Annotated in this window: 102 protein-coding genes and 2 tRNA genes (1 of these 104 cut by a window edge); 39 read left to right on the plus strand and 65 right to left on the minus strand. The window is 69.4% G+C overall.

What is annotated here, in order from left to right; genetic code table 11:
• Window positions 1-270: 270 nt before the first annotated feature.
• The 4 genes from panE to FV233_RS01235 form a co-directional block, all read right to left on the minus strand.
• Window positions 271-1,215 carry a 2-dehydropantoate 2-reductase gene (gene panE, locus FV233_RS01220; RefSeq protein ID WP_147896397.1) on the minus strand — a complete coding sequence of 315 codons (945 nt, stop codon included), beginning with the start codon at window positions 1,213-1,215 and terminating at the stop codon, window positions 271-273.
• A gap of 63 nt (window positions 1,216-1,278) precedes the next feature.
• Window positions 1,279-1,686 carry a type II toxin-antitoxin system VapC family toxin gene (locus FV233_RS01225; protein WP_147896398.1) on the minus strand — a complete coding sequence of 136 codons (408 nt, stop codon included), beginning with the start codon at window positions 1,684-1,686 and terminating at the stop codon, window positions 1,279-1,281.
• Window positions 1,687-1,937: 251 nt separating this feature from the next.
• On the minus strand, window positions 1,938-3,431 hold the full coding sequence (gene guaB, locus FV233_RS01230) for an IMP dehydrogenase (protein WP_147856833.1): 1,494 nt from the start codon (window positions 3,429-3,431) through the stop codon (window positions 1,938-1,940).
• Between the two features lie 162 nt (window positions 3,432-3,593).
• Window positions 3,594-4,484: a DUF3313 domain-containing protein gene (locus FV233_RS01235; protein WP_147896399.1), complete on the minus strand. Its 891-nt coding sequence runs from the start codon at window positions 4,482-4,484 to the stop codon at window positions 3,594-3,596.
• 206 nt (window positions 4,485-4,690) lie between these two features.
• On the opposite strand from FV233_RS01235, the gene FV233_RS01240 reads away from it, so the two are divergent.
• Window positions 4,691-6,139, plus strand: coding sequence for an MFS transporter (locus FV233_RS01240; protein ID WP_147896400.1), 1,449 nt, complete (start codon window positions 4,691-4,693; stop codon window positions 6,137-6,139).
• Window positions 6,140-6,144: 5 nt separating this feature from the next.
• Here the strand turns inward: FV233_RS01240 and FV233_RS01245 are convergent, their stop codons facing one another.
• From FV233_RS01245 to FV233_RS01260, 4 genes are all read right to left on the minus strand, one after another.
• Window positions 6,145-6,675, minus strand: coding sequence for a DoxX family protein (locus FV233_RS01245; RefSeq protein ID WP_147896401.1), 531 nt, complete (start codon window positions 6,673-6,675; stop codon window positions 6,145-6,147).
• A gap of 75 nt (window positions 6,676-6,750) precedes the next feature.
• Window positions 6,751-7,917: a multidrug effflux MFS transporter gene (locus FV233_RS01250; protein WP_147856953.1), complete on the minus strand. Its 1,167-nt coding sequence runs from the start codon at window positions 7,915-7,917 to the stop codon at window positions 6,751-6,753.
• 192 nt (window positions 7,918-8,109) lie between these two features.
• Window positions 8,110-9,408 carry an MFS transporter gene (locus FV233_RS01255; RefSeq protein ID WP_147896402.1) on the minus strand — a complete coding sequence of 433 codons (1,299 nt, stop codon included), beginning with the start codon at window positions 9,406-9,408 and terminating at the stop codon, window positions 8,110-8,112.
• A 39-nt stretch (window positions 9,409-9,447) separates the two neighbouring features.
• Window positions 9,448-9,933 (minus strand): MarR family winged helix-turn-helix transcriptional regulator, encoded by a 486-nt coding sequence (locus tag FV233_RS01260; RefSeq protein ID WP_246689883.1) that lies wholly within the window; start codon window positions 9,931-9,933, stop codon window positions 9,448-9,450.
• A 92-nt stretch (window positions 9,934-10,025) separates the two neighbouring features.
• On the opposite strand from FV233_RS01260, the gene FV233_RS01265 reads away from it, so the two are divergent.
• A complete protein-coding gene (locus tag FV233_RS01265; protein WP_147896403.1) occupies window positions 10,026-14,870 on the plus strand; it encodes an NAD-glutamate dehydrogenase in 4,845 nt (1,614 codons plus the stop codon).
• Between the two features lie 15 nt (window positions 14,871-14,885).
• Here FV233_RS01265 and FV233_RS01270 read toward each other — a convergent pair whose 3' ends face one another.
• The 3 genes from FV233_RS01270 to FV233_RS01280 form a co-directional block, all read right to left on the minus strand.
• Window positions 14,886-16,061 (minus strand): MFS transporter, encoded by a 1,176-nt coding sequence (locus FV233_RS01270; RefSeq protein WP_147857541.1) that lies wholly within the window; start codon window positions 16,059-16,061, stop codon window positions 14,886-14,888.
• Window positions 16,062-16,208: 147 nt separating this feature from the next.
• Entirely contained in the window at window positions 16,209-17,207 is a 999-nt protein-coding gene (locus tag FV233_RS01275) for a LacI family DNA-binding transcriptional regulator (protein WP_147896404.1), read from the minus strand.
• 112 nt (window positions 17,208-17,319) lie between these two features.
• Complete coding sequence (locus FV233_RS01280; RefSeq protein ID WP_147896405.1) at window positions 17,320-17,823, minus strand: MucR family transcriptional regulator; 504 nt, start codon at window positions 17,821-17,823, stop codon at window positions 17,320-17,322.
• A gap of 332 nt (window positions 17,824-18,155) precedes the next feature.
• Between FV233_RS01280 and FV233_RS01285 the strand changes: the two genes are divergently transcribed.
• Complete coding sequence (locus FV233_RS01285; protein WP_147896406.1) at window positions 18,156-19,928, plus strand: outer membrane beta-barrel protein; 1,773 nt, start codon at window positions 18,156-18,158, stop codon at window positions 19,926-19,928.
• Between the two features lie 7 nt (window positions 19,929-19,935).
• Here the strand turns inward: FV233_RS01285 and FV233_RS01290 are convergent, their stop codons facing one another.
• Window positions 19,936-20,640, minus strand: coding sequence for an SDR family oxidoreductase (locus tag FV233_RS01290; protein WP_147896407.1), 705 nt, complete (start codon window positions 20,638-20,640; stop codon window positions 19,936-19,938).
• A gap of 74 nt (window positions 20,641-20,714) precedes the next feature.
• Window positions 20,715-21,203 carry a nucleoside deaminase gene (locus FV233_RS01295; protein ID WP_238259490.1) on the minus strand — a complete coding sequence of 163 codons (489 nt, stop codon included), beginning with the start codon at window positions 21,201-21,203 and terminating at the stop codon, window positions 20,715-20,717.
• A gap of 149 nt (window positions 21,204-21,352) precedes the next feature.
• Between FV233_RS01295 and FV233_RS01300 the strand changes: the two genes are divergently transcribed.
• The 4 genes from FV233_RS01300 (at window position 21,353) to rsmD (ending at window position 24,400) form a co-directional block, all read left to right on the plus strand.
• The gene (locus tag FV233_RS01300; RefSeq protein WP_147857530.1) at window positions 21,353-21,544 is read left to right on the plus strand and encodes a CsbD family protein; all 192 of its coding nucleotides are present in this window, start codon (window positions 21,353-21,355) and stop codon (window positions 21,542-21,544) included.
• Between the two features lie 77 nt (window positions 21,545-21,621).
• The gene (locus FV233_RS01305; protein ID WP_082643075.1) at window positions 21,622-21,798 is read left to right on the plus strand and encodes a DUF1328 domain-containing protein; all 177 of its coding nucleotides are present in this window, start codon (window positions 21,622-21,624) and stop codon (window positions 21,796-21,798) included.
• 143 nt (window positions 21,799-21,941) lie between these two features.
• On the plus strand, window positions 21,942-23,846 hold the full coding sequence (locus FV233_RS01310) for a pseudouridine synthase (protein ID WP_147896408.1): 1,905 nt from the start codon (window positions 21,942-21,944) through the stop codon (window positions 23,844-23,846).
• On the plus strand, window positions 23,843-24,400 hold the full coding sequence (gene rsmD / locus FV233_RS01315; protein ID WP_147896409.1) for a 16S rRNA (guanine(966)-N(2))-methyltransferase RsmD: 558 nt from the start codon (window positions 23,843-23,845) through the stop codon (window positions 24,398-24,400). The genes FV233_RS01310 and rsmD overlap by 4 nt, the downstream gene beginning before the upstream one ends.
• A gap of 7 nt (window positions 24,401-24,407) precedes the next feature.
• Here rsmD and FV233_RS01320 read toward each other — a convergent pair whose 3' ends face one another.
• The 4 genes from FV233_RS01320 to FV233_RS01335 all read right to left on the minus strand — a co-directional run bounded on the left by FV233_RS01320 (window position 24,408) and on the right by FV233_RS01335 (window position 27,162).
• Window positions 24,408-24,761 (minus strand): cupin domain-containing protein, encoded by a 354-nt coding sequence (locus FV233_RS01320; protein WP_147896410.1) that lies wholly within the window; start codon window positions 24,759-24,761, stop codon window positions 24,408-24,410.
• 79 nt (window positions 24,762-24,840) lie between these two features.
• The gene (locus FV233_RS01325) at window positions 24,841-25,293 is read right to left on the minus strand and encodes a helix-turn-helix transcriptional regulator (protein ID WP_147855700.1); all 453 of its coding nucleotides are present in this window, start codon (window positions 25,291-25,293) and stop codon (window positions 24,841-24,843) included.
• Between the two features lie 385 nt (window positions 25,294-25,678).
• On the minus strand, window positions 25,679-26,623 hold the full coding sequence (locus tag FV233_RS01330; protein ID WP_238259487.1) for an alpha/beta hydrolase: 945 nt from the start codon (window positions 26,621-26,623) through the stop codon (window positions 25,679-25,681).
• Window positions 26,620-27,162, minus strand: a complete 543-nt coding sequence (locus FV233_RS01335) for a phasin family protein (protein WP_147896411.1) — start codon at window positions 27,160-27,162, stop codon at window positions 26,620-26,622. The genes FV233_RS01330 and FV233_RS01335 overlap by 4 nt, the downstream gene beginning before the upstream one ends.
• 264 nt (window positions 27,163-27,426) lie before the next feature.
• Here FV233_RS01335 and FV233_RS01340 point away from each other — a divergent pair, with 264 nt between their 5' ends.
• Window positions 27,427-29,091, plus strand: a complete 1,665-nt coding sequence (locus FV233_RS01340) for an AMP-binding protein (RefSeq protein ID WP_147896412.1) — start codon at window positions 27,427-27,429, stop codon at window positions 29,089-29,091.
• Between the two features lie 476 nt (window positions 29,092-29,567).
• Here the strand turns inward: FV233_RS01340 and FV233_RS01345 are convergent, their stop codons facing one another.
• From FV233_RS01345 to FV233_RS01405, 12 genes are all read right to left on the minus strand, one after another.
• Window positions 29,568-29,900, minus strand: coding sequence for a DUF6285 domain-containing protein (locus tag FV233_RS01345; RefSeq protein WP_147855703.1), 333 nt, complete (start codon window positions 29,898-29,900; stop codon window positions 29,568-29,570).
• Window positions 29,901-29,902: 2 nt separating this feature from the next.
• A complete protein-coding gene (locus FV233_RS01350; protein WP_147896413.1) occupies window positions 29,903-30,913 on the minus strand; it encodes a phosphotransferase family protein in 1,011 nt (336 codons plus the stop codon).
• A gap of 3 nt (window positions 30,914-30,916) precedes the next feature.
• Window positions 30,917-31,684, minus strand: a complete 768-nt coding sequence (locus FV233_RS01355; RefSeq protein ID WP_147896414.1) for an SDR family NAD(P)-dependent oxidoreductase — start codon at window positions 31,682-31,684, stop codon at window positions 30,917-30,919.
• A gap of 1 nt (window position 31,685) precedes the next feature.
• Window positions 31,686-32,864, minus strand: a complete 1,179-nt coding sequence (locus FV233_RS01360; protein ID WP_147896415.1) for an acetyl-CoA C-acyltransferase family protein — start codon at window positions 32,862-32,864, stop codon at window positions 31,686-31,688.
• A 261-nt stretch (window positions 32,865-33,125) separates the two neighbouring features.
• Window positions 33,126-34,331, minus strand: a complete 1,206-nt coding sequence (locus FV233_RS01370) for an acyl-CoA dehydrogenase family protein (RefSeq protein ID WP_147856621.1) — start codon at window positions 34,329-34,331, stop codon at window positions 33,126-33,128.
• Window positions 34,332-34,626: 295 nt separating this feature from the next.
• The gene (gene mutL, locus FV233_RS01375; protein WP_147896416.1) at window positions 34,627-36,591 is read right to left on the minus strand and encodes a DNA mismatch repair endonuclease MutL; all 1,965 of its coding nucleotides are present in this window, start codon (window positions 36,589-36,591) and stop codon (window positions 34,627-34,629) included.
• Between the two features lie 180 nt (window positions 36,592-36,771).
• Entirely contained in the window at window positions 36,772-37,125 is a 354-nt protein-coding gene (locus FV233_RS01380) for a hypothetical protein (protein WP_147855164.1), read from the minus strand.
• 80 nt (window positions 37,126-37,205) lie between these two features.
• Window positions 37,206-38,192, minus strand: coding sequence for a branched-chain amino acid ABC transporter permease (locus FV233_RS01385; protein WP_147896417.1), 987 nt, complete (start codon window positions 38,190-38,192; stop codon window positions 37,206-37,208).
• Window positions 38,193-38,215: 23 nt separating this feature from the next.
• Window positions 38,216-39,103, minus strand: coding sequence for a branched-chain amino acid ABC transporter permease (locus FV233_RS01390; protein ID WP_147855162.1), 888 nt, complete (start codon window positions 39,101-39,103; stop codon window positions 38,216-38,218).
• A 28-nt stretch (window positions 39,104-39,131) separates the two neighbouring features.
• Window positions 39,132-40,349, minus strand: coding sequence for an ABC transporter substrate-binding protein (locus FV233_RS01395; protein WP_147855161.1), 1,218 nt, complete (start codon window positions 40,347-40,349; stop codon window positions 39,132-39,134).
• Window positions 40,350-40,440: 91 nt separating this feature from the next.
• Entirely contained in the window at window positions 40,441-41,184 is a 744-nt protein-coding gene (locus tag FV233_RS01400) for an ABC transporter ATP-binding protein (protein WP_147855160.1), read from the minus strand.
• Window positions 41,177-41,935: an ABC transporter ATP-binding protein gene (locus FV233_RS01405; RefSeq protein ID WP_147896418.1), complete on the minus strand. Its 759-nt coding sequence runs from the start codon at window positions 41,933-41,935 to the stop codon at window positions 41,177-41,179. Before FV233_RS01405 ends, FV233_RS01400 begins: the two co-directional genes overlap by 8 nt.
• A 275-nt stretch (window positions 41,936-42,210) precedes the next feature.
• Between FV233_RS01405 and FV233_RS01410 the strand changes: the two genes are divergently transcribed.
• From FV233_RS01410 to FV233_RS01420, 3 genes are all read left to right on the plus strand, one after another.
• Window positions 42,211-43,101, plus strand: coding sequence for a 2-dehydro-3-deoxygalactonokinase (locus tag FV233_RS01410; protein ID WP_147855158.1), 891 nt, complete (start codon window positions 42,211-42,213; stop codon window positions 43,099-43,101).
• Complete coding sequence (locus FV233_RS01415) at window positions 43,098-43,733, plus strand: 2-dehydro-3-deoxy-6-phosphogalactonate aldolase (protein ID WP_147855157.1); 636 nt, start codon at window positions 43,098-43,100, stop codon at window positions 43,731-43,733. Before FV233_RS01410 ends, FV233_RS01415 begins: the two co-directional genes overlap by 4 nt.
• 120 nt (window positions 43,734-43,853) lie before the next feature.
• Window positions 43,854-45,014, plus strand: a complete 1,161-nt coding sequence (locus FV233_RS01420; RefSeq protein WP_147896419.1) for an alanine racemase — start codon at window positions 43,854-43,856, stop codon at window positions 45,012-45,014.
• 9 nt (window positions 45,015-45,023) lie between these two features.
• Here FV233_RS01420 and FV233_RS01425 read toward each other — a convergent pair whose 3' ends face one another.
• The 4 genes from FV233_RS01425 to FV233_RS01440 form a co-directional block, all read right to left on the minus strand.
• Entirely contained in the window at window positions 45,024-45,266 is a 243-nt protein-coding gene (locus FV233_RS01425) for a hypothetical protein (protein WP_147896420.1), read from the minus strand.
• Window positions 45,267-45,801: 535 nt separating this feature from the next.
• The gene (locus FV233_RS01430) at window positions 45,802-46,722 is read right to left on the minus strand and encodes a histone deacetylase (protein WP_187278031.1); all 921 of its coding nucleotides are present in this window, start codon (window positions 46,720-46,722) and stop codon (window positions 45,802-45,804) included.
• Complete coding sequence (locus FV233_RS01435) at window positions 46,719-47,660, minus strand: FAD-dependent oxidoreductase (RefSeq protein WP_147896421.1); 942 nt, start codon at window positions 47,658-47,660, stop codon at window positions 46,719-46,721. Before FV233_RS01435 ends, FV233_RS01430 begins: the two co-directional genes overlap by 4 nt.
• A 206-nt stretch (window positions 47,661-47,866) precedes the next feature.
• Window positions 47,867-47,951: transfer RNA gene (locus FV233_RS01440), tRNA-Leu, on the minus strand.
• A gap of 136 nt (window positions 47,952-48,087) precedes the next feature.
• On the opposite strand from FV233_RS01440, the gene FV233_RS01445 reads away from it, so the two are divergent.
• On the plus strand, window positions 48,088-48,669 hold the full coding sequence (locus tag FV233_RS01445) for a YqaA family protein (RefSeq protein ID WP_147853841.1): 582 nt from the start codon (window positions 48,088-48,090) through the stop codon (window positions 48,667-48,669).
• Between the two features lie 2 nt (window positions 48,670-48,671).
• Window positions 48,672-49,160, plus strand: coding sequence for a disulfide bond formation protein B (locus FV233_RS01450; protein WP_147896422.1), 489 nt, complete (start codon window positions 48,672-48,674; stop codon window positions 49,158-49,160).
• Window positions 49,161-49,171: 11 nt separating this feature from the next.
• On the opposite strand, the gene FV233_RS01455 is transcribed toward FV233_RS01450, so the two are convergent.
• The 4 genes from FV233_RS01455 to FV233_RS01470 all read right to left on the minus strand — a co-directional run bounded on the left by FV233_RS01455 (window position 49,172) and on the right by FV233_RS01470 (window position 51,237).
• Window positions 49,172-49,627, minus strand: a complete 456-nt coding sequence (locus FV233_RS01455) for a DUF1178 family protein (protein ID WP_147896423.1) — start codon at window positions 49,625-49,627, stop codon at window positions 49,172-49,174.
• Between the two features lie 8 nt (window positions 49,628-49,635).
• Entirely contained in the window at window positions 49,636-50,493 is an 858-nt protein-coding gene (locus tag FV233_RS01460) for a carbon-nitrogen hydrolase family protein (protein ID WP_147896424.1), read from the minus strand.
• Entirely contained in the window at window positions 50,486-50,755 is a 270-nt protein-coding gene (gene grxC / locus FV233_RS01465) for a glutaredoxin 3 (protein ID WP_147853837.1), read from the minus strand. Before grxC ends, FV233_RS01460 begins: the two co-directional genes overlap by 8 nt.
• Window positions 50,756-50,880: 125 nt before the next feature.
• Window positions 50,881-51,237: a response regulator gene (locus tag FV233_RS01470; protein ID WP_007558883.1), complete on the minus strand. Its 357-nt coding sequence runs from the start codon at window positions 51,235-51,237 to the stop codon at window positions 50,881-50,883.
• 209 nt (window positions 51,238-51,446) lie between these two features.
• On the opposite strand from FV233_RS01470, the gene FV233_RS01475 reads away from it, so the two are divergent.
• Window positions 51,447-52,349, plus strand: coding sequence for an N-formylglutamate amidohydrolase (locus FV233_RS01475; RefSeq protein ID WP_147896425.1), 903 nt, complete (start codon window positions 51,447-51,449; stop codon window positions 52,347-52,349).
• A 336-nt stretch (window positions 52,350-52,685) separates the two neighbouring features.
• Here the strand turns inward: FV233_RS01475 and galU are convergent, their stop codons facing one another.
• Window positions 52,686-53,552: a UTP--glucose-1-phosphate uridylyltransferase GalU gene (gene galU, locus FV233_RS01480; protein ID WP_147896451.1), complete on the minus strand. Its 867-nt coding sequence runs from the start codon at window positions 53,550-53,552 to the stop codon at window positions 52,686-52,688.
• 414 nt (window positions 53,553-53,966) lie between these two features.
• Here galU and FV233_RS01485 point away from each other — a divergent pair, with 414 nt between their 5' ends.
• The gene (locus tag FV233_RS01485) at window positions 53,967-55,172 is read left to right on the plus strand and encodes a lytic murein transglycosylase (RefSeq protein WP_147896426.1); all 1,206 of its coding nucleotides are present in this window, start codon (window positions 53,967-53,969) and stop codon (window positions 55,170-55,172) included.
• Between the two features lie 97 nt (window positions 55,173-55,269).
• Window positions 55,270-56,700: an SGNH family hydrolase gene (locus FV233_RS01490; RefSeq protein WP_147896427.1), complete on the plus strand. Its 1,431-nt coding sequence runs from the start codon at window positions 55,270-55,272 to the stop codon at window positions 56,698-56,700.
• A gap of 50 nt (window positions 56,701-56,750) precedes the next feature.
• On the opposite strand, the gene FV233_RS01495 is transcribed toward FV233_RS01490, so the two are convergent.
• The 4 genes from FV233_RS01495 to gltB all read right to left on the minus strand — a co-directional run bounded on the left by FV233_RS01495 (window position 56,751) and on the right by gltB (window position 63,622).
• On the minus strand, window positions 56,751-58,184 hold the full coding sequence (locus tag FV233_RS01495) for a glutamate synthase subunit beta (RefSeq protein ID WP_147896428.1): 1,434 nt from the start codon (window positions 58,182-58,184) through the stop codon (window positions 56,751-56,753).
• Between the two features lie 68 nt (window positions 58,185-58,252).
• Window positions 58,253-58,654 (minus strand): type II toxin-antitoxin system VapC family toxin, encoded by a 402-nt coding sequence (locus FV233_RS01500; protein WP_147896429.1) that lies wholly within the window; start codon window positions 58,652-58,654, stop codon window positions 58,253-58,255.
• A complete protein-coding gene (locus FV233_RS01505; protein WP_147853831.1) occupies window positions 58,655-58,891 on the minus strand; it encodes an AbrB/MazE/SpoVT family DNA-binding domain-containing protein in 237 nt (78 codons plus the stop codon).
• Window positions 58,892-58,906: 15 nt separating this feature from the next.
• Entirely contained in the window at window positions 58,907-63,622 is a 4,716-nt protein-coding gene (gltB, locus tag FV233_RS01510; protein WP_147853830.1) for a glutamate synthase large subunit, read from the minus strand.
• A 614-nt stretch (window positions 63,623-64,236) separates the two neighbouring features.
• Between gltB and FV233_RS01515 the strand changes: the two genes are divergently transcribed.
• Complete coding sequence (locus tag FV233_RS01515; protein WP_238259484.1) at window positions 64,237-65,019, plus strand: hypothetical protein; 783 nt, start codon at window positions 64,237-64,239, stop codon at window positions 65,017-65,019.
• Between the two features lie 6 nt (window positions 65,020-65,025).
• Here the strand turns inward: FV233_RS01515 and fdhD are convergent, their stop codons facing one another.
• The gene (gene fdhD, locus FV233_RS01520; protein WP_147853693.1) at window positions 65,026-65,868 is read right to left on the minus strand and encodes a formate dehydrogenase accessory sulfurtransferase FdhD; all 843 of its coding nucleotides are present in this window, start codon (window positions 65,866-65,868) and stop codon (window positions 65,026-65,028) included.
• A 298-nt stretch (window positions 65,869-66,166) separates the two neighbouring features.
• On the opposite strand from fdhD, the gene coxB reads away from it, so the two are divergent.
• The 10 genes from coxB to FV233_RS01565 all read left to right on the plus strand — a co-directional run bounded on the left by coxB (window position 66,167) and on the right by FV233_RS01565 (window position 75,540).
• On the plus strand, window positions 66,167-67,006 hold the full coding sequence (coxB, locus tag FV233_RS01525; protein ID WP_147853692.1) for a cytochrome c oxidase subunit II: 840 nt from the start codon (window positions 66,167-66,169) through the stop codon (window positions 67,004-67,006).
• Window positions 67,007-67,056: 50 nt separating this feature from the next.
• A complete protein-coding gene (gene ctaD / locus FV233_RS01530; RefSeq protein WP_147853691.1) occupies window positions 67,057-68,685 on the plus strand; it encodes a cytochrome c oxidase subunit I in 1,629 nt (542 codons plus the stop codon).
• Window positions 68,686-68,887: 202 nt separating this feature from the next.
• Window positions 68,888-69,838, plus strand: a complete 951-nt coding sequence (locus FV233_RS01535; protein ID WP_147853690.1) for a heme o synthase — start codon at window positions 68,888-68,890, stop codon at window positions 69,836-69,838.
• Between the two features lie 5 nt (window positions 69,839-69,843).
• Window positions 69,844-70,008 carry a hypothetical protein gene (locus FV233_RS30095; protein ID WP_187277643.1) on the plus strand — a complete coding sequence of 55 codons (165 nt, stop codon included), beginning with the start codon at window positions 69,844-69,846 and terminating at the stop codon, window positions 70,006-70,008.
• A gap of 8 nt (window positions 70,009-70,016) precedes the next feature.
• Window positions 70,017-70,625, plus strand: a complete 609-nt coding sequence (locus FV233_RS01540; RefSeq protein WP_147853689.1) for a cytochrome c oxidase assembly protein — start codon at window positions 70,017-70,019, stop codon at window positions 70,623-70,625.
• Window positions 70,626-70,766: 141 nt separating this feature from the next.
• Complete coding sequence (locus FV233_RS01545) at window positions 70,767-71,627, plus strand: cytochrome c oxidase subunit 3 (protein WP_147853688.1); 861 nt, start codon at window positions 70,767-70,769, stop codon at window positions 71,625-71,627.
• A gap of 149 nt (window positions 71,628-71,776) precedes the next feature.
• Window positions 71,777-72,151, plus strand: a complete 375-nt coding sequence (locus FV233_RS01550; protein WP_147853687.1) for a DUF983 domain-containing protein — start codon at window positions 71,777-71,779, stop codon at window positions 72,149-72,151.
• Window positions 72,148-72,912, plus strand: a complete 765-nt coding sequence (locus FV233_RS01555) for an SURF1 family protein (protein ID WP_147853686.1) — start codon at window positions 72,148-72,150, stop codon at window positions 72,910-72,912. Before FV233_RS01550 ends, FV233_RS01555 begins: the two co-directional genes overlap by 4 nt.
• A 212-nt stretch (window positions 72,913-73,124) precedes the next feature.
• Window positions 73,125-74,237 (plus strand): dimethylsulfone monooxygenase SfnG, encoded by a 1,113-nt coding sequence (gene sfnG, locus FV233_RS01560; RefSeq protein ID WP_147853685.1) that lies wholly within the window; start codon window positions 73,125-73,127, stop codon window positions 74,235-74,237.
• Between the two features lie 46 nt (window positions 74,238-74,283).
• Window positions 74,284-75,540: an SfnB family sulfur acquisition oxidoreductase gene (locus tag FV233_RS01565; RefSeq protein WP_147853684.1), complete on the plus strand. Its 1,257-nt coding sequence runs from the start codon at window positions 74,284-74,286 to the stop codon at window positions 75,538-75,540.
• A 111-nt stretch (window positions 75,541-75,651) separates the two neighbouring features.
• On the opposite strand, the gene FV233_RS01570 is transcribed toward FV233_RS01565, so the two are convergent.
• From FV233_RS01570 to FV233_RS01580, 3 genes are all read right to left on the minus strand, one after another.
• Window positions 75,652-76,539 (minus strand): cation diffusion facilitator family transporter, encoded by an 888-nt coding sequence (locus tag FV233_RS01570; RefSeq protein WP_147853683.1) that lies wholly within the window; start codon window positions 76,537-76,539, stop codon window positions 75,652-75,654.
• A 97-nt stretch (window positions 76,540-76,636) separates the two neighbouring features.
• The gene (locus FV233_RS01575) at window positions 76,637-76,858 is read right to left on the minus strand and encodes a hypothetical protein (protein WP_147853682.1); all 222 of its coding nucleotides are present in this window, start codon (window positions 76,856-76,858) and stop codon (window positions 76,637-76,639) included.
• Window positions 76,859-76,863: 5 nt separating this feature from the next.
• Window positions 76,864-77,112: a hypothetical protein gene (locus FV233_RS01580; protein ID WP_147853681.1), complete on the minus strand. Its 249-nt coding sequence runs from the start codon at window positions 77,110-77,112 to the stop codon at window positions 76,864-76,866.
• Between the two features lie 98 nt (window positions 77,113-77,210).
• Between FV233_RS01580 and queA the strand changes: the two genes are divergently transcribed.
• Window positions 77,211-78,275, plus strand: a complete 1,065-nt coding sequence (gene queA / locus FV233_RS01585) for a tRNA preQ1(34) S-adenosylmethionine ribosyltransferase-isomerase QueA (protein WP_147853680.1) — start codon at window positions 77,211-77,213, stop codon at window positions 78,273-78,275.
• Complete coding sequence (gene tgt / locus FV233_RS01590) at window positions 78,272-79,426, plus strand: tRNA guanosine(34) transglycosylase Tgt (RefSeq protein WP_147853679.1); 1,155 nt, start codon at window positions 78,272-78,274, stop codon at window positions 79,424-79,426. Before queA ends, tgt begins: the two co-directional genes overlap by 4 nt.
• Before the next feature lie 9 nt (window positions 79,427-79,435).
• On the opposite strand, the gene FV233_RS01595 is transcribed toward tgt, so the two are convergent.
• The 3 genes from FV233_RS01595 to FV233_RS01605 all read right to left on the minus strand — a co-directional run bounded on the left by FV233_RS01595 (window position 79,436) and on the right by FV233_RS01605 (window position 81,531).
• Window positions 79,436-80,491 (minus strand): hypothetical protein, encoded by a 1,056-nt coding sequence (locus FV233_RS01595; protein ID WP_238259481.1) that lies wholly within the window; start codon window positions 80,489-80,491, stop codon window positions 79,436-79,438.
• 182 nt (window positions 80,492-80,673) lie between these two features.
• Window positions 80,674-80,750, minus strand: a tRNA-Pro gene (locus FV233_RS01600).
• A gap of 82 nt (window positions 80,751-80,832) precedes the next feature.
• Window positions 80,833-81,531: a 4'-phosphopantetheinyl transferase superfamily protein gene (locus FV233_RS01605; RefSeq protein ID WP_147853678.1), complete on the minus strand. Its 699-nt coding sequence runs from the start codon at window positions 81,529-81,531 to the stop codon at window positions 80,833-80,835.
• Between the two features lie 159 nt (window positions 81,532-81,690).
• Between FV233_RS01605 and FV233_RS01610 the strand changes: the two genes are divergently transcribed.
• The 3 genes from FV233_RS01610 (at window position 81,691) to FV233_RS01620 (ending at window position 86,367) form a co-directional block, all read left to right on the plus strand.
• Window positions 81,691-82,941 (plus strand): MFS transporter, encoded by a 1,251-nt coding sequence (locus FV233_RS01610; protein WP_246689884.1) that lies wholly within the window; start codon window positions 81,691-81,693, stop codon window positions 82,939-82,941.
• Between the two features lie 65 nt (window positions 82,942-83,006).
• The gene (gene ligA / locus FV233_RS01615) at window positions 83,007-85,436 is read left to right on the plus strand and encodes an NAD-dependent DNA ligase LigA (RefSeq protein WP_147896431.1); all 2,430 of its coding nucleotides are present in this window, start codon (window positions 83,007-83,009) and stop codon (window positions 85,434-85,436) included.
• Between the two features lie 70 nt (window positions 85,437-85,506).
• Window positions 85,507-86,367: a 3'-5' exonuclease gene (locus FV233_RS01620; protein ID WP_147896432.1), complete on the plus strand. Its 861-nt coding sequence runs from the start codon at window positions 85,507-85,509 to the stop codon at window positions 86,365-86,367.
• 430 nt (window positions 86,368-86,797) lie between these two features.
• Here the strand turns inward: FV233_RS01620 and FV233_RS01625 are convergent, their stop codons facing one another.
• Window positions 86,798-88,996 carry a 3-hydroxyacyl-CoA dehydrogenase NAD-binding domain-containing protein gene (locus FV233_RS01625; RefSeq protein WP_147896433.1) on the minus strand — a complete coding sequence of 733 codons (2,199 nt, stop codon included), beginning with the start codon at window positions 88,994-88,996 and terminating at the stop codon, window positions 86,798-86,800.
• A 113-nt stretch (window positions 88,997-89,109) separates the two neighbouring features.
• On the opposite strand from FV233_RS01625, the gene FV233_RS01630 reads away from it, so the two are divergent.
• Entirely contained in the window at window positions 89,110-89,889 is a 780-nt protein-coding gene (locus tag FV233_RS01630; protein WP_147856672.1) for an EAL domain-containing protein, read from the plus strand.
• 33 nt (window positions 89,890-89,922) lie between these two features.
• On the opposite strand, the gene FV233_RS01635 is transcribed toward FV233_RS01630, so the two are convergent.
• The 4 genes from FV233_RS01635 to rpsT all read right to left on the minus strand — a co-directional run bounded on the left by FV233_RS01635 (window position 89,923) and on the right by rpsT (window position 94,350).
• Window positions 89,923-90,432, minus strand: coding sequence for a hypothetical protein (locus FV233_RS01635; RefSeq protein WP_147856882.1), 510 nt, complete (start codon window positions 90,430-90,432; stop codon window positions 89,923-89,925).
• A 223-nt stretch (window positions 90,433-90,655) separates the two neighbouring features.
• On the minus strand, window positions 90,656-91,864 hold the full coding sequence (locus FV233_RS01640; RefSeq protein ID WP_147856883.1) for an acetyl-CoA C-acetyltransferase: 1,209 nt from the start codon (window positions 91,862-91,864) through the stop codon (window positions 90,656-90,658).
• A 234-nt stretch (window positions 91,865-92,098) separates the two neighbouring features.
• Window positions 92,099-93,592 (minus strand): chromosomal replication initiator protein DnaA, encoded by a 1,494-nt coding sequence (dnaA, locus tag FV233_RS01645; RefSeq protein ID WP_147896434.1) that lies wholly within the window; start codon window positions 93,590-93,592, stop codon window positions 92,099-92,101.
• Window positions 93,593-94,083: 491 nt separating this feature from the next.
• Window positions 94,084-94,350 carry a 30S ribosomal protein S20 gene (rpsT, locus tag FV233_RS01650; RefSeq protein WP_147856441.1) on the minus strand — a complete coding sequence of 89 codons (267 nt, stop codon included), beginning with the start codon at window positions 94,348-94,350 and terminating at the stop codon, window positions 94,084-94,086.
• Between the two features lie 276 nt (window positions 94,351-94,626).
• Between rpsT and FV233_RS01655 the strand changes: the two genes are divergently transcribed.
• Both FV233_RS01655 and FV233_RS01660 read left to right on the plus strand, forming a co-directional pair.
• On the plus strand, window positions 94,627-95,706 hold the full coding sequence (locus FV233_RS01655; protein ID WP_147896435.1) for a hypothetical protein: 1,080 nt from the start codon (window positions 94,627-94,629) through the stop codon (window positions 95,704-95,706).
• Complete coding sequence (locus tag FV233_RS01660; protein ID WP_147896436.1) at window positions 95,694-96,470, plus strand: hypothetical protein; 777 nt, start codon at window positions 95,694-95,696, stop codon at window positions 96,468-96,470. Before FV233_RS01655 ends, FV233_RS01660 begins: the two co-directional genes overlap by 13 nt.
• 481 nt (window positions 96,471-96,951) lie before the next feature.
• Here the strand turns inward: FV233_RS01660 and ccmB are convergent, their stop codons facing one another.
• The gene (ccmB, locus tag FV233_RS01665; RefSeq protein ID WP_147856438.1) at window positions 96,952-97,620 is read right to left on the minus strand and encodes a heme exporter protein CcmB; all 669 of its coding nucleotides are present in this window, start codon (window positions 97,618-97,620) and stop codon (window positions 96,952-96,954) included.
• Entirely contained in the window at window positions 97,617-98,252 is a 636-nt protein-coding gene (ccmA, locus tag FV233_RS01670; RefSeq protein ID WP_147896453.1) for a heme ABC exporter ATP-binding protein CcmA, read from the minus strand. The genes ccmB and ccmA overlap by 4 nt, the downstream gene beginning before the upstream one ends.
• 160 nt (window positions 98,253-98,412) lie before the next feature.
• On the opposite strand from ccmA, the gene FV233_RS01675 reads away from it, so the two are divergent.
• Window positions 98,413-98,595, plus strand: coding sequence for a hypothetical protein (locus FV233_RS01675; protein ID WP_147896437.1), 183 nt, complete (start codon window positions 98,413-98,415; stop codon window positions 98,593-98,595).
• Here FV233_RS01675 and FV233_RS01680 read toward each other — a convergent pair whose 3' ends face one another.
• Window positions 98,596-99,369, minus strand: coding sequence for an RNA methyltransferase (locus tag FV233_RS01680; RefSeq protein WP_147896438.1), 774 nt, complete (start codon window positions 99,367-99,369; stop codon window positions 98,596-98,598).
• Window positions 99,370-99,566: 197 nt separating this feature from the next.
• On the opposite strand from FV233_RS01680, the gene FV233_RS01685 reads away from it, so the two are divergent.
• Window positions 99,567-100,781: an NADP-dependent isocitrate dehydrogenase gene (locus FV233_RS01685; RefSeq protein ID WP_147896439.1), complete on the plus strand. Its 1,215-nt coding sequence runs from the start codon at window positions 99,567-99,569 to the stop codon at window positions 100,779-100,781.
• Between the two features lie 47 nt (window positions 100,782-100,828).
• On the opposite strand, the gene FV233_RS01690 is transcribed toward FV233_RS01685, so the two are convergent.
• The 3 genes from FV233_RS01690 to FV233_RS01700 all read right to left on the minus strand — a co-directional run bounded on the left by FV233_RS01690 (window position 100,829) and on the right by FV233_RS01700 (window position 102,468).
• Window positions 100,829-100,996, minus strand: coding sequence for a hypothetical protein (locus tag FV233_RS01690; RefSeq protein ID WP_238259382.1), 168 nt, complete (start codon window positions 100,994-100,996; stop codon window positions 100,829-100,831).
• A gap of 14 nt (window positions 100,997-101,010) precedes the next feature.
• Complete coding sequence (locus FV233_RS01695; protein ID WP_147896440.1) at window positions 101,011-101,634, minus strand: acyl-homoserine-lactone synthase; 624 nt, start codon at window positions 101,632-101,634, stop codon at window positions 101,011-101,013.
• A 144-nt stretch (window positions 101,635-101,778) separates the two neighbouring features.
• Window positions 101,779-102,468: an autoinducer binding domain-containing protein gene (locus FV233_RS01700; protein WP_246689885.1), complete on the minus strand. Its 690-nt coding sequence runs from the start codon at window positions 102,466-102,468 to the stop codon at window positions 101,779-101,781.
• Window positions 102,469-102,671: 203 nt separating this feature from the next.
• On the opposite strand from FV233_RS01700, the gene FV233_RS01705 reads away from it, so the two are divergent.
• A complete protein-coding gene (locus FV233_RS01705; protein WP_147855459.1) occupies window positions 102,672-102,902 on the plus strand; it encodes a hypothetical protein in 231 nt (76 codons plus the stop codon).
• Between the two features lie 311 nt (window positions 102,903-103,213).
• Here the strand turns inward: FV233_RS01705 and FV233_RS01710 are convergent, their stop codons facing one another.
• Window positions 103,214-103,651, minus strand: coding sequence for a DUF3429 domain-containing protein (locus tag FV233_RS01710; protein WP_147855460.1), 438 nt, complete (start codon window positions 103,649-103,651; stop codon window positions 103,214-103,216).
• Between the two features lie 596 nt (window positions 103,652-104,247).
• Entirely contained in the window at window positions 104,248-107,460 is a 3,213-nt protein-coding gene (locus FV233_RS01715) for a tetratricopeptide repeat protein (RefSeq protein ID WP_147896442.1), read from the minus strand.
• A gap of 292 nt (window positions 107,461-107,752) precedes the next feature.
• Here FV233_RS01715 and FV233_RS01720 point away from each other — a divergent pair, with 292 nt between their 5' ends.
• Window positions 107,753-109,540, plus strand: coding sequence for an acyl-CoA dehydrogenase C-terminal domain-containing protein (locus FV233_RS01720; protein ID WP_147855187.1), 1,788 nt, complete (start codon window positions 107,753-107,755; stop codon window positions 109,538-109,540).
• A gap of 149 nt (window positions 109,541-109,689) precedes the next feature.
• On the opposite strand, the gene FV233_RS01725 is transcribed toward FV233_RS01720, so the two are convergent.
• The 3 genes from FV233_RS01725 to FV233_RS01735 form a co-directional block, all read right to left on the minus strand.
• A complete protein-coding gene (locus tag FV233_RS01725) occupies window positions 109,690-109,971 on the minus strand; it encodes a type II toxin-antitoxin system YafQ family toxin (RefSeq protein WP_147855186.1) in 282 nt (93 codons plus the stop codon).
• Entirely contained in the window at window positions 109,958-110,218 is a 261-nt protein-coding gene (locus FV233_RS01730; protein ID WP_147855185.1) for a type II toxin-antitoxin system RelB/DinJ family antitoxin, read from the minus strand. The genes FV233_RS01725 and FV233_RS01730 overlap by 14 nt, the downstream gene beginning before the upstream one ends.
• An 82-nt stretch (window positions 110,219-110,300) precedes the next feature.
• Window positions 110,301-111,166, minus strand: partial view of an O-acetylhomoserine aminocarboxypropyltransferase gene (locus tag FV233_RS01735; protein ID WP_147855184.1) — the 3' portion only. The gene runs 415 nt beyond the window's last position; the window shows 866 of its 1,281 coding nt (coding positions 416-1,281); its start codon lies off the right edge, out of view; its stop codon occupies window positions 110,301-110,303.

Genomic DNA, 111,166 nt, shown 5'->3' on the forward strand with positions numbered 1-111,166 from the left:
CCGCCGCGCCGGCCGCTGGATGCCAAGACGCAGCTCGAATACGGCAACCCGCCCCCGCCGCCGCCCGGCCGCTACTGAGTCTCTCGGCGCCGGACATACGCTGATCCCTCCAAAGCTCTCATCCTGAAGCAACGGAGCGAAGCGGAGGCCTCGAAGGAGGCCTCCAGCCAGTTGCGCGATGTTCAGAGGCGTCCGTCGAGGCCCGCTGGCACGGGCCCCTCGGGATAAGGGCGTGGGTGGGATAGCCCTCAAGTCGAACTGGATTGCGCCTCAGGCCGCTTCCCTGGCACGCCGGGCCTCGTAGGCCTTGAGGCCGGCGTAGACTTGGCCGAGCAGCGGGAATGCCGCCTCGGGGGCGAGGCGGGCGCCGCGGGCGATGAGATCGCCGACGACGTGGTCAGCCTCGATGCGGCCGCCGTTCTCGATGTCGCGCAGCATCGAGGCCGTGAAGGTCGAGCCCTCCGCGGTGAGCTGCGCCCGCGCGCGCTCGGCGACGACCCCGCGCGGCTCGAACCCGCTCGCCGCGGCCACCGCCGTGCATTCGGCGTGGAGGGCCGCGATGAAGGCCGCGCCGCCGGGCGCCGCCACGATGTCGCCGACCGCGGCCCGCATCAGCGTTGTCGCGCCCGCGAGCGTCGTCAGGAACACCCACTTCTCCCACATTTCCTGCAGGATCACGTCGCTGAGCCGCGCCTGGAACTTCAGGCCGCGCATCAAATCATCGATGGCCTCGATGCGGGCCGAGCGCGACCCGTCGCGCTCGCCGTAGGTGATGCTGCAGAGCTCGCTCATGTGCCGGATCGCGCCGTCCGGCGCGAGGGTCGCCGCGATGGCGCAGGAACCGCCCAGCACCCGGGCCGCGCCGAAGCGGGCGTCGAGCGCGTCGAGATGGGACATTCCGTTGAGTAGCGGCAGGATCGCGGTTCCCTCGCCCACCGCGGGCGCCAGGTCGGCAAGGGCGCTGTCGAGGTCGTAGGCCTTGCAGGACAGCAGCACGAGGTCGAAGCCGCCGGCCTTGGCCAGATTGTCGGCCGTCACGGTGGGCGGAGCGGGCAGATGCAGGTCGCCCAGCGGCGAGCGCAGCACCAGCCCGTTCGCCGCCAGTTTTTCGGCCCGGGCCGGCCGGACCAGGAAGGTCACGTCCGCCCCCGATTCCGCGAGCCGCGCCCCGTAATAACCGCCGGTCGCCCCGGCTCCGACGATCAGCGTGCGCATTGGGTCTCTCCGGGTCGAGGTCGTTGTCGGCGTTCGGTGTCCTGAGCACGTCCCGTCATCGAATCAAGGGCCTAGTAGACGGTAGCGGCCGGTCCACTGCACCGTCTGCAGCTGCCGCACCAGTCTGGCATCCGCAGTCACCAAGACGCTATCCCATCGTTCAGCTGCAGCCACGTAGAGCGCATCGTAATGCGTACACCCAATGCTGCTCGCGATGCTGAGCGCCGTGTCCGCAATCTCGAGGATCGGTCGGAGACGTACCAGCTTGCCTAGAGCCGAGATTGCTTCCCGCGCATGTTCGAGCGTGATCGCACCCGAGCGATGGTTCCGCAGAAGCGTGTTACCGACCTCAACGAGAATATGTTCAGGCGCAATCCGGGCGACGTCTTCGAGCAGGATCGCGTCCGCCAAATCGCTCTGCGGCTCCGGCAGGAACCATTTCGCGGCAACGCAGGCGTCGATGACGATCATCGTCCTTCGCGGTCTGCCCTGATCATTGGTGTGCTGTCGGGCAGCGGTTGACGAAGCGCCTTGGAGCGGATCGTCCGTACCAGAGCGATGGCCTCGGCCCCCTGAAGGACGTTCCTGTCCTTTCGGTCGTCATCGCGGTGGCGGTGCTGGTCGGCTTCCGCACGCCCGCCGACATCATCCCGTGGGACGTCGAAGGCGGGCGTATGCCGACCGAGCGATGGCGAGCTTGGGGTGGGCATGAGACCTCCGTGTCAGGTCCGCGACGGGTAGTTCGGGCTCTCGCGGGTGATGGTCACGTCGTGGACGTGGCTCTCGCGCAGGCCGGCATTGGTGATGCGGATGAACTGCGCCCGCTCCTGGAAGTCCGGGATGGTCGCGCCGCCGACATAGCCCATGGCCGCACGCAGGCCGCCCGCGAGCTGGTGCAGGACGTTCCCGACCGGGCCCTTGTAGGGGACCTGGCCCTCGATGCCCTCGGGCACGAGCTTGTGGGTGTCGTTGACCTCGGCTTGGAAGTAACGGTCGGCCGAGCCGCGGGCCATGGCGCCCACCGAGCCCATACCACGGTACGACTTGTACGAGCGGCCTTGATACAAGAAGACCTCGCCCGGTGCCTCGTCGGTGCCGGCGAGCAGCGAGCCGAGCATCGCCACCGAGGCGCCGGCCGCGATCGCCTTGGCCAGGTCGCCGGAATACTTGATGCCGCCGTCGGCGATGACCGGGATGTCCGCCTCGCCGGCGGCCTCCACGGCCTCCAGCAGGGCGGTGAGCTGGGGCACGCCGACGCCCGCCACGATGCGGGTGGTGCAGATCGAGCCCGGGCCGATGCCGACCTTGATGGCGTCCGCGCCCGCGTCGATCAGCGCCTTGGTGCCCTCGCGGGTGGCGACGTTGCCGGCGATCACCTGGACGGCGTTGGAGAGCTGCTTCACCCGGGCGACGGCGTCGAGCACCTTGATCGAGTGGCCGTGGGCGGTGTCGACCACGATCACGTCGCAGCCGGCGTCGATCAGGCGCTCGGCCCGCTCGAATCCGCTGTCGCCCGTGGTCGTGGCGGCGGCAACCCGCAGCCGGCCCTGCTCGTCCTTGACGGCGAACGGGTAGGTGACGCGCTTCTCGATGTCCTTGACGGTGATCAGGCCGATGCAGCGGTAATGGTCGTCGACCACCAGCAGCTTCTCGATCCGGAACTGGTGTAGCAGCCGCTTGGCCTCGTCCTGGGTCACGCCCTCGCGGACGGTGATCAGCCGGTCCCGGGTCATCAGCTCGGCCACCGGCTGGGCGGGGTTGGTGGCGAAGCGCACGTCGCGGTTGGTCAGGATGCCGACCAGCTTGCCCCGGGAACCGTTGGGACCGCGCTCCACCACCGGAATGCCGGAGATGCGGTTGCGCTTCATCACCTCGAAGGCGTCGGCCAGGGTCTCGTCGGGATGGATGGTGATCGGGTTCATCACCATGCCGGACTCGTACTTCTTGACGAGACGGACCTGCTCGGCCTGCTCCGCGGGCTCAAGGTTGCGATGGATCACGCCCATGCCGCCGTTGGCCGCCATGGCGATGGCCATCGGCGCCTCGGTGACGGTGTCCATCGCGGAGGCGAGGATCGGCAGGTTCAGCGGGATCGTGCGGGTCAGCCGCGAGGCGACGTTGACCTCGGTCGGCATCACCGAGGAGGCGGCGGGCCGCAGGAGCACGTCGTCGAAGGTCAGACCTTCGATGATCGTGGCGGAATCGACTCGGGCCATGTGCCAACTTTCCTCGGACGGCCGCGCTGTGAGGGGGTGCGCAGCGGGATCGGGTTGGCAAGTGCCAGTATCATGGGGTCCGCGGCCGCGCCAATGCGCCGTCGCCGCGCCGCAGCGGGAAATCGCGCATGGCTCCCCCGCTTTTTTGCACCAGCGGTCGGGTCAGCGCGACGCCGGGACGGCCGCGCCCTTGTCGGTATATTCCGGCGGCAGGCCGATATAGTCGCCCAGGATGCCGTCGATGCCGGGAGCCCGGCCGTAGGCCTCGCAATCGGGGTCGAGCGGGGCCTCACCGAGGGTGGTGACCCGGATCCGGTCCCAGGTCGGCAGGGTGTTGGGGGCGTTGAACGGGTCGTCGCCGGTGGCCAGCATGAAGCCGAAATCCTGGCCGAACTCGCCGGCGAGGTCGTAGGCGTCGCTGGCGCGGGAGAAGCGCGGCTGGCTCGTGAACGAGTTCGCGGCCCCGCCCCAGACCATGGCGGCGCGCTGCTCGCGGCGCCGGTCCAGCGCCTCGGCCTCGACCGTGAGGCTGCCGAGCCCGATCGGGATCCGCGGGATCGGGATGCGGCCGATACCCTCGACGGCGCTGAGCCCGACCTGCGAGGCCACGGTCACGCCGGCCGAGCCCGCAATGGTGGCGCCCGCACCGAGGAGATCGGTGGGCTCGACCCGGGTGACCTGCGCGCGCACGGTGAGATCGGCGTCGCGCCCGGTCACCACGTCGTAGCGCAGCGACAGGTCGTAGCAGAGCGCGCGGTCGGCGGCGTTGGCGATCAGGCGGCGTTCCGCCTGGGTCAGCGGCGCGGCGCCCGCGACGTCGGCGTGGAACGCCGTGGGGATGATCCGCACGGTGCGGGCCTTGGCCAGGGCCGGCCGGTCCACGTAGAGCCGCGAGGCTGAGGCGACGGCGCTGCTCGCCTGCAAGCGGTCGTAGCGGGTGAGCGAGCCGCGGTCGTTGAGCAGCACGGTGCCGCAGGCCGTGACCGTCGACAGGAGCGCGACGGCGGCGGCGAGCCGCGACAGGGAACGGCGCTTGCTCGGACTGGGCTGCATCGAGTGTCTCGTGGCCGGCACCGCGCCGGTATCGACGGCCGGAAGACCGCTCGCCCTAAACGTAGCCATTGGACCACGCGCACAAAAGGTGGTGTTCGGTCACGACGCAACCCCTGTTGCCTTGCGGATACAGGCGCGAAACACGACGGTGCGAATGGGCGCCCCCGCCGTGCAACCGTCCCGGCGCGCTACGCGTCTGCTGTCCGATGTCTTCCCCGACCCAAAGACCGCTCTGGATCGTCCCCCTGACGGTGGCCACCGCGCTGTTCATGGAGAACACCGATTCCACGGTGATCGCCACGGCGCTGCCCAGCATCGCGGCGAGCCTCGGCGAGGATCCGATCGCCCTGAAGCTGGCGCTGACCTCCTATCTGGTCAGCCTGGCGATCTTCATCCCGGTGAGCGGCTGGATGGCCGACCGCTACGGCGCGCGGACGGTGTTCCGGGCCGCGCTCGTCGTATTCATGCTGGGATCCCTCGCCTGCGCCGCGGCCAACGGGCTGGCCTGGTTCGTCGCCGCGCGGTTCCTCCAGGGCATGGGCGGGGCCATGATGGTGCCGGTCGGGCGCCTCGTGGTGCTGCGCAGCGTGCCGAAGTCGCAGCTGGTGACCGCTCTGGCCTACCTGACCTTCCCGGCGCTGGTCGGCCCGGTGCTCGGTCCACCGCTCGGCGGTCTGATCGCCACCTGGTTCGACTGGCGCTGGATCTTCTTCATCAACCTGCCGATCGGCGTCGCCGGAATCGTGCTGGCGAGCCTGTACTTCGAGGACGTGCGCGAGCCGGAGCGGCCGCCGCTCGACCTGACCGGCTTCTTCGTGCTTGGCACCGGACTCGCCGCCCTGATGCTGGGGCTGGCCTCGATGGGACGCCATCTGCTGCCGGCCTCAATCTCCTGGGGATGCCTGGCCGCGGGGGCGATCCTGCTGCCGCTCTATGTCGTCCATGCGCGGCGGGTCGCCCACCCGATCGTGCGGCTCGACCTGATGAACCGCCCGACCTTCCGGGTCGCGATCCTCGGCGGCAGCCTGTTCCGGGTCGGGACCGGCGCGATCCCGTTCCTGCTGCCGTTGATGCTGCAGGTCGGGTTCGGGCTCGACGCCCTGCATTCCGGGCTGATCACCTTCGCGGCGGCGGCCGGTGCAATGTTCGTGAAGACCCTCGCGCCGAAGATCCTGCGGCGTGTCGGCTTCCGCGCCGTCATGGTCTTCAATGCCGTGCTGGCCTCGGCCTTCCTGGCGGTGAACGGGCTCTACACCGCCGACACGCCGCACTGGATCATGATCGCGCTGCTGTTCCTGGGCGGCTGCTCGCGCTCGGTGCAGTTCACCTGCGTCAACGCCATCGCGTATGCCGACCTCGAATCCCGCGAGATGAGCGCGGCGACGAGCTTCGCCAGCGTCTGCCAGCAGCTGTCGCTGAGCCTCGGGGTGACCCTCGGCGCGCTGGCGCTCGAGGGCGCGGCGGGCTTCCACGGCCGGACCACGATCGAGGCCGGCGATTTTGGGCCGGCCTTCTTCGCCGTGGCTGTCTTGTCGGCGGCCTCGGTGCTGGCCTTCCGCAAGCTGACGCCCGATGCCGGGGCCGAGATCTCGGGCCGCAGGATGGTCGCCGCGACCCCGCCGGCTTCGGCCGAGATGAAGCCGCGGGCGAGCTGACCCGATCAGGCCGCGGCGCGCGCCGGCGTGCGGCCACCGGATTTCTTGCCGGCGCCGCCCCGTGCCGCCGAGTTCTTGGCGGGTGCCTTGGCGGCAGCGCGCTGCGGAGTCGGTCGCTCCGTCGCGACGCCGGCGCGCCAGCCCTGCCAGCTGAAGGCGCCGGGGCCCGTCAGCGCATAGATCAGGAACCCGCCCGCGAGGCCGAGATCGGCCAGCATCAGTGTTCGCTCGGCGACTGCGGCCGGTCCGACATATTGCCAGAAAGCGTGCAGCATCACGGCCGTCACCGCGGCGAAGACCGCGAGGGCCAGACCGGTCAGGCGCGGCAGAACGCCGAGGATCAGGGCGAGCGGGCCGAAGACCTGCACGACGACGGCCGCGGTGGCGACGCCGTTCGGGAACGGCATGCCGCTGCCGGCGAGCGTCAGCGCGAAGCCCGAGACGTTGAGCGCCCGGGCGATACCCGTCGGCAGGAGTGCCGCGGCCAGGAGAAGGCGCGCGGCGAGAAGGGTTCCGTCCTGGGCGCGGGCGATCATGGTCGAGTCCGGTCGGCTGTTAGGGCTGACCGGAGGGTGCCGTATTGGTTTGAAGGCTGGGTTAAGTCCGAACGCTCAACCCGCCACCCCGCCCCGGAACAACCGGCCGCGCTCGGTCCAGAGCACCACCAGCAGCGCCAGGCCCCCGAGGGTCGCGTAGCCGATCCCGACCGGCAGCACGGTCCCGTCGAAGGCTTGGCCGATCACGTAGCCCGAGAACGCCCCCAGCATCGTGGTGTAGAACCCGACGAACGACGAGGCCGTGCCAGCGATGGCGCCGAGCGGCTCGAGCGCCAGGGCGTTGAAGTTCGGCAGCGCGAAGCTCATCAGGAACTGGTTGGCCGCCAGGATCGACAGGAACGCCGCGAGCGGCGGGTGGCCGTGATAGGCGAGCCCGATTCCGACCTGGGCCAGGGCCACCAGCGTGAAGGCGATGATGCCAGCATGCGAGAGCGCCCGCATCCCGAGCCGGCGGACGATCCGGGCGTTGATCAGCGTCGCCGCCCCCATGGCGCCGGCCACCAGCCCGAAGGCCAGGGGGAACAGCGGCCCGAGGTGGTACAGCCCGGTGTCGAACACCTGCTGGGCCGATCCGACATAGCCCATGATGCAGCCGGTGAGCAGGCCGAGCGCCGTGGCGTAGCCGATGGAGACCCGGGTCGTCACGGTGGTGCGCACCGCGTCCCAGGTCGCCCGGAGGGAAAGCGGGCGGCGGTATTCCGGGTGGAGGGTCTCCGGCATCCGCAGCGAGAACCAGGCGGTCAGCCAGAAGGCCAAAGCCAGCATCGAGACGAACACGTAGACCCACGATCCCAGCGCCAGCATCAGGCCGCCGATCGCCGGGGCGATCATCGGGACGATCAGGAAGACCATCATGGTCAGCGACATCACGCTCGCCATCTCACGGCCGGCGAAGCGGTCGCGCACGATAGCCACCGAGAGCACCCGCCCGCCGGCCGCGCCGATGCCCTGGATGACGCGGGCCGCCAGCAGCCAGCCGAAGCTCGGCGCCACCATAGCGAGCCCGCAGCCGACCACGTAGATCGCGAGACTCGTCAGGAGGACCTTCCGGCGCCCGAACGTGTCCGAGACCGGCCCGTAGGCGAGCTGCGCGATGCCGAACCCCGCCATGAACACGTAGACGAGGAGTTGCAGCCGGTTCGGATCGGACACGGAGAAGCGCGCCTCGATCGCCGGGAAGGCCGGCAGAAGGTTGTCGATCGAGATGGCGGTGACCGCCATCATCAGCGCGATGATGGCGACGAACTCGGTGAAGCCCGGCCCCGACCGGGTCTGCGGGGCGTGAGCCTCTTGGACCGGCGGGTTGGGCCGGATCGCGATTGTCACAATACGCACTCGTGCTGCGAAGGAATCGCCCGACGGAGGCGCCCCCTTCGCGGCACGCTTATGGCCGACGTACCTGCGCGATGCAGCTCAGGTCGGCAGCGGGCGCAGGGCCGGCTCCCGGGGGTTGCGCCCGACGAAGCCCGCCATCAGGGCGGCGACCAGGCAGAGCAGGCCGGCCGACACGAAGGCGCCGAGATAGGTCCCGGTATCGGTGCGCACCATGCCGGCGAGCCAGGCGGCCGAGGCGGCGCCGATCTGGTGGGCGGCGGCGATCCAGCCGAACATCAGCGCAGCGTTCTCCTCGCCGAAGGACTTTCCGGCGAGCTGCACGGTGGGCGGTACGGTGGCGATCCAGTCGAGCCCGTAGAACACCGCGAACAGGGACAGGCCGTAGAAGCTGAGATCGAACGAGTAGGGCAGGAAGATCAGCGACAGGCCGCGCAGGCCGTAATACCAGGCGAGCAGCTTGCGGGAATCGAATCGGTCGGTGAGCCAGCCCGAGGCCGTGGTGCCGATCAGGTCGCAGATACCCATCACCGCGAGCAGGCCCGCGGCCGTGACCTCCGCGATGCCGTGATCGATGCAGGCGGGAATCAGGTGGGTTCCGATCAGCCCGTTGGTCGAGGCACCGCAGATGAAGAACGTGCCCGAGAGCAGCCAGAAATCCTTCGACTTGAGGCCGGTCCGCAGACCGCGCAGGGCCCGCACCGCAGGATTCTCGGTGAGCACCGGGGTGGGTGTGATCGTGGTCTCGCCGTAACGGGGCAGGCCGAGATCGGCGGGCCGGTCGCGCAGCAGCAGGGCCGCCAGCGGGATCAGCAGGAGGGTCACGGCCGCGACCAGGAGCGAGACCGAGCGCCAGCCCGACCCGACGGCCAGGGAGGCCAGCATCGGCAGGAAGATCAGCTGCCCGGTGGCGCTGCTTGCGGTGAGCAGCCCGACCACGAGGCCGCGCCGCTTGCCGAACCAGCGGCCCGCCACGGTGGCGCCGAGCACGTTGGCGACCATGCCGGAGCCCGATCCGACTACGATGCCCCAGAGCAGCACCATCTGCCACGGCGCCGTCATCAGGCTGGTGGCGGCCGTGCCGACGGCCAGGACGAAGAGCGAGCAGCACACTGCGGTGCGCAGGCCGAAGCGCTCGATGATCGCCACCGCGAACGGCCCGATCATGCCGTACAGGAAGATGTTGAGCGCGATGCCGACGCTGATCGTGGCGGCCGTCCAGCCGAATTCCCGCTCCCACGGGACGATCAGCACGCTCGGCGTCGCGCGCACGCCCGCCCCGATCAGCAGCACCAGGAAGGTCACCGCGACCACGACCCAGGCATAGTGCAGGCGCGGCACGGGGGGCGGCGCGGGCAGCGTCTCGACGGGAACGGACATGTTCGGGCTCCGGGGTGTGAGACGGCCGGCGGCGGCGTGTCAGGGGGCGGCGGTGAGGGCTTCGGTCAGGGCCGCGACGGCGGCGGGTTCGATCCGCGCGTTGATGCGCGCTTGCGCGACCCGCCAATGGGGGATTGCCGCCGCCAGGGCGGCGCGTCCGGCGTCCGTCAGCGAGACCACGCGAGCGCGCGCATCCGCTTCGCCGGCTTCGATCCGCACGAGGCCACGCCGCTCCAGCGGATCGAGGTTGCGGCCCATAGTGGTGCGTTCCAGGGCGGCTTCGGCGGCGAGCCGCGTCACCGGGCTGGGACCCAGACGGTCGAGCAGGCGCAGGATCGCGAATTGGGTGACGCGCAGCCCGCAGGGACGCAGCGCCTCGTCATAGATCGTGGTCACCGCCCGCGTGGCACGGCGCAGAGCGGAACAGGTGCAGGGCTCGCTCGGACGATCGATCATCACGATACGTGTATATGCACGGATATTCCGCGCGACAAGCGGGCACTGACGGTTCGGCCGGTTCGACACGCGGCGATGGGGAAATCCGTCACGCTGTCATCGACATGGCGGATCTCTTTGCTAACGCTGCGTCGGCAGGCTCCCGGTTCGTGAGAGGCGCGATGACACTCGAAACCGCCACGGCGTTGTCGTCCTCGGAACAGAAATCGGCCCGGTCCGGGCTCATCGAGGCCGCGGCCGAGATCGTGGCGCAGCGAGGCGGGCCCGGCGGGTTCGTCCGCGACCTGTTCGGGCGCGTGACCCCCGAGGACGTAGCCCCCTACCCGGGCGATGCGCTGGCCGAGCTGGCGGTCCGCGCCCGCGCCTTCCTGTCAGAGCCCCGCAAGCCCGGCGATCCGGCCCGGCTGCGCCTGAGCGACACCGAACTCGTGCGGGACGGACGGTCGCGCGAAGTGACGATCGTCGAGGTCATCAACGACAACCGGCCGTTCCTGCTGGATTCGACCCTGGCCGAGCTGACCGAGCAGGGCCTGACGCCGGATCTCGTCGCCCACCCGATCCTCGGGGTCGAGCGCGACGCGTCCGGGGCGCTGGTGCGCGTGGTCGGCGAGACCACCGCGGATGCCCACGGCAGCCTGGCGCGCGAAAGCTTCATCCACCTCCATCTCGGCCGCCTCGACGGCGAGGCCCGGGCGCGGCTGGAGGAGGCCCTCGCCCAGGTCTACCGGGACGTGGCCCTGGCGAGCGACGACCACGACGCGATGCTGGCCCGCATCTCCGCGCTGTCCGAAAGCCTGGGCCGCGCCCCGTCCCCCCTGCCGGAGGCCGAGGTCGCGGAGGCGCGCGCCTTCCTCGACTGGCTGAGGGATGGGCAGTTCCTGGTGCTGGGCATGCGCCAGCACGGCATCGAGGGCGACGGCCATCCTTTGATCGAGGGCTCGAGCCTCGGGGTGCTGCGCGATCCGGGCGCCACGCCGCTGCGCCGGGGCCGGACGCCGGTCGACTACACGCCCGAGATCCTCGCCTTCCTGGAGGAGCCGCAGGCGCTGATCATCACCAAGGCGAGCGCGAAGTCCCGGGTCCACCGGGTCTCCTATCTCGACTATGTCGGCGTGAAGCTGTTCTCGAACACCGGCAAGCTGTCGGGCGAGGTGCGGATCGTCGGCCTGTTCACGGCCGCGGCCTATACCAGCCCGGCGCGCGAGGTGCCGGTCCTGCGCCGCAAGGTCGAGGCGGTGGCCGAACGGGCCGGCCTGGACCCGACCAGCCATGCCGGGCGCAGCCTGCTCGCGGTGCTGGAGACCTACCCGCGGGACGAGCTGTTCCAGATCGATATCGACCGGCTGTACCGGTTCACCCTGGCGATCGCCAACCTCGCCGACCGGCCGCGGATCCGCGTGCTGTCGCGCCCGGACCGGTTCGGCCGCTTCGTCTCGCTGCTGGTCTTCGTGCCGAAGGACCGGTTCGATTCGACCGTGAGCGCCCGGATCGGCGCCTACCTGGCCGAGGCCTATGGCGGGCGGCCGAGCGCGGCCTATTCGGAACTGCCCGAAGGCCCGCTGGCGCGGACCCACTACATCGTCGGCCTGCCCGAGGAGGGCATGCCGGAGCAGGATCCTGCCGCCCTGGAGGCCGGAATCGCCGCCCTGGTCCGCACCTGGGGCGACGCGCTGAGTGCGGCCCTGGCGGAGGCCCACGACGGCGGCCGGGCCCGCCGGCTCGCGTCGCGCTACGCGGAGGCGTTCACGGCCGCCTACCGGGACAACTTCCAGTCCGATGCGGCAGTCGCCGACATCGCCATCCTGGAAGCGCTGAGCGACGTGCAGCCGCGCGCCGTGCATCTCGGCCGCCGGGCCGGTGATTCGGACGCGCAGGTCCGTCTGAAGGTGTTCTCCCGCGGCACCGCGATCGCCCTGTCCGACCGGGTGCCCGTGCTGGAGAACCTGGGCTTCCGGGTCATCGACGAGCGGACCTATCGGGTCCGGCCGGCCGGGCTCGACGAATCCGCCCGGGTCTGGCTGCACGACATGCGGATCGAGCAGGCCAGCGGCGCCGCGATCGATCTCGCCACGCTGGAGCAGCCCCTCGAGGAGGCGATGTTGGCGCTGGCCGACGGCGCGGCGGAATCCGACGGCTACAACCGGCTGGTGCTGGAGGCCGCCCTGCCCTGGCGGGACGCCGCCCTGCTCCGGGCGCTCGGGCGCTACCTGCGCCAGCTGCGCATCCGCTACGGCCAGGATTACATGGCCGGGACGCTGAGCCGGCATCCCGGGATCGCCCGGGCGATCGTCAGCCTGTTCCGGACCCGCTTCGACCCGCTGATCGACGGCGACCGGGCCGCGCGCGAAGCCGAGACCCGCGCCCTGATCGAGGAGGCGCTCGGCGACGTCACCAGCCTGGACGACGACCGGATCCTGCGCCGGTTCGTCAACCTGGTCGAAGCCGCGGTGCGGACCAACTTCTTCCAGAAGGCCGAGGGTGATCGCCCCCGGGAGACGATCAGCTTCAAGTTCGCCTGCGCCAAGGTGACGGCGATGCCGCTGCCGCGGCCGTTCTTCGAGATCTTCGTCTATTCGCCCCGGGTCGAGGGCGTGCACCTGCGCTTCGGCTACGTCGCCCGCGGCGGTCTGCGCTGGTCCGACCGGCCGGAAGATTTCCGCACCGAGATCCTGGGCCTGGTGAAGGCGCAGCAGGTCAAGAACGCCGTCATCGTGCCGGTGGGCGCCAAGGGCGGCTTCTTCCCCAAGCGCCTGCCCCCGGCCTCGGACCGGGCGGCCTGGATGCAGGAGGGCACCGAGAGCTACCGGCTGTTCATCCGCACCCTGCTCGAACTCACCGACAACATCGTGGACCAGGCGATCGTGCCGCCACCGGACACGGTGCGGCACGACCCCGACGACGCCTACCTGGTGGTGGCGGCCGACAAGGGCACCGCCACCTTCTCGGACATCGCCAACGCGCTGTCCCTCGAGAAGGGCCACTGGCTCGGCGACGCCTTCGCGTCCGGCGGAAGCCAGGGCTACGACCACAAGGGCATGGGCATCACCGCCCGGGGCGCCTGGGAGGCTGTGCGCCGCCACTTCCGCGAGATCGACGTCGACGTGCAGACCGACCCGATCACCGTGGTCGGGGTCGGCGACATGTCGGGCGACGTGTTCGGCAACGGCATGCTGCTGTCCGAGAGCATCCGCCTGGTGGCGGCCTTCGACCACCGCGACATCTTCCTCGATCCGAATCCCGACGCGGCGAAGAGCTTCGCCGAGCGCAGGCGCCTGTTCGACCTCGGCCGCTCGTCCTGGGCGGATTACGACACGTCGCTGATCTCGGAGGGCGGCGGGGTGTTCGCGCGCAGCCTCAAGACCGTGCCGCTCTCTCCGGCCGTCCGGGCCGCCCTGGGTTTCGACCGGGCCGAGGCGACGCCGACCGAGCTGATGCAGGCGATCCTGAAGGCGCCGGCCGACCTGCTCTGGTTCGGCGGCATCGGCACCTACGTCCGCGCCACCACCGAGACCGACGAGGATGCCGGCGACCGGGCGAACGACGCCGTGCGCATCACAGGGCCGGAGCTGCGGGTGAAGGCGGTCGGCGAGGGTGCCAATCTCGGCCTCACCCAGCGCGGACGCATCGAGGCGGCCCGGGCCGGGATCCGGCTCAACACCGACGCGATCGACAACTCCGCCGGCGTGAACACCTCCGACGTCGAAGTGAACATCAAGATCGCCCTCATGGTCCCCGAGCGGGATGGGCGGCTCGACTACGCGGCGCGCAACACACTCCTCGCCACCATGACCGACGAGGTCGGGCGCCTCGTCCTGCGCAACAACGAATTGCAGACCCTCGCCCTGTCGCTCGCCCAGCGCGGCGGCCTGGGCGAGACCGGCTTCGCGATGCGCACCATGCAGGCGCTGGAAGCCGAAGGGCGCCTCGACCGCGCCGTGGAATACCTGCCCGACGATGCCACGATCACCGAGCGGATGCGCCGCGGCGAGGGGCTGACCCGCCCGGAATACGCGGTGCTGCTGGCCTACGCGAAGCTGTCGCTGCACGACGCGATCCTGGCCAGCACAGTGCCGAACGACCCGTATTTCGACCGCGAATTGCAGCGCTACTTCCCGAAGGCGCTGCGCGAGCAGTTCCCCGACGCCGTGAAGGGCCACCGGCTGCGCCGCGAGATCATCTCGACGGCGCTCGCCAACATCATCGTCAACCGCGGCGGCCCGTCCCTGGTCACCCGGCTGATCGACGGCACCGGGGCGGACGCCGCGACCATCGCCAAGGCCTACGCGATCACCCGCGACGCCTTCGGGCTGATGGAGCTGAACCTCGCCATCGACGGCCTGGGCGGCGGCCTCTCGGGACAGGACCAGCTCGGCCTCTACGCCGAGGTGCAGGGCCTGCTCGCCAACCGGATCGTCTGGTTCATCCGCAACCTCGACCTGACCGGGGGCCTGGCTCCCCTGGTTGCGCGCTACCGCGACGGGGTGGCGGCCGTGGAGGCGGCGCTGCCGAAGGTGCTCGATGCCGAGGCGCTCACCGCCATCGGCAACCGGGCGTCGCAGCTCGAAGGCCACGGCATGGCCCGGCAACAGGCGCGGCGGCTCGCCTCCCTGAACGCCCTGATCTCCGCGCCGGACATCGTGCGTGTCGCCGAGGCCAGCGGCCGCCCGGTCGAGGAGGTGGCGGCGACACATTTCGCCCTGGAGCACGCGTTCCGCCTGGACGAACTCGCCGCCGCGGCCCGGACCGTGCCGGTGGCCGACACGTTCGACCGGGTCGCCCTGGAGCGGGCGGTGGCCGGCATCGCCGCCGCGCACCGCAAGCTCACCGCCGAGGTGGTGGCCGATCTCGGCGCCGGGCCCGAGGCCGTCGAGGCCTGGGCCAAGGCCCGGGGCGCGCCGCTGGTCCGCATCCGTGACGCCGTCGACGCGATCAGCGCCTCGGGCCTCACGGTCTCCAAGGCCACGGTGGCGGCGAGCCTGCTCGGCGATCTGGTCCGGGCGGATTGAAGGTTCGCCCGGTGGTCATGCGCCCGGCGTCGAGGCGGAGAAAATCCGGCTTCCGCTTCGGCTGACGGCCGTCACCGTCAGACCGAGGCCCAGGATCGACACGGCGGCGGCGAGCAACGGCAACTGGCCGTAGCCGGCGCCCAGCGTCAGGGCGGTGCCGCCGATCCAGGCCCCGGTGGCGTTGCCGAGGTTGAACGCACCCTGGTTGAGCGTCGAGGCGAGGTTCGGCGCGTCGCTGGCAGCCTCGACGACCCAGATCTGCAGCGGCGAGACCAGCGCGAAGGCGAGGCCCGACCACAGGACCAGCACGGCGACGGTCGGGATGGCGTGGTGGGCGACCGCCGCCAGGACCAGCAGCACCGCGACGATGCCGATGAACCCGCCGATGATCGTCGCCATCAGGCCCCGGTCGGCGAAGTGGCCGCCCGCGAGGTTGCCCACCGTGAGGCCGATGCCCGCGGCGAACAGCACCCCGGTGACGCCCTGCGACGAAAACCCGGTCACGCCAGTCAGGAACGGCGTGATGTAGGTGAACACCGTGAAAAAGCTGACCGAGGAGAGGGTCGAGATCAGCATCGGCCGCAGCACCGGCCAGCGCCCGAGCGCCCGGAACTCCTTGACCAGGCCGCCGCGGGTACCGGGCAGTCCGGCGGGCACGAACAGCTGGATCGCCAGCCCGGCCAGCAGGCCGATCACCACCACGGCCCAGAAGGTCGAGCGCCATCCGCTAACTTGACCCAGGGCCGTTCCCAACGGCACACCGAGGACGTTGGCCAGGGTCAGCCCGGCGAACATCAGCGAGACCGCCTGGGTCCGCTTCTCGCGCGGCACCAGATCGCGCGCCACAACGGCGCCGATCCCGAAGAAGGCCCCGTGCGCGAAGGCGGTGACGATCCGGGCTGCCATCAGCAGGCCGTAGCTCGGCGCCAGGGCGCAGCCGACATTGCCGATCAGGAAGACCGCCATCAGGGCGAGCAGGGCCGTCTTCCGGGGCAAGCCCGCGGTGGCGATCGCCACGATCGGCGCGCCGACGACGACGCCCATGGCGTAGCCGGACACGAGGTAGCCGGCCTGCGGAATGGTGACGCCGAAGCCGTGCGCCACCTCCGGGAGCAGGCCCATGATGACGAATTCGGTGGTGCCGATACCGAACGAGGCGACGGCGAGGGCGAGGATCGGCAGGGACAGCACGTCGGCTTCCTTCGTTCGGACGGCGGGCGTCGCTTTGTGCAACGCAGCATGACGAAGGATGGAGCAGCACGAATTTTTGCATAGCGATGCACACGCGACGCACGGTTGCGCCGCGTGCAAGGTCTCGACATCGACGATCCCGGACGATCAGGCCCGGGTGCTGCCGCGCTCGATCAGCCGCGGCGGGATCAGCACGCGCTCGCCGAGGGCCGATTCGGGTCCGGACATCCGGGCGATCATGGCCAGCGCCGCCTCGACCAGCGCCGGCACGTCCTGGTCGAAGCTGGTGAGATCGTAGCCGCCCCACCCCGCCGCCGGGATGTCGTCGTAGCCGATCACGCGGACCTCGTCGGGGACGCGCCGGCCGACGCGCCGCAGCGCGTCGATCGCGCCCAATGCGCAGAGGTCGTTGGCGCAGAAGACGCCGTCGACCGGGGCGTCCGCGCGAATCCGCATCGCCGCCTCGGCGCCGCCCTCATACGTGTAGGCGGATCCCGCGACGCGTGGCTCCGGCAGTCCTGCCGCGCGCAGGCCGTCGCGAAAGCCCGCGAGCCGCTCGGCGCTGGCCGGGCTGTCCGCCGGACCGGCGATGAAGGCCGGATGGCGCACGCCCCGGTCGTGAAGGAGCGCGGCGGCCTGCCGACCTCCCAGCGCGTTGTCCGAGCCGACCGAGCCGACCCGCGCAGCCGTAACCGGGGTATTGAACGAGACGACCGGGATCCGGGAGGCCGAGAGCGTCTCGGCGGCGTCCTGCGACAGGACCGCCAGGGCGCTGACGATCGCGTCGACCCGGTACTGGGCCAGGCGCGCCGCCACCGCGTCGAGGGTGTAGTCGCTGTCGACCGGGACCAGCACGATCTGGTTGCCGGCTTCCCGGAGCCGCGCCGCAAAGCTCTGGACGACGCGCGCGTAGAACGCGTTCTCCAGGCCCCCGACCACGAGGGCCACGAGACCCGACCGATCGGTCAGCATGATCCTGGGGATCAGGCTCGGCTGAAAGCCCAGGGTCTCGGCCGCCGCCAGGACCTTGTCGCGGGTCCGGGCCGACACGCTGGCACCCGGCGTAAAGGTGCGGGACACCGCCGATTGCGAGACCCCGGCGAGGCGGGCGACCTCGACCGACGTCGGGTAGCGCTTCGTGACCATGACCAGCGTGCATTGCTTCGCGATAGGACGCGCTTAGGTTGCGCGCCCGGTCCGGCGTGTCACGCTCCGGATCGTCCCCTGTCAAACGGAACCACGGCGTCCGGCTCGGATCCTACTCGGCCGGAACCTTCTTGCGTCCCCGGGTCTTCGGTGCGGCCGGAGCCGGCTCGTCCGGTGCGGGTGCTGCCGCGGCCCCGCGGGACTTGCGCCGCTGCTGGCCGAGGCCGAGGGCGCGGGCGAGTTCGGACCTCTGGGCCGAGTAGCTCGCAGCCGTCATCGGGTAATCCCGCGGCAGGCCCCATTTCTCGCGATAGGCCTCCGGGCTGAGCCCGCGCAGGGTCAGATGCCGGCGCAACGTCTTGTAAGGCTTACCGTCTTCGAAACTGACGATGTAGTCGTGCGTGATGGATTTCCGGATTTGCGCCGGGCTCATCTTCTCCACGACGGTCGTCGTCGATGCCCCCGAAGCCGCGAGGCTGTTCAGAGCCGCGTGAATGCCGCCGATCAATCCAGGAAGCTCCGAGGGCGGCACCGAATTGTTGGACACATAGGCCGCGATGATATCGACCGCCAGGTCAATGTGCTCGGCCTGCTCAGCTTCAGCGCTATCGTTCACGTTGAACCTCTGTCGTAGCAACTATCCGGCGCGGTGTATCCCGTACGGAATGTGTCGAATTCTGACAGAGGCTAACGGATCCGCGAGAAAAGCTCAATCGCTACTTTTCTGCAGTATCGAAATTTAAGAGTGACTGCACCGGGGCTTTAACAGCCGCGCTGGTTCGGTGTTGACCGCGCATTAACCATGCGGGCGCTAGCTTGCGTTAACCATATCGGCGACCGCGCAGGCGGCGGCGTGATCTGTTGATCCCGGCTCTTGGCGCCCGGGGCATAGGTGGAGGCCAAGAACAGGTGCGGATGGCGGGCGCTGATCGGCGGAGACGGCAGGAGATGCGGCTCGCCTTCGCGGCGCTGACGCTCGCGCTCGCCGCATCGCCGTCCGCGGCCCAGCGCTTCGACGCGATCAGCCCGGTCACCGGCCAGCCCGACAATCCCGGGATCGGCCAGGACACGGCGCCGAACGGCCTTCCCGCGCTGCGGCGGCGCGTTCCGGACGGTCTGTCCCGCGGCGACGGGCGCGCATCCACCGGTGGTGACGCCAACAGCGGCGAACAGACCGGCGGCGACAGCCTGCGCTCCCCCCTCTCCCCGGCGATCCCGACCCAGACCCAGTCGGGGCTCTCGCAGCTCGGGACCCGCATCACCGGCGGCGGCCAGCGCACCGGCGGTTCCACCACCGCCCCCAACAACCGCACGCCGTCGAGCCTGCTGCGCACCCGCGCCGCGCCGCCCCGGCGCATCGGCTCCTCGACCCGCCGGGTCACCCAGGAGGTGACACAGGTTCCGGCCCCGGCTCTGCGCTTGACCCCGGTGGTCCAGCAGGCCGTCGTCGGCGTGCCGGTCTCGCAGGTCCTGGCGTCGCGACCGGTCCTTCCGCTCTTCGCGATCACCCCGGCCCTGGGCCTGCTCACGCCCGGCTTCATCCTCGGCACGGACCTGGCGCGGCCGATCCCGACCGACCCGGCCTACGCGCCGATCGGCTATCGGATCGGGACCTTCACGGTGCTGCCGAGCTTCACGCAGAGCATCGGGTACGATTCGAACCCGGACCAGACCAGCCGACAGCTCGCCAAGGGATCGGTGGCCCTGCGCACCGAGGCAGCCGTCGACTTCCGCAGCGACTGGTCGTCGAGTTCGTTCCAGGGGGCGCTGCGCGGATCCTACCTGGAGACGCCCCAGAACGAGGCCGCCAGCCGGCCGGCCGCGGACGGCACGGTGCGCCTGCGCATCGACGTCAACCGCGACCTGCACGTCGATGCCGAGGGCCGCTTCTTGGTCGACACGCAGCGCACGTCGAGCCCGAACCTGCAGGCGGCCGCTGCGACCAGCCGGCCGCTGCTCGCGGTCTACGGCACGTCCCTGGGTGCCACGGAGACGTTCAACCGGCTGTCCGTGACCCTGCGCGGCTCGGTCGATCGCTCCCAGTTCGACAACGCTCAGCTCGCAGGCGGCGTGACCATCAACCAGGCCGACCGCAACCTGAACCAGTACAGCCTGCAGCTGCGCACGGCCTACGAGGTCAGCCCGGACCTAAGCCCGTTCGTAGACCTGCTCGGCGACACGCGCGTCTACGATCTGCGCCGGGACACCAACGGGATCCAGCGCGATTCGGATGGCATCGCCTTGATGGTCGGGGCGAGCTTCGGGCTGGCCCGCTCGATCACCGGCGAGATCTCCGCCGGCATCCAGCACCGTTCCTACGTCGACCCGACGTTGCGGGCGATCGATGCGCCGCTGGTCAACGCCGCCTTGGTCTGGAACCTGAGCCCGCTAACCACGGTGCGGCTCACCGCGGCCACGGGTGTGACCGAGACCACCGTGCTCGGCTCCAGCGGCATCTTCACCGAAGTCGCGACCCTGGAGGTCCAGCACGATCTGCTGCGCAACCTGTCGATCGTCTTCGGCGGCTCGTTCCTGAAGAACGACTACCAGGGCAGCACCATCCGCGAGAACGGCTTCTCCGCCACGGCGCGCCTCGATTACCGGTTCACCCGCTGGCTGACCTTGCGTGGCACGTACATCTACCAGCAGATCGACAGCACGGTGGCGGGATCGAGCTTCCGCGACAACACCTTCCTGCTCGGCGTGCGCGTGAATCCCTGAACCGTTCTCAGAATCGTTCGACCCAGGGGCGCAGCTCGAGCTCCGTGGTCCAGGCGCTGCGATCCTGGCGCAGCAGGTCGCGGTAGGCGCGGGCGATGGCATCCGGATCGAGGTGGCTGTCGGGCGCGTCCGCTGGCTCACCGCCGCGCGCCGGGTTCCGGATGGCGCCGTCGATCACCACGTGGGCGACGTGGATGCCCTGCGGCTGCAGTTCGCGGGCGAGGCTCTGTCCGAGGCCCCGCAGGGCGAACTTGCCCATCGCGAAGGGGGCCGAGCCGGCAAAACCCTTCACGCTGGCCGACGCGCCTGTGAGCAGGATCGCCCCGTGCCGGTGCGGCAGCATCCGCCGGGCGGCCGCCTGCGCCACCAGGAAGCCGCCATACGCGGACACCATCAGCGACTGCGCCACCGCTGCGGGATCGAGGTCGACCACGGGCCCGCGCAGCCGCCCGCTTGCATTGTAGACCACCACGTCGGGCGGACCGCCCAGCGCCGGCTCCATCCGGGCGAACAGGGCTTCGACCTGGCCGGGATCGCTCGCATCGCAGGCGTGGATTGCGGCGCCGGTCTCGGCCGCCAGGGAAGCCAGCTTGTCGACGTCGCGGGCGGCGAGGCCGACCTTCAGCCCGTCCGCCGCCAGCAGCCGGGCGAGCGACGCGCTGAGGCCGGAGCCGGCTCCGACGATCAGCGCGCGGGAATAATGCGGGGTCATGGGCCAACGCTCCGTTCGATCCCGTCAGGATGCCGCGCGGCGACGCTTGTTCAAGCCCCCGCTCGTTTCAGCCCTCACGCGCGCCGCCCGGCGAAGAATGTCCGCAGCAGCGCGGCCGCTTCGGTTTCGCGGAACCCGCCATAGACCTCCGGGGCATGGTGGCAGGTCGGCTGGTTGAACACCCGCGGTCCGTGCTCGACGCCGCCGCCCTTGGGGTCGGGGGCGCCGTAATAGAGCCGCCGGATCCGGGCGAACGAGATCGCGCCGGCGCACATCGGACAGGGTTCGAGGGTGACGTAGAGATCGCAGCCGGACAGCCGCTCGTCGCCGATGGAAGCGCAGGCTGCGCGGATCGCCAGGATCTCGGCATGGGCGGTCGGATCGTGCAGTGCCCGCGGCCGATTGTGGGCGACGGCCAGCACCACGCCGTCGCGCACGACCACCGCCCCGACCGGCACCTCCCCGGCCTCCGCGGCCGCGCGCGCCGCCGCGAAGGCGCGGTCGAACGCCCCCGCGGCGTTCGCGGTTTCGTGCTCAGCGTCCTGGATCGGATTGGCCGTCACGGTGTTTATCACCCCATCGCCGGGACAGGCACCGACCGGCGCCGGAAGCCGATCCAGGTCAATGTTAATGCCTGGAACATTCCTCTCATCGTCACCGTTGCCTCTACGATTGCGGCGCCGCCGCGAGAGATTGGACGGAAGGAAACGCCATGAGCAGCACCACGGACAAGATCAAGGGCGCCGCCAACGAGGCCCTGGGCAAGGCCAAGCAGGGCCTCGGCGACGTGACCAACAACGACAAGATGAAGGCCGACGGCGCGGCGCAGGAGCTCAAGGGCAAGGCCCAGAGCACCGTGGGTGATGCCAAGGGCGCCGTGAAGTCGGCGACCGACAAGATCTGAACCTTCATGAATGACGGGATCGGAATCCGCCCCTCGCGGGTTCCGATCCTGAACCGGCTGAATTTCGTGAGGATGCCATGATCGGTTGGGCTATCACGTTTCTCGTCGTCGCCCTCGTGGCGGCGCTCCTGGGTTTCGGCGGCATCGCCGGCACGGCCGTCGAGGCGGCCAAGATCATCTTCTTCGTCGCGATCGCCCTGTTCCTGATCTCCGCCGTGTTCGGCGTGATGCGGGGACGATCCCCGAGGCTTTGAACGGCGCACTGGCGCGCGGATCTTTCGGGGCGGTCCGGCTGGGCCGCCCCTTTTGCGTTCGCGGGTTGCGCGTCGTCAGGTTGTGCATCCGCGGATGCTCAACCCGTCTCGCCTGTCCGGGCCGGCTCTGGTATGGCCGGCTCATGAGTGACTTGCCGAAAGACGACGGTCCGGGGGCTTCTGCCCAACCGGACACCGACACCACGCGGACCGAGCGCTGGAAGCCCGCCACCGACGCGGGCAGCGAATCCGAGACGAAGCCCAAGGGCAAGTCTTCGCCGAGCGACCCGAGCCCGCCTCAGCAGGCGGTCGCCGCCGAGCCCGTTGCCGAGGCCACGGAACCGGAGGCCGAGGCGCCGACCCCGCCGGGCGAACGCATCGCCAAGGCGATGGCGCGGGCGGGCATCGCCTCCCGCCGCGACGCGGAGGCAATGATCCTGGCCGGTCGCGTGAGCGTCAACGGCGAGACCCTGACCTCCCCGGCACGGAACGTCACCGACGACGACACGATCCTGATCGACGGCGAGCGCATGCCGGCGCGCGAGCGCAGCCGCCTGTGGATCTTCCACAAGCCGCGCGGCCTGGTGACCACCGCCCGCGACCCGGAAGGCCGCCAGACGGTGTTCGAGGTGCTGCCCGAGGATCTGCCGCGGGTGGTCGCAGTCGGCCGGCTCGACATCAACACCGAAGGCCTGCTGCTTCTCACCAACGACGGCGGTCTCGCGAAGGTGATCGCCCATCCCGATACCGGCTGGCTGCGCCGCTACCGCGTCCGTGCCCACGGCGACACCGACCAGGCCCAGCTCGACAAGCTCGCCAAGGGCGTCACCATCGACGGGATGGAGTACGGCCCGATCGAGGCGACCCTGGACCGCGTGCAGGGCGACAACCTTTGGCTCACGCTGGGCCTGCGCGAGGGGAAGAACCGCGAGGTCAAGCGTATCCTTGAGCATCTCGGCCTGTCGGTGAATCGGCTGATTCGCCTGTCCTTCGGGCCCTTCCAGCTCGGCGACATCGAAGTCGGCCTGGTCGAGGAGGTGCGCATGCGCGTGCTGAAGGACCAGCTCGGCAAGGCGCTGGCCGAACAGGCTGGAGTCGATTTCGAGAGCCCGGTGCGCGAGCCGATCGGCGCCTTCGGCAGCCCCAAGAAGGCCGAGCGTGCCCCTGCGCCCGCCAACACCCGCAATGCCGCGCGGCCCGCGCCGGCACCCCGGGTCTCGACCGGCGGGGCGGGATCCGGTCCGCGCCGCTCCGCGTGGCGGTCGGATGAGGAATCCGGCAAGCCGCGGGCGGCCCGCGTGCCGCGCCGGGGCGAGGATCCCCGCGCGTCCCAGGCTGCCGCGGCCGAGCGGGGCCACGAGCGGGTCGGCTCGATACGCACCGGAGATCGCCGGGTCGTGGTCGAGCGCCTGTCGGCGAGCCCGGTCGCGCCGGCACCGGAGGAGCAGCCCCGGCGTCGTTACGCCGATCGCGGCGCCCCCGATGGCGCGCAGCGTGGCGCCCCCGGCCGCTCGGATCGCGAGAGCTGGGGCAATCGCGGACCGGCTCCGCGGAACGACAGAGGTCCGGGCGACCGGCCGGGCTTCGGTGACCGGTCCGGGCCGCGCGATGCGCCCCGGGGCGCACCCGGCCGGCGGGACGACGCACGGCGGGACGATCGCCGCGACGGCAGGCCGCCCGAACGCCGGGACCGGCCGTTCGGAGGTTCATCCGCCGACGGCCCGCCCCGCGGCAATGGCGGCTTCCGGAGCGAGCGCTCCGGACCCGGGGGCAAGCCGGCCTTCGGCGGACCGAAGCCGGCGGGCGCGCGCCCCGGCGGCAAGCCGGGCGGATTCGGCGGGAAGCCCGGCGGTTTCGCGGGCAAGGGCGGCGGCGGATTTGCCGGGAAAAGCTCGGGCGGTTTCGGAGGCAAGAGTGCTGGCGGCTTTGCCGGCAAGGGCCCGGGCGGCAAGCCGGGCGGGCGTCCCGGCGGCTTCAAGGGCGGCGGCAAGCCCGGCGGCGGTGGCGGCGGTGGCGGTGGCGGTCGTCCGCCGCGCGGAGGCCGATGAGGATCGTCGGCGGCGCGTGGCGCGGCCGTAGGCTCGCGACCCCGCGCACCGACGCGATCCGGCCGACCTCCGACCGGCTCCGGGAATCGCTGTTCAACGTGCTGACCCACGCCTACGACGAGGTCGTCGCCGGGTCGCGGGTGCTCGACCTGTTCGCCGGCACGGGAGCGCTGGGCTTCGAGGCGCTGTCGCGCGGCGCGGCCTACGCGCTGCTGGTCGACGAAGGAGCCGAGGCCCGTGCGGTGATCCGGTCGAACATCGAGGCGTTCGGCGCCGAGGGGGTGACCCGGCTGTTTCCGCGCGACGCGACGCGCCTCGGTCCGGCCGGGGCCACGGCTCCGTTCTCGCTCGTCTTCTGCGATCCGCCCTACAATCGTGGGCTTGCGCCGCAGGCGCTGGCAAGCGCCGCCAACGGCTCCTGGCTGTCGCCGGGCGCCCTGGCCGTGGTGGAGGAAGCCGAGGGCGTCCAGTTGGACTGGCCCGCGGGCTTCACCGCGCTGGAGCGACGGGTCTACGGCGACACCGCGGTGTCCGTGGCGCGGTTCGCCGCCTGAGGGCGCCTCAGTCGCGAACGTCCGCTGCGATCTCGGGCCCGAAATGGATCGCCAGCCAGATCGTCGGCGAATCGGTACGCTCGACGCGGTGCCGACGACGGGGCTCGATCAGGACGGTATCGCCGGCCGACACGGTGCGCGGCGCGTGCTCGTCGGCGAAGCGTAAGTCGGCGGATCCCACAAGCACCGCCACCCATTCGGCATGGGGCTGATCGTAGTGGAATCCCGGCGGGCTGGCCTGTCCGGTCGAGACGATGCGCTCCACCCGCAGGCCCGGCGCCGTGTGCAGGACGGTGACAACCTCCTCGGCCGCTGCAAGGTCGAGATCGGCGTAGAGGTTCGTCAGGTCTAAAGCGGACATCGCCCGCGCCTCCCGAAATGGCTTCGCGAGACGACGTGTGTCAGCGGACGGGGCCGGTCAACCGATGCCGACCGGGGCGTCAGGCCGACGGTGCGGCCACGCCGTTGGTTGTGGCTCGGTGCGGGGCGCCGTCCGCCGCTGTGGGACCATGTCCGATCCGGGCCGCGGACTTCACGAGCGCGATGACGTCCCGGCGCATCTGATCGTCGCCGATCTGATTGTAGGCGCGGAGCAGTTCCACGGCACCGGCGATCCGGAGCAGCGCGGGGCCGTTCTCGGAGGCGGCCTCCGGCTCGGGCTCGAAGAAGCTCGAGACCGGGACGCCGAGGCGCTCGGCGATCGCCTGGAGGCGACCCGCGCCGACCCGGTTCTTGCCGGTCTCGTACTTCTGGACCTGCTGGAAGCTGACGCCCAGCGCGCTCGCCAGCGCGGATTGGCTCAGCCCGTTGGCCGCGCGCAGGAACGCGATGCGGCTGCCGACCCCGTGATCGATGGCCGTGGTCTGTTTCGGCTTGGGGGTTGGGTTGGACATGGTGGAGAGTCCGAACTTCTTCAGGTTGCGGCGGGCGTGGTCGTGCGGATCTTAAGCCGCAGCTCACAACCCACAGGTGCAACATTGAGCGGCCAAGGTCCAGCCGGGTCGCATGTTGATGCCACAGTGCAGCTGAGTGTGCAATGAATGGTCACGCTTGCGCGACCATGCAGGGCGAGCATAGCCACCTTGGTTTCTCAATGGCTTCAAGGCGATCGATACAGAGTGCAACGGCCGATCAATTCTGGCATCACCGACTACGCAGACGGGGACTTCCGGCAACCGGTCGTCCTTGCACGATTGCCTACGGCGCAAGTGATTCGGTTTTGTCTAAACTGGCGGGATGCGGATCGGCGCCGATTCGGTCGCCGCGGATCCTTGTCGATCACGCGGCGGGGCCGAGCCAGTCGGTGACGATGCGAAGTTGTTCCGCGTCGAGCAAGGCCGGGGCGTGGCCGCAATCCGGGATCTCGATGCGCTCGGTGGGCGGTCCGCGGCGGGTCATCTCGTCCGCGGTCGAGGCGAGGAGCAGCTCCGAGCGCTCGCCGCGCAGCAGCAGCACCGGGCAGGTGATCGCGTCCCATTCGCGCCACATGCTGACGCTGTAGACCCGGCCGGGCCGGAAGGCGTCGCCGATGGCCGGGTCGTGGTGGGGGCGCCAGCCGCCGTGGGGCTCGGGGAAGAAGCTGTGCTTGGCGATGTGGCGCCACTGCTCGTCCGTCAGCGGGCCGAAGGCCGCCAGGACGGTCCGAAGGCGCGACTCGCCCGAGGCCAGGTTGTGGTGAAGCCGCGGAGCATCGCGCAGTCGTGAGCCGATATGGCGGATCGGCGCCCAGGGCAGGAACGGCCCGATATCGTTGATCACCATCCGGCGTATCGGGGTGTTGGCGGAGGCCGCCAGCACCATCCCGGTGAGGCCGCCGAGCGACGTGCCGACCCAGTCGATCTTGCCCGTGATCCGCAGGTGACCGATCAGCGCCGCCATGTCGGCGGCGTATTGGGGCAGGCCGTAGAGCTCCGGATCCTTCAGCCAGCCGCTCAGCCCGCGCCCGGGCAGATCGGGGCACACCACCCGGTAACCCATCTTCGCCAGCTTGTAGCCGAGGGGATCGAAGTCCCGGCCCTGCCGGCTCAGGCCGTGGACGCACACGACCACGTGCGGGCTGTCCGGGTCGCCCCATTCGACATACGCGATCCGATGGAAGTCGTGCGGCGCGTAGGCCGCGAAATGACCGGCCCGGAACGGCACGTCGGCACGGCTGAGATCGTCCAGGCGCGGCATCGGCTCGGGGGCGGCCGCCTCAGGCCTCTCGGCGGCGGCGGAGGTCACGGGGTATCCGTGCGCGATGCGGCCTCACGCGCCAGGCGGGTCGTGGTCTGGTGCAGGTCGACCATCTGGTCGGTGAGGCGGCGCGACTGCTCTTGCATGAACGTCACGTGCAAAGCCGCCACCTCGCGGGCGTCGGCCGCTTTCGCGAGGCGTTCGGCGAAATCCAGTGAGGCCCGGACGTTGGTGTCCGAGGCGACCAGCATGCGGTGCCCGATCTCCCGCATCGCCGCCATCGAGTGGCCGGCATTGTCCTCGAACGCGTTGTAGAGGCGCGCCCCGGCGGCCTCCCATTGCTCGCGCATCCTGCGGGTGCCCGCGACGTTGCTGTCGGAAAGCTGGTGTGCGGTCTCCCGGCTCGAGCCCATCACCGAGCGCCAGCCCTCGAACGTCTGGGACATCGAGGTTTCGAAGGCGTTCAGCGCCATCTCGCCGGCTTCGGCGAAGTGTTCGTAGGCCTCGCGGACCCGGGCAACACTGCCCTCGGCCATCTCGCGCCCGGCCTGTGGCGGCCGAACCATCGGTAGATTGTCGTCCTTCACGAGCCCCTCCCCCGCCAACTGCCATGACCGCCCGGTCAGGCACCGGATCCGGCATCCGTCAGGGCGGGGCCGCCGTCAACCGCTGCAGCGTGACAGACCTCGGGCCACCCCGCCGGGTCCTCCGCGCCGGGTCCTCCGCGCCGGCGCGGCCGATGATGACCGACACCGGCTGTAACCAGCACCCCGATTGACAGTCCGGACGGACGCGACGTCATCTCTCTGCCTGCGCACGCCACGCCAGCCGCCCGATCAGAAGGCCCACCGATGACGGAGACAGTTCCGCCCCGCGCGGCCGCCCGGGACTCCGATTCTCATCCGTTCGAGACCGGGCTAGACCGGAACCGGGCGAACTACGTCCCGCTCACGCCGGCCAGCCTGCTGGCCCGGGCCGCCGCCTCCGTCGGGGCGCGGGTCGCGGTGATCGATGGGGATCGCCGTCTGACCTACGGCGAGCTGTACGCGCGGTGCCGCCGCCTCGCCTCCGGCCTGGCCGGGCGCGGGATCGGGCACCTCGACACGGTGGCGATCCTGGCGCCCAACGTGCCCGAGATGATCGAGGCGCATTTCGCCGTGCCGATGCTGGGCGCGGTGCTGAACCCGCTCAATACCCGCCTGGATCCGGCGACCATCGCGTTCTCCCTCGACCATGGCGGTGCCCGGGTGCTGATCGTCGAGGCCGAGTACGGTGCGCTGGCCGCCCGGGCGCTCACCGATCGCGCCGAGCCTATCCTGATCGTGGAGATTGGCGCCACCGGCATCGCCGGCGCGGTCCCGTACGAGACCCTGCTCGCCGGGGGCGACCCGGACTATGCCTGGCCCGGGCCGGCCGACGAGTGGCAATCGCTCTGCCTGCTCTACACCTCGGGCACCACCGGCGACCCGAAGGGCGCGGTCTACAGCCATCGCGGCGCCTACCTTCAGGCGCTCGGCAACGCGGTCACCTTCGGCCTCACCGCGGAGAGCGCCTATCTCTGGACCCTGCCGATGTTCCATTGCAGCGGCTGGTCGTACCCCTGGGCGAGCGTGGCGGCCTGCGCGACGCAGATCTGCCTGCGCAAGGTTGAGCCGGCGGCGATTTTCTCGCTGATCGCCCGGCACCGCGTGACGCACCTGTGCGGCGCGCCGATCGTGCTCTCGATGATCGCCCACGCGCCGGCCTCGGACCGCGTGCCCTTCCGGCATCGGGTGCGCTGCGCGGTGGGCGGGGCCGCGCCGTCCTCGACGATCATCCGCACCATGGAGGAACTCGGCTTCGAGGTGACGCACCTCTACGGCGCCACCGAGAGCTACGGGCCGGCCACCGTCTGCCTGGAACAGCCCGACTGGGCAGACCTCCCGGACCAGGACCGCTACGCCCGGATGGCGCGCCAGGGCGTCGCGCTGGCGACCCTGGAGGGTGTCGTCGTGTTCGATGCCGCCACCGACCGGCCGGTGCCGCAGGACGGCACCACGGTCGGCGAGATCTGTCTACGCGGCAACACGGTGATGAAGGGCTATCTCGGCAACCCCGAGGCCACCGCGCGGGCGTTGGCCGGCGGCTGGTACCGCACCGGCGACCTCGCGGTCTGGCACCCCGACGGCTCCGTGGAGATCAAGGACCGGGCCAAGGACATCATCATTTCGGGCGGCGAGAACATCTCCAGTCTGGAGGTCGAGGAGGTGCTGATGCGCCATCCCGCCGTGATGCTGGCGGCCGTGGTGGCGCGCCCGGACGAAACCTGGGGCGAGAGCCCCTGCGCCTTTTTGGAGATGAAGCCGGGTGCGGCCGCTCCCACCGACCGCGAGCTGATCGATTTCTGCCGGGAGCGGATGGCCCGGTTCAAGGTGCCCAAGACGGTGGTTTTCGGCCCCCTGCCGAAGACCTCGACCGGCAAGATCCAGAAGTTCGTCCTGCGCGAGCAGGCCCGGGGGCTGTCGGATCCTGTCTGACGGCGGGTATCCCACCTGCCCCCTCATCGTGAGGAGCCCGCCTCAGCGGGACTCGAAGGAGCCCTCCGTCGAGGGCTCCGCTCCGAGGCGCCGCCTCAGAGGCCGTGGGTCTCTCGATTCATCGCTCGCGACAGACGATGACGCTGCAGCATTCCTTTGAAGGTTCATCCAGGCTCGCGATCCCAGGTGGGACGTCCCCCCGAAGGTTTGCACCCGAGGTCGATGACGGAGCGCGACGCGCCCCCTCTCCCGTGCGGGAGAGGGCTGGGGTGAGGGATCAGGTCTTTCCGGAAAACGCGCATCCCTCACCCTGCCCCTCTCCCGCACGGGAGAGGGGACCCGCGGCTCATGCCGGCGGCATAGGCCCGTCCGGCGCCGCTAAGGCGTCGGGTGCATGGAAATCGAAGGATGATCGATCGAAAAACTCACAGCCTCTCAGGATGAGGGGGTGGGTTGGATATCCCCGGGTTCGAGCGTCAGGCTGCGGGCTTCGACGGCTTCCAGATGTCGGCGGCGGCCTCGGTCGCGGTGCTGAGGCGGGTGTGCAATTCCGGATCGGCATCGCGTGCGCCGGATCGAATCAAGTCGACCAAGTCGTCCAGGGCGTCATGGTCCGCGCCGCCCAACAGCCGCGCGCTGGCCTCCCCGAGCCGGTCCGCCTGTGCGATCTCCCGGGCGGCGATGCCGATCGCGTTGGCGACCATCAGGGCGACGTAGCGCGGGCGGCCGGTGAGGCCGGGGACGACCTCTTCCGTCAGCGCCCGGCGGGCGGCATCGAGGAGCGCGGCGCCGGAGGGTACGTCCTGCATTGTCAGCTCCAAGTCTCCGGGGCGGTCGCCCGCAGGATCGTCCGCTCCAGCTCGGGTACCATTCGGCCGGTGAGCGCCAGTTCCAACGAGAATTCCCGGCCCGAGACGTGGCGGGCGCCCTGTTCGAGGGCGATCACCGCCCAGCGCAGATGCGCCATCACCTCCCAATAGGCGACGCTCGCCTGATCGATGGTCCGGCCGCTCTCCTGCGTGTACCCCCGGTAGAACGACGCCCGGGAGCCGATGCCGCCGGCCTCCAGATCCGTTCGGCCGAAGCGCCAGCAGGCGGCGCAGAACCAGCCGAGATCCTGTGCGGGATCGCCCCAGCCGGCGAATTCCCAATCGAGGATCGCGGTCAGGCCCGATGCATCCACCATGTAATTTCCGGTGCGGAAATCGCGATGCACCAGGGACGGCGCCGGACAATCCGGCGCGCGAACCTCGCCCCAGCGCAGCCCCCACTCGATCGCCGGACGCTTGGCGCCGATCCCGTCGAGGCTGGCGCGCAGGCGGGCGATTTCGGCCAGCGCCGGCTGCTTCTCGGGCTCTCCGAGGAAGGCGAGCGCGGCCGGCACCTCGCGCGGGTCGAGCGCGGCGTGGATCCGGGCGAGTTCGCGGCCGAGCGTCTCGGCCAGAAGCTCCCGGTCGCCGCCGAGGCTCAGGTCCTTGGCGATGCGCGGCCCGAGGCCGACACCCTCGACCAAGCCCATCAGCGCGAATGGCGCGCCCACCACGGCGGGATCGGCGCAGAAGCCGACCGGTTCCGGCACCCGCACGCCGGCCTTCCAGACCGCCTCCAGGATCCGGAATTCCTCCGCCCGGGACCGACTCGACGCGATGGTCGCGGCGGCGTCCATGCGCAGCACGAAGCCCCGGACGGTGTCGCCGATCCGGCAGCGGACCAGTCGGTTCTCCTGGATCGAGCCGCCGCCGAGGGGCTGGACCGCCTCGATGGCGAGATCCGGACAGCCGAGATGCGAGGCGATCCAGTCGCGCAGCTGCGCCTGTTCCATCCGCTAAAGCCCCGACACGAGGTGGCCGCCATCGACCGCGACGACGCTGCCGGTCATGTACGAGCCCGCCGCGGAGGCGAGCAACAGCAGCGGCCCATCGAGTTCCGACGCCTCGCCCAGCCGACGCTGCGGCACGCGCTTGATCAGCGCCTTGCCGGGTTCGGATTCGAAGAACGCGTCGTTCAGCTCGGTGGCGATGTAGCCGGGCGCGAGGGCGTTCACCCGGATCCCGTGGCGGGCCCATTCCAGGGCGAGGCTCTTGGTGAGCTGGACCACCCCGGCCTTGGAGGCGGCGTAGGGCGCCAGCCCACCGGCGACCCGCAGGCCGAGGATCGACGCGATGTTGACGATGCTGCCGCCGGAACCATGCCGGACCATGCGCCGCCCGGTCGCCTGCGCGACGAGCCAGACGCCCTTCAAATTGGTGTCGAGGACGGAGTCCCAATCGGCCTCGTCCAGCTCGAGGGCCGGCTTCGTTGCGGTGACGCCGGCATTGTTGACGAGCACCGCCACGGGCCCGAACCGCGCCTCGGCGGCATCGAGCGCCCGCTCGACGCTCGCGGCGTCGGTGACGTCCATGACGATCGCCTGCGCCTCGCCGCCTTCCCCTTCGACCCGGGCGACGGTCTCGGCCAGCGCGTCGGCCCGCCGGGCGCAGAGCGACAGGCGGGCGCCGGCTTTAGCCAGCGTGCCGGCGAAGTGGCGGCCGAGGCCGCTGGAGGCGCCGGTGACAAGCACGTGCCGGCCGGTGAGATCGAACAAGCCGGCCATCTCAGTGCAACCGCTCGATCGCCATGGCGATGCCCTGTCCGCCGCCGATGCACATGGTGACGAGCCCGTAGCGGCCATTGACCCGGGCGAGTTCGTAGAGCGCCTTGACGGTGACGATCGCCCCCGTAGCGCCGAGCGGGTGGCCAAGCGCGATGGCGCCGCCGTTCGCGTTGACCTTGGCGGGGTCGAGATCCAGGGCGCGGGAGACCGCGCAGGCCTGGGCCGCGAAGGCCTCGTTCGATTCGATCACGTCGAAGTCGGCGGCGCGCAATCCCGTGCGCGCCAGCAGGCGCTCCACGGCCGGCACCGGACCCATGCCCATCTCGGAGGGATCGACTCCGGCATGGGCGTAGCCGACGATCCGGGCGAGTGGCCTGGACCCGTCACGCTCGGCCGCCGCCGCGCTCGCCAGCACGACGATCGCCGCGCCGTCATTGAGGCCGGAGGCGTTGCCGGCGGTGACGCTGCCGGTCTTGGAGAAGGCCGGGCGGAGCTTAGCGAGGTCCTCGGCGCTGGTGGCCTTCGGGTGCTCGTCGGTGTCGAATCCCACGGTCTCGCGCTTGCGCTGGACCGCGACGGCCAGGATCTGCTCGCGGAACCGGCCCTCGCGGATCGCATGGGCGGCCCGGGCCTGGCTCTCGGCCGCGAACGCGTCTTGCATGGCCCGGGAGATGCCGTAGCGCTCGGCCACGTTCTCGGCGGTGACGCCCATATGGCCGTTGCCGAACGGGTCGTTCAAAACGCCGACCATGTAGTCGATCAGGGTCGCGTCGCCCATGCGCTGGCCGAACCGCCCGGTCTCCAGGAGATGCGGCGACCGGCTCATGCTCTCGGCGCCCCCGGCGACCGCCACCTCGGCATCGCCCAGCATGATCGCCTGCGCGGCCGAGACAATCGCCTGCAGGCCGCTGCCGCACAGGCGGTTGACCGTGAGCGCCGGCACGGCCTGGGGGATCCCGCCCTCCATGGCGGCGACCCGGGCGATGTAGGCATCGCGCGGCTCGGTCGGGATGACGTTGCCGATCACCACGTGGCCCACCGCCTCCGGCGCGGTCCCTGACCGCTTCAGCGCTTCCGCGACGCATTGCGCCGCCAGCTCGGCCGGCGGGATCGCCGCGAGCGAGCCCCCGAAGGTGCCGATCGCGGTGCGCACCGCGCCGGTGATCACGACATCCGTCATGTCTCTCGGACCTTTCCTCTCGTCGGCTGAGCGCCGATCCGGGCGCTCCCGGTGCCGGTTTTTGTTCTTTGCTGGCGAATGAGCGGACAAACGGTCATCGCAACCGCGCCGTCATCCTCAGGTGCCCGCATCAGCGGGCCTCGAAGGCGCCCTCCAGTCCGTCGCGCGATCCCTGGAGGCCTCCTTCGAGGCGGCTTGGCCGCACCTCAGAATGAGGACGGTGGATTGGACGTCCACCTTGCCCCGGTGGGAGGACAACCGTCACCCCTCCAAACCCCAGGTCCAAAACGAATCGCCCTCGGCTTCGAGGTTGCGGTTGAGCACCATCTTGTGGACTTCGTCGGCCCCGTCCACCAGCCGGGCCTGGCGGGCGTAACGGTAGATCCATTCGAGCGGCGTGTCGGTGGAGTAGCCCCGGGCGCCGTTGATCTGGATCGCGATATCGGCCGCCGCGTGGATCAGGTTGGCCACGTGGACCTTGGCCATCGAGACTTCCTTGCGGGCAAAGCTGCCCTGGTCCAGCGCCCAGGCGGCCTTCATCACCAGCAGCCGGCCGATCTCGATCCGCATGGCGAGGTCGCCGAGCATGAGCTGGATGCTCTCGCGGTCGGCGAGCCGGATGCCGAAGCCGTGCCGCTCGCCCGCATAGGCCCGGGCGATCTCGACGCAGCGCTTCGACAGGCCGAGCCAGCGCATGCAGTGCGTGAGCCGCGCCGGACCGAGGCGGATCTGCGTCAGCTTCAGACCGTCGCCTTCGGTCATCAGGACGTTCTCGGCCGGGATCTCCAGCCCGTCGAACAGCAATTCGCAGTGGCCGCCGTGCTCCTCCGGGCCCATGATCGGGATCCGGCGCAGGATCTCCCAGCCGGGCTGGTCCTTGTGGAACAGGAAGGCGGTGAGCCCCTTGCGGGCGTCGTCGGAGGTGCGCGCCATCAGGATGAAATGGGCGGCCTCCTCGGCCCCGGTGATATACCATTTGCGGCCGGTGACGACGTAGGTGTCGCCCCGGCGCTCGGCCCGGGTCTGGATCATGCCAGGATCGGAGCCGCCACCGGGATGCGGCTCGGTCATGGCGAAGGCGGAGCGGACCTCGCCGCGCACGATCGGGTCGAGCCAGCGCGCCTTCTGGGCCGGGGTCGCGACCTTCTCCAGCACCATCATGTTGCCGTCGTCGGGGGCGGCGGAGTTGAACACGACCGGCCCGAAGATCGAGCGGTTCATCGCCTCGTAGCAGACCGCCATGCCGACCTTGTCGAGGCCGGCCCCGCCGGTCTCGGGCTTGAGCTGCAGGCACCACAGCCCCTCGGCCTTCGCGAGGCCGCGCAGCCGCGCCAGCTCGGTGAGGCTGATATTGCCGTGCCCGTCATAGGCCGCCGGGTCCGATTCCAGCGGCACGACATACGCATCCACGAAGGCCGCGATGCGCGCGCGGTAATCCTCGACGCGGCGGGAGATGGTGAAATCCATGGTCGCGGGCTCCGGCGGCGGCGCGATGCGGGTCAGAGAGGTTGATGCGCGAGAGGAGGGGTATCAGGTCTTCGGTCCAGAAAAAGCACGCCCCCGAAGTCGGCATCGTGGGACAGGCGCTGGCTGGTGTCGCGCCCCGCCCGCAGGCGACGTTGGCTAAGACGTGGCGGAGACGAGCGGTTTCTCCAGGGCCGATCGGACCTGTTCGGGCATCCGATCGATGACGTGGAGATAGCCGAGCGCAGCCGGATCCGGCTTACGTCGGCCGGTCTCCCAATTGCGGATGGCCGACAACCTATCGGCGGCCGAACAGCCGCTCGATATCGGACAACTTCAACGCGATCGAGGTCGGGCGGCCGTGGTTGCATTGCCCGGAATTGGGCGTTGCCTCCATCTCGCGCAGGAGCGCGTTCATCTCCTCCGGGCGCAGGCGACGGCCGGCGCGGACCGAGCCGTGGCAGCTCATGCGCGACAGGATCGCGTCCAGGCGCCGCCCGAGCGGGCCGCCCTCTGCCGCGGGGGCTCCACCCTCCTCATCGCCGCTGGCTTCCAGCGCGTCGAGGATATCGGTGACGAGATCGCGCACGGAGGCGCCGACCAGCGCGGCCGGCACCTCGCGCACCAGCACGGCACCGGTGCCGAACGCCTCGATCGACAGGCCGAGGCGGTCGAGGTCCGGGGCCGCGGCGACAAGGCGCTCGGCGGCGTCCGGGCTCATCTCGATAACGTCTGGGATCAGCAGGCCCTGGCGGGCGATGCCGCCCTGGGCCCGCTCCGCCTTCATGCGCTCGTAGACCAGGCGCTCGTGGGCGGCGTGCTGATCGACGATCACCAGGCCGTCCCGGGTCTGGGCCAGGATGTAGGTCTCATGGATCTGGGCTCGCGCCGCGCCGAGCGGGTGGTCGATGGCCTCGGCCGCCTCGACCACCGGCCGGACATCCGCCTGGGGTGGGGCTGCGAGATCCGCCTCGGGCGACGGCGCGAACGGTGCCTGCGGAGCCTCGCCGAACCCCTGCGTGTCGCCGAAGACGGGCTCCGGCTCGGGTGTCGGTTGCCAGCCGTCCGGCCTCCAGCCTTGGGCTCGGCTGTAGCCCGACGGCGCCGCCACCGAGGGCGTGTTCGCCGGGAAGAAGCTCGGGCGGGCGGACCGGAACAGACTCGGCGCGACAGCGCCGGTATGGGTCGCGAGCGCGGGGCCGGCCGGCCGCAGGGCGTCGAGGGTCCGGCTGGCCCCGGTGGTGGCCGCCCGCGCGCCGCCCCGGCGCAGGGCATCGTGGATCGCGCTGACCACGAGCGCCCGCACCAGACCGGGCTCGCGGAACCGCACCTCGGTCTTGGCGGGGTGGACGTTGACGTCGACCAGGTCGGAATCGCACGCGATGGCGAGCCCGAGCACCGGGTGCCGGTCGGAGGCGAGCGTGTCGGCATAGGCGCCCCGCACCGCACCGAGCAGCAGGCGGTCACGCACGGGGCGGCCGTTGACCACGAGGTGGATGTAGCCGGCGGCCCCCCGGTGATAGGTCGGCAGGCCGACATGGCCGGTGACCGAGAAGCCTTCCCGGGCAAGCGACACCGGCAGCGCGTTGGCGGCGAAATCCGCGCCCAGCACGGCGGTCAGGCGGCGCAGCTCGCCCTCGGGGCCGGTCTCGGCCGGCAGCAGCAGCGGCTGCCCCGCATCGGCGCGCAGCGTGAAGCGGATGCCGCGCTGGGCAACGGCGAGCCGCCGCAGGGTCTCCGCGATGGCGGCGTTCTCGGCGCGGTCGGATTTCAGGAACTTCAGCCGCGCCGGCGTCGCGGCGAACAGCTCGGTCACCTCGATCCGGGTGCCGCGCTGGGCCGGGGCCGGACGGACCGGGCCCTTCACGCCGGCCTCGACGGTGAGGCTCGCCCCGGCCTCGGCACCTTCTGGACGGGTGGTGATCGCGAGCCGGGACACGGCGCCGATCGAGGGCAAAGCCTCGCCGCGGAATCCCAGCGTGTCGATGGCCGAGAGGTCGCCGCCGGGCAGCTTCGAGGTCGCGTGGCGCTCGACGCACAGAGCGAGGTCGTCCGGGCCCATGCCGCGGCCGTCGTCGATCACCCGGATCAGCCGCCGACCGCCGTTCTCCACCACCACCTCGATGGTGCGGGCCCCGGCATCGATCGCGTTCTCGACCAGCTCCTTCACGGCCGAGGCCGGGCGCTCGACCACCTCGCCCGCCGCGATGCGGTCAACAAGGATCGGGTCGAGACGGCGGATGACGGGCGAAAGGGTGGACATCGACGCCCACGATAGCGGCTGGGCGGCGGCGCTCCTAGATCGTCGTCCCCGAAATCAGAGCCGGAACGGCGATCGAGGCTTCTGTTTCTACGTCATCTTTTTCCGAAAGCCGGAATCCACCTGTCGGGATGATGCTCTCGCGCACCCGATGACAGGGACCGTGTCGCGAAGCCGCGGCGCTCAGGCGCGGCGGCTCGATCCGCCCAGCGAAATGCGGCTGCCGGCGGGCCGGGCGCCATGGCTCGGCGCCTTGTAGGGGCGACGCGACGCGTCATACAGGGCGGTGCCGACGACCCCAGCGGCCCGTCGCAGGGTGGCGCCGTCGCAGGTCGCAGCGACGCGCACGCCGATCTCGTGGGTATGGCTGCGGCCGTACAGCCAGACCGCGAGGCGTGCCCGGGTCGCCTCGGGGATGCCGTCGAGGATGTACGTCGCGGTGTCGGCGTCGGCCTTGATCAATTGGCCGACGGTCTCCGGCGGGATCGGGCAATCCGCCGCCGGATCATCGATGCTCAGCGGCTGGGTCTTCGTCATGGTCAAACCTGTCAGCCTAGGAACTGCAGGTTGAGCGGGTGTGGTTAATGATCCGTCAACGAACCGGCACCCGCCGCGTCTCACAGCGGCTTGCGGATGATCCGGGCGATCAGGCCGACGATGCCCTCGCGGAACAGCAGCACGCAGAGCACGAAGACGCAGCCCTGGATGATGGTCACCCAGGCGCCGAACTGGGCCAGGTAGGTCTCCATGGTGACGATCACCATCGCGCCGACGATCGGCCCGAACACCGTGCCCATGCCGCCCACCAGCGTCATCAGCACCACCTCGCCGGACATCGACCAGTGGACGTCTGTGAGCGAGGCGAGCTGGAACACGATCGCCTTGGTCGAGCCCGCAAGCCCCGCGAGCGTCGCCGAGAGGACGAACACCGCGAGCTTGTACTGGTTGGCCCGGTAGCCCAGCGAAATCGCCCGGGGCTCGTTGTCCCGGATCGCCTTGAGCACCTGCCCGACCGGCGAGTGAATGATCCGGTAGATCAGCAGCATCCCGGCCATGAAGACCACGCAGACGACGGCGTACATCGCCCGGTCGTCGGCGAGGCTGAACACTCCGAACAGGTTGCCACGCGGCACCGCCTGGATGCCGTCCTCGCCGCCGGTGAACTTCGCCTGCAGCGAGAAGAAGAACGCCATCTGAGCGAGCGCCAGGGTGATCATCGAGAAGTAGATGCCCTGCCGGCGGATCGCCAGCGAGCCGAAGACCAGCCCGAGCAGGGCCGCCGTGGCGGTGCCCGACAGGATCGCCAGTTCCGGGGTGAAGCCGAGGTTCTTGGCCGTGTAGGCGCAGAGATAGCTCGCCATCCCGAAATAGGCGGCGTGGCCGAACGAGAGCAGGCCGCCGTAGCCGAGCAGCAGGTTGAAGGCGAGCGCGAACAGCGCGAAGCACAGCACCTTCATCAGGTAGACCGGATAGAGCACCAGCGGCGCCGCGGTCAGCACGACCGCGATGCCGACGAAGATCATCCAGTGCAGCGCCTTGTCGTCGCGGCGCGTCGGCAGCGCGGCGGCGATCGGGGCGACGTCGATGGCGGCGGTGTCGGCCATGGGGATCGAGCCTCTGATCTGGTTCAGGCCGTGCGCCCGAACAGGCCGGCGGGTTTGACGAGCAGCACCAGCACCATGATCACGAAGATCACGGTGGCCGACGCCTCCGGGTAGAACACCTTGGTCAGGCCCTCGACCAGGCCGAGGGCGAAGCCGGTGATCACCGAGCCGATGATCGAGCCCATGCCGCCGATCACCACCACGGCGAAGACCACGATGATGATGTCGGCGCCCATGTTCGGGTTCACCGAGTAGATCGGGGCGGCGAGGACCCCGGCGAAACCCGCGAGCGCCACGCCGAACCCGTAGGTCAGGGTCAGGAACAGCGGCACGTTCACCCCGAAGGCCTGGACCAGGGTCGGGTTCTCGGTCGCGGCCCGGAGGTAGGCGCCGAGCTTGGTCTTCTCGATCACCAGCCACGTCGCGATGCAGACGGTGAGCGAGGCCACCACTACCCAGGCCCGGTAGTTCGGCAGGAACATGAACGGCAGGCGCTGGCCGCCCGACAGCTCGGCCGGGATCGCGTAGGGCAGCCCCGACACGCCGTACTGGTTGCGGAACAGGCCCTGGATGATCAGCGCCAGCCCGAAGGTCAGGAGCAGGCCGTAGAGGTGATCGAGCTTGTAGAGGCGCGCGATCAGCACCCGCTCAAGCAGGATGCCGAAGGCCCCCACCACCAGCGGCGCCAGCCCGAGCGCCCACCAGTAGCCCAGCCCGACATAGGTCAGCAGCATCCAGGCCACGAACGCGCCCATCATGTACAGCGCGCCATGGGCGAAGTTGATGATGTTCAGGAGCCCGAAGATGATCGCGAGCCCGAGCGACAGGATCGCGTAGAACGAGCCGTTGATCAGGCCGAGCAGCAACTGCCCGAACAGCGCCTGGGTCGGCACGCCGAAGATCGTGGTCATAGCCGTCCTCCGTGCCGGACCCGCACCGTCAACCCTTCACCAGCGGGCAGTTGCCGTCGGCAAGCGGGCGGAAGACCTGATCGCCCGGGATCGTCTCGAGCTTGTTGTACAGGTCCCACTCATCCTTCGACTCGGAGGGCTTCTTCACCTCGAACAGGTACATGTCGTGGATCTTGCGGCCGTCCGCCCGGATCGTGCCCTTGCCGAACAGCGGATCATCGGTGGGCATGGACTTCATCTTCGCGACCACGGCGGCGCCGTCGGCACCGGATTTCAGCTCGGCCATCGCCTTCAAGTAGTGGAGCACGTCGGAATAGACGCCCGCGTGGTTGGCGGTCGGCTTCGAATTGCCCTTCATCTGCTTGGCGAACCGGTCCGAGAAGGCCCGGGTCTGGTCGTTCAGGTCCCAGTAGAACGGCTCGGTGAGCACGAGGCCCTGCGCGACCTTGGTCCCAAGCGAGTGCACGTCCGAGGAGAACACCAGGAGCCCGGCGAGGGCCTGGCCGCCTTCGGTAATGCCGAACTCGCCGGCCTGCTTGATCGCGTTGATCGTGTCGGTACCGGCGTTGGCGAGCCCGATCACCTTGGCGCCGGACCCCTGCGCCTGCAGCAGGAACGATGAGAAGTCCGAGGTCGGGAACGGGGTCTTGACCGAGCCGATGACCTTGCCACCGTTCTTGGTGATCACCGCGCTGGTGTCGCGCTGGAGGGTCTGGCCGAAGACGTAGTCGGCTGTGAGGAAGAACCAGGTGTTGCCGCCGCGCTTGACCATGGCGCCGCCGGTGCCGTTGGCGAGCGCCACCGTGTCGTAGACCCAGTGGATCGTGTTCGGCGTGCATTGCGGGCCGGTGAGGTCGGCGGTGCCGGCGCCGGTGTCGATGAAGACCTTGTTCTTCTCCTTGGTCACCTGGCTGATCGCCAGGGCGACCGACGAAGTCACGCCGTCGGTGATCATGTCGACGCCGTCGCGGTCGTACCATTGCCGGGCGATGCCGGCGCCGACATCGGGCTTGTTCTGGTGGTCGGCGGAGACGATCTCGACCTTCAGCCCGTGCTCGGCCGGCTTGAAGTCCTCCACCGCCAGCTTCGCGGCAACCACAGAGCCCTCGCCGCTGATGTCGGAATAGGCGCCCGAGCGGTCGCCGAGGATGCCGATCTTCACGTTCGTCTGCGCGCTCGCGCCGCCCATCATGAGGGCACCCGCGAGGGCGGCGAGGGACACGGACCCGATGAGACGTCCGAACATGATCTTCCTATCCTCCTGCGGCGCAGCGGATCACCGCCTGCCGAGCCTCTGACGCCGTTCTCCAGCGCTTATTGGGTATTCGCCGTCCGCCTCAGACGCCGAGATAGGCGTGAAGCTTGTCGATATTTGCGTCAAGCTCGGCATTCGGGATCATGTCGACCACCCTGCCCTGCTCGATGACGAAGTGCCGGTCGGCCAAGGTCTGCGCGAAGCGGAAATTCTGCTCCACCAGCACAATGGTATAGCCCTGAGACTTCAACTGCTGGATCGTCCGGCCGATCTGCTGCACGATTACCGGCGCGAGACCTTCGGTCGGCTCGTCCAGCAGGATCAGCTTGGCACCGGTCCGCAGGATCCGGCCGATGGCGAGCATCTGCTGCTCGCCGCCCGAGAGCTTGGTGCCCTGGCTGCCCGCACGCTCCTTCAGGTTCGGGAACAGGGTGTGGATCTCGGCCACCGTCATGCCGCCGGGCTTCACCCGCGGCGGCAGCATCAGGTTCTCGTGGACCGTGAGGCTCGCGAAGATGCCGCGCTCCTCCGGGACGTAGCCGAGCCCGAGCCGGGCGATGTTGCGCGAGGCCATCCGGATCGTTTCGACGCCGTCATAGACGATCGAGCCGGCCCGCTTGCCCAGGATGCCGATGATCGCCCGGAGCGTCGTGGTCTTGCCGGCGCCGTTCCGGCCGAGCAGCGTGATCACCTCGCCGGCCCGGACATCCAGGTCGATGCCGTGCAGCACGTGGCTCTCGCCGTACCAGCCCTCCAGGCCGCGGACGGTGAGGAGCGCATCGGTCGCCGCGGCCGGCGCGGGTCTCTTCACGGCGGCCTCAAGCATGTCCCGACCCAATATAAGCCTCGACCACGCGCGGGTCCTTCGAGACGGTGGCGTAATCGCCCTCTGCCAGGACCTGCCCGCGCGCCAGGACGGTGATGCGGTCGGACAGCGACGCGACCACCGAGAGATTGTGCTCGACCATCAGGATCGTCCGGTCCTTCGAGACCCGGCGGATCAGCTGCGCCGTCCGGTCGACGTCCTCGTGGCCCATGCCGGCCATAGGCTCGTCGAGGAGCAGCATCTCGGGATCGAGCGCCAGGGTCGTGGCGATCTCGAGCGCGCGCTTGCGGCCGTAGGACAGCTCGACCGCCAGCGAGTCGGCGAACTCGGACAGGCCCACGGCCTCGACAAGCGCCAACGCCTCGCCGTCGAGCGCCCGCAGCACCTTCTCGGGACGCCAGAAATCGAACGAATCGCCCCGGCGCCGGCGCTGGAGCGCGATGCGGACGTTCTCGGTGATCGTCAGGTGCGGAAACACCGCCGAGATCTGGAAGGACCGCACGAGGCCGAGCCGGGCCACATCCGCGGCGCGCAGCCCGGTAATGTCCCGATCCTTGTACCGGATGGTACCGGCGGTGGGGATCAGGAACTTCGTGAGCAGATTGAAGCAGGTGGTCTTGCCGGCACCGTTCGGGCCGATCAGCGCATGGATCGTCCCGCGCTCGACTTCCAACTTGACGCCGTTGACGGCCCGGAATCCCTTGAATTCCATCGTCAAGCCATCGGTCGCCAGGATCACGTCCCGTGCCAAGCGCGTCCCTCCCGCGTATGATTTATTGCCTGCCATATCGCCGATCACGCCCTGAACAGTCCATCGCAAACGCTCGGCGCGGCGGGACAATCCCCGGCTCATGATATGCTGATTCTTGGCTGATCCGGGCCGAACATCCCGTCGCGGTCATGATACCGACACGGAAGGGCGTCCGGCGACCCGTCACCCCAAGGCCGGGCGGGCGGCGGCGGCGCGCTTGACCTTGTTCCGGTCGGGCCTATAACTCAGACAAATTATTGGTGGGGAGGGCGTGCATGGTCGGTCGGGCCGCCTACATTGCCGTCGATTGGGGCACCACCAACCGGCGCGCCTACGCCATGTCGGAGGCGGGCGAGGTCCTCGACACGCTTCAGGACGATCGCGGCGTCCTCGCGCTAACCCCTGGCGACTATCCCGACGCGATTGCACAGCTGCGGGAGCGTTTCGGCGCGCAGGCCGTGGTCGCGGCCGGCATGGTCGGCTCGACGCGCGGCTGGCGCGAGGCTGCCTATATCGATGCGCCCGCAACGCTGCAGGACCTCGCCGAGGCGAGCCTCGCGGTCGCCCCCGACGTGCGGATCGTCCCGGGCGTCGCGCTCCGGAGCGGCCCACGCCCGGACGTGATGCGGGGCGAGGAAGTCCAGGTGCTCGGCGCGATCAGCAGCGGCGCCGCGCCGCCGACGGCGTTGTTCTGCCAGCCCGGCACGCACAACAAGTGGATCGCCACGGTGGACGGCGCGATCACCGATTTCGCCACCGTGATGACCGGCGAACTCTTCGCCCTGGTCCGCACCCACGGCATCCTGGCCGGCATGCTGGACGGTGCGGTCGCGGACGGTCCCGCCTTCCGGGAGGGGCTCCGCCGCGGGAGCGAGGCGCGCAACCTCGCCGCCGCCCTGTTCGAGGTCCGCGCCGGGGTGCTGCTCGACCGGCTGGCACCCGCCGATGCCGCCGCCTACGCCAGCGGCCTGATGATCGGTGCGGATGTCGGCACGCGCACCGATCTCGCCGAGCGTCCGGTACACCTGCTCGGCGGCGGCGCTCTGTCTGCGCTCTACGACGTTGCGATCACGGAAGCTGGCGGCCATGCCGTGCCGGTGCCGGACGGCGCCACGACGGCCGGCATCCACGCCATCTGGCAGGCCATCTCGAAAGTGCGGGCATGACGATCCTCGACCGATTCGAAGTGGCCTTCGCGGCCTGCCCCCTGGTGGCGATCCTGCGCGGGCTCACCCCGGACGAGGCGCCCGCCATCGGCGACGCGCTGGTCGAGGCCGGGTTCACCCTGATCGAGGTGCCGCTCAACTCGCCCGATCCGCTCAGGAGCATCGGGCTGCTGGCCGACCGGTTCGCCGGGCGCGCCCTGGTCGGGGCCGGCACGGTTCTCACACCGGCGCAGGTCGGCGACGTCGCGGCGGCAGGCGGGACCTTGATCGTCTCGCCCAACACCGACCCGGCGGTGATCGGCGCGACCATGGCCGCGGGCCTCGTCTCGCTGCCCGGCTACCAGACGCCGAGCGAGGCATTCGCCGCCCTCCAGGCCGGCGCAACCGCCCTGAAGCTCTTCCCCGCGGACATCGCGACCCCGGCCGCGCTCAAGGCGCACCGGGCGGTGTTCCCGGCGAGCGCCCGCGTCCTCGCCGTCGGCGGCGTCACGCCCGACAGCGTGCCGGTCTGGCGGCAGGCCGGCGCGGTGGGCTTCGGTCTCGGCTCGAACCTCTATCGCCCCGGCAAGCCGGCAGCCGATGTCGCCCGGGACGCTTCAGCCTTCATCGCGACAATCGGGGGATCTGCATGATTGCGGGCCCTCAGGGTACCAGGGTGAACCAGAGAACACTCACAATTCTTGTGGCTGGAACGCGACAGTGACGGCGCCCCCGTCTAGAACCGCGCCCGCATGGATGGCGGGAGCGGGCGGATGGCGGATGGGCAGTTCACACGGCCGGACGGCTTCGATGGGCTCGAGACGCCCTGCCTGCTCCTCGACGCGGACAGGCTGACCGCCAACGTCGCGACCATGCGGGCGGGGCTCGACCGGCTGGGCGTAACGCTGCGGCCGCACCTGAAGACCGCGAAATCGCTCGACGTCGCCCGCATCGCCATGGCGAGCCCGTCCGGACCCGCGACAGTCTCGACCCTCCGGGAGGCCGAGCACTTCGCCGAGGGCGGCGTGCGCGACCTGATCTACGCCGTCGGGATCGCGCCGCAGAAGCTCGACCGCGTCGGGGCGATCCGGCGGCGCTGGGGGGCAGATCTCGCCATTGTGCTGGATTCCATCGAGCAGGCAAACGCCGTGGTGGCGTGGAGCCGCCGCACCGGCGACCCGATGCCGGTGCTGATCGAGGTCGATGCCGACGGCCATCGCTCCGGTGTCGATCCGCGCGATGCGGATACGCTGGTCGCCATCGGCCGGGTGCTCTCCGACGGTGCCTCCCTGCGCGGCGTGCTGCTGCACGCGGGCGACAGCTACGGCCTGACCGAGCCCGCCGCGCTGAAGGCAGCAGCCGAAGCCGAACGCGCCGCCGCGGTGGCGGCGGCGGCGATCCTGCGCGGCGCCGGCCTGCCCTGCCCTGTGGTCAGCGTCGGCTCGACGCCGACCGCACGCTACGCCGACAACCTCGACGGCATCACCGAGGTCCGGGCCGGTGTGTTCATGATCGGGGACCTGTTCCAGGCGGGCGTCGGCTCCTGCCGGATCGACGAGATCGCCCTGACCGTTTTGACCACCGTGATCGGCCACCAGCGGGAGAAGGGCTGGATCATCACGGATGCCGGCTGGATGGCGCTGTCCCGCGACCGCGGTACGGCACGCCAAGCCGTCGATCAGGGCTACGGAATCGCCTGCGACATGGCGGGGCAGCCCTATCCGGACCTGATCGTGCGGGACGCGAACCAGGAACACGGGATCGTGGCCCTGCGGCCGGGCTCGTCGGCGCCTCTCCCCGACCTGCCGATCGGGGCCCGGCTTCGAATCTTGCCCAATCATGCCTGCGCCACCGGCGCCCAGCACGACCGTTACCATGTCGTCGCCGACGGCCGGCTGACCGGGGCGGTCTGGCCGCGCATCAACGGCTGGTGACGGCGGATCTTACCGCCCGTTCGAGACGGTCCGCACCGGACGATCCGACTGATCCATCACCATGCGGCAGCCGGCGCTGAGATTTGGCCGCTGCTGGCGCAGGCAGGCCGTGATCGCTGCCACGTTGGGGATCTGGGAGGCGCAGAGCTGCATGACGTCCGGGGTGCACGCCGCGCGGTCGGCGCGGGATTGCGCCAGCGCGGGCGCTGCGCCGGCGATCAGGGCGAGCAGAGCGAACGTGGCGGACTTCATCGAAACAGATCCTCAGACGGATGATGGATCGGCTGTTACAGCCGAGCCTCGAAGTGCGGCGTGAACGCCGCGACACACCGAAATATCCACCGCGCGACCGCCCTATTCTGTCGCAGCGCCGGGATTACGCGGTGCCGAGCGGCACCTCGCCCGGACACCCTGCAAGGCGTCCGACGCGATCAGGGTCTAGTCACCGGCGTGATCGCCCCGGTCGCCACGGGCTCGATCTGAGACGCGGCGGCGTTGGCCGGCGCCTTTTGCCGATCGAGCTTGTCCGCTGAGACGAGAGCCGCGGTGATCAAGGCCACCGCCGCTATCGTCGCCTTCAAGACCTCCCAGATTCGCGTAAGCATGGCTGAGTCCCAATGGCGTCACTGGATCTTCAGCATGTCTGCCTGGGGCGAAGCTGTTCAACACGCTCGCCCGGCGCCGTCTCATCGATCCGTGACTTCCGGATCTTCGACGGCGACCCTTCCCAAAACCTTTCCGGTCCACCGTTCCGCACTCATGCGTCGAGACCTGATGCATCCGGGCCTCACCTGGAGGCGGGGTCCGCCGCAGCCTCCGCGGCCATTGCCTCGAAGACCAGCGCATGCCGCAGCGCCAGCGCCTCGACATCGTAGGTGTAGCCGCCGCCGATCACCGCCACGACCGGGATGGCGCGGGCGCGGGCCTGCGCGATGACGAACCGGTCTCGGGCCAGCAGGCCCGCATCCGTCAGGCAAAGCCGCCCGAGACGGTCGTCGCGGTGCGGGTCGACCCCGGCATTGTAGAAGACCAGATCGGGCGCCAGCGCGTCGAGAAGCGGCGGCAGCCGGGCGCGCAGCACGTCGAGGTATCCGCCGTCATCGAGACGGTCCGGTAGGCCGATATCGAGGTCGCCGGCGATCTTCTGAGTGGGATAGTTGTTCTCGCAGTGGATCGAGAGCGTGAACAGCTCCGGGCAGAGCGCCAGACAATCCGCGGTACCGTCGCCTTGGTGGACATCCAGATCGACCACCAGGACACGCCGCACTGCGCCCTCCGCCTGCAGCGTGCGGGCGGCGACCGCCACGTCGTTCAGCACGCAGAAGCCCGCACCCTGAAGCCGCCGCGCGTGATGGCTGCCGCCGGCCGCGCTCCCGGCCAGCCCCTCGGCCAGGGCGAGGCGGGCGGCCAGGAGGGTGCCGCCCACGGAGGCGCGGGAGCGGCGGACGAGGGCGGCATCCACGGGCAGGCCGATGGCCCGCTCGATCTCCGGCGGGACCGCGACGGCGAGGACGGCCGCCACGTAGGCGGGGTCGTGCGCGTGGACCAGGATCTCGGCCCCGGCGAGGTCCGGCGTGACGAAGCCGAGCGGCGCCAGTCCCTTGGCCACCAGCGTCTCGGCCAGCAGGCCATACTTGCGCATCGGGAAGCGATGGCCCGCCGGCAGGCTCGATTCGTAGGCCGGGTGGAAGGCGATGGGCGGGATCACGCGGCCGGGCCAAGATCGCCGAGGATCGCCTGGGCCAGCGCCAGGCCGCTGTCATGGGCCGCTTCGATCCGAGGCCCGAGACACCAGTCGCCGGCCGCTCCCAGTCGGAGAGCAGGGTCGTACTGGCACGGGCGACCCAAGGCGGTCTCGACTTGGGCGAAGCGCCAGCGATGCGCCTCCGCGTAGCTCGGCCTTAATGGCACGGCCAGACACGCCGCCGCAGCCCGCGTCAACTCGGACACGACGACCTCTCGCGACAGTTCCAGATGCGCGCGCGACCAATCTGGCTTCGCGTGTACGGTCAGGCGGATGCCGGTGGGCCGCCCGGGCTTCGACGAGTCCGTCGCGATGAGCCCGAGCGGACCGTCCTGCGGCTCGATCAGGGCTGCTGAGGGCGCCTCATCGACCGCGAGCATCAGCGACCAGCACGGCGCGTAGGAGGCATGCTGTATATCGGGCATCGCAAAGCCGGAGGCCGCCAACAATGTCACAGTCTGGGGGGCCGGGAAGGTGATCGCCAGCGCCGAGAACGGACCGTGATGCCTGCCCGCGGCATCCGTCAGGCGCCAGGATGTGTCGTTGCGGTCGATCCGCGTGATCGTCGTGCCGCTGAAGACCGGGAGATCGGCCAGAAGGTCCTGGACCGGTGCGGTCATGCCCGGCACGCCGACGTGGCGCATCGACCCGCCCCAGGGAGCGGTGATCCCGCGCATGTCCCAGCCGGCAATCCGCGCCGCGAAGGCATCGCCGTGCGCGCGCAGGAATTGCGCGCCATGATCGAACTGCATCGTGCCCGAACGGCGGGTCGCCATGCGGCCGCCGACGCCGCGTCCCTTGTCGAACACCTGCACGGGCAGGCCGGCCTCGGCGAGATGGCGCGCCGCCGTGGCGCCAGCCATTCCGGCGCCCAGGATCGCGACGCGTCTGTTGTGACTCACGATATCGCCCCCGGCGCGACGCGGCCCTCGCTCCCGCGTTGACGGCAGAGATAGGGGACGATCCGTCGGAGGTCAGAGCGAACGGTCCGCGACGCAAGCGCTCGTGCGGGTGGCAACCATGCGGCCGAGGCCGGATTCTGTCATGGGCGATGCCGCGATAGGCCCGGTCCGATGCGCGCCATTCGATCGCTCGGTCGCCGAGACGATGGTGCGGGTAGAGGGAATCGAACCCCCACGCCTTGCGGCTGGCGATTTTGAGTCGCCCGCGTCTACCAATTCCGCCATACCCGCGCGCGTCGGGCTCTTCGCATAGGTGTGGCCTTCACGCCAAGGGTGCCGGACAGGTTTTTTGCCGGCGCCGTCGATCTGGCCAAGGCGCGGCGCCTGTGCTCAAAGGACGGCCGCTTCCTCACGACCCGGACCCTGAATGCTCCGCCGGCTCTACGCGTGGATCCTCGCGCTCAGCGGCAGGCCCTCCGCGCCCTACGTGCTCGGGGCCGTCGCCTTCGCCGAGAGTTCGTTCTTCCCGGTCCCGCCGGACGCGATGCTGGTGCCGATGGCGGTCAGCCGCCCGGACCGGGTCTGGCTCTACGCGACGATCGCCACGGTGGCCTCGGTCCTCGGCGGACTGGTCGGCTACGCGATCGGGGCGCTGCTATTCGATTCCCTCGGCGAGTGGCTGATCCGCCTGTACGGGCTGCAGAATTCGGCCGCGACCTTCCAGGATTCCTACGCCCGCTACGGCCATTGGGTGATCCTGTTGAAGGGGCTCACGCCGATCCCGTACAAGCTCGTCACGATCACGTCGGGCTTCGCCCATTACAGCCTGTTCTGGTTCACGGTGCTGTCGATCGTCACCCGCGGAGCCCGGTTCTTCATCCTGGCCGGGCTGCTGGGCCGCTACGGCGTCCAGATCCGCGGCGTCCTCGATCGGCATCTCAACGTGGTCGTGGCGATCTCGGTCGCCGTGATCGTCCTCGGCTTCCTGCTGTTCAAGGTGATCCTGTAGCCATGAACCTCGCGTCGGCGCTGCGCCTCAAGAAGGCGGGTCTTGGGCTGGCTCTCGGCTCCGCTTTGGTCCTGGGGGCCGTGTTGGTGCTGCAATACGGCTACGGCTACGCGCCGTGTAAGCTCTGCCTGACCGAGCGCTTGCCCTTCTACGCCGCCCTGCCACTCGGGCTCGCCGCGCTGTTCGCGCCCGAGCGCTTGGCCCGCTTGGCGCTCGGGCTCGCGGCCCTGGGGCTCCTGTATGGTGCCGGGGTCGGCGTCTACCACGCGGGCGCGGAATGGGGATTCTGGCCGGGACCGAGCGATTGCGGCGGCGGCACGGGTGCGAACCCGGGACAGGTCGGCGATTTCCTGAACCAGCTTCAGACCACGAAGGTGGTCGACTGCTCGGTGGCGGCGATGCGGGTCCTGGGAATTTCGCTCGCCGGTTGGAACGCCGTGATCGCTTTCGTGCTGGCCTCTTTGGCCGGCACCGCCGCCTTGCGTTCCTGAACGCAGCCCGATCAGTTGCGGTCGTCGGGCATGATCGGGATCGGCGCGACGTCGATCCCCTCGTCGATCAGGGCTCGCGCTTCGGCCGGGCTGGCCTCGCCGTAGATCGAACGACCCTCCGCCTCGCCGTAATGGATCTTGCGCGCCTCCTCGGGGAAGCGCGCGCCGACATGCTCGGAATTGGCCACGACCTGCTCGCGCAGCGCCCGCAGCATGGCCCGCACCTGCCGCTCGGGCTCCGCGATCATCGCCAACGGAGCCTCGGCCTGGGTCGCCACCGGCACCGGATGCTGCCCGCGATCGCTGCGGACCACGTTGGGCGCCATCAGCGCCTTCGTGACGTTCGCGCTCTCGCAGATCGGGCAGGTCACCAGCCCGCGCTCCGCCTGCGCATCGTAGGATTCGGAGGACGGGAACCAGCTGTCGAAGCCGTGGGCGGCTTCGCAGACGAGACTGTACCGGATCATGTGTTTGCTTACTGTGCGGCCTGAACCTGAGGCCCGATGCGCTCGACGGTGAACGCGCGCGAGTGTTGCAGTGCGGGAATCCGCGCCCGGGCGTCGGCGACCTGGGCGAGGTCGATCTCGGCCAGGATCACGCCGGGCTCGGCCCCGCCGGCATCGGCGAGCACCCGGCCCCAGGGATCGACGATCATCGAATGGCCGAAGGTCTCGCGACCGTCCTCGTGGATCCCGCCCTGGGCCGCCGAGATCATGAAGGCGCCGGTCTCGATCGCCCGCGCCCGCTGGAGGATGTGCCAGTGTGCCTCGCCGGTCTGCCGGGTGAAGCAGGCCGGTGCGGTGAGCACTTCGGCCCCGGCCTCGGCCAGCGCGCGGTACAGGGCCGGGAAGCGGATATCGTAGCAGATCGTCAGGCCGAGCGTCGCCAGGGGCGTCGCCGCCACGACCGCGCAGGCGCCCCCGGTATAGGTTGCCGATTCACGCCAGCGCTCGCCGCTCGGCAGGTCGACGTCGAACAGGTGCAGCTTGTCGTAGGAACCCAGGATCTCGCCGTCCGCGCCGATCAGGAAGGCCCGGTTGGCGATCTTGTCGCCCGACCGCACCGCGAGCGACCCGACATGCACCATAACCCCGGTATCCCGGGCGGTCTGCCGCAGGCCGGCCAGGGTCGGATCCTGCTCCGCCGCGGTGACGTGCGCGAACAGCCGCTCGCGGCTGCGCTCGACCAGCGAAGTCATCTCGGGGGTCTGGACGTAGTGCGCGCCGCTTTTCGCAGCCTCGCGCACTCCGGCGACGGCCGCGTCGCGGTTGGCGCCCGGGTCGCGGCCCGAGCGCATCTGCAAGCAGGCGGCGGTGAAGCGCCTCTCAGGCATCGGCCTTGTCCGTCAGCAGCGGATCGAGCTTGCCGGCGCGGTCCAGGGCGTAGAGATCGTCACAGCCGCCGACATGGGTCGATCCGACGAAGATCTGCGGGACGCTGGTGCGGCCGCCAGCACGCTCGACCATCGCGGCCCGCCCGCCCTGGGCGCGCTCCACGTCGATCTCCTGGAAGGCGACGCCCTTCTCCTTCAGCAGGCTCTTGGCCGCCGAACAGTAAGGGCACCAGGCCGTGGTGTAGATCGTGACCGGCTGCATGGCGGGCGTCGTCTCGCGCGGGAACTCCCGTCATATAGGAGTATGCCCGTCGAATTACCTATGCCCGCGTGGTCACAGCCGGGCCGAGCCGCATCCCGCGCGGCCCCCGGCGCATCTGAGGTCGGTCAGGCGGCCATCAGCTTCTCGACCTCGTTGACGAGATCACGCAGGTGGAACGGCTTCGACAGGACCTTCGCGTCCTTCGGAGCCTTCGAGTCCGGGTTGAGCGCCACCGCAGCGAAGCCGGTGATGAACATCACCTTGATGTCCGGGTCGAGCTCGGTGGCGCGCCGCGCGAGCTCGATCCCGTCCATCTCGGGCATCACGATATCGGTCAGCAGCAGCTCAAACGGCTCCTCGCGCAGCCGGTTGTAGGCCGAGAGGCCGTTGTCGAAGGACAGGACATCGTAGCCCGCGTTCTGCAGCGCCTTGGCCAGGAACCGGCGCATGTCGTTGTCGTCTTCCGCCAGCAGGATTTTCATCGGCCGTTTCCGAGCCCTCGAGTCGAAATGTTGATCCCATAAAGGGACGCGATGGTAAACAAGGTGTTAGGATCGGAGCCCGCAGCCGGCGCCGCGTGTCTCGAAAACGGCCCTGTGGGCCGTCGGCACCAGAGTGGACAGGCGATCGTTCGCATACCACACTGCGTATCCGCCGCGCTTTTCCAACCGCCGGGGTGTGCACGCAATCCATGACCGCGCCCGAAACGGTACAGCCCGACGCCCTCGGTTTCGCCCCGGCCTTCGCGGTCGAGGAGCCGGCGACGCACATCCTGCCCTTCGTCTTCAATACTGGCCATTCCGGCGCCGTCTACCCCCCCGATTTCGTGGCTGCCTCGCGCCTGGACGCCCTCACCCTGCGCCGGTCCGAGGATGCCCATGTCGACCGCCTGTTCGCCTCGGTTGTCGAACTCGGCGCACCGCTGCTCCGGGCGAACTTCCCCCGGGCCTTCCTCGACGTGAACCGCGAGCCGTATGAACTCGACCCGCGCATGTTCGACGGCCGGCTTCCGCCCTTCACCAACACCCGGTCGATGCGGGTCGCGGGCGGGCTGGGCACCGTTCCGCGGGTGGTGGCGGACGGCCAGGAGATCTACGCCCGGCGCCTGCCGGTCGGCGACGCGATCGCCCGCATCGAGGCCCTGTACAAGCCCTACCACCGGGTCCTGCGCGGCCTGATCCAGCGCACGGCGCGGACCCACGGCCACTGCATCTTGATCGATTGCCATTCGATGCCGTCCTCGAGCCTCGGACGCGACACCGAGATCAAGGCCGACATGGTTCTGGGCGACCGCTACGGGACCGCGTGCGCGCCGGGCCTGATCGAGGCGTTCGAGGCCGCGTTCCGGGCCCAGGGTTTTCGGGTGGTCCGCAACAAACCCTACGCCGGCGGCTTCATCACCGAGCATTACGGCGAGCCCAACCTCGGGCGTCACGCCCTGCAAATCGAGGTCAACCGGGCCCTGTACATGGACGAGGCGAGCCTTGCGACGACGCCGGATTTCCCGAGCCTCGTGAAGGCGTTGCGGTCGGTCGTGGCCGGCGTGGCGGCCGATCTCGGTGACCTCAAGCCCAGCCGGATCGCCGCCGAATAGGCTGCGGCCATTCCGTGTCCGGCGCCGCGTTCATTCCCAAATGATTTTTGCCCGGGGCGTTGATGACGCCCGCCCTGGCCTTCGACGCGAAACGGGCGCCCTCACGCGTCGATCGATCGACGGCGTGGCACCAAACCGGTCCGGAAAAGAAAAAAGGCCACTCCCGAAGGAGCGGCCCGAAGTCTAGGGAGGAAACGCCCAAGAAGGGCTACGGGACCGCGACGCCATCGCGATCTCGCAATGCACAAATGACAGTGCGGCGCACAAGACGCAAGGGCGAAATCGTCGCCGCCCGCGCGCCGAATGCATGGCTCAAGCGCGCAACGCGCAAAGGCCTCAGCTCTGCTTCAGGAGTTTCTCGATCTCGACGCGCAGCGGGCCGGCGAGATCCGGGCGCTCCAGCGCGTAGGCCAGGTTCGCGGTCAGGAAGCCGATCTTCGAGCCGGTGTCGTAGGTCCGGCCCTCGTAGTGCATGCCGAAGAAGTCCTGCGTGCCCATCAGGTCGATCATGGCGTCGGTGAGCTGGATCTCGCCGCCGGCGCCCTTCTTGCCGTGCTCCAGGATCCCGAAGATCTCGGGCTGGAGGATGTAGCGGCCGGAGATGATAAAGTTCGACGGCGCGGTGCCCTGCTTCGGCTTCTCGACCATGCCGGTGATCTCGAAGGACTGACCGTAGGTCTCGCCGACGCTGACGATGCCGTATTGGTGCGTCTCTTCCGGAGCCACCTCCTCGACCGCGATGACGTTGCCGCCGTGGCGCTCGTAGGTCGCGAGCATCTGCTGCATGCAGCCGCGGCTCAGCATATCCGGCAGCAGCACCGCGAAGGGCTCGTCGCCGACGATCTCCCGGGCGCACCAGACCGCGTGACCCAGGCCGAGGGGGGCCTGCTGGCGGGTGAAGCTCGTCTGACCCGCCTTGGGCAGATCGCGCTTCAGCTCTTCGTAGGCAGCGGTCTTCCCGCGCTCCTGAAGGGTGTGCTCGAGTTCGAACGCAATATCGAAATGATCCTCGATCACAGCTTTGCCGCGACCCGTGACGAAGATGAAGTGCTCGATGCCGGCTTCGCGCGCCTCATCGACGACATGCTGGACGACCGGCCGGTCCACGACCGTGAGCATTTCCTTCGGGACCGCCTTCGTGGCGGGCAGGAATCGCGTGCCCAGCCCCGCGACGGGCAGGACAGCCTTGCGGATCGGTTTCATCAAGCGGCAACCTCGGAAACAGAATGGGACGACACGGGCAATGGATCAGGCAGTGAGATAGCCTAGCACGATGCTTCGCAAGGCCTCTACGTCGATAGTATGAGGCAAAGCACCGTAAATATCCCGTCTGCGACCACCTAAAGTGGCCGTTACCAGAAGATATCTCACCAGGCGTTTGAACGCGCGATGAAGCGGGGTCCGCGCCTTGCCTGTCCGTGCCCGGTTCGGGCAAGGCTCCCGGCAGCTTCCCTCGGAGCGGCTTCGGAGCGGGCGAAAACATGGCGGTTCTGATGATGGGCGGGGCCGGGTCTATCCGTAGCCGCCAGGTCGTAGTGCTCGACGGCCGCACCAGCGGGTTCGACCGGGCGCCGGCCTGGATGGGCAAACCCGGTCCGCGTAATCGGGTTTGAGGCGATGCCGTCGCGCCGCACGCTGCTCGCCGCCGCCCTCTGCCTCGTCCCCGCGGTAGCCCGGGCCGCGAAGCCGCCGGGTCCGAACGCCGCCTTCCAGGCGTTCGTCGCGACCCTGCGTCCGGAGGCCGAAGCCCGCGGCGTCTCCGCCGAGACCTTCGCGGCCGCGTTCCGGGGCATCACGTCACCCGATCCCGGCGTCCTGGCGCGGACGCGCCAGCAGGGCGAGTTCGTGAGGCCGGTTTGGGATTACCTGGTCGGCGCGGTCTCGGCGGGTCGCATCGCCCGCGGACGCGAACGGGCGGGCACCCTGGCGTCCACGCTGAAGGCGATCGAGGCACGCTACGGCGTCCCGGCGCCGATCGTGCTGGCGTTCTGGGGGGTCGAATCCGATTTCGGCGCCAGCGCCGGCAGCCTGTCCACGATCCGGGCGCTGGCGACCCTCGCGGAGGCCCGACATCGCGGCACGCTGTTCCGCGACGAGTTGCTCGCCGCCCTGGCGATCCTCCAGCGCGGCGATATCGCGCCCGAGCGCATGAGCGGAAGCTGGGCGGGGGCCATGGGGCAGGTGCAGTTCCTGCCATCCACCTACTTGGCCCACGCTGTCGATTTCGACGGCGACGGCCGCAGGGACATTTGGACCAGCGACGCGGATTCGCTCGGATCGATCGCGGCCTATCTCAAGGATCTGGGCTGGGATCCGACGGTGTCCTGGGGCTACGAGGTGCGTCTGCCCGAAGATTTCGACCTGACCGCCTATGCCGGGCCGCTCTCCGGTTTCGCTGCGCGGGGTGTCCGGCGCACGGACGGAAAGCCGTTGCCCGGGCGCGGGGACGCCGCGCTGTTCCTGCCCGGGGGCCTTGGGGCGCCGGCATTCCTGATCACCGGCAACTTCGAGGTGATCCGCCAGTACAACACCTCGGATTCCTATGCGCTGGCCGTCGGACACCTAGCCGACCGCCTGGACGGCGGCCCGGCGCTCGCGGCGCCCTGGCCTACGGGACCGCGCCTCGACGGTGCGGGACTGCGCGCGCTGCAGACCGGTCTGGCGACCGCCGGCTTCTACGAGGGCCCGACCGATGGACGCGCCGGGCCGAAGCTGCGCGACGCCGTGCGGCGCTACCAGATCGCGGCCGGCCTGCCGGCGGACGGGTATGCCTCGCCGGCGTTGCTCGCCCATGTCCGGGCCCGGCACGATCCGGCGCGATGATCCGTGCCCATGGGCGGGTTTAGACGCGCAAGCCGGTCTCCCGTATAGTGCCGCCTACCGACCGGTGTTTCGGTCGCCTTCAAGGTGCGGGATCTGCATGGGAGTCGCAGTCTGGCGTCGTACGGCGCGTCCGGCCATCCTCGGACTCGCCGTCCTGCTGAGCCAAGCGGGCCTGTCCCTGGTTGGCGGCACGTCCGCCCAGGCGCAATGGGGCGACAGCTATCAGCGGCCCGAGGGCGGCGCCTATTACGAAGCCCCGCCGCGGCGGCGCCCGCGCGATGCCTACTATCGCGACGACGGCTCCACCGCCCGCCAGCCCCGCTACGCTCCGCCCCAGGAAGCACCGCGGCAGTTCTACTGGCCGTGGGAGGACCGGCCCCAGCCGGTCGCTCCGCCGCCGGAGCGCACCTATCGGGCGCCGCGCCCGCGCAGCACGATCGGAAACGCGGACGCGCAGCGACCCTCGCCGGCCGTCAAGCGCCGGGAACGGCCCGCCCGGGCGCCGGTGCCGCCGAAACCCACCATCGCGAAGACCGCACCGAACGTCCAGATCGCCGTGTTCGGCGATTCGCTGGCCGACCACCTCGCCCACGGCCTGGACGACGTCTTCGAGGACAATGCGGACATCGCAGTCGTCGATCGGGCGAAGGGCGACAGCGGGCTTGTGCGCAAGGACGTGGTCGATTGGCCCAAGAGCGCGGAAGACTACCTGCGCACCAATTCCAAGGTCCGCTACGCGCTGGTCATGCTGGGCGCCAACGATCGCCAGCCGATCCGCGAGGGTGACGAGACCGTCGATCCGCTGACCGATCGCTGGAAGGCCCTGTACCGCGCCCGGGTCGAGGCCCTCGTGAAGGTCTTCGCCGACCACAAGGTGCCGCTGGTCTGGGTCGGGCTTCCGCCGGTGCAGAGCGAGAGCCTGAGCCGGGATCTCGCGAGCCTCAACGACATCGTCCGGGACACCGTGACGAAGGCCGGTGCGACCTATGTCGACATCTGGCCCGGCTTCGTCGACGACCGAGACCGCTACGCGTCCTCTGGCCCCGATCCGGAGGGGCAGATCGCCAAGCTGCGGACCGCCGACGGCGTGCACTTCACCAAGGCGGGCGACCGCAAGCTGGCGCATTTCGCCGATGTCGAGTTGAAGCGCCTGATGGGTACGGCCGCGCCGGCGCTGACCGATCCGCCGCCCACCGCGACCGTCGCACCGGGGGCGCCGAGCGTGACGCCCGGTCCGAGCCTCGACGGATCCGGGCAGCCCACCGACACCGCGGCGATCGATCGGCAGATCACAGCGATGCTGCCGAGCCTGCCGGAACCTCCGGGCGTCCCGGCTCTGCCGGTCAAGCCCGCAGCCGGGCCGGTCGTGCCCCTCGGGCGTACCGAGGTCTCTCCCGGCGGGACGCTGCTGACCGGCCGTCCGCGCGATTCCGACAACCTCGGCACCGTGGAGCGGACATTAGTCCGCGGCAACGCGCCGATGCCCCAGCCCGGCCGCGCCGACGACTTCCGCTGGCCCCCCGGCTGAGCAATGAGCCCGGCGCGGGGTTCGTACCGCGCGCCGGGACCGATCCTTCCTTAACGCGGCAGGACGCTCGCACCCATCAGGGCCTCGTCGATGGCACGCGCCGCCTGACGGCCCTCTCGGATCGCCCAGACCACCAGGGACTGGCCCCGGCGCATGTCGCCGGCGCTCCAGATCTTCGGATCCGAGGTCCGGTAATCCTCTTCGTTCGCCTCGACGTTCCCGCGCTTGCTGACGCTGATGCCGGACTGGTCGAGCAGGCCCTTCTGCACCGAGCCGGCAAAACCGATCGCCATGAAGACGAGGTCGGCCGGTAGGATGAACTCGGTCCCGGGGATCGGCTGCCGCTTGGCGTCGACCCGGGCGCAGACCACGCCGGTCAGCCGGCCTTTCTTGTTGCCGTCGAGCCGCAGCGTCGCCGCCTGGAACTCGCGCTCGGCGCCCTCCGCCTGGCTGGACGACGTCCGCATCTTGGTCGGCCAGTACGGCCATACCGTCAGCTTGTCCTCGCGCTCGGGGGGGCGGGGCCGGATGTCGAGCTGCGTCACCGACAGCGCGCCCTGACGGAACGCGGTGCCCACGCAGTCGGAGGCGGTGTCGCCACCGCCGATCACCACGACGTTCTTGCCCGAGGCCAGGATCGGGGCTTCGCCGTTGCCGCGCATCGGCTCCGCGGCCACGCGCCGGTTCGACTGGATCAGGTAGGGCATGGCGTAGTGGACGCCTTCGAGTTCCTGCCCGGGCAGCTGCGGGTTGCGGGGATCCTCCGCGCCGCCGCAGAACATCACCGCATCGAACTCGGCCTTCAGTTCGTCGACCGGCTTGGTCACGCCGACGTTCTGGTTGTAGTGGAAGACGACGCCCTCACCCTCCATCTGCCGGACTCGGCGATCGATGTGGCGCTTCTCCATCTTGAAGTCGGGAATGCCGTAGCGGAGCAGGCCGCCGGCCTTCGGCTCGCGCTCGAACACGTGCACGTCATGCCCGACCCGGGCGAGCTGCTGGGCCGCCGCGAGGCCGGCCGGGCCGGAGCCGACGACGGCCACGCGCTTGCCCGTGCGCATCGATGCCGGCTCGGGCTTGATCCAGCCCATGTTCCACGCGCGGTCGGCGATCGCCTGCTCGATCGTCTTGATCGCCACCGGCTGATTCTCGAGGTTGAGCGTGCACGCCTCCTCGCAGGGCGCCGGGCAGACGCGGCCGGTGAACTCCGGGAAGTTGTTGGTGGAGTGGAGGTTGCGCGACGCCTCCTCCCAATCCGACTGGAACACGAGGTCGTTCCAATCCGGAATCTGGTTGTGGACCGGGCAGCCGGTCGGGCCGTGGCAGAACGGGATGCCGCAATCCATGCAGCGCGCGGCCTGTTTGGTCAGGTCGTGCTCGTCGAGCGGCAGCGTGAACTCGCGGAAGTGCCGCACGCGATCGGCCGCGAGCTGGTACTTCTGCTCCTGCCGGTCGAACTCGAGGAAACCCGTGATCTTGCCCATCGATCAGTCCAATCGCGACGCTATGTCTTTTGCCGGGTCATCTTGCGCTCGAGCGGGATGGCGATCGGTCATGGCCGAAGCCAGTTCTCGATTGTCAAACCGCCGATCCGCGCGAATTCCCGCGTGTTGTCCGTGACCAGCACGCTCCCATCGGCGAGCGCCTGAGTTGCGATGAGCAGGTCGTTGGCCCCGATCGGTGTCCCGGCCCGCTCAAGCCCGAGACGGAGATCCGCATAGATCGCGTCGTACGGCAGCCGCCAAGACTCGATCGAGAACGCTTGGAGCACCGCCTCGACCTGTCGTGTCAGCCGCTCCGAACCCTTTCGCGTGGCACCGTACCGAAGTTCCGCCGCCACCACGACGCTCGTGTAGATCCCGGCTTCTCCGATCCGCCGCACCTGCTCCGCTACCGCTCCCCGCGGCGCCCGGATCAGCGCCGAATGGATATTGGTGTCGAGCAGGTAGCGCATTCACAACCGTACGTCTTCGGGTGGCGCGTCCGTGATTGCCGGCCAATCCTCGTCGAGATCTTCAAGGCTGTCGAGGAGACCGAGAAGGGATGGGCGGGCCACCGGCTCAAGGACGAGTTTGGCGCCATCCTGACGGAGTAGCACCTCATCACCGCCCAGCATGAAGCCGGGCGGGATTTCGAGCCGCTGACCGTCCTGAGTCCGGACCAAGCGGACCCGTACTACCGGTTCGCCCATCGTCGCCCCCAATCCCTACTCCGCTGCCACCGGCATCCGCGCCATCTCCATCTCGCGCAGCGCGCGGCGGTATTCCACCGGCATCACCTTGACGAACTTGGTGCGGAAGCTCGCCCAATCGTCGAGAATCTGCTTGGCCCGCGGGCTGCCCGTATATTTGAGATGGTTGGTGATGAGCTGGCTGAGGCGCTCCTCGTCGTGGCCGGACATGTCGGCCAGGATGTCGACGCGCCCCTTGGTCTCGAGATCGCCGTCCTGGTGGAAGCGGCGCATCAGGTCATCTTCCTCCTCGACGGGCTCGAGATCGACCATCGACAGGTTGCAGCGGGCCGAGAACGAGCCGTCCTCGTCCAGCACGTAGGCGATGCCGCCCGACATGCCGGCCGCGAAGTTGCGCCCGGTCTCGCCGATCGAGACCACGACTCCGCCGGTCATGTACTCGCAGCCATGGTCGCCCATGCCTTCGACCACCGTGATCGCGCCGGAATTGCGGACCGCGAAGCGCTCGCCCGCGGAGCCGCGGATGTAGCACTCGCCGGCGATCGCCCCGTACAGCACGGTGTTGCCGACCATGATGGTCCGGTCGGGCGGCGACCGCAGCGCGTCGCTCGGCCGGATGATCAGCTTGCCGCCCGAGAGGCCCTTGCCGACATAATCGTTGCCGTGGCCGGTCAGCTCGATGGTGACGCCGGCCGCGACCCAGGCGCCGAAGCTCTGGCCCGCGGTGCCCGCCAGCTTCACCACGATGGTGTCGTCCGGCAAGCCCTCGTGACCGTGCGCCTTGGCGACCATGCCGGACAGCATCGCGCCCGCGGCCCGGTCCGAGTTCCGGATCACGTCGGTGACGACCACCGGCTCGCCGGTCTCGACGGCGTGCCGGGCAGCCTCGATCAGGCGCCGGTCGAGGACCGTGTCGATTGGGTGGTGCTGCTTCTCCACGTGCCGGATGGCGATGCCCTCCGCCACCTTGGGGCGATGGAACAGCTTGGTGAAATCGAGCCCGCGCGCCTTCCAGTGGGCGATGGCCTCGACCTTGTCGAGCACGTCGGAACGCCCGACCAGCTCTTCCAACTTGGTGAAGCCGAGGGAGGCCAGGATCTCCCGCACCTCCTCGGCCACGAAGAAGAAGTAGTTCACCACGTGCTCGGGCGTGCCCTTGAAGCGCTTGCGCAGCACCGGATCCTGCGTGGCGACACCCACCGGGCAGGTGTTGAGGTGGCACTTGCGCATCATGATGCAGCCGGCCGCGATCAGGGGCGCGGTCGAGAAGCCCATCTGGTCGGCGCCGAGCAGGGCCGCGATGACCACGTCGCGACCGGTGCGGATGCCACCGTCGGCCTGGAGGGCGACGCGGCCGCGCAGGCCGTTGAGCACCAGCGTCTGCTGGGTCTCGGCGAGACCGGTCTCCCACGGTCCGCCCGCGTGCTTGAGCGAGGTCAGCGGCGCTGCGCCGGTGCCGCCGTCATAGCCCGAGATGGTGATGTGGTCGGCCCGCGCCTTGGCGACGCCGGCCGCCACGGTGCCGACGCCGACCTCGGATACGAGCTTCACCGACACGTCCGCCGACGGGTTCACGTTCTTCAGGTCGAAGATCAGCTGGGCCAGATCCTCGATCGAGTAGATGTCGTGGTGCGGCGGCGGCGAGATCAGGCCGACGCCCGGGGTGGCGTAGCGGACCTTGGCGATCTTGGCGTCGACCTTGTGGCCGGGCAGCTGGCCGCCCTCGCCGGGCTTGGCACCCTGCGCGACCTTGATCTGCATCATGTCGGCATTCACGAGGTATTCCGTCGTGACGCCGAACCGGCCCGAGGCGACCTGCTTGATCGCCGACCGGCGCGAGCGCCCGTCCGGCAGCGGCTTGAACCGCTCGACCTCTTCGCCGCCCTCGCCCGAGTTCGAACGACCGCCGAAGGAATTCAGCGCGATGGCGAGCGTCTCATGCGCTTCCTTCGAGATGGACCCGTACGACATCGCCCCGGTGGCGAAGCGCTTGACGATCTCGGAGGCCGGCTCGACCGAATCAACCGGCACCGGCTGGCGGCCGAGTTCGGTTGCGCTCCGGAGGCGGAACAGACCGCGCAGGGTCTTGAGCTGGTTCTCCTGCCGATTCACCAGCGCGGCGTATTCGCGGTAGCGCTCGGGCACGTTGAGGCGCACCGCGTGCTGGAGCGTCGCGATCGTGTCGGGCGTCCAGGTGTGAGCCTCGCCGCGCAGCCGGTAGGCGTACTCGCCGCCGACATCGAGGGCGTCGCGGTAGATCGGGGCGTCGCCGAAGGCGTCGCGGTGACGGCTGACGGTCTCCTCTGCGACCTCGGCCATGCCGACGCCCTCGATGGTCGTGGCCGTGCCGAAGAAGTCGCGGCTGACGAAGGTCGAGTTCAAGCCGATCGCATCGAAGATCTGCGCGCCGCAATAGGACTGGTAGGTCGAGATGCCCATCTTGGACATCACCTTGAGCAGGCCCTTATCGATCGCCTTGATGTAGCGGTAGATGATCTCGTCGTCGGTGAGGTCCGGCGGGAACTCGTCTTTCATCGCCAGCAGCGTTTCGAAGGCGAGATAGGGATTGATCGCCTCCGCGCCATAGCCGGCCAGGCACGCGAAGTGGTGCACCTCGCGCGGCTCGCCCGATTCGACCACGAGGCCGACCGAGGTGCGCAGCCCCTTGCGGATCAGGTAGTTGTGCACCGACGCGGTCGCCAGCAGGGCCGGGATCGGGACCCGGTCCGGACCCACCGCACGGTCGGTCAGCACGATGATGTTGTAGCCGCCGCGCACCGCCGCCTCGGCCCGGTCGCAGAGGCGGTCGAGCGCCCCGTCCATGGCCTGCGCGCCCATCTCGGCCGGGTAGGTCATGTCCAGGGTCTTGGTGTCGAACCGGTCCTCGAAATGGCCGATCGAGCGGATCTTCTCCAGGTCGCCGTTGGTGAGGATCGGCTGGCGGACCTCCAGGCGCTTGCGCCGGGATGCGCCCTCCATGTCGAGCAGGTTCGGCCGCGGCCCGATGAACGAGACGAGGCTCATCACCGCCTCCTCTCGGATCGGGTCGATCGGCGGGTTGGTGACCTGCGCGAAATTCTGCTTGAAGTAGGTATAGAGCAGCTTCGATTTCTCGGAGAGCGCCGAGAGCGGCGTGTCCGTCCCCATCGAGCCGACCGCCTCCTGGCCGGTGACGGCCATGGGCTGCATCAGCAGCTTGAGGTCTTCCTGGGTGTAGCCGAAGGCCTGCTGGCGATCGAGCAGGCTCACGTCGGAGCGCGTCTCCCGCGCCACGACGGGCTTGAGGTCTTCCAGCACGATCTGGGTGTTCTTGACCCAGTCGGCGTAGGGATGCGCGGCGGCAAGCTCGCCCTTGATCTCCTCGTCGGAGACGATCCGGCCCTTTGCCAAGTCGATCAGCAGCATCCGGCCGGGCTGCAGGCGCCAGGACTGGACGATCTTCTCGTCGGGGATCGGCAGCGTGCCCATCTCCGAGGCGAGCACGACCAGCCCGTCATCGGTGACGATGTAGCGGGCCGGGCGCAGGCCGTTGCGGTCGAGGGTGGCGCCGATCTGGCGGCCATCCGTGAAGGCCACGGCCGCGGGGCCGTCCCACGGCTCCATCAGGGCGGCGTGGTACTCGTAGAAGGCGCGCCGCTCCTCGCTCATCAACGGGTTGCCGGCCCAGGCCTCCGGGATCAGCATCATCATGGCGTGGGCGAGCGGGTAGCCGCCCTGCACGAGGAACTCGAGGGCGTTGTCGAAGCACGCGGTATCGGACTGGCCCTCGTAGGAGATCGGCCAGAGCTTCGAGATGTCGTTGCCGAACAGGTCCGAATCGACGCTCGCCTGCCGGGCCGCCATCCAGTTGACGTTGCCGCGCAGCGTGTTGATCTCGCCGTTATGGGCGACCATCCGGTAGGGGTGCGACAGGCGCCAGGTCGGGAAGGTATTGGTGGCAAAGCGCTGGTGGACCAGGGCGATCGCCGAAACGAAGCGCTCGTCCTTCAGGTCGAGGAAGTAGTCGCCGATCTGGGTGACCAGAACCATGCCCTTGTAGACGATGGTCCGGGTCGAGACGGAGACCGGGTAGAACTCCTTCACCCGCGGGTCGTCGAGGGCGTAGACCTTGTTGGAGATCACCTTGCGGGCGACGAAGACCCGCCGCTCGAACGTGTCCTGGTCCGAGACGGAGCCCGGCCGGCCGATGAACACCTGGCGGTGATGCGGCTCGGTGGCCTTCACGGCGACGCCCAGATCCTCGGGATCGACCGGCACATCGCGCCAGCCGAGGAGCGGCAGGCCCTCGTCGGCCAGGGCCGCCTCGATGATTCCCTCGATGATCGCCCGGGGCTCCTCGGCCTTGGGCAGGAAGAACTGGCCGATGGCGTACTGCCCGGCGGGCGGCAGCTCGAAGCCGAGGCGCGAGCACTCGTCCGCGAAGAAGCCGTGTGGGATCTGCGTGAGGATACCGCAGCCGTCGCCCATCTTGGGGTCGGCACCCACCGCACCGCGATGGTCGAGATTCTCGAGGATCTTCAGGCCTTGCTGAACGATGGCGTGGGTCCGGCGATCGTGCATGTCGGCGATGAAGCCGACGCCGCAGGCATCACGCTCGTTGGCCGGATCGTAGGCGCCCTGGGCTTTGGGCAGAGCGGGATCACGCACCGTGAGCGGCACCGCGCCGCCGCGCGGGGCGGAAGCCTGGAACTCGGAAGCAGCAAACTCTTCGGCGGGTCCGCGCTGTGCCATGCTTCGTCTCGTCCTTCCCTCGATCCCCTCCGCCGCCAGTGGACCCGCGAGCATGTTTCATGCCCGCGAGCCGCAGCCGTGCGGCGTCCCGACCCGATGCCGCAGGCGATCCGGTCGGTCCCCGCGAGGACGTGCCCGTCGACCTTCGTTCATCGAAAACCCGGACCGCTCCAGGAGCGGCGTGCTGGCGCGCTCGAGACCGCCGGCCGAATTCCCCGCTGGCGCGCGGGACGGCGACGGCCGGCATGCGCGGCCAATGGGACAGTTCTGCTGTCCTAAGTCGCGAAATTGGCAGATTGAAACCGTTTCAGCAAGGGATCGCGCGTGCATGCGGGCGCGGCATCCGCGACTGCGCTTAAACCGCCGTTCATCAATCGCTTCCGCAATCTCGCCCGAATCACGCGGTCTACGAGCAGTGCCGAGCACAAGCGGCATGCGGGGCAACGACCTCGCCGGCATGGTCGAGGTCTGGGCAAACCGGCCCGGACCATGCCGGAACCGGATACTCTGCCGGGTCTCCAGGACGGGAACGCATCAGAGTGATGATCGAGAACGGAACGGCTCGCCGCGCAGCGCGGCGGGTTCTCAGCGCAGCCCTTCTGTCCGGCGGAATGATGCTGGGCCTCTCTCAGGGCGCCCGCGCGCAATTCGCCTTCGAGGACGAGATCCTGCCGCCGCGGGTGATCGCATGGCGCCTGGCCGATCGCGGCTTCAGCGGCGTGAGCCGTCCGCGATTCGACGGGCGCGTCTACGTCGTCGACGCCGTGAGCCCGACGGGTGTCCCGATGCGTCTTTTCGTTGATCCGGCCGCGGGCGCGATCGTCGGACGCCAGCGTATCGGCGCGCCCGAGAGCTATGCCCGGTTGGAGCGGCCGGGCGCCGGCTTCGGATGGACCGAGGAGGATGCTGCACCGCAGCGTCTCCTGAGGCCGGGGATGCCGGATGGCGTCCCGGCTCCGGCTGCGCGTCCGGCGCGCCGCGCGAGCCCCGAGGCTCTGCGTCCCGATCTCAATCCCGATGGCCTGAACCCGGATGGCCGGGCGCGGCCCGAGGCGCCCCGCAAGGTCGCCCGCGCCCCGGCGCCGGGGCGCCAGCCGGAGTTGAAGCCGGCGCTTCGCAACGTTCCGGAGGCGCCTGCCCCGAAGGCCGCCCCCGCGGAGGCATCCAGGGCGGATCCTGTGCCTGAGACGAAGTCCGCGGCCATCGAGAAGGCGCCTTCGGTCAGTCCGGTCCAGGCGGCACCCGCGAAGCCCGCAGCGGGCACGGTCGCCGAGGCGGCCAAGCCCCCGGCATCCGATTGGAAGGATCCGCCGCCGGACAAGAAACCGGTGCGAATCATCGGCGGTGCCACGATCGTCCCCGGCGCCTCCGAGAAAGAGCCCGGCGGCGCCCAGTAGCGCTGGCTATTCTGTCGCGCTCAGCCGCTGCGCGCCGGTAAAGACGGTCAGCGTGTCCGAACGGGCGATGGCGCAGAGCGTGATCCCGTGCGCCCGGGCGCGTTCCAGCGCCAGCGACGTCGGCGCCGAGATCGCCACGATCACGGCGGCGCCGAGACGCGCGGCCTTCTCGACCATCTCGAACGAACACCGACTGGTGATCACCAGGAAACCGTCGGACGGATCGGTGCCGGCCCGCATGGCCGCGCCGATCAGCTTGTCCAGGGCGTTATGGCGGCCGACATCCTCCCGGACGGACGCCAGGGTGCCGTCGAGCCGAGCCCATGCTGCCGCGTGCACGGCGCGGGTCTCGGCACCCAGCACCTGCGCGGCGTCGAGCCCGGCCAGCGCCCGGGCGATCGCCGGGAGCGAGACCTGGACGTCGGGAGCGCCCCGCATGTCGGCGCGCGGCAGCTCCGCCAGATCCTCGATGCCGCAGACACCACAGCCAGTCCGCCCGCTGATGGCGCGCTTACGCGCAAGGTGCTCCCGCAGGCGACCGGGGGCCAGCTCGACGTGGAGACGCAGCCCGTCCGGGCCGACCTCCACCCGCGTGGCACGAATCTCGTCGGCGGATTCGATGATCCCTTCCGTCAGGCTGAAGCCGTAGGCGAAATCCTCCAGGTCGGCCGGCGTCGCCATCATGACGGCATGCGGCACGCTGCCGTAGACCAGGTTGACCGGCGTCTCGACGGCGAGCACCCGCGTCCCCGCCCGAGGCGCGCCATCGGCATAGGCCACGACTTGCATCGGAGCCGGGACCGTGCTGGCCGGAAACTCCGCTGAGACATCCCGTTGTGCCGTCAACATCCATTGCTCCGAAAGACCGCTCCGGTGCCGCGATCGCGCCGGATACGCAGCGGCGATAGCGAATCGGCGGCGGCGAAAGACCGGTGTCGCGTGCCCGGGAAACCGCCCGAATCAGTCGGAAACCACCCTCTGCGACGCTTGTGCGGTTGCACCTGGAACGTCCTTGTGGTCTGAAGCCGCGATCGGATACATGCCGGGTAACACAACTGGCAGTCCGTCACGTCGGCACCATCCCGCGCTCATTCAAGACGGGAAAGTCCGACGGGAAATCAAATCGCAGGGGAGCAACGAGAGGCAGATGCGGACGGTGCGGACGATCACCCGATCACCCTTGAGCCTCGCCGCCCTCGGCGCCCTGCTCGCCTCGACATCCGGGGCGCTCGCCGCCGGATTCGGTCAGCCGGTGCCGTGGGAGATGAGCCGGCAGATCCCGGTCACCGAGAACGCGCGCGACATCCTCAGCTTCGAGATCGGCCTGCACTGGCTCTCGCTGGTGATCTCGGTCTTCGTGCTGGGACTGATCCTCTGGTGCGTCTTCCGCTTCAACGAGAAGACCAACCCGACCCCCTCGCGCACCACCCACAACACCGCGATCGAGATTGCCTGGACCATCGTGCCGGTGCTGATCCTGGTCGCCGTGGCGATCCCGTCGTTCCGCCTGCTGCGGACGCAGCTGGCGGATCCGAAGGCCGACATGATCGTCAAGGTCATCGGTCATGCCTGGTACTGGTCCTACGAGTACCCGCAGACCGAGACCGGCGGCGGTTTCACGTTCGATGCCAACATCGACGAGGACAAGCAGCCCCGCCTGCTCCAGACCGACAACGAGATGGTCGTGCCGCTGGGCAAAATCGTGAAGATCCAGGTCACGGCGGCGGACGTGCTGCATTCCTGGGCGATGCCGGCCTTCGGCTTCAAGATCGACGCCGTGCCGGGCCGCCTGAACCAGATGTGGTTCCGGGCCGATAAGGAAGGCACCTTCCACGGCCAGTGCTCGGAGCTGTGCGGCCAGCGTCACGCCTACATGCCGATCGTCGTCCGCGTCGTCAGCGAGCAGGCCTATGCCGACTGGCTGAAGGAAGCGAAGACCAAGTACGCGCGCATCGACAACGGAACGAGCTTCGCCGAAGCCCGCTGAAGTCCGGTTGACCGAATAGAACCCGTCAGATCCACAAGGCACCCGAATCCATGGCTACAGCCGCAGCCCATGCCGAGGCCCACGAGGTCCACGACCATAAACCGTCGTTTTTCGCCCGCTGGTTCCTGTCGACGAACCACAAGGACATCGGCACCCTCTACCTGCTCTTCGCCTTCTGCGCCGGCATGATCGGCGCCTTCCTCTCCTTCGGTATCCGAATGGAGATGGAGCAGCCGGGGCTGCAGTTCTTCTCCAACCCGGCGACGTACAACGTGTTCGTCACCGGTCACGGCCTCATCATGGTGTTCTTCATGGTGATGCCGGCGCTGATCGGCGGCTTCGGCAACTGGTTCGTGCCCCTCATGATCGGCGCGCCCGACATGGCGTTCCCGCGCATGAACAACATCTCGTTCTGGCTGACGGTGGCGGGCTTCTGCTCCCTGCTGTGCTCGCTGTTCGTTGAGGGCGCCCCCGGGGCGTCCGGCGCCGGCACCGGTTGGACCGTCTATCCGCCGCTCTCCACCGCCGGCCATCCCGGCCCGGCCGTCGACTTCGCGATCTTCGCCCTGCACCTCTCCGGCACCGGCTCGATCCTGGGGGCGATCAATTTCATCACCACCATCCTGAACATGCGCGCCCCCGGCATGACGCTGCACAAGATGCCGCTGTTCGCCTGGGCTGAGCTGGTCACCGCCTTCCTGCTGCTGCTGTCGCTGCCGGTGCTCGCGGGCGCCGTCACGATGTTGCTGACCGACCGCAACTTCGGGACGACCTTCTTCGATCCGGCCGGCGGCGGCGACCCGATCCTGTACCAGCACCTGTTCTGGTTCTTCGGTCACCCCGAAGTCTACATCATGATCCTGCCGGCCTTCGGCATCGTCTCGCACATCATCGCCACGTTCTCGCGCAAGCCGGTCTTCGGCTACCTCGCGATGGCCTACGCCATGGTCGCGATCGGCGTCGTCGGCTTCGTCGTGTGGGCCCACCACATGTACACGGTCGGCCTGTCGCTGCAGACGCAGTCCTACTTCGTGTTCGCCACGATGGTGATCGCGGTGCCTACGGGCGTGAAGATCTTCTCCTGGATCGCCACCATGTGGGGCGGCTCCATCCGCTTCACCGCCGCCATGCACTGGGCCGTGGGCTTCATCTTCCTGTTCACCGTCGGCGGCGTCACCGGCGTCGTACTCGCCAACTCTGCAGTCGATAAGTACCTGCACGACACCTACTACGTCGTCGCCCACTTCCACTACGTGCTGTCGCTCGGCGCGGTGTTCATCATCTTCGCCGGTGTCTACTACTGGTTCCCGAAGATGACCGGCCACATCATCCCTGAATGGGCTGGCAAGCTGCACTTCTGGCTGGCCTTCATCGGCGCGAACGTCCTGTTCTTCCCGATGCACTTCCTCGGCCTCGCCGGCATGCCGCGGCGTTACGCCGACTACCCGGATGCCTTCGCGGGCTGGCACAAGGTCTCCACCTACGGCGGCCACATCTTCGGCCTCAGCATGTTCGTCTTCGTGATCGGCGTCGTGCTGGCCTTCCGCTCGAAGGAGCGGGCCGCCGACAACCCGTGGGGCGAAGGTGCCACCACCCTCGAGTGGACGCTCCCCTCCCCGCCGCCGTTCCACCAGTTCGAGACGCTGCCGCGCATCGTCGACGAGCCGGGCGCGCACTGACCAATATCCGCGAGGGCCGCAACCGCGGCCCTCGCCCTTCCCCGGAAGCCGCGACGGCGACTTCCCGGCAAGGGCGACCAAGACGGGTGATCCGCACAAGCCGAGTGTGCCGCTCGCGCTGACCCTTGGAACTAATCGATTTCGAAACACGACTCGGCCGTGACGCGCGTGGCCGGGCGCCGACACAACAGCGGCAGACGCGATGACGAGCCTGACGAACACGATCGGACCGGACGCACCGGCCCCGGCCTTCACGGCGGTCGGCGGCGACGTGCCGGACTATTTCGCGCTGCTCAAGCCGCGGGTGATGGTCCTCGTCATCTTCACCGCGCTGGTCGGCATGGTCGTCTCCCAGGGCCACGTTCCGCCGGCCATCGGCGTGATCTCGCTCCTGGCCATCGCGGTCGGGGCCGGGGCGTCGGGCTGCCTCAACATGTGGTGGGATGCCGACATCGACGCCGTCATGACCCGTACCGCACAGCGCCCGATCCCGGCGGGGCGGATCTCGTCCGAGGAAGCCCTCGGCTTCGGGTTGTTCCTGTCGGTGGCGTCGGTGCTGGTGCTGGGCCTCGCGGCGAACTGGCTCGCCGCCGGCCTGCTGGCCTTCACCATCGTGTTCTACGCGGTGATCTACTCGATGTGGCTGAAGCGGGCGACCGCGCAGAACATCGTCATCGGGGGCGCCGCGGGCGCCCTGCCGCCGGTGATCGGCCAGGCCGTCGTCTCCGGCTCGGTCGGGATCGAGTCGCTGGTCCTGTTCGCGATCATCTTCATCTGGACGCCGCCGCATTTCTGGGCGCTGGCGCTGATCAAGGCTGAGGAATACGCCCGCGCCGGCATCCCGATGATGCCCAACGTCGCCGGCCCGGCCTCCACCCGCCGGCAGATTGTCTGGTACTCGGTGTTCCTGGCCCCGCTCGGCCTCGTGCCCGTGGCGCTCGGCTTCGGCGGCCTGCTCTACGCGGTGATCGCCGTGATCGGCGGCGTCGGCATGCTGGCGTTCAGCGTTCGCGTCCTGAGAAACCGCACCGGCGACGCCGAGAAGCGGGCTGCGATGGGCATGTTCGGCTTCTCGATCCTGTACCTGTTCGCGCTGTTCTCCGCGCTGCTCGCCGAACAGAGCTTCGGCCTGTTCCTGCCGGTGACGGTCTGATCGCCATGGCGGATCCGGAAGTCCCCTATCGCCAGCTCACGCCCGCCGAGGAGGCGCGCCGCCGGAAGCGTTCCGTGGCCATCGCGTTGGCCCTGGGTGCCTGGGTCCTGCTGTTCTTCGTGCTGACGATCGTCAAGCTCGGCCCGCAAATCCTCAGCCGTCCGCTCTGAGGGGCACGATGACAAAACCCCATTCCGATCCGATCCGCGGGGCCAAGCGCACGGCGATCGCGTGCGCCGGCCTGGCGGTCGGCATGGTCGGCCTCGCCTTCGCGTCGGTGCCGCTCTACGACGCCTTCTGCAAGGCGACCGGCTACGACGGCACGCCGCGCCAGGGCCCGGCCCTCGCGTCTGCGGCGCGCACCGACGACAGCATGGTGGTGCACTTCGATACCAACGTCGCGCCGGGCCTGCCGTGGAAGTTCGCCCCAGAAGCCAACACCGTCGAGGCGAAGCTGGGCGAGACCAAGACGGTGTTCTTCCGGGTGCAGAACACCGGAGCCAAGCCATCGACCGGCGTCGCGACCTTCAACGTCCAGCCCGGCCTGATGGGCAGCTACTTCGTCAAGATCGCCTGTTTCTGCTTCAACGAGCAGACTTTGCAGCCGGGCGAGACGCTGGACGTGCCGGTGGTGTTCTACGTCGACCCGGCGGTGCGGGAGGATTCGAACACCGCGCATCTCTCCGAGATGACCCTGTCCTACACGTATTTCGCCTCCAAGAACGGCCAGCCGGTGACGGCTTCGGTCGCGACCACGGGGGCTTCGGGCACGAAACGCGATTTCTGATCGCGAACGCGTGACAACAGAGGTCGGCACCGACTAAGTGTGCGGACAAGCTTGGGGGTCCTGTATGCGGCGCCCAGCCAAAGAGCGATTGGCCGGATGCCGGGAACGGCGCGGGGCGTCAGGGTGAGGAGCGACGGGACGATGGCCGAGGCGCACGCCAAGAATCACGATTTTCATATTCTAAGCCCGAGTCCATGGCCGCTGATCGGCGCCTTCTCGGGCTTCCTGATGGCATTCGGCGCCGTGTTCTGGATGAAGAGCCTCCAGATCGGCACCCTCACCCCGGGGCCGTACATCTTCGGGGCCGGCACCTTCGGCGTGCTCTACACCATGTTCGCCTGGTGGAAGGACGTGGTGCACGAGGCCAATTCCGGCGATCACACCCGCGTGGTCCAGCTCCATCACCGTTACGGCATGATGATGTTCATCGCCTCCGAGGTGATGTTCTTCGTCGCGTGGTTCTGGGCCTACTTCGAGGCGGCCCTCTACACCGCCGACCCGATCCAGGCCTCCCGGGTCGAGTTCACGGGTGGCGTCTGGCCGCCGAAGGGCATCGAGGCGTTCGATCCGTGGCACCTGCCGCTGCTGAACACCCTGATCCTGCTGACCTCGGGCACGACCGTCACCTGGGCCCACCATGCCCTCCTGCATGGAGACCGTAAGGGTCTCAAGTACGGCCTGTGGCTGACGATCGTCCTGGGCGTCCTGTTCACGGCCTGCCAGGCCTACGAGTACAGCCACGCCGAGTTCGGCTTCTCGGGCAGCATCTACTCGTCGACGTTCTACATGGCGACCGGCTTCCACGGCTTCCACGTCATCATCGGCACGATCTTCCTGGCCGTATGCCTGTACCGGACGTACGCGGGCCAGTTCACGCCGCGCCAGCACCTCGGCTTCGAGTTCGCCGCCTGGTACTGGCACTTCGTCGATGTCGTGTGGCTGTTCCTGTTCGCCGCGATCTACGTTTGGGGCTCGGGCATCTTCCACGGCGCCGCGCACTGAGAGCAGCTACCCCGTCACCGCATGGCGGGTCTGTGAAAGGGCGGCTCAGGCCGCCCTTTTTCGTGTGCGACTCGGCGTGATCCCCATATCGAGGGAATGGTTGCGAGGCGGCGCGCATGCGGCCGCCCGGGCCGGTCTGGAGTGATCACGTGGACCAACGAACCTATCCGCAGCCGCCACCGGTCCCCACGGGCCTCCGCGGCCGGTGCCCCCGCTGCGGCGAAGGCCACCTGTTCAAGGGCTACCTGACCCTGCGGCCCTCCTGCGAATCCTGCGGGCTCGACTACACGGGCTTCGATTCGGCCGACGGGCCGGCCTTCTTCGTGATGTCGATCGTCGGCCTTCTGGTGGTCGGCCTGGCCCTGTGGATGGAGATCACCTACGAGCCGCCGATCTGGGTCCACGCGCTGGTGGCCGGCAGCCTGTCGATCGGTCTCAGCCTGATCCTGGTCCGGCCGCTCAAGGGCATGCTGATCGCCCTCCAGTACAGCAACAAGGCCGAGCAAGGACGCTTCGAGCAGTGAGCCGCACCGTCCCGCGTTCGGCCGCCTGGCGCGACCTCGTCGCGCCCGGTCTCGCCTCCCTGATCGCGCTGGCGATCCTGCTGGGTCTCGGGATCTGGCAGATCGAGCGCAAGACCTGGAAGGAAGAGCTGATCGCCCGCATCGTCCGGCAGACGAAAGCGGAACCGGTGGCGCCCCCGGCACCCGACGCCTGGGATCCCGGCCGGGACGAGTTCCGCCACGTGCGGGTCTCCGGCCGGTTCGCCAACGATCGCGAGGCGCTCGTCCACGGACTTGCGGCCGGCGAGACGCCGGGCCGGGCGCTCCAGGGTTATTACGTGATCACGCCGTTCCAGCGGGCGGAAGGCGGTGTCGTCCTGATCAACCGCGGCTTCGTGCCCACGGAGTTGAAGGCCCAGGCCGACCGGCGGGACGGCCTGATCGAGGGTCCGATCACCGTGACCGGGATCCTCCGGGCCAGCGAGGCGCGCGGGATGTTCGTGCCGGAAGCGGACCCGGCGCGGGGCGAATGGTTCACCCGCGACGTCGCCGGCATCGCTGCCGCGCGCGGCGTCGCCGACCCGGCGCCCTACCTGATCGAGGCTGACGCGGTGCCGGGCCAGACCACGTGGCCACGGGGCGGCCAGCTGAAGGTCGATCTGCCGAACAACCACCTGCAATACGCCTTCACGTGGTTCGCGCTGGCGCTCTGCCTGATCGGTGTGTTCGGCGTGTTCGCCTATCGTCGCCTGCACGATTCGGACGTCGCCAGCACGGCGTGAGAATAATCCCGCCGCCTGACAAATTCGGCGCAGAAGAATGCCGCGTGACGAGGGTCTAAAACGGCATCGCGTTCCTTTGACCCGGCCGCTTCAGGGCGGAATACTTTGCGTGTTCCTTAACGGTCGCGCAATCCTGCATCTTGTATTCAGTTTGTCGCGACCCTTCGAAGACGCCGCGGGGCAACGTCCCCGCGCGACAGAGGTAGCGCGCCATGACCGACCGTTTCAAAGACACGCCGCCTGATCCGATCCGCTTCGCCTATTGGGTGCCCAACGTCTCGGGCGGGCTGGTGATCAGCAAGATCCCGCAGCGCACGAGCTGGGACGCCGACTACAACCGACGCTTGGCGCAGATCGCGGAGGAAGCCGGCTTCGATTACGCCCTGACCCAGATCCGCTTCACGGCGGGCTACGGAGCCGAGTATCAGCACGAATCGGTGGCGTTCAGCCACGCCCTGCTGGCCGCCACCTCGAAGATCAAGGTCATCGCCGCGCTGCTGCCCGGCCCGTGGCATCCGACGCTCGCGGCCAAGCAGATCGCCACCATCTCGCAGCTCAGCGGCGGCCGGATCGCCGTCAACATCGTGTCGGGCTGGTTCTCGGGCGAGTTCCGCGCGATCGGCGAGCCCTGGCTCGACCACGACGAGCGCTACCGGCGTTCGGAAGAGTTCATCCGCAGCCTCCGGGGGATCTGGACCCAGGACAACTTCACCTTCCGGGGAGATTTCTACCGCTACACGGACTACACGCTGAAGCCGAAGCCGGCCGACCCGCTGCCTGAGATCTTCCAGGGCGGTTCGTCCCGGGCGGCGCGCGACATGGCGGCCCGCGTCTCGGACTGGTACTTCACCAACGGCAACACGCCCGAGAACATCCGCGCTCAGGTCGACGATGTCCGCGCGAAGGCAGCCCAGAGCGGCAACAACCCGCGCATCGGCGTGAACGCCTTCGTGATCGCCCGCGATACCGAAGAGGAGGCCCGCGCCGTCCTCCAGGAGATCATCGACCAGGCCGATCCGGACGCCGTGAAGGCGTTCGGCCACGAGGTGAAGAATGCCGGCAAGGCCTCGCCCGAGGGCGAAGGCAACTGGGCCAAGTCGGATTTCAACGACCTCGTCCAGTACAACGACGGCTTCAAGACCAACCTGATCGGCACACCGGACCAGATCGCCGAGCGGATCCTGGCGTTGAAGGATGCAGGCGCCGACCTGGCCCTGCTGGCCTTCCTGCATTTCCAGGAGGAGGTCGCGTATTTCGGCGCGCATGTGATTCCCAGGGTCCGCGCGCTCGAAGCTGCCCGCGAGACGCGCGCCGAGGCGGCCTGATGGCCGTCCGCCCGAGAGATCCCCGTCCCGTTCGGAGTGAGCCATCATGAACATCGCCGTCGATGCGCGCGCGCTCGAAACCCAGCCGCGCCAGGGCGTCCCGGGGCCGGCCAAGCCGCCCTCCCCCGCCCATGTGATCCGTGACGACGCGGAGGCGCTGGCGGTCGCCCGGAACCTCGCCGCGGAGTTCCGACGCGGCGCCTCCGAACGCGACCGGAACCACACGCGGCCCCTGGCGGAGCTCGATGCCTTCTCCCAAAGCGGGTTGTGGTCGATCAACGTCCCGAGGGCCTACGGCGGCCCGGAGGTGTCCTACAAGACCCTGGCGCAGGTCGTCGCGATCATTTCGGCGGCCGATCCGGCGATCGGCCAGATCTCGCAGAACCACCTCGGTATCGTGGCGTCGATCCGCACAGTCTCGGACGAGGCGCAGAAGCGGCTGCTGTTCGGGGAAGTCCTGCGCGGCACCCGGTTCGGCAACGCGTTCTCCGAACGTGGGACCAAGCGGGCCGCGGATTTCGAGACGCGGTTCACCGATCACGGCGACCACGTGATCGTGCGCGGCCAGAAGTTCTACGCGACCGGGGCATTGCTCGCGCACCTGGTGCCGATCGTCGCCCTCGATGCCGAGGGGCGGGCCTGGTACGCCATCGCCGAGCGGAACGCGCCGGGACTGACGGTGATCGACGACTGGTCCAGCTTCGGCCAGCGCGGCACGGCGAGCGGCACGGTGCTCATCGAGAACGTCCGGGTTGAGAAGACCCACCTGGTCCCGGCCTGGAAGGGCTACGAGGCGCCCCGGGCGGACGGCGCCATTTTCCAGATCATCCAGGCGGCGGTCGATGCCGGCATCGGCCGCGAGGCCCTGGACGACACGATCGCGTTCGTGCGCGAGAAGGCGCGCCCCTGGATCGACAGCGGGCAGGAGCGGGCCGCCGACGACCCCTACACGATCCAGGCGGTCGGCGACCTCACGATCCGCCAGCACGCGGCCGAAGCCCTGCTCGACCGGGCCGGACTGGCCCTCGACGCCGCGGTCGCACAGCCGGACGCGGAGCGCGTCGCCGCCGCCCAGCTCGCCGTGGCGGAGGCGAAGGTGCTCACCACCGAGGTCGCGCTGGCCGCCTCCAACAAGCTCTTCGAGCTCTCCGGCACCCGCTCGACGCTGGCAGCGGAGAATCTCGACCGCCACTGGCGCAATGCCCGGACCCATACCCTGCACGATCCGGTGCGCTGGAAGGTCGCGATCATCGGCAATCACGCCTTGAACGGTGTCGCGCCGCCCTTCCACGCCTGGAGCTGACGCAGGTTCCGGCGGCCGGGCTGCCGGACCGGATGAAGCGTCGTCCCCGGGTGATACCGCGGGCGACGTTTCTGGCCGCGCTCGATGCCCTGGCGTTGGGCTGGGGTGCTCCTAGAGAACCGGAAGGCCCCGGGCCTTGGCTTCCTCACCCGGCTCAACGTGGATGGTCACGACCGCCCCCGGAATCGTAGTTTCCAAGGCGCTCTCCAGCCGGTCGCAGATGGCGTGCGAGGCTTCGACCGTCATGCTGCCCGGAACCACGAGGTGGAAGTCGATGAAGGTCGCCTGTCCGGCCGACCGGGTGCGGACGTCGTGGGCTTCGAGGGCGCCCTCCCCATGCAGCGAGATCAGCGAGCGGATCTCGCAGACCATGTCGGGCGAGGCGGCCCGATCCATCAGGCCGTCGACCGATTCGCGCACCATCCGGAAGCCGGACCACAGGATGTTGAGTGCCACGAGTCCGGCCACCGCCGGGTCGAGGGCCGGGTAGCCGGTCACCCAGACCGCAGCGACGCCCGCGAGTACGCCGCAGGAGGTCACCACATCGGCGAAGACGTGGCGTGCATCCGCGATCAGCGCCGGCGAGCGCCAGGCGCGGCCCCAGCGCATCAGCGCCCAGGCCCAGGCGGCATTGATGGCGCCCGCCCCGAGATTGATCGCGAGGCCCACGGCCGGCGCGTCCAGGGGTTTCGGGGCGAGCAGGCCGAAATACGCCTCCCGCAGGATCAGGACGGCGGCCACCACGATGAGCGCGCCCTCGATCACCGCGGAGAAGAACTCCGCCTTGTGGTGGCCGTAGGGATGCTCGGCGTCGGCCGGACGCGCGGCGACCCGCAGGGCTACGAAGGCGCCGATCGCTGCCACCACATTGATGATGCTCTCGAGCGCGTCGGAGTACAGCGCCAGGCTGCCGGTAAGCCAGGCTGCGTAGAACTTCAGCCCAGTTACCACGAGGCCGATGCCTGCGCTGAGAAGGGCTGCTTTCTGGGTCCGGTCCATGGGATGCGCCGATCACGAGTCGACGTGCCCATACGGGATGCAGCTTGCCTCAGGCCACGGCAAAGCTTCGACGCTGCCGAAAGAGTCTTAGCTGCGGCTATGCCTCGGGCGGTTCGGGAGCTGGGCTGCGGGCCGCCTCGCGCTGGCGGCTCCGCTCGGCCTTGGCCCGTGCCTCCGTCGCCTTGCGCAGCAGACGCCGCCGCTGCCACGCGAAGCGTGCGGAGGCGGCCATGGTGTCGAGACGCGCGGCTTCGCGGTCCCAGTACCCGACGAGTTGGCCGTCGAGGGTTACGCGGGCGGGACGGCTGATCCGGACCATGACGTTCAGTCCCGCGGCGCTGGCGGCTCGCCGGTCTCGGCCACGATCAGCGCGTCGGCGTCGCCGTGGAAGCTCCCAGTCCCGGAATTCGGCACCGGGACGGTCGGGCTTCCGAAGGGCTCGCTCGGATAGGCCTCCTCGAACTTCGACCGCGCCTGATCGGGATCGTCGGCCTTGAGCACGATCTGTTCGGTGCCGGGCAGCGGCCAACGCGGGTCGGCGGCATCACGGGGGCGCACGGCGTACCAGGGCATCGTTCGAGCGTCTCCGTCTACGGTGAGGCGTGAACCGGCGGCGCGGCGAACCGGTTCCGAGGTTGAAACGGCGCCCGGTTCGGTGCAGGCAGCCGGCGATGCGCGTGGACCTGTTCGATTTCGACCTGCCGGAGAGCAGCATCGCCCTGCGCCCGGCCGAGCCGCGCGACGGCGGGCGGCTCTTGGTCGTGCACCCCGGCGAGGATTTGGCGGACCGCACGGTGCGCGACCTGCCGGCGGCGCTGCGCTCCGGCGATGCCCTGGTCTTCAACGACACGCGGGTCATCCCGGCGCGGCTCAACGGCGTGCGCACGCGCCCGGGGGCGCCCGGCCAGCGCACGGAGGTGATGCTGCATCTTCGGGAGGCGCCCGCGCGCTGGCGCGCCTTCGCCCGCCCGGCCAAGCGATTGACCCCCGGGGACGCGATCCAGTTCGGCGCGCTCCAGGCCATCGTCGCCGGGAAGGCAGAGGGCGGCGAGATCGTGCTGGATTTCGACCGCGGCGGCGCCGAACTCGACGCGGCGATCGCCCAGGAAGGGGCGCTACCCCTGCCGCCATACATCGCCGGCAAGCGTCCCACCGACGCCCGCGACGCCACCGACTACCAGACCGTCTACGCGCGCCATCCCGGTGCCGTGGCGGCGCCCACGGCCGGGCTGCACTTCTCCGACGCGCTGCTGGCGGACCTCGATGCGGCCGGCCTGCGGCGGCACCACGTCACCCTGCATGTCGGCGCCGGGACGTTCCTGCCGGTCAAGGCGGACGACACCGACGGCCACCGGATGCATGCCGAGATCGGCATCCTCGACGCCGACACGGCCGGCGCCCTCAACGCCGTCCGGGCCGCGGGCTGCCGGATCGTCGCGGTGGGCACGACGGCGCTGCGCCTCCTCGAGAGCGCCGCGAGCCCCGACGGCACGCTCTCGGCCTTCTCGGGGCCGACCGACATCTTCATCACGCCGGGCTACCGCTTCCGAGCGGTCGACGCCCTGGTGACGAACTTCCACCTGCCGCGCTCGACCCTGTTCATGCTGGTCTCGGCGTTTTCCGGCCTCGACACGATGCGGGCGGCCTACGCGCACGCGATCCGGAGCGGCTACCGCTTCTACTCCTACGGCGACGCCAGCCTGCTGTTCCCGGGCCCGCGCGCGGACATCTCATGACCGTTCCTGCCATGACCGAGCCGGCGCCCTTCGGCTTCACCCTGCACGGGCAGGACGGCACCGCCCGGACCGGCGAAATCGCGACGCCGCGCGGAAACATTCGCACCCCGGCCTTCATGCCGGTGGGCACCGCCGCGACCGTGAAGGCGATGTATCCGGGGCAGGTGCGGGAACTGGGTGCCGACGTGGTCCTGGGTAACACCTATCACCTGATGCTCCGTCCCGGCCCGGAGCGGATGGCGCGGCTCGGCGGCCTGCACAAATTCATGAACTGGGACCGGCCGATCCTGACCGATTCCGGCGGCTTCCAGGTGATGTCGCTCTCGGCCCTGCGGAAGATCGACGAGCAGGGGGTGACCTTCCGCTCGCATATCGACGGCACCGCGCACCACATGAGCCCGGAACGCTCCATCGAGATCCAGGGCCTGCTCGGCTCCGACATCCAGATGCAGCTCGACGAGTGCGTGCGCCTGCCGGCGGAGCACGCGGCGATCGAGAAGGCCATGCACCTCTCGCTGCGCTGGGCCGAGCGCTGCCGGGTGGCGTTCGGCGAGCAGCCCGGCAAGGCGATGTTCGGCATCGTGCAGGGCGGCGACGTCCCGGCGCTCCGCGTCGAGAGCGCCCGCGCCCTCACCGACCTCGACCTGAAGGGCTACGCGGTCGGCGGCCTCGCGGTGGGCGAGCCGCAGGCGGTGATGTTCGCCATGATCGAGACCGTGGAGCCGCACCTGCCGGAAGGGAAGCCACGCTACCTGATGGGCGTGGGCACGCCGGACGACATCCTCGGGGCGGTGGCCCGGGGCATCGACATGTTCGATTGCGTGATGCCGACCCGCGCCGGCCGGCACGGCCTGGCCTATACCCGCAACGGCCGGGTCAACCTGCGCAACGCCCGCCACGCCGAGGATACGGCACCGCTGGACGAGACCTCGACCTGCCCGGCGGCGCGCGACTATTCCCGTGCCTATCTCCACCATCTCGTCCGGTCGAACGAGATCCTGGGGATGATGCTGCTCACTTGGAACAACCTCGCCTACTACCAGGACCTGATGGCGGGCGCTCGGGCTGCGATCCGCGAGGGGCGGTTCACCGATTACTGCGCCGCCACCCGTGAGGGCTGGGCACGGGCCGAACGCGCCGCCGCCGGATGAGGATCCGCCTCACGGATGCGCCAGAATGCGGTAGGTGCCGTCCGGGTCGTCGGCCCCGAAGCGGACGGCGGCCTTCAGGCCCGCTACGATCCGCGCCGCCACCGGCAGGCGGTAGTGCAGCGCATCCCAGTAATTGTCGTCCCGCGTGGTGATCGACGAGGGACGCCGGAAATCCACCACCACGGCGCCGTGCCGGGCACCGATCTCCGCGACGCGCGCCTTGCAGGCCGCCTCCCGGCGACCGGCCGGCGTACCGGGCGCCCCCTGCGCGACCGCGTGGACCGGCATGAAGGCGACGACCTTCGTCGCGGCGTCGGGCAACTGCCCGAGCAGCGCATCGAGCCGCGCCAGGGCCGGCATCGGCGCATCCGGCGGATCTGCCGGCGTCGCAGGATCGCGCGCGCCGGCGCGGATATGGGTGCGGGCGCGCTCGGGATCGTAGAGCGCCTCGGGCGGCGTGAAGACCGCATAGCCGTCGGCCTTCAGCCGCGGCTGCACGAGGCCGAGGCGCGCCAATCCGGTCTGCGCAGCGATCGTAAGTGAGCGGAGGCTGACCTGCCGCAGCACGCCCCAGGGTGTGCCGGCCTCGTAGAGCCAGTCCGGAAAGGCGTTGGCGCTGCGGGCCGGCGGATCGGCCGCGCACCAGGTCGCGTCGAGCCCGAACAGGATCGCCTTTACCGGCCGGTTGGCCACGAACAGCGCGGCTAGCCGCATCTGCTCATCCGGCGTCGCGGCGTTGACCGCAAGGTTGGCGAAGCGCGCCGCGAAGGCCGCGTCGAGAGCGCCCGGGTCCAGCAGCCGCGCTGTCGAGGTGCCGAACACCGCGGCGTCGAAGGCGCCCCCGCGGGCGATCTGTGGATAGGACAGCCGCTGGTTCGTATCCATGATCGGACCCGGCGGATGGCCGGGGGCCGCCCGCAGGCCGTAGGGGTCCAGGGCCGCGATGCCGCCAACCACGCAGAGCCCGACGAGCGCAGCGCCGATCAGGAATACTCGCGACCAGGATGCCCACGCGGACGACGCGGCGGCAACGGGGATGGGACCGGCTGATGTTTCCGAGGCCATAGGCAGGGCGCATACCCGCTTCGGACCGAGCCGTCGCGCAGATTAGCGGTCCGTACCGCGTGCGGGATCGCAGAAACCGAGCCGCGATGGCGGATGGCAGCACCCGGCCTGCAGGTGCCTGACCGAAGCCGCCGGATCCTATCAGAAGAAAGCGGGAAGACCGTCAGCCCCAAGAAGGAGCTTGGTCGGAGTGGCAGGATTTGAACCTGCGACCCCCACGTCCCGAACGTGGTGCGCTACCAGACTGCGCTACACTCCGAAGGCCGGCTTGCGTCTCCGCAACTGCCGGCAGCGGGCTTATAGCTGCGCCTTTCCCGTACCGCAAGGGCGGTTTTGGGCGCTCAGCGCAGACGGGTCGTCCAATCGCCCACCGGATGCCGAACCGCGATCTCGAACGCCGCGTCGCGCAAAGCGGCCGTGGCGGCATATCCGAGACCGCAATCGATCTCCGCGAGGGTCCAGTCGCCGGCCTGCGCCATGCGGAGAAGCCTTGGGCGGGCGGGCGGCACGCTGACGCTGAAACGGTCGAGGGGCATCGACAGGCCGGTGCCCAACGCCTTCACCACGGCCTCCTTGCGCGTCCACAGGCCGAAGAAGGCGGCCTCGACCGTCTCGGGGGCGTGGACGGCGAGGGCTGCGGCCTCATCCGCCGCGAAATGCCCGCGCGCGATGCGCAGCGCATCCGGGATCGGCCGGATCGCCTCGACATCGACGCCGATGGCCACGCCGCGCGCCAAGCCGACGACCGCGCGTTCGCCGGAATGGGACAGGTTGAAGTCGAAGGCGCCTTGCACTGGGCCGGTCAGGCGCGGCTTGCCGGCCCCGCCGGCCTCCATGCGGATCTCGCCCGGTGCGAGGCCCAGCGCGTCTCCGAGAATCAACCGCAGAGCCGCGTGGCTCGCCTGGAAGCGGACGCGGTCGGCCGCCCGCATGAAGCGCGCGGCGCGGTCGCGCTCCTGGGCATTGAGGACAGATGCGCAACGCTCGAGCTGGCCAGGCGACAAAGCGAGATCGACCACCCAGATCTCGGCCGCGCTCACGCGACCCCTCGCGGCGTCCGCGCGTACGACGTACGAAGTTCAGGGTGAGGCGGCACGGGTTCGATCCGGTGGCGGCGGGGGGAGGAGCATCGTCGTGCGGCACCGGGCTGGCAAGTGCAGGGAGACTTGAGCGTTCGGTCCGCGCCGAGAGGAGCGGCGTTGCCGAGCCTCGCCGGGCGGCGCGCACGCTACGGCGTCTTCTTCGCGACCTACCTCTATCAGGGCCTGATCGCCGGCTTTTCCCTCACCGCCCTGGCCAACCACCTCACGGCGCACGGGGTGTCGGCAACCGAGGTCGGGGTCCATTTTGCCCTGGCGGGGCTGCCCTGGACGCTCCAGCCGATCCTGTGGGGGCCGCTCGTCGACCGGTCCGGAGACCTGCGCATGGGCCGGCGCCGGCCCTTCGCGGTCGCCGCGCTTCTCGGATGCCACGCGGCTCTCGCCCTGATGCTGCTGCTCGACGCGGAACAGGTGGGCCTGCTCGGCCTCGCCTTCCTGGTCCACAGCCTGTTCGCTTCGCTGCTGGATACCGCGTGCGACCGGATGATCATGGACCACGTTCCCGCGGCGGAGCTCGGCCGGGTCAGCGCCTGCACCCGCGCGGGCTTCGTCGTCGGGACGAGCCTCAGCGCGGCGATCCTGGGCTGGACGCTCGCCACCTACGGGTTGACCGTCAGCCTGTCCCTGCTGCTCGGCGCCGGTCTGATGGCGAGCCTGCCGATGCTGCTCGTGCGAGAAGCACCCGCCGACGCGTTGCTGTCGCTCGACCGGCGCGGGCCGGCTCCCCGACGGGTCCCGTTCCTGCGCTTCCTCCGCCGCCTCGGCGTGGCCCTGCGCAGGAGGCGGGCTCTGCAACTGCTGGCCCTGTGCTTCGGCCTCGACGGCGCCCTCGGGCTGTTCGAGCTGCCCTTCTCGGTCCACCTGCTCCAGGGCCGCGGCTGGGAACCCGCGGTTCTGTCCCAACTCCAGGCGGGCCTGGCGCTCGTGAGCGGCACCGCGGGCGCGTTCGCCATCGGCCTGTGGTCCGATCGGGTCGGGCCGGTGCGGCCGCTGAGGCTCCTGCTGCTGGCGAGCGCGGCCACCTTCGTGCTGGCGGCGGTGCTGATCGGTGCGGGCCTTCTCGGCCCCGCGGCGCCGCTCATCCTGGCCCTGACCAACGCCCTGCCGGGCCTCCTGATCGTCGCGCTGATGCCCGCCCTGCTCCAGGCCAGCCGCGGGCGCGCCGGCGCGGCGACGCAGTTCGAGGTCTACATGGCGGCGATGAATCTCGGCTCGGTCGCTGGGACGGCTTCGGCCGGATGGCTCGCCCCGGTGATGCCGCTATCCGCCGTGGCGATCCTGGTCGCCGTCGTGTTCCTGGGCGCGGCCCTCCTGGTCGGCCGCGGCGATCTGCTCGCACCGGGCGGTTGAGGGAAATCGGGGATGTCTCAGGACGGGCGACTCCCCCCGGGCCCGCGATGCGCTAGAACGCCGGCATGCCAGCTGCGAAGCCCGACACGCCCGACCTCGACCTGACAACCGAGGAGGCGCGCACCGAGCACGCGCGGCTCTCGGACGCGATCCAGGAGGCCGACCGGCTCTACCACCAGGAGGACGCGCCGGAGATCTCGGACGCGGAATACGACCGCCTGCGCCGCAGGCTGGAGGCGATCGAGACCCGGTTTCCCGATCTCGCCGGGACCGGGGCGGCCAGCACCACGGTCGGCGCCAAGCCGTCCGAGAAGTTCGCCAAGGTGCGGCACGCCGTACCGATGCTGTCGCTGGGCAACGCCTTCGACGCGGAGGGAGTCGCGGAGTTCGTGGCCCGGGTCCGGCGCTTCCTGGGCTGGTCCGAGGACGCGCCCCTCGCCTTCACGGCCGAGCCGAAGATCGACGGCCTGTCGCTGTCGCTGCGCTACGTGAACGGCCAGTTGGAGACGGCGGCGACCCGCGGCGACGGCGAGGTCGGCGAGAACGTCACTGCCAACGCCCGTACCGTCCACGACATACCCGCGACGCTCGCCGGGACCGGATGGCCGGAGATCTGCGAGATCCGTGGGGAGGTCTACCTGTCCCACGCCGATTTCGCCGCGATCAACGCGCGCCAAGAGGCGGCCGGCAAGCCGCTCTTCGCCAACCCGCGCAACGCCGCCGCCGGCAGCCTGCGCCAGCTCGATCCCGGAATCACCGCCTCCCGGCCGCTGAAGTTCTTCGCCTATGCCTGGGGTGAGCTCTCGGCGCCGATCGCCGAGACGCAATCGGGCACCCTGCAGCGCTTCGCCGACTGGGGCCTGCCGGTGAACCCGCTCACACGGACCTTCACAGACATCGAATCGATGCTCGGTCACTACCGCCGGATCGAAGCGGACCGGGCGGGGCTCGGCTACGACATCGACGGCGTCGTCTACAAGGTGGACGACTTGGCGCTGCAGAAGCGGCTCGGCTTCGTCTCCCGCTCGCCGCGCTGGGCGCTCGCGCATAAGTTCGCCGCCCAGGAAGCGACGACGGTGGTGGAGGACATCGTCATCAATGTCGGCCGCACCGGCTCGCTCAACCCCCTCGCGAAGCTGCGGCCCGTGACGGTGGGCGGCGTGGTCGTCTCCAACGCGACGCTCCACAACGAGGGCTACGTGAAGGGCGTCGGCGGCGACGGAGAACCGATCCGCGACGGCCGGGACATCCGCGTCGGCGACACCGTCACGGTGGTGCGAGCCGGCGACGTCATTCCAAAAGTCATGGATGTCGACCTCGCCAAGCGCCCTGCGGATTCGCAGCCCTACGTCTTCCCGGAGACCTGCCCGGCCTGCGGCAGCCGCGCCGTGCGGGCGGTCAACCCGCGCACCGGCCGCCCCGACGCGATCCGGCGCTGCACCGGCGGCCTGATCTGCCCGGCGCAGGGGGTGGAGCGGCTGAAGCACTTCGTCTCGCGCAACGGTTTCGACATCGAGGGCTTCGGCGAGACCTATATCGAGGTGCTGTTCGAGGCCGGGCTGGTGCGCCAGCCCGCCGACCTGTTCCGCCTGGATTTCGAGACCCTGAAGGCGGCCGTCGTGGCGCGGCGCGAGGCGCTGTCGGCCGAGCGGCGCGCCGAGGCCGGCACCACCGAGCCGCCGAAGAAGGCCACCAAGAAGAAGGGCGACGAGGACGACAAGGCGATCAAGAACCTGCTGGCGGGAGTCGAGGCCCGCCGCTCGGTCCCGATGAACCGCCTGCTGTTCGCCCTCGGCATCCCGCAGATCGGCGAGGCCACCGCCAAGGCCCTGGCCAAGCGGTTTTCCGACATGCCGTCGCTGATCGCAGCGATCACAGAGGCGGCGGCCGTGCAGCCGGGGCCGGACTGGGTCGAGCTGCGGTCCGTGGACAGGATCGGCGACACGACCCGGGACCGCCTGCTCGACCTCGGCTTCCCCGACGACGCACCCTCCGACGCGCCGCGCGCGCGCCTCAGCGCGCCCCAGCGGGAAAACCTGCTGCAGCATTACGGCGATGCCGACGCCGTGCGGGCCGCCCTCGCCCGGGCCGCCGAGCAGAAGCCCGGGGACGCCTACCGGCTGTTTGCCGACGACGGCGAGATCGGGCCCGTGGCGACCGACGCGCTGATCCTGTTCTTCTCCGAGCCGCACAATGCCGACGCGGTCAACGCCTTGCTCGAACAGGTGACGGTCGAGCCGATGGAGCGACCAGCCGCCGCCTCGGCCTTCGCCGGCCAGACCGTGGTATTCACCGGCACACTGGAGAAGATGACCCGCAACGAAGCCAAGGCGGTGGCCGAGCGGCTCGGCGCTAAGGTCTCCGGATCGGTTTCGGCCAAGACCGACCTCGTGGTCGCGGGCCCCGGGGCCGGCTCGAAGCTCAAGGACGCCGAGAAGCACGGCGTCCGGGTCGTGTCGGAGGACGATTGGCTCGGGATGGTGGCGCAGGGTTGAAGCGCGAGTCGCCTGGGCTTAGACCGCTCGGGAACACCCCGAGAACGTTCCCCTGCATGGTCGATCCGCGATGACGGTCCTGGCCCTCGACTTCGAGACGGCCAACGAGCGGCGCGACAGTGCCTGCGCGGTGGGCCTCGCCTGGATCGCGGATGGGCGCGTGGTCCGCCGGGAGAGCCACCTGATCCGGCCGCCGGAGATGCGGTTCTCGCCGGGCAACATCCGCGTCCACGGCATCCTGCCCGCGAACGTCGCCAACGAACCGGATTTCGCCGGCGTGATGGCGCCCTATCTCGGCGACCTCACCCGCGGGCTGATCCTGGCGCACAACGCCAGCTTCGATATTGGTGTGCTCCGCGCGGGCCTCGCCCGGGCCGGCCTGCCGGTGCCGGCCCTGTCGTATCTCTGCACGGTCCAGATCGCCCGCCGGGTCTTCCCGGCGCCGGAGGGTTGCGGCCTCGGCAAGGTGGCCCGGCGCCTCGGCATCCGCTTCGAGCACCACGATGCCGGCGAGGATGCCTATGCCTGCGCGGCGATCGCCCTGGCGGCCATGCGCCAGACCGAGACGCCGGACGTCCACGGCCTCGCGGCGGCGATCGGCGTCCCGGTCACCCGGGTGACGGGCGGCCCGTCCCTCCCCCGCCGGGCTTCGGGACCGATCAGCGACCGCGCGCTGGCCGCCTTCCCGGCCGCCCCCTCGGCACTGCGCTTCTCCGTGCGGGGCTCGACCGGCAAGCGGTACGACGTCGTGCTCGAAGAGCGGGCGGGCGGCCCGCAGCTCCGTTGCACCTGCACGGCCGGGCGCTACGGGATGCGCTGCCGCCACGTGAAGGCGTTGGAGGTCGGGGACATCACCGACCTGCTCTCCGACAACGCCGAACACGTGGAACTGCTCGCCCGGATGCTCGGCGCGAAAGTCCGTGTCGCCTGACGAGGATCAGGCTGCCGCGAGGCAGCGCCAGAACGCCGCGACCGCGCGCTCATACCGAAATGCCGATACGCGACCAGTTGAAGAGGCCGTAACCCGAGCCGTTCCCGAGGCGATCGGGAACGGCTCTCAGGCCAGCGCTTTCGAGGTGTTTGGCCAGGTGCGCGTCGTGGGATCAGCGCTCCCGAGCCGATCACGCGCCCCCCCCCTTTCCCGGACAGGTGAAGCGAAGCGGAACCTGATCCGGGACCCAGCACACGAAGCGCCGCGCCAGCGGCACAGGTTGATCAGGCGGACGCTGCGCACCGTATTGTGTTGGATCCCGGGTCGCATTCCGCTGGCGCTGCATGCGCCCGGGAAAAGGGCCGTGCAGACCGCTCGACGCCATGTCCTTGCTCTCGGGCCCCGGTCCTATGAGCGCCCAGCTAAAAGATCAGGCCGCGCGCTTCGCATCGCCGTAGAACGTCCCGCCCTGCTCGGCCATGACGGCCAGGGTGTCGGGGACTCGGAAGCGGGCGCCGTGCTTGGCCTCGAGGCCGCGGGCCAGCGCCACGAAGGAGGCCGCCCCCATGAAGTCGATGTAGGACAGGGTGCCGCCGGTGAACGGGGCGAAGCCGAAGCCCAGGATCGAGCCGACATCGGCCTCCCGGGGATCCGTGACCACACCCTCGCCCACGGTGCGGGCGGCTTCCAGCGCCTGCACCACCAAGAGCCGCTGCTTCAGCTCGTTGAAGTCGACCGCCTCGGGGGCGATCCGGTTGGGCTGCAGCTCCGCTAGGCCCGGCCAGAGGCGCTTGGGGGCGCCTTCGGGATAATCGTAGAACCCCTTGCGGTTCTTGCGCCCGAGCCGGCCCTGGCCCTCCACCATGGCGGTGAGGATGGTCTTCTGGGCCGGGTCGACCGCCCCCGCGCCGACCTGCGCCTCGGTGGCCTTGGCGATCTTGAGCACGAGGTCGAGGGCGACCTCGTCGTTGAGCGAGAGCGGACCCACCGGCATGCCGGCCTGGCGCCCTGCGCTCTCGATCATGGCGGGCGGCACGCCTTCGGCGAGCATCTTGTGCCCTTCCAGGATGTAGGCGCCGACGCAGCGGTTGGCGAAGAACCCGCGGGCGTCGTTCACGACGATCGGCGTCTTCTTGATCAGTCGCACGTAATCGAGGGCGATCGCGAGCGCCGCGTCGCCGGTGGCCTCGCCCTTGATGATCTCGACCAGCATCATCTTCTCGACGGGCGAGAAGAAATGGATGCCCACGAACCGGTCCGGCCGCTGCGAGTTCTTCGCCAGGCCGGTGATCGGCAGCGTCGAGGTGTTGGAGGCGAAGATCGTGTCGGCGCCGATCACCGCCTCGACCTTCTGGATCACCTCGGCCTTCACCTTGGGGTCCTCGAACACCGCCTCGATCACGAGGTCGCAGCCGCTGAGCGTGGCGTAATCCGCCGTTGTGGTGATCCGGCCGAGCAGCGCGTCGCGGTCCGCGGTCTTGGCGCGGCCCTTGTTGATCTGCCCGGTGATCAGCGTGTGGGCGTAGGCCTTGCCCTTCTCGGCGGCCTCGATCGACTGATCGACCAGGACGACCTCGATCCCGGCCTGGGCCGTGACGTAGGCCACGCCCGCGCCCATGAAGCCGGCGCCGATCACGCCGACCCGCCGCAGGCTGGTGGCGGGAACGTTCTTCGGCCGGCGGGCGCTCTTGTTCAGCTCGCCCATGGAGATGAACAGCGTGCGGATCATCGCTGCCGCCTCCTTCGAGCGCAGGATATGCGCGAAGTACCGGCTCTCGACCCGCAGGGCGAGGTCCATCGGCAGCTGCAGGCCCTCGTAGACCGAGGCCAGGATCGCCTTGGCGGCCGGGTAGTTGTCGTGCGTCTCCCGGCGGTAGATCGCGTTGGCCGGCGGCCAGATCATCATGCCGGCGGGTGAGTAGACTTTGCCGGAGGGCGCCTTGAACTTCGGCACGTCCCAGGGCGCCACCGCCGAGCCGCCGTTGCGGATCCAGGCCTTGGCGCGCTCGACGATCTCGGCCTGCGGCGCCACCGCGTGGATCAGGCCCATGCCCTTGGCCATCGGCGCGCGGATCTGCTCGCCCTTGAACAGCATCTGGAGCGCGTCGCCGGTCTGCATCAGCCGGGCGACCCGCTGGGTGCCGCCGCCGCCCGGGAACAGCCCGACCTTGATCTCCGGCAGCCCGAGCCGCGTCTTGGCATCGTCCGAGGCAATCCGGTGATGGCAAGACAGGGCGAGTTCGAAGGCGCCGCCCAGGCACAGGCCCTGGATCGCGGCCGCGAACGGCTTGCCGCAGGTCTCAAGCCGCCGGAACAGCAGCGACAGGCGCCGCGACGCCTCGAAGAAGTGGCGCATCGCCACCTCCTCGCCCTGCTCGGCTTTCAGCTGCTCATAGGCCCGGCCGAGTCCCTGCAGCATGGTGAGGTCGGCGCCACCGGAAAAATTGTCCTTGCCGGTCGCGATCACGCAGCCCTTGATCGCCGCGTCCGAGGCGACCTGCTCGATGATCTGCTCCAGCTGATCCATCACCGCTTCGGTGATCACGTTCATCGACCGGCCCGGCATATCCCAGGTCGCCACCGCAACGCCGTCTAAATCGGTCTCAAAACGGAAATCGGTCAGCGTCATGGTGCCGTCCTCCCAAAGTCACGCCGTCTAAAAGCCGGTGGTTGTACGTTAAGGTTGCATTGAGTGCTGGAGCGCATGATCCGCCGGTCGGGGGGTACCGACGGATTCGGCACATGACGAAGGAAATTGGCTGCCGCGCATGCCGCGACGGGGCCGCCCTCGATTTCGACTTCACGATGGCCTTCCAGCCGATCCTCGACCTCGGATCCGGACACGTCTGGGCCTACGAGGCCTTGGTGCGCGGGCCCAATGGCGAACCGGCCGGCACGATCCTCGACCGGGTGACGGACGCGACGCGCTACCAGTTCGACCAGGCCGCGCGCGTGAAGGCGATCGAACTGGCCGGGCGCCTGTTCCCGCGGGACAGCGACACCCGGCTGTCGATCAACTTCATGCCGAACGCGGTCTACGAGCCCAACGCCTGCATCCGCGCCTCCCTGGATGCCGCGCGGCGCGTCGACTTCTCGTATCGGCGGATCATGTTCGAGTTCACCGAACAGGAGCGGTTCCACGACATCGAGCACGTGAAGCGCATCGTGGCCGCCTACCGCAAGCAGGGCTTCCTGACGGCGCTCGACGATTTCGGCGCCGGCTTCGCGGGGCTGAACCTGCTGGCGAATTTCCGCCCCGACCTGATCAAGATCGACATGGAACTCGTGCGCGGCATCGACACCGATTCCGGCCGCCACGCGATCGTGTCCGGTATCATCGCCATCGCCCGCGCGCTCGGCGTCACGGTTCTGGCCGAGGGCGTCGAGACCGCGGGGGAACTCGACGCCCTGCGCGGTCTCGGGATCACGCTGGTGCAGGGCTATCACTTCGCCAAGCCCAAGCTCGAGGCGCTGCCCCAGGTGGACGGCTTCGCCCACCGGGCGGCCGCGCGCGCGGCCTGAGGCCAGCCGATCGCGCGCGGGGGACGGCATCGGCTACTTCGGTGCCGGGGCGGGGGGAGCCGCCGGAGGCGGAACCGGCGGCGCACCGGTCTTCGGGGCGTTGTCGGTGGCGGCGGCCACAGCCAGCATGTTGAGGAGCTTCGTCACCGAGTTCTGCGAGATCGCCGTGACCGCAGAGTTGGGATCGGCGTTCATGGTCTGGAACTTGAGGTAGGTCGGATCGGCGTAGATCTCGTCCAGATGCTTCAGCTCCGTGAGCGTGAACTTCTGGGCGTATTCCTTCGACAGCCCCTCGATCATGATGCCGCGCTGCTTCTCGAACTCGTCCGTGAGTTCCTTGCGCACGGCCTCGGCGCGGGATTCCGGCATCGCCGCCACGGTCTTCTCCAGCGCGACGTTGAAGCCGGTCTGAAGGTTCTTGATCAAGGTCTTGTTCACCAGCGACGTGGCTTCGGTGATGCGGTCGGACGCATCGTCGGCACGTGCGGCCAGCGGCATGCTCAGGGAGACGCCCAGGCAGAGCGTCGCGATCAGGCGGTTCAAGGGCTCGACTCCCAATGTTTTATCGTCCGGCCCGGATTCGGGCCGACCGTCGCCCGCGCCTCTACAGCATCGTGCCGGATATCGGAACCGGCACGATGCTGTAGGTCCTTGGTTTCGCATCGTCTTTTTCCGAAAGCCGGAAACCACCTTTCGGGACGATGCGCGAGCAGCGTTCCCGGGCTTTGGAGAGCGGCCGTGGCCGGCCCCCGCGCCGCACCGTCGCTCAGACGCGCTCGATGATCGTGGCGGTGCCCATGCCGGCACCGATGCAGAGCGTCACCAGCGCGCGCTCCTTGCCGGTGCGCTCCAGCTCGTCGAGCACCGTCCCGAGGATCATCGCGCCGGTCGCCCCGAGCGGGTGGCCCAAAGCGATCGCGCCGCCGGTGACGTTGACGATTTCGGGATCGAGATCGAACGCCTGGCAGAAGCGCAGCACCACCGCCGCGAAGGCCTCGTTCACCTCGAACAGGTCGATGTCGGAGAGGCTCAGCCCGGACCGGGCCAGGACCTTGCGGGTGACGTCCACCGGGCCGGTGAGCATCAGGGCCGGATCGGAACCGATATTGGCAAACGCCCGGATCCGGGCCCGCGGCCTCAGGCCGGCGGCGGCACCGGCCGCCTGCGAGCCGATCAGCACGGCGGCGGCGCCATCGACGATGCCCGACGAGTTGCCGGCGTGGTGGACGTGGTTGACCGTCTCGACATCCGGATGCGCGTCGGTCGCCACCGCGTCGAACCCGCCCATCTGCCCCATCTGGACGAAGGAGGCCTTCAGCGCGGCGAGCGACTGCATGTCGGTGCCCGGCCGCATATGCTCGTCGCGATCGAGGAGCGTGATGCCGTTCACGTCGCGCACCGGGACCACCGAGCCGTTAAACAGCCCGTCCGCCCAGGATTTGGCCGAGCGCGCCTGCGATCGCACCGCGTAGGCGTCGCAATCGTCCCGCGTGAACCCGTACTTGGTGGCGATCAGGTCCGCCGAGACGCCCTGCGGCATGAAATACGACTTGATGGCGATCGCCGGATCGACCGGCCAGGCGCCCCCGGACGCGCCGATGCCGATGCGGCTCATCGATTCGACGCCGCCGCCCACCGCCATCTCGTGCTGGCCGCTCATCACCTGCGCGGCGGCGAAGTTAACCGCGTCGAGGCCCGACGCGCAGAAGCGGTTGATCTGGATGCCCGGGACGTGGTCGCCGTAATCGCTCACCAGCGCCGCGGCGCGGGCGATGTCGCCCCCCGCCTCGCCGACCGGGTCGACGCATCCCAGGATCACGTCATCCACCAGGGCGGTGTCGAGGCCGTTGCGGTCCTTCAGGGCCCGCAGGGCCGTCTCGGCGAGGCGCAGGGCCGTCACCTCGTGCAGGGCTCCGTCCGCCTTGCCACGGCCGCGCGGCGTGCGGACGTGATCGTAGATGAAGGCTTCGGGCATCGGCGTTCCCCAGCGTGTTCTTGCCTGTTGGCGACGCGGCCTTAGCGGGCCGACTCGCTGGGCGCCAGTCTGCCACGGCAGATATGCGTCGCACCATCCCGGACCGCGGCGAAACGGCCAAGCTTGAATCGCGCGCAAAACGGAACCGCGCCCGATCGGGGTTCGATCGGGCGCGGTTCTCGGGTCCGGCTCTGATGCGACGGGGGGCGCCGCAGCGGTATCCCGCTCGGAATCCTAGTCCTGAAGCATCCGCTTCAGCAGCTCGACCTCGTCGCCGAGGATCGTATCCTCGCCGATCAGCTTCTCGATCTTGCGCACCGCGTGCAGCACGGTGGTGTGGTCGCGTCCGCCGAACCGCCGGCCGATCTCGGGCAGCGAGCGCAGGGTCAGCACCTTCGACAGATACATCGCGATCTGCCGCGGCTTGACCACGGCGGCGGTGCGCCGCTCCGACAGGATGTCCGAGCGAGAGACGTTGTAGCGCGAGGCGACCAGCTTCTGGATGTCCTCGATCTTGATCCGCTTCGGCTCGCGGTTCTTCACGAGGTCGCGGATCGCGCTCTCGGCGGTCTCCATGGTGACGGCGGTGCCGGTGAGCGTGGCATGGGCCAGCAGACGGTTGACCGCGCCTTCGAGGTCGCGGCCGTTGGCCGTGATCGCCCGGGCCACGTAGGTCGCGACCTGCGGCGACACGTCGAAGCCCGGATGCGCCACCCGAACCGCGGCGAGCCGCGCCGACAGGATCGAGACGCGCAGGGCCTCGTCGAGGGCCGTGATCTCGACCACCAGGCCGCCGCCCAGGCGCGAGCGCACGCGCTCGTCCAGCGCCTCCAGCTCGGTCGGGGGCCGGTCGGAGGCGACGACGACCTGCCGGCCGGCATCGATCAGCGCGTTGATGGTGTGGCCGAACTCGGCCTGGATCGACTTGCCCTGGATGAACTGGACGTCGTCCAGGATCAGCAGGTCGATGCCGCGCAGGCGCTCCTTGTAGGCCAGCGCCGACTGGGTCTTCAGGGCGTTGACGAAGCCGTACATGAAGCGGTCGGCGGTCAGGTAGATCACCCGGCGGCCGGCCTCGCGGGCGGCGTGGCCGATGCCGTGCAGCAGGTGCGTCTTGCCGAGGCCGACGCCGGCATGGAGGTAGAGCGGGTTGTACAGCGCGCCCTCGCCCTGGTGCCGGGCGACCCGCTCGGCGGCGGCGTGGGCCAGCGCGTTCGAGCGGCCGATGACGAAGCTCGCGAAGGTCAGCCGCGCGTCCAGCGGCGTGCCGCTGAGGTCACCCCCCGCTTCGGCGGAGCGATGCTCCGACGGCGTGGAGACGGCCGCAACCGGCGCCGGCGTCCCGGTGGCGTGGAGCCGGGCCAGCGGGCCGCTGGCGGCTCCGGCCTTGGGCGCGCCGACGGCGGCCGGACGGACCGGGGCGGCCGTGCCGCGCACGCCGACTTCGATCCGGCCGATCTCCTCGGCCTCGGCCTTGAAGGTGCCGAGCACCCGGTCGAGGTAGTGCGACTCGATCCAGCTCTTGAGGAAGCGCGTCGGCACCGTCAGCCGCGCCGTCCCGGCGGTCACGCCCTCCAGTTCCAGGCGGGCGAACCAGCTGGCGAACACATCCTCGCCCAGCTCGGCGCGCAGCCGACGCTTCACCCGCGCCCAGGCGGGTGCAAAATCCGTGTTGCCGGCGCTGCGGCCGCCCTCGTCGTCGCTCGCCACCGTTCCGTCGACACGCATCACTGGCTCTCCCGACGCCGCCGGCGGAAACCCGCTGGCCGCGCGTACGCACGATTTACGCCCTCAGCGTCCCGCATAATCGGGCGGGACAGACTCCGCTGGCGGAGTCAACTCCCCACCAAGGAACTTTTGCCGATTGGAAGAGCCTATCAACAATTACCTACAGTTCCTTTAACAGTGGGACTTGTGGGGATGGCCCAGATTCCCAACTGCAAGTGTTCTGCGATCCAACCGGGTGGCTCGATAGAGTCTTGGCGAATCGGAATGATTCGCTCACGTCCCGAAATCGACGGTCTTTTCTTGAACACAGTCAGTTTCTGTTAAGATACACGCCACCCCAAGACTCCGCAACGTGCGAAATTCTGGTCTAGGGTTAACGCTTCGCCACCCGGGCCGGGCCAGGAAGGCCGGCGGCGCTCCGGAACGCGGACACGAAAAAGCCCGGCGCGAAGGCCGGGCTTGGTGTCGTCTTACGTGGTGCGGTGGCGGGATTAGGCGGCCAGCGCCTTCACCCGGGCGGCCAGGCGCGAGACCTTCCGCGAGGCGTTGTTCTTGTGAACGATGCCGTGCTGGGCGGCGCGCATCATCTCGGGTTCGGCGGCCCGCAGCGCGGTCAGCGCGTCCTGCTGGTTGCCGGCGGCGATCGCCTCTTCGACCTTGCGGACGAAGGTGCGCATGCGCGAGCGGCGCGAGCGGTTGACCGCCGTCCGCTTCTCGATCTTGCGGGTCATTTTCTTGGCCGAAGCGGTGTTGGCCATGGAGTCCTCGTTCTCTTCGTCGGGCGATGCCGACGGGCCGGCTCAGCCGGGAATCGGTCGTCGCATCAGGTTGTCAGGCGATGGCCGCGTAACGGCGCACGCAAAAGCGCGTCGTTCCGGCGAAGCGGCCTCTATAGTTAGCGCGATGCGGCGCGTCAACGCGGAAGATCCCGGAGCGCGCCGGTCGGGCCGACATTCCTAGATCTTGACATCTCTCCTATGTTCTTTCTTTGTTCTTTCGGCCGCAACAGGGCGGCATGGCGGGGTGGGGCCACCATGCGTGACGATTCTCAAGCGCACAGCGAAGCAATCATTCTGCGCCACGTTCTGGCTGGCCTCACCCTTGAGACGAAGCTGATGCGCCTGCAGCGGCAGCTCCAGGCCAAAAATTGGGAGACCCAGCCGCGCGCGCCAGCGGGACAGCCGAACGTCGGCGAGTGGGTGCCGGCCCCCGGCGGTGGCCAGTGGGCCTCGCTCCACGGGGATCGACCCGGCGGACCGTCCCGACAGGATCCACCCGCGCTCACGGACAGCACGACGCTCGAGGATGGGACGCGCATCCTCTCGATCCGCGTACATGCCGGGCGAAAATCCTTCGATGAACGACACACCGTCACGGCGCCGGATGGCGAGAGCCGGATCTTCGAGACATCCGGCGAAACCCAGACGATTCGAGATGGCAATACGGGTGAAGTTCTGTCGCGGACCACCTTCGCGCCGACAGGTCTCGTCGCTGAACCGTTTGCTCAACCTGCCCTGGCCCCTGCCCTACCTCTGATTGCCGCCCCAGTCATCGCAACCTTCGAGCTTGGGTTGCAACTCCTGACCTATCTCTCTGCCCGGGAGGACGGGTACGGCACCGCTCTGGGGCTTACAGCGCAAGAATATAAAACCGGGGACGATCCGCAAATGAGTATGCCGATCTGGATTGGCCGGCTCAGCCAAGCTCAATTGGACGAAGCTTGTCCAAGAAATGGGGAAGTGCAAGCGATCGTGGACGAGGTAACTGCGCGTGTGACAGCGCAAGGCGGATACGCAAACGCGGCGCAGTTGGGTACAAAGATTCACGTCAAGATCGCGCAGATTATCAATGAAAAGAAAGACCAAAATTTTGTTGCAGAACTAATTCTAGCCGAACGGAATAAAAATCAAAATTTTATCATGCCTGGTAGTAAAAGATCCGACGTATTCGAAAGAGCTCGCATCGATACTACATGTATCTACGATCCAAAAACCGGTCGAAGGGGATGGACCCCTCGACAAGCCGTCCACACAATCAAGGCGGCAAAACGCAAATTTCCCGAAGTCGTGCGATTTATCATGATACAGGTGAGACCCAGGAAATGGCCACATTGATTCTTACACCGGCGCAGCAAATCCGAGATTTGTCTGCTCCGCTGGTAGATCGAAATCAAGATGTCGTTCTAACTGGCGGCAAATTTATATGCCTTCAAAGTGTTGGTCATATCGCTAGGCAGATACGGATCCATAACCGACCAAGCCGTGGATACTTCACGCTCGAATGGCGACTAACGGAGTTGTATATCCGGGGGGATAAATTCGATTTCGGAGGCTATGGTCGATCGATCGGCTTGATTGGTCGATCCCGTCGGTTCAAACCCGCCGGCCAGGACGGAGTCTGGGATTGGGACGACCCGATGATCCGTGGCGATTTCGTCGAGCAAATTGAGACGGAAGTTCTGCCCCTTCTCAGATCCTTAGACTCGATCGAGAAAATCGTGACCTTCATCCTATCCCGAGAATCAAGAGGCTACAGTTTTCACAAGGATCATATCTGGATGTGTTTCACGCAGGCAGCTCTTGGCGAGTTTGCAAGTGCAAGAATGCATTGGGAGTTCATCACTCCGAGCTTTAAGGAACAACATGAAAAGCAGACAGCAATCGATGGCGAACCGATGTCAGACTATTTTCGCAGCGGCCTCGCCGTGGGGGACGCTTTGAAAGAGCGCGATCATATGGCCTTGGCAAAGCTTCTTTGGGAGAACGAGCGCACCGAAGCAGACCGGTTCAAGCTCGGTCGCCACTGGCAGCCGACAGCGTTTCCATTTCAGAAAGCTGCCACACCCGCTACGGTCGCCGGCGGACCGGATCAACAATGATCGCCGCCTGAGGGACAGGTATCAATTCGAGCGCGTCGACAGCGGCCACAATCCGAACAGCAAAGAGATAAGCGCGATAGAGGGATCAGCAGCCAGATAGTCGCGGCAACCCGGAGTTGGCCAAAGTCTCCAGTGTCGTCCACGGACCCGCATCGACTCGCGGGGGAGGGAAGCGCATGGAAAAGCATACAATCTTCGACGTGCTAAAAGCCTTAGGCGGCAAATAGTGCATTCCGACTTGCGAGAGATCGGCCGGATACGATCAGGGTCGATGCGAACTCTGTACAGATTGCGGCTCGAAATAGGGTGCTTCGATGACAATCACGTCGAGGCATCGACATTCAGAGGAACAGGAGGCATTGATGGAGGGCATGGTTATCTGTTGAAGATATTGGCCGCGAATCCGATGGATTGGATTTCTGCTATGGGATAGCGCAATGTCGCGGAGCAATGGCGGCGCGTAGCACTTGAAAGCAAACGATCACTCCGGCCAGCGCAAAGCCGCCGCCGCCGCAAGCGTCCCGACCACGGCGGCGATCAGGGTCAGCGCCGTCAGCACCGCGAGCGGCACGAGGAACGGCACCGTGCCCCCCGTCGCCGCCTGGGCGGCCGAGACGCCGAAGATCAAGCTCGGGATCATCAGCGGCAGGACCAGGACCGCGAGAATCAGCCCGCCCCGGCGGATCGAGGCCGTCAGCGCCGCCCCGACCGCGCCGATGAAGCTGAGCGCCGGGGTTCCGGCGAGCAGCGTCAGCGCGGTGGCGCCCATGGCGGTGCCGTCGAGGGCGACGAGCAGGCCGAAGAGCGGCGAGGCCAGCGCCAGGGGCAGTCCCGTCGTCAGCCAGTGCGCCGTGACCTTGGCGAGCACCACGCCTTCGAGGGGCACCGGGGCGGCGGTCATCAGGTCGAGGGATCCGTCCTCCTCGTCGGCCTGGAACAGGCGGTCGAGGCCGATGAGGGTCGAGAGCACCGCGGCGAGCCACAGGATGGCCGGGCCGATCCGCGACAGCAGGTTGAGATCGGGTCCGAGCGCGAACGGCACCAGGGCGACGATCATCAGGAAGAACACCAGCGACAGGGCGCCGGAGCCGCCGACGCGGCCGGCGAGCCGCAGGTCGCGGGCGATCAGCGCGAGGATGGCACGGGTCACGCCCAATCCTCCGCAGGCTCGGGCTCCGGCGCGGTCCCAGGCTCGATGCGCAACTCTGCCGCCCCGTCGAGGCCCAGCGGCTGGTGGGTGGCGGCGATCACGAGGCCGCCGCCTGCCCGGTGGGCCGCCATCAGGCCGGCGAGCAAGGCTTGCGAGGTGGCGTCGAGGGCCGCCGTCGGCTCGTCGAGGAGCCAGAGCGGGCGATCGCAGACCAGCAGCCGCGCCAGGGCCACGCGCCGCCTCTGGCCGGCCGACAGGTAGCCGACCGGCAGGTCGTGGGCGTGGCCGAGGCCGAGCCGGTCCAGGGCCTCCCGGGGCGACAGGCGCGGTGCGCCGAGGAGGCTCTGCGCGAAGCGCAGGTTCTCGCCGGCCGACAGCGAACTCTTGAGGCCGTCGCGGTGGCCGACCGCATGGAGGCATTCGGGCAGGCTCGCCTCGCCGACCTCGGCCAAGGCGATGCGCCCGGCATCGGGCCGCAGCCGGCCCGTCAGGATGGCGAGCAGGCTCGACTTGCCCGCGCCGTTCCGCCCGGTCACCGCCAGGGCGTCGCCGGGCCCGAGGGCGAAGGTCAGGCCGGAGAAGATCCGCCGGCCGGAGCGGCGGCAGGCGAGATTGTCGACGCTGAGCCGCACCCGGTACCCCGCCCTCTCCCGCCGGCAGGCGGCCAGACCGATCCGCGTCGCCCCGCCGCGCGGACGGGAGCGGACACCCGGCGCCTCCATGCCCGATTGCGGCGCATAACGGAACCGTGCCGGGACGAGCCGGCTTTTTTCACCGTTTGCGGAGGCTGGCATGGACGAGGCGGGACACCCGAGCGAGGCGGACGTCGCCGCGACGGCCGATGCGAGGGCCGGCCGGGCCCTGGTCGAGGCCCGCGTGGCCCTCTGCACCCCGGCGGAGCAGGCGGCGTTCTGGGAGGCGGTCGGGCGCTGCTTCGGCGGCGGCAAACCGCCTGAGATCCAAGGCGACGCCTGATCAGCTGCCTTTGCGCGTCAGCGCCCGCAACGCCCCCCGGAATGTGCGCACGTCCTGCTCGGTCAGGCCCATGCGGTGGAGCATGTCGCGCATGTTGCGGGCGATGATGTCGCGCTTCTCGGGCGGGTAGAACCGGGCTCCGTCGAGGGCCGCCTCCAGGCTGCCGAACAGGGACATAAGGGCCTCGCGGGTGGCCGGCGGCGCCAGCAGCTCGCCCGAGAACGGCAGAACCGCCCGCCCGCTGGCCTGCCGCCAGGCGTAGCCCACCAGCAGCACCGCCTGAGCCAGGTTCAGCGACGGGAAGTCCGGCGACACCGGGAACGTGATGATGGCGTCGGCCAGCGACACCTCTTCGTTGGTGAGCCCGACCCGCTCGCGGCCGAACATCACCGCGACGCGCTGCCCCTGCCGGGCGACCACCTCGCCCATGGCGTCCTCGGGGGCGAGGACCCGCTTCATCTGACCGCGCTCGCGCGCCGTGGTGGCGAGCACGTAGTGAAGATCGCCGATCGCCTCGGCGACGCTGGCGTGGATCGTCGCCCGGTCGAGCACGTGGGTCGCCCCGGAGGCCGCCTCGCGCACGCCCTTCTTCGGCCAGCCGTTCTTGGGGTTGACGAGGCGCAGCTCCGACAGGCCGAAATTCGCCATGGCCCGGGCGGTCATGCCGATGTTCTCGGCGAGCTGCGGCTCCACCAGGATCACCACCGGGGCGATTCTGGGCGGCACCTCGGTGAGCTTGGTCGGAGCCTGGTCCTGCGGGTCTTGGGTCGTCATGCCGGCCCTCTGGCACAGGGGGCGACCGCCCGTCGAGGGCCGGGTGACGATGCTGCCAGGATGACAGCCCGCGCCTTCCGCTGCCGGAAGGGCCGCGCTATGTCGCCGGGGCGAAACGTACCCAATCGACGGTTGGGCGGGCGACCGCACGGCCCTTGCATGCCGTGCGCGGGGACAACGCGAGAAGGCATCGGTCCATGGCGAAGATCAAGGTAGCGAACCCCGTCGTTGAACTCGACGGCGACGAGATGACCCGGATCATCTGGGCCGAGATCAAGAACAAGCTCATCCATCCCTATCTCGACGTCGACCTCAAATATTACGACCTCGGCGTCGAGCACCGCGACGCAACGGCTGACAAGGTCACGGTCGATGCCGCCGAGGCGATCAAGCGCCACGGCGTCGGCGTGAAGTGCGCCACCATCACGCCGGACGAGCAGCGGGTGCAGGAATTCGGCCTCAAGGAGATGTGGCGGTCCCCCAACGGCACGATCCGCAACATCCTGGGCGGCGTGATCTTCCGCGAGCCGATCATCTGCAAGAACGTCCCGCGGCTCGTGCCCGGCTGGACCCAGCCCTTCGTGATCGGCCGCCACGCCTACGGCGACCAGTACCGCGCCACCGACTTCAAGGTGCCCGGCAAGGGGCGCCTGACCATCAAGTTCGAGGGCGACGACGGCACCGTCATCGAGAAGGAGGTGTTCAAGTTCCCGGACGCCGGCGTCGCGATGTCGATGTACAACCTCGACCAGTCGATCATCGACTTCGCCCGCGCCTCGCTGAACTATGGCCTTGCCCGCAAGTACCCGGTCTACCTGTCAACCAAGAACACCATCCTCAAGGCCTATGACGGCCGGTTCAAGGACCTGTTCCAGAAGGTCTACGAGGAGGAGTTCGAGGCCAAGTTCAAGCCGCTCGGGATCACCTACGAGCACCGCCTGATCGACGACATGGTCGCGTCCTGCCTGAAATGGTCGGGCGGCTACGTCTGGGCCTGCAAGAACTACGACGGCGACGTGCAGTCGGACACCGCCGCGCAGGGTTTTGGCTCGCTCGGCCTGATGACCTCGGTGCTGATGACCCCGGACGGCCAGACCGTCGAGGCCGAGGCCGCCCACGGCACGGTGACGCGCCACTTCCGCGAGCACCAGAAGGGCCGCGAGACCTCGACCAACTCGATCGCCTCGATCTTCGCCTGGACCCGCGGCCTGTCGCACCGGGCCAAGCTCGACGGCAACGACGAGCTCGCCAAGTTCTCGGCGACGCTGGAGAAGGTCTGCGTCGACACCGTCGAGGCCGGACACATGACCAAGGACCTCGCGCTCCTGGTCGGACCCGACCAGAAGTGGCTCTCGACCACGGGCTTCCTCGACAAGGTCGATCAGAACCTGAAGACCGCGATGGGCGTCTGACACCTCCGTTCCGGTCGGAACCTGAACGGCGGGCGCCCCCCTCCGGTTCAGGCTTCGGCCTGTCCGTCCCCCCCGCAGCTCTGGGCGAGCGCCCGCCCGACCTCGATCAGCAGCAGGTCGATGGCGGCCCGCATCAGCGGATCGCCGACCGAATCGATCAGGTCGCGCACCGAGAGGCACTGCGCCGCGAGGGTGTCCAGGTGGCTATCGTTCATGGCGTTGGTTCTCATCAGGCGGCCAGGTAGGCCGGCTCGGACACGAGGACGGAGCGGCTGTCGCCGTGGACCGTGCGAAGGCGCGCCAAGGTGCGGGCGTCGAAGGCGGCGGTCGCCGCCATGATCTCCTCGCCGCCGATCTGGATCGGCAGGCCGAGGGGCTGGGCGCGGAAATGCAGTTGGATGACGTGGATCATGTACAGGGTCGGCATCTGCAGCAGCAGGCCGGTGAGCCCGTGCGCCATGCCCCACTCGACGATGCCGGTGAGCAGGGCGATCGAGACCGGGTTGACCACCCGGCCCCGGGCGCGGTGGGAGCGGGCGACGCCCTGCCGGGTCCATTCCCAGAGGTGCGGGCCGGCGGGACGCGCCCCCTCGCAGAGCTCCGGGTAGACGTCGGAGAGGAGGTGCGGGCGCGTGGTCGGCAGAAGGCGGCTGTAGCCGATGACGGCATCGCCCTCCATGGCCAGGAAGTGCACCGCGTGCGGCGTGTCGAACTGGTCGATCTCGCGTCCGTCCGGACGGGCGAGGTCGGTCCAGCCCTTCTCCTCGACGAAGATCTGGTGCCGCAGGCGCCAAGCCTGCTCCATCGCGTCGCCGTAGCGATAGGCGTTGGCGGGGGTGACCACATGGATCATGGAACAACCTCACGTCTCGATGCGTGAGTGTTCCGCGTTCGGGCTCGGGTGTGTACTACGTAAAATCGTAGGGTTACGTGTATCGCTTAGGGCCGATGCAACCGTGGATTTGGGGCCGGATCGCGGACCCAGCGGGTGCGGCGTTCAGGTGATGAGGCCGGCCCGCAGGGCCTGGGCGACGGTGTGCGCCTTGTTGACCGTGTCGAGCTTCGTGCGCGCCGAGCGCAGATGATAGTCGACGCCCGAGGCGGTGATGCCCATCACCATCCCGATCTCCGCGTCGGTCTTGCCTTCGGCGGCCCATTGTAGGGTCTCGCGCTCCCGGGGCGACAGGCGCACCGGCTCGCCGGCGGTGGGACGGCTGTTCATCAGGAGCAGTTGCCCGACCGCGTAGGTCGCCACCAGGTTGACCGCGATGCGGTCGGCCGCCTCGATCTCGATCGCTGCGCCGGAAAAGCTGATCCCGCCCGGCTCGCCGTCGAGGGTGACGAACGGGATCGTCAGGCCGGCCCGGATGCCGAATTCGGTGGCCTCGTCCATGACGCGGCCGGCCACCGGCGTCTCGGCCTGCACGGCGCTCCAGTCGAACGGGACGGCGCTGATGCAGAGCCGGCGAACCGTCGGGTCGTGCAGGGCATAGCCCCGGGTCACGTAACGGCGGGCCCATTCCTCCGGCATCGTGCTGGCGAGGACGAAGCCGCCGTGGCGCCGCGGCGGCAGCCCGGGTTCCGGCACGATGCCGGCCATCACGTACGAAACCCCGTATCCGCGGAATGCGCCCACGAGCAGTTGGGCGATCTCGTCCGGCGTCGCGGCCCGGTCGAGGTCGCGCAAGAGGTTGAAAGTCCTGTCCAAATGCTTCGCTTGCGGCATGCTCGCCCCGGATTTTACACGTAGCGCGACAAATCGCAGACCACCACAACCTGAGGATGGCATCTTGAACGCTTCGGCGATAGGTTGTTGGCGAAATCTGTCCCGCGGCCGGGGCGTCCTCCGGCACCGATGTGTGAAGCGGATCGAGTGCGAGTTTCAGGTCCATGATCGACGATGAGACTTCTCCGACGACGCGCTCACTCCTGGAGCGCATCGCCGCCACGCTGGACGTGCCGGCCTCCTACTTCTTCCGCGTCGATTGCATGCCGGTCGATCCGTCGGGGGTGAGCGCGGCGCAGTGCGACGAGGTCACGTCGCTGTTCCGTGCGATCAAATCGCCCGCCCGCCGGGACGCCGTGATGCGGCTGCTCCGCGAGATGGCCAGCGATAGCTAACGCCCGCCTCCGAAAAGCGTATCGCACGGGCACCAACGACCATTCGGGATCACAGGCTCGACTTCGATCCGCGTTGGCGCGCTTCAAGCCGGCTTCGATCGGCCCCGGTTTCCGGGGGCCGGGCATCGCCCCGGAGATGCATGCAACCGAAGGTGGTCGATACCAAGGTTTCCGACCTGCCGCCTACACGATGCCCCGATCACCGCCAGCCGCTTTTGCCGGGCACCGCCGGTGTCGGCCGAGCCGCCGCGCAGCTGAGATATCTCCGCCGCGTCTTTGAAGAGGATCCGGCAGGACGAGCGTTCCGACGCTCAGGACGCCACCAGCAAGGCGGCACCGGCCACGCCGGACAGGACCAGCCGCAGGCGGCCGAGCCAGAGCGGCACGAGGCCGCGTCGGGTCAGGTCCTGATCGATCAGGCCCCAGGCCAGGACGAGGACGCCGAGCACGCGCAGGTCCCAGGGGGCCGGCGCCGCCATCGCGGCCCAGGCCACCAGGGACGGTACGATCGCCACGACATAATCGCCGTTGCCGGAGTTGCGGGCCGCTGCCGCGCCCCAGCGGATGCCGCCCAGGAACGACGCGATCACCGCCCCATACGCCGACAGGATCGTGCGGGGCGACAGGCCGATGCTGCTCAACCCGCCGTCCGAGCCCGAAACTGCGAGCGCCGCGAAACCCAGGAACGGGATGAGGCCGGCCACGCCGAGCACGAGCGCGCTCATCGGGACAGAGTTCCGGTGCGCCATCCATCCTCCGAGCCGCCGCACGGGCGGCCGCCACGCCGTGTTTACACGGGCAGGTATCGCCCGATCCGAGCGTTCACGCATCGTGGGAGAGCGGTCAAGCTGGGATCAGGGCGGCAAAACACAGCAGGCGTTCGCCGCCTTTCGGGCCACGCGTCCGGGTCCTGAAACGTCCCAGGCCGCGCCGGGGATACACGGATCGCGCGGCCGTGGTTGCCCGCATGGCGCGACGCGCCGGGCGCTGGGTTAGGATCAACCCCCCGAAGACACGAGCGGAAAGCTCCGTGCGTCCTTCAAGCGGTGGCTGGGTCGATGCGGCCACACGCCGTCATCCCTGGGCGGCAAGGCGGAGCCCAGGATCCAGAACCACCGACGTGTCAAGTTTCTGCACGGACAGCGTTTCCGGATTCCGGGCTCGCCTGCGGCGCTCCGGTATGACGGCGCGGGCTGTCAGGTATGGGGTGTCGATCCTCAGGAGCTGAGTCTTCCAACCCATGTAGCCCGTAGCCGCGAGGCGAGGATCGCGTCGCCTCCCGCATCGAGCGAGAGGTGACCATCGACGCCGGTTGCCATCGGCGGGGAGGAGGTTCGCGCGGCCGCTATGACTTGCGGGCCGGAGCGGTGAAGCCGTTTGGGCTCGGGGTCGGGGCACCGAGGAGCGACATCGGCGCGGTGATGCCGTCCTTCGCGGCGGGGGGCTCGTTGACGGCGGCGTCGAGCTTACGCGGCTTGAAGGTCCCCGCGAGGCTCTTGGCGCTGGCCAGATCGGTAGGGCTGAGCTTGTTCGCCACGTCGTCCCGCTTCTTGGCCGCGTCGTCGTCGCCCTGCCCGGCGGCAGCCGAGAACCATGCGTAAGACTGGACCAGGTCCTGCGTCAGGCCGAGGCCGCGGGCGTAGAGCACCGCAAGGTTGTACTGGCTGTCGCGGACGCCGAACTCGGCGCCCTGGCGGAACCACGAGGCTGCCGAGGCGAAATCGGGCTTGCCGTTGGCGGCGGGGTTCTCGGCGTAGAGCACCGCGAGGTTGTGCATCGAGCGGGCATGGCCCTGCTCGGCGGCCCGGCCGTACCAGAGCTTCGCCTTGTCGAGGTCCCGGACCACGCCGGACCCCTTCTCGTAGTGGCCGGCGAGCTTGTACTCGGCCGGGGCGTAACCGGCCGCGGCCAGCTTCTCGAACAGCTTCGCGGCGACCGAGAGGTCCCGGGGCATGCCGCGGCCGTCCGCTTCGCGGGAGGCCAGATCCCAGATCGCCGTGCCGTCGCCGTCCAGCGCCGCCTGCTTCACCTTGGCGAGGGCCGGCGGAACCGTGCCCAGATCCGCCTGCAGGGTGTTCATGCCAGAGACATGCGGTACCGCAGCCCGGGCGGCGGCTCCCCGCGCCTCGGCGGGAAGCGGCGTCGGCAGGGCCTGCGTGGTCACCGGATCGGCCACCGGCGGCTTCTGCGCCGGAGCCTCCGCGGCGGTCTCCGGGCGGGCGTCCCGGGCGGGCTCGGCCCGGTTCGGGGCAACCTGCGAGGTCTGGACCGTCCGGGGCGCCTCGTCGGGGGCGCGCATGCTGATCGCCTGGAGCGCGCCCAGAGCCAGCACGATGGCGGCGAGGCCGAGCAGGAGGGGCCGCCGCCGGCGGTTGATCTCCGCCCGCAGCCGGCTGAGTCGGCTCTCGCCCGCGGCGGCCGGCTCGCTTTCGGCCATGCGGGCGCGCAAGTCCCGGCGATCGGCCGGCGCCTCAGCGGCGAGTTCGGCCTGGGCAGCCTGGGCGGCCCGACGGGCGGCCGCGATGAAGCTGGTCTTGATGTCGGTCTCGCCGGCGGCCTCCGGAACCTGACGACCGCGCGCCGGCTCGGCCGAGCGCTCCCGCGCGGGCCGGCGGATGGCGGTGTCGCGGGCTGTGCGCGGCTCCCGGCCCGGACGGCCGCTGCCGGGTTCCAGCAGGTCGTCGGCCAGGCGCGACGCGTCGGACGCCGCGACCCGCGCCTCCGGGCTGGTGGAGGTCAAGAGCCGCTCGTCGAGCGACGGTGGGCGCGCGGCGGTCGGATCGGCCGGGCCGAGCCGGTTGACGAGGCGCTCCAGGGCGGACTGGACGCCCTCCAGGGTGGCGCCGAGCCGCTGATCCGAGGCGATCTGCCGGGCCTGCATGTCGGCGAGGCTCGCCCGCAGGAGGCCGATCTCGCCGAGTTCGGCGCTCGGCAGGCCGGAGCCCTTGAGGGTCTGGGCCACGGCGTTGCGCGCGGCGCGCTCGACGACGGCCTCGCTCGGCGCCGATTCGCGCAGGGCCGCGACCTGCTGCAGCAGGTCGTCCATGGTGCGCTCGAGGCCGGCCAGGGCCGGATCGCCGCTGCGGGGGGCATCGAGCCGGCCCGCGAGCGAGACGACCTGCTTCTCCAGGGCGTCGAGGCCCTCGTTCTCCGGGCGGCTGCCGACCTGATCGACCTTCTCGGCGAGGCTGCGCAGCATCGCGTGGATCGAGGCCATGTCGCCGGCCTGAGCCGACTCGGACGCTTCGGCGCGGTCGTAGCGCTGGTCGCGGGTGTAGAGGCCGTCGACCTTGTCGGCCAGCGTCTGGATCTGCTCGGCGATGGCAGCCGGGGCGCCCGTGCGGACGTCGCTGCGGATCTCCTCCAGCAGCGGGCGCAGGCTGGCGTCGCTCCCCATGCGCTGCAGCTGCGCGATCTGGGCGCTCACGGCCTGAAGGCTGTTGGCGAGACTCTGGATCCGCTCCGGGCCGGCCAGGGCGCCGATCAGGCGGCGGATCTCTTCGAGTTCCGCGAACAGACCGGCCAGAGTATGGTTGTCCGAACCGGCTTGGCCGGCCGCCGCGACGCTGTCGAGGCGCTCGGCCAAGCGGCGCACGTCGTCGGCCACGCGGGTGTGGACGTTCTCGGCGACCTCCTCGGCCAGGCGCTCGACCTGCGCCCGGACCTGCTCGACCGGCGCCGCGATCGCGGCCAGGTCGGTGCCGACCTGCGCCCGCTCGATGCCGTGGGCGAGCGAGGTCACGGCCTGCTCCAGCGCCCCGACATCGCGGCTGGTGGCCAGCTGATTGATCGCCTCGCGCAGACGCACCGTCTCGCGCTGCAGCTCGGACACGGCGGCGGACGGCGCCGCCATATCCTCGACGCGCGCCTCGAGGCGGCGGGCGAGGTCCATGCGCATGCTCGCCACGACGCCGCCGTCGGACCGGCCGCCGGCGAGCGCGCGCTCCCCGACGCCCTCCGACAGCTCGCGTTGGCGCTGGCGGATATCCTGGACGGCGTTGCGGATCTCGACCGCATCGGGCCGACCGCGGCGGCCGGCGGGACGCCCGGAGGCGAATTGCTCGCCGAGCTGCGACATGCGCCGTTCGATGTCGCCGAGGCGCTCGGTCACCTGCTGGACCGGCGTCGCCTGCAGGGCGCGCTCGATCCGGGTCTCGATCTCGGCCAGGCGCCGGGCTTCGGTTTCCTGGGCGAGGCGCCGCTCCTCGTCGAGGGTGCGGTTGAGGCCGTCGATTCGGCTCATCAGGGCTGCGAAGCCCTCGCCGTAGGAGTCGGGGCTCTGCGCGTGCCGGCTCTCGGTCGGCCGCTCGAATGGCGAATGCCTTTGCTCGACGTGATCGTCGTGCTGGTCGATCTCGTGCCGGCTCTCCGGGCGCGCGGCCTGCTCGGCCCGCTGGCGGCGGCGCTGGCGCCGGTTGCCCTGGAGGCCCTGCTGCTGCGGCACCACGGAGGCGATCCAGGTCTCGAGCGGGACGCCCGCCCGCGCCGCGACGTCCCGGGCGGCGTCGAGCACCTCCGGGTCGAAACTGTCGAGCTGCGGCATGGCGTTACGGGTCATCGGAGGCCTGTCGTCGGCAGCGTTCGGCGCTGATCCTGTTCGCGGGGCGGGACCGAGAGACGGTATCCACGGAGCGCGGGTGCCGGATCGTTCGAAGGGACCTTTAACTTTCTTGGTAAACACACGGTTAAGGCGAGCATGACCCAGTAATCTTCGGCGCTCGCGTGCATGCCCCTGACAGATCCCGCGCCCGCGACGGCAGAACCGTTGCTCCGGATGCGGCGGCGCGCTTAGATGCTCGGAAACGAGCGGGCCGATTTGGCGCTCAGCCGGAACGAGGGGGAACTCCAGCATGCCGATTTACCGCGCCCCGGTCGACGACACCCTGTTCCTGCTCAACGATGTCTTGGGCTTCCATGCCCGGGACAATCTCGCCGGATTCGCCGACGCCTCGCCGGACGTGGTCGAGGCGGTTTTGCGCGAGGGCGCCAAGCTCGCCGAGGAGGTCCTCGCCCCGGTGAACCGGGCCGGCGATCTCGAAGGCTGCCGCCGCGAGCCCGACGGCAGCGTGCGCACGCCCACCGGCTTCAAGGCCGCCTACGACGCCTACGCCAAGGGCGGCTGGATGGGCCTGTCGGTCCCGGAGGAATTCGGCGGCCAGGGCCTGCCTCACACCGTCAACACCGCGATGCAGGAATTCGCCTCCGGGGCGAACCTCGCGCTGGGGATGTATCCGGGTCTGACCCAGGGCGCGATGGCGGCGCTCCTCGTCCACGGGACGGACGAGCAGAAGGCGCTGTATCTCCCGAAGATGGTCGAGGGCGCCTGGACCGGCACCATGAACCTGACCGAGCCGCATTGCGGCACGGATCTCGGGCTCCTGAAGACCAAGGCGGCGCCGAACGGCGACGGCTCCTACAGCCTCACCGGCACCAAGATCTTCATCTCGGCCGGCGAGCACGACCTCGCCGAGAACATCGTCCACCTGGTCATCGCCCGGATCGAGGGCGCGCCGGCCGGGACCAAGGGCATCTCGCTGTTCGTGGTGCCGAAGTTCCTGGTGAACCCGGACGGCTCGCTGGGCGCCCGCAACGGCGTGTCCTGCGGCTCCCTGGAGCACAAGATGGGCATCCACGGGAACAGCACCTGCGTGATGAACTACGACGGCGCCACGGGCTGGCTGGTCGGCCAGGAGAATCGCGGCCTCAACGCCATGTTCGTGATGATGAACGAGGCGCGGCTGGCGGTCGGCGTCCAGGGGCTCGGCCAGTCCGAGGTCGCCTACCAGAACGCGGTGGCCTACGCGAAGGAGCGGCTCCAGGGCCGGGCGCTGACCGGCGCCAAGGCGCCCGACAAGGCGGCCGACCCGATCCTGGTCCACCCGGATGTCCGCCGCACGCTGATGCAGATCCGCGCCTTCAACGAGGCCGCCCGCGCCCTGATGCTGTGGACGGCCCTGCAGGCCGACATCCTGCACCGGTCCGAGGATGCCAAGGAGCGCCAGACCGCCGACGACCATCTCGGCCTGCTCACTCCCGTGGTGAAGGGCGTGCTCACCGACCGTGGTTTCGCCAACGCGGTGGACGCGCAGCAGCTGTTCGGCGGCCACGGCTATATCGAGGAGTGGGGCATGTCGCAGTTCGTGCGCGATGCCCGCATCGCCATGATCTACGAGGGCGCCAACGGCATCCAGGCCATGGACCTGATCGGCCGCAAGCTGCCCAAGGACGGCGGCCGGGCGATGATGACCTTCCTGGGCGAAGTCCAGACCTTCCTGAAGGACCACGGCGAGGATCCCGCGATGGCCCCGTTCACCCAGCCGCTCCAGGCCGGGCTGAACGACCTCCAGGGCGCCGTCATGTGGCTGATGCAGAACGCCTTCTCGAAGCCAGACAATGCCGGCGCGGGCGCCACCGACTTCATGCACCTCTTCGGCCTGGTGGCGCTGGGCTACATGTGGGCGCGGATCGCCAAGGCGGCGCTCGCCAAGCAGGCGGAGGACGCCGCGCCCCGCTGGGCGGCCAAGCTCACCACCGGCCGGTTCTTCATGGAGCGGATGCTGCCGGAGACCGCATTGCGCCTGGTCCGGATCAAGGCCGGGTCGGAGACCACGATGGCGCTGGCGGACGAGGTTTTTTAGGCGCGCGCCGAAGGCCGGTTCAAAGACCGGCTTTCATGCGAAGCCAAACTCCACAGACGATCGCGAACGTCGCGTTTTCGCAAGTTCTTGCGACGAAGCGACCACTTCGCGACCGTCCTTCAGGACGCCGTTGTGGCAACGCGACGGCGTCAAAGGCCGAGTTCAGCAAGTGAGCCGAGACGAACCAGCGGGAGCGCCTGCGCATCCGGCAAGCGATAGATCAGCACGAGATCCGGTTTGATGTGGCAATCGCGATGATCGCGCCAATTGCCGACCAAAGCGTGATCGCGATGACGGGCGTCCAGCGGCTGATCGACCATCAAAGCATCAATTACGGGCGACAGATCTGCAACCAGCGTTGCGCGGTAACGCCCCTTCGTCTCTCGCTTGTAGTCCCGCTTGAATTGAACGGTGCGTTCAACCGTCCGCATCGAGGTCGGCCATCAATGCGGCCACGCTGTCGAACCGAACCAGGCCGCCCCGCCGCGCTTCCTCCATGGCGGCAAGGGTCGTCTGGTTCGGAATGAGCGGCTCGAAGGGCAGAGCCCTGTCGCGCGCGACACGGACCAGCATCAGCCGGACGGCATCGGACACCGTCAGGCCTATCGTAGCCAGGACCGCAGCTGACTCTTCCTCCGTGGCTGAGTCGATACTGGCCTGGATCAGCGTGTCAGCCATGGGGTCGACCTCCTGCCCGCATCACACCGTGATGCCGCGGACGATCCGGCGCCATGATACCTCGACGTGTCTCTGGCCGCTCTCAAGCCCCCAGTGCACCATCCAGATCCTCGATCAGATCCGCCGGATCCTCCAGGCCGATCGACAGCCGCACCACCTCCGGCCCCGCCCCGGCGGCGGTCTTCTGCGCGTCGGTGAGCTGGCGGTGCGTGGTCGAGGCCGGGTGGATCACCAGGGAGCGGGTGTCGCCGATATTGGCCAGGTGCGAGAACAGTTGCAGGTTCGAGACGAGCTTCACCCCGGCCTCGTAGCCGCCCTTCAGACCGAAGGTGAAGACCGCGCCGGCGCCGTTGGGCGTGTAGCGCTTGGCGAGCGCGTGGTAGCGGTCGGTCTCCAGGCCCGGGTAGCTGACCCAGGAGACGGCCTCGTGCTGCACGAGGTGCTTGGCCACCACCAGGGCGTTGTCGGAATGCCGCTGCATCCGCAACGGCAGGGTCTCGATGCCGTTCAGGATCAGGAAGGCGTTGAACGGCGACAAAGCCGGGCCGAGGTCGCGCAGGCCGAGCACGCGGCACGCGATGGCGAAGCCGAAATTGCCGAAGGTCTCGGCGAGCACCATGCCGGAATATTCCGGCCGGGGCTGGCTCATCATCGGGTAGCGGGCGTCCCCCGCCCACTGGAACGAGCCGCCGTCGACGATCAGGCCCCCGATCGAATTACCGTGGCCGCCCAGGAACTTGGTGGCCGAGTGGACGACGATGTCGGCCCCGTGCTCGAACGGGCGGATCAGGTACGGCGTCGCCATGGTGTTGTCGACGACCAGCGGGATGTTGTGCTTCTTCGCGACGTCCGAGAGCGCCTTGATGTCGGTGATGACCCCGCCCGGGTTGGCGATCGACTCACAAAAGATCGCCTTGGTGCGCGGCGTGATCGCCGCCTCGAACGAGG

Source organism: Methylobacterium sp. WL7, from assembly GCF_008040085.1.
GTDB lineage: Bacteria > Pseudomonadota > Alphaproteobacteria > Rhizobiales > Beijerinckiaceae > Methylobacterium > Methylobacterium mesophilicum.

What these genes read in the sequence shown, in the direction of transcription:
- FV233_RS01450 (WP_147896422.1), top strand. Translation starts at nt 48,672, where the DNA reads ATGAACCTCGCGTCGGCGCTGCGCCTCAAGAAGGCGGGTCTTGGGCTG.
- FV233_RS01460 (WP_147896424.1), bottom strand. Translation starts at nt 50,493, where the DNA reads ATGCCTGAGAGGCGCTTCACCGCCGCCTGCTTGCAGATGCGCTCGGGC.
- FV233_RS01360 (WP_147896415.1), bottom strand. Translation starts at nt 32,864, where the DNA reads ATGACGGATGTCGTGATCACCGGCGCGGTGCGCACCGCGATCGGCACC.
- FV233_RS30095 (WP_187277643.1), top strand. Translation starts at nt 69,844, where the DNA reads ATGGCGGATCCGGAAGTCCCCTATCGCCAGCTCACGCCCGCCGAGGAG.
- tgt (WP_147853679.1), top strand. Translation starts at nt 78,272, where the DNA reads ATGACCGTTCCTGCCATGACCGAGCCGGCGCCCTTCGGCTTCACCCTG.
- FV233_RS01640 (WP_147856883.1), bottom strand. Translation starts at nt 91,864, where the DNA reads ATGCCCGAAGCCTTCATCTACGATCACGTCCGCACGCCGCGCGGCCGT.
- FV233_RS01505 (WP_147853831.1), bottom strand. Translation starts at nt 58,891, where the DNA reads ATGGGCGAACCGGTAGTACGGGTCCGCTTGGTCCGGACTCAGGACGGT.
- FV233_RS01580 (WP_147853681.1), bottom strand. Translation starts at nt 77,112, where the DNA reads ATGCCCTGGTACGCCGTGCGCCCCCGTGATGCCGCCGACCCGCGTTGG.
- FV233_RS01420 (WP_147896419.1), top strand. Translation starts at nt 43,854, where the DNA reads ATGGCGGATGGGCAGTTCACACGGCCGGACGGCTTCGATGGGCTCGAG.
- FV233_RS01285 (WP_147896406.1), top strand. Translation starts at nt 18,156, where the DNA reads ATGCGGCTCGCCTTCGCGGCGCTGACGCTCGCGCTCGCCGCATCGCCG.
- FV233_RS01320 (WP_147896410.1), bottom strand. Translation starts at nt 24,761, where the DNA reads ATGTCCGCTTTAGACCTGACGAACCTCTACGCCGATCTCGACCTTGCA.
- panE (WP_147896397.1), bottom strand. Translation starts at nt 1,215, where the DNA reads ATGCGCACGCTGATCGTCGGAGCCGGGGCGACCGGCGGTTATTACGGG.
- FV233_RS01240 (WP_147896400.1), top strand. Translation starts at nt 4,691, where the DNA reads ATGTCTTCCCCGACCCAAAGACCGCTCTGGATCGTCCCCCTGACGGTG.
- FV233_RS01470 (WP_007558883.1), bottom strand. Translation starts at nt 51,237, where the DNA reads ATGAAAATCCTGCTGGCGGAAGACGACAACGACATGCGCCGGTTCCTG.
- FV233_RS01245 (WP_147896401.1), bottom strand. Translation starts at nt 6,675, where the DNA reads ATGATCGCCCGCGCCCAGGACGGAACCCTTCTCGCCGCGCGCCTTCTC.
- FV233_RS01255 (WP_147896402.1), bottom strand. Translation starts at nt 9,408, where the DNA reads ATGTCCGTTCCCGTCGAGACGCTGCCCGCGCCGCCCCCCGTGCCGCGC.
- FV233_RS01300 (WP_147857530.1), top strand. Translation starts at nt 21,353, where the DNA reads ATGAGCAGCACCACGGACAAGATCAAGGGCGCCGCCAACGAGGCCCTG.
- FV233_RS01425 (WP_147896420.1), bottom strand. Translation starts at nt 45,266, where the DNA reads ATGAAGTCCGCCACGTTCGCTCTGCTCGCCCTGATCGCCGGCGCAGCG.
- FV233_RS01500 (WP_147896429.1), bottom strand. Translation starts at nt 58,654, where the DNA reads ATGCGCTACCTGCTCGACACCAATATCCATTCGGCGCTGATCCGGGCG.
- FV233_RS01340 (WP_147896412.1), top strand. Translation starts at nt 27,427, where the DNA reads ATGACGGAGACAGTTCCGCCCCGCGCGGCCGCCCGGGACTCCGATTCT.
- mutL (WP_147896416.1), bottom strand. Translation starts at nt 36,591, where the DNA reads ATGTCCACCCTTTCGCCCGTCATCCGCCGTCTCGACCCGATCCTTGTT.
- rpsT (WP_147856441.1), bottom strand. Translation starts at nt 94,350, where the DNA reads ATGGCCAACACCGCTTCGGCCAAGAAAATGACCCGCAAGATCGAGAAG.
- FV233_RS01390 (WP_147855162.1), bottom strand. Translation starts at nt 39,103, where the DNA reads ATGACCACGATCTTCGGCGTGCCGACCCAGGCGCTGTTCGGGCAGTTG.
- FV233_RS01235 (WP_147896399.1), bottom strand. Translation starts at nt 4,484, where the DNA reads ATGCAGCCCAGTCCGAGCAAGCGCCGTTCCCTGTCGCGGCTCGCCGCC.
- FV233_RS01710 (WP_147855460.1), bottom strand. Translation starts at nt 103,651, where the DNA reads ATGGCGCACCGGAACTCTGTCCCGATGAGCGCGCTCGTGCTCGGCGTG.
- ctaD (WP_147853691.1), top strand. Translation starts at nt 67,057, where the DNA reads ATGGCTACAGCCGCAGCCCATGCCGAGGCCCACGAGGTCCACGACCAT.
- guaB (WP_147856833.1), bottom strand. Translation starts at nt 3,431, where the DNA reads ATGGCCCGAGTCGATTCCGCCACGATCATCGAAGGTCTGACCTTCGAC.
- FV233_RS01495 (WP_147896428.1), bottom strand. Translation starts at nt 58,184, where the DNA reads ATGGGCAAGATCACGGGTTTCCTCGAGTTCGACCGGCAGGAGCAGAAG.
- rsmD (WP_147896409.1), top strand. Translation starts at nt 23,843, where the DNA reads ATGAGGATCGTCGGCGGCGCGTGGCGCGGCCGTAGGCTCGCGACCCCG.
- FV233_RS01680 (WP_147896438.1), bottom strand. Translation starts at nt 99,369, where the DNA reads ATGACGACCCAAGACCCGCAGGACCAGGCTCCGACCAAGCTCACCGAG.
- FV233_RS01380 (WP_147855164.1), bottom strand. Translation starts at nt 37,125, where the DNA reads ATGACGAAGACCCAGCCGCTGAGCATCGATGATCCGGCGGCGGATTGC.
- FV233_RS01475 (WP_147896425.1), top strand. Translation starts at nt 51,447, where the DNA reads ATGACCGCGCCCGAAACGGTACAGCCCGACGCCCTCGGTTTCGCCCCG.
- sfnG (WP_147853685.1), top strand. Translation starts at nt 73,125, where the DNA reads ATGACCGACCGTTTCAAAGACACGCCGCCTGATCCGATCCGCTTCGCC.
- FV233_RS01485 (WP_147896426.1), top strand. Translation starts at nt 53,967, where the DNA reads ATGCCGTCGCGCCGCACGCTGCTCGCCGCCGCCCTCTGCCTCGTCCCC.
- FV233_RS01290 (WP_147896407.1), bottom strand. Translation starts at nt 20,640, where the DNA reads ATGACCCCGCATTATTCCCGCGCGCTGATCGTCGGAGCCGGCTCCGGC.
- FV233_RS01310 (WP_147896408.1), top strand. Translation starts at nt 21,942, where the DNA reads ATGAGTGACTTGCCGAAAGACGACGGTCCGGGGGCTTCTGCCCAACCG.
- FV233_RS01225 (WP_147896398.1), bottom strand. Translation starts at nt 1,686, where the DNA reads ATGATCGTCATCGACGCCTGCGTTGCCGCGAAATGGTTCCTGCCGGAG.
- ligA (WP_147896431.1), top strand. Translation starts at nt 83,007, where the DNA reads ATGCCAGCTGCGAAGCCCGACACGCCCGACCTCGACCTGACAACCGAG.
- FV233_RS01275 (WP_147896404.1), bottom strand. Translation starts at nt 17,207, where the DNA reads ATGGTCACGAAGCGCTACCCGACGTCGGTCGAGGTCGCCCGCCTCGCC.
- FV233_RS01410 (WP_147855158.1), top strand. Translation starts at nt 42,211, where the DNA reads ATGGTCGGTCGGGCCGCCTACATTGCCGTCGATTGGGGCACCACCAAC.
- FV233_RS01535 (WP_147853690.1), top strand. Translation starts at nt 68,888, where the DNA reads ATGACGAGCCTGACGAACACGATCGGACCGGACGCACCGGCCCCGGCC.
- FV233_RS01540 (WP_147853689.1), top strand. Translation starts at nt 70,017, where the DNA reads ATGACAAAACCCCATTCCGATCCGATCCGCGGGGCCAAGCGCACGGCG.
- FV233_RS01305 (WP_082643075.1), top strand. Translation starts at nt 21,622, where the DNA reads ATGATCGGTTGGGCTATCACGTTTCTCGTCGTCGCCCTCGTGGCGGCG.
- FV233_RS01675 (WP_147896437.1), top strand. Translation starts at nt 98,413, where the DNA reads ATGGACGAGGCGGGACACCCGAGCGAGGCGGACGTCGCCGCGACGGCC.
- FV233_RS01515 (WP_238259484.1), top strand. Translation starts at nt 64,237, where the DNA reads ATGCTGGGCCTCTCTCAGGGCGCCCGCGCGCAATTCGCCTTCGAGGAC.
- FV233_RS01325 (WP_147855700.1), bottom strand. Translation starts at nt 25,293, where the DNA reads ATGTCCAACCCAACCCCCAAGCCGAAACAGACCACGGCCATCGATCAC.
- FV233_RS01445 (WP_147853841.1), top strand. Translation starts at nt 48,088, where the DNA reads ATGCTCCGCCGGCTCTACGCGTGGATCCTCGCGCTCAGCGGCAGGCCC.
- FV233_RS01370 (WP_147856621.1), bottom strand. Translation starts at nt 34,331, where the DNA reads ATGGATTTCACCATCTCCCGCCGCGTCGAGGATTACCGCGCGCGCATC.
- FV233_RS01660 (WP_147896436.1), top strand. Translation starts at nt 95,694, where the DNA reads ATGGCCACATTGATTCTTACACCGGCGCAGCAAATCCGAGATTTGTCT.
- FV233_RS01655 (WP_147896435.1), top strand. Translation starts at nt 94,627, where the DNA reads ATGCGTGACGATTCTCAAGCGCACAGCGAAGCAATCATTCTGCGCCAC.
- FV233_RS01575 (WP_147853682.1), bottom strand. Translation starts at nt 76,858, where the DNA reads ATGGTCCGGATCAGCCGTCCCGCCCGCGTAACCCTCGACGGCCAACTC.
- FV233_RS01620 (WP_147896432.1), top strand. Translation starts at nt 85,507, where the DNA reads ATGACGGTCCTGGCCCTCGACTTCGAGACGGCCAACGAGCGGCGCGAC.
- FV233_RS01625 (WP_147896433.1), bottom strand. Translation starts at nt 88,996, where the DNA reads ATGACGCTGACCGATTTCCGTTTTGAGACCGATTTAGACGGCGTTGCG.
- FV233_RS01595 (WP_238259481.1), bottom strand. Translation starts at nt 80,491, where the DNA reads ATGGCCTCGGAAACATCAGCCGGTCCCATCCCCGTTGCCGCCGCGTCG.
- FV233_RS01385 (WP_147896417.1), bottom strand. Translation starts at nt 38,192, where the DNA reads ATGGCCGACACCGCCGCCATCGACGTCGCCCCGATCGCCGCCGCGCTG.
- FV233_RS01685 (WP_147896439.1), top strand. Translation starts at nt 99,567, where the DNA reads ATGGCGAAGATCAAGGTAGCGAACCCCGTCGTTGAACTCGACGGCGAC.
- FV233_RS01630 (WP_147856672.1), top strand. Translation starts at nt 89,110, where the DNA reads ATGACGAAGGAAATTGGCTGCCGCGCATGCCGCGACGGGGCCGCCCTC.
- FV233_RS01395 (WP_147855161.1), bottom strand. Translation starts at nt 40,349, where the DNA reads ATGTTCGGACGTCTCATCGGGTCCGTGTCCCTCGCCGCCCTCGCGGGT.
- FV233_RS01350 (WP_147896413.1), bottom strand. Translation starts at nt 30,913, where the DNA reads ATGGAACAGGCGCAGCTGCGCGACTGGATCGCCTCGCATCTCGGCTGT.
- FV233_RS01715 (WP_147896442.1), bottom strand. Translation starts at nt 107,460, where the DNA reads ATGACCCGTAACGCCATGCCGCAGCTCGACAGTTTCGACCCGGAGGTG.
- FV233_RS01345 (WP_147855703.1), bottom strand. Translation starts at nt 29,900, where the DNA reads ATGCAGGACGTACCCTCCGGCGCCGCGCTCCTCGATGCCGCCCGCCGG.
- FV233_RS01690 (WP_238259382.1), bottom strand. Translation starts at nt 100,996, where the DNA reads ATGAACGATAGCCACCTGGACACCCTCGCGGCGCAGTGCCTCTCGGTG.
- queA (WP_147853680.1), top strand. Translation starts at nt 77,211, where the DNA reads ATGCGCGTGGACCTGTTCGATTTCGACCTGCCGGAGAGCAGCATCGCC.
- FV233_RS01730 (WP_147855185.1), bottom strand. Translation starts at nt 110,218, where the DNA reads ATGGCTGACACGCTGATCCAGGCCAGTATCGACTCAGCCACGGAGGAA.
- galU (WP_147896451.1), bottom strand. Translation starts at nt 53,552, where the DNA reads ATGAAACCGATCCGCAAGGCTGTCCTGCCCGTCGCGGGGCTGGGCACG.
- FV233_RS01565 (WP_147853684.1), top strand. Translation starts at nt 74,284, where the DNA reads ATGAACATCGCCGTCGATGCGCGCGCGCTCGAAACCCAGCCGCGCCAG.
- FV233_RS01355 (WP_147896414.1), bottom strand. Translation starts at nt 31,684, where the DNA reads ATGGCCGGCTTGTTCGATCTCACCGGCCGGCACGTGCTTGTCACCGGC.
- FV233_RS01490 (WP_147896427.1), top strand. Translation starts at nt 55,270, where the DNA reads ATGGGAGTCGCAGTCTGGCGTCGTACGGCGCGTCCGGCCATCCTCGGA.
- grxC (WP_147853837.1), bottom strand. Translation starts at nt 50,755, where the DNA reads ATGCAGCCGGTCACGATCTACACCACGGCCTGGTGCCCTTACTGTTCG.
- FV233_RS01705 (WP_147855459.1), top strand. Translation starts at nt 102,672, where the DNA reads ATGATCGACGATGAGACTTCTCCGACGACGCGCTCACTCCTGGAGCGC.
- fdhD (WP_147853693.1), bottom strand. Translation starts at nt 65,868, where the DNA reads ATGTTGACGGCACAACGGGATGTCTCAGCGGAGTTTCCGGCCAGCACG.
- FV233_RS01265 (WP_147896403.1), top strand. Translation starts at nt 10,026, where the DNA reads ATGACACTCGAAACCGCCACGGCGTTGTCGTCCTCGGAACAGAAATCG.
- gltB (WP_147853830.1), bottom strand. Translation starts at nt 63,622, where the DNA reads ATGGCACAGCGCGGACCCGCCGAAGAGTTTGCTGCTTCCGAGTTCCAG.
- FV233_RS01455 (WP_147896423.1), bottom strand. Translation starts at nt 49,627, where the DNA reads ATGATCCGGTACAGTCTCGTCTGCGAAGCCGCCCACGGCTTCGACAGC.
- FV233_RS01725 (WP_147855186.1), bottom strand. Translation starts at nt 109,971, where the DNA reads ATGCGGACGGTTGAACGCACCGTTCAATTCAAGCGGGACTACAAGCGA.
- FV233_RS01695 (WP_147896440.1), bottom strand. Translation starts at nt 101,634, where the DNA reads ATGATCCATGTGGTCACCCCCGCCAACGCCTATCGCTACGGCGACGCG.
- FV233_RS01250 (WP_147856953.1), bottom strand. Translation starts at nt 7,917, where the DNA reads ATGGCGGTCACCGCCATCTCGATCGACAACCTTCTGCCGGCCTTCCCG.
- FV233_RS01720 (WP_147855187.1), top strand. Translation starts at nt 107,753, where the DNA reads ATGCCGATTTACCGCGCCCCGGTCGACGACACCCTGTTCCTGCTCAAC.
- FV233_RS01570 (WP_147853683.1), bottom strand. Translation starts at nt 76,539, where the DNA reads ATGGACCGGACCCAGAAAGCAGCCCTTCTCAGCGCAGGCATCGGCCTC.
- FV233_RS01415 (WP_147855157.1), top strand. Translation starts at nt 43,098, where the DNA reads ATGACGATCCTCGACCGATTCGAAGTGGCCTTCGCGGCCTGCCCCCTG.
- coxB (WP_147853692.1), top strand. Translation starts at nt 66,167, where the DNA reads ATGCGGACGGTGCGGACGATCACCCGATCACCCTTGAGCCTCGCCGCC.
- FV233_RS01545 (WP_147853688.1), top strand. Translation starts at nt 70,767, where the DNA reads ATGGCCGAGGCGCACGCCAAGAATCACGATTTTCATATTCTAAGCCCG.
- FV233_RS01400 (WP_147855160.1), bottom strand. Translation starts at nt 41,184, where the DNA reads ATGCTTGAGGCCGCCGTGAAGAGACCCGCGCCGGCCGCGGCGACCGAT.
- dnaA (WP_147896434.1), bottom strand. Translation starts at nt 93,592, where the DNA reads ATGCGTGTCGACGGAACGGTGGCGAGCGACGACGAGGGCGGCCGCAGC.